General features: G+C 50.8%; 96 protein-coding genes and 4 tRNA genes (1 of these 100 running past the window's edge). 44 read left to right on the forward strand and 56 right to left on the reverse strand.

Annotated features, from left to right (window positions below; genetic code table 11):
* The 6 genes from PsAD37_RS03125 to PsAD37_RS03150 form a co-directional block, all read right to left on the reverse strand.
* Nucleotides 1-950: the 5' portion of an ornithine cyclodeaminase family protein gene (locus PsAD37_RS03125; RefSeq protein ID WP_063294887.1), read on the reverse strand. The gene continues 13 nt to the left of window position 1, outside the view; the window shows 950 of its 963 coding nt (coding positions 1-950); the start codon lies at nucleotides 948-950; its stop codon lies beyond the left edge, outside the window.
* Between the two features lie 43 nt (nucleotides 951-993).
* Nucleotides 994-1,224: a LapA family protein gene (locus PsAD37_RS03130; protein ID WP_063294888.1), complete on the reverse strand. Its 231-nt coding sequence runs from the start codon at nucleotides 1,222-1,224 to the stop codon at nucleotides 994-996.
* A 135-nt stretch (nucleotides 1,225-1,359) separates the two neighbouring features.
* Nucleotides 1,360-1,662: an integration host factor subunit beta gene (locus PsAD37_RS03135; RefSeq protein ID WP_057462715.1), complete on the reverse strand. Its 303-nt coding sequence runs from the start codon at nucleotides 1,660-1,662 to the stop codon at nucleotides 1,360-1,362.
* Nucleotides 1,655-2,662 carry a signal peptide peptidase SppA gene (sppA, locus tag PsAD37_RS03140; protein WP_063294889.1) on the reverse strand — a complete coding sequence of 336 codons (1,008 nt, stop codon included), beginning with the start codon at nucleotides 2,660-2,662 and terminating at the stop codon, nucleotides 1,655-1,657. Before sppA ends, PsAD37_RS03135 begins: the two co-directional genes overlap by 8 nt.
* A 222-nt stretch (nucleotides 2,663-2,884) precedes the next feature.
* Nucleotides 2,885-3,166, reverse strand: coding sequence for a chorismate mutase (locus PsAD37_RS03145; RefSeq protein ID WP_370446572.1), 282 nt, complete (start codon nucleotides 3,164-3,166; stop codon nucleotides 2,885-2,887).
* 898 nt (nucleotides 3,167-4,064) lie between these two features.
* A complete protein-coding gene (locus tag PsAD37_RS03150) occupies nucleotides 4,065-4,769 on the reverse strand; it encodes an SDR family oxidoreductase (RefSeq protein ID WP_063294890.1) in 705 nt (234 codons plus the stop codon).
* 383 nt (nucleotides 4,770-5,152) lie between these two features.
* Between PsAD37_RS03150 and PsAD37_RS03155 the strand changes: the two genes are divergently transcribed.
* Nucleotides 5,153-6,355 (forward strand): GNAT family N-acetyltransferase, encoded by a 1,203-nt coding sequence (locus PsAD37_RS03155; protein WP_208991654.1) that lies wholly within the window; start codon nucleotides 5,153-5,155, stop codon nucleotides 6,353-6,355.
* A gap of 164 nt (nucleotides 6,356-6,519) precedes the next feature.
* Here PsAD37_RS03155 and rpsA read toward each other — a convergent pair whose 3' ends face one another.
* The 3 genes from rpsA to aroA all read right to left on the reverse strand — a co-directional run bounded on the left by rpsA (nucleotide 6,520) and on the right by aroA (nucleotide 10,400).
* Nucleotides 6,520-8,217 (reverse strand): 30S ribosomal protein S1, encoded by a 1,698-nt coding sequence (rpsA, locus tag PsAD37_RS03160; protein WP_063286510.1) that lies wholly within the window; start codon nucleotides 8,215-8,217, stop codon nucleotides 6,520-6,522.
* 195 nt (nucleotides 8,218-8,412) lie between these two features.
* Entirely contained in the window at nucleotides 8,413-9,048 is a 636-nt protein-coding gene (gene cmk / locus PsAD37_RS03165) for a (d)CMP kinase (protein WP_063294892.1), read from the reverse strand.
* Complete coding sequence (aroA, locus tag PsAD37_RS03170; protein WP_063294970.1) at nucleotides 9,045-10,400, reverse strand: 3-phosphoshikimate 1-carboxyvinyltransferase; 1,356 nt, start codon at nucleotides 10,398-10,400, stop codon at nucleotides 9,045-9,047. The genes cmk and aroA overlap by 4 nt, the downstream gene beginning before the upstream one ends.
* Nucleotides 10,401-10,605: 205 nt before the next feature.
* On the opposite strand from aroA, the gene PsAD37_RS03175 reads away from it, so the two are divergent.
* From PsAD37_RS03175 to hutX, 11 genes are all read left to right on the forward strand, one after another.
* Nucleotides 10,606-10,983 (forward strand): TIGR02300 family protein, encoded by a 378-nt coding sequence (locus PsAD37_RS03175; protein WP_063286512.1) that lies wholly within the window; start codon nucleotides 10,606-10,608, stop codon nucleotides 10,981-10,983.
* A gap of 132 nt (nucleotides 10,984-11,115) precedes the next feature.
* Nucleotides 11,116-11,191 (forward strand) — tRNA-Ala (locus PsAD37_RS03180).
* Between the two features lie 125 nt (nucleotides 11,192-11,316).
* Nucleotides 11,317-11,392: transfer RNA gene (locus PsAD37_RS03185), tRNA-Ala, on the forward strand.
* A 259-nt stretch (nucleotides 11,393-11,651) separates the two neighbouring features.
* Nucleotides 11,652-13,067: a deoxyribodipyrimidine photo-lyase gene (locus PsAD37_RS03190; protein ID WP_063294893.1), complete on the forward strand. Its 1,416-nt coding sequence runs from the start codon at nucleotides 11,652-11,654 to the stop codon at nucleotides 13,065-13,067.
* A 121-nt stretch (nucleotides 13,068-13,188) separates the two neighbouring features.
* Entirely contained in the window at nucleotides 13,189-13,677 is a 489-nt protein-coding gene (locus PsAD37_RS03195; RefSeq protein WP_063294894.1) for a fasciclin domain-containing protein, read from the forward strand.
* A gap of 685 nt (nucleotides 13,678-14,362) precedes the next feature.
* Nucleotides 14,363-15,670 carry an extracellular solute-binding protein gene (locus tag PsAD37_RS03205; protein ID WP_063294895.1) on the forward strand — a complete coding sequence of 436 codons (1,308 nt, stop codon included), beginning with the start codon at nucleotides 14,363-14,365 and terminating at the stop codon, nucleotides 15,668-15,670.
* A 177-nt stretch (nucleotides 15,671-15,847) separates the two neighbouring features.
* Complete coding sequence (locus PsAD37_RS03210) at nucleotides 15,848-16,729, forward strand: ABC transporter permease subunit (protein WP_057462725.1); 882 nt, start codon at nucleotides 15,848-15,850, stop codon at nucleotides 16,727-16,729.
* 10 nt (nucleotides 16,730-16,739) lie between these two features.
* Nucleotides 16,740-17,582, forward strand: a complete 843-nt coding sequence (ugpE, locus tag PsAD37_RS03215; protein WP_063294896.1) for a sn-glycerol-3-phosphate ABC transporter permease UgpE — start codon at nucleotides 16,740-16,742, stop codon at nucleotides 17,580-17,582.
* A gap of 2 nt (nucleotides 17,583-17,584) precedes the next feature.
* On the forward strand, nucleotides 17,585-18,688 hold the full coding sequence (locus PsAD37_RS03220; protein ID WP_063294897.1) for a sn-glycerol-3-phosphate import ATP-binding protein UgpC: 1,104 nt from the start codon (nucleotides 17,585-17,587) through the stop codon (nucleotides 18,686-18,688).
* 198 nt (nucleotides 18,689-18,886) lie between these two features.
* Nucleotides 18,887-20,257 (forward strand): heme anaerobic degradation radical SAM methyltransferase ChuW/HutW, encoded by a 1,371-nt coding sequence (hutW, locus tag PsAD37_RS03225; RefSeq protein ID WP_063294898.1) that lies wholly within the window; start codon nucleotides 18,887-18,889, stop codon nucleotides 20,255-20,257.
* On the forward strand, nucleotides 20,254-20,748 hold the full coding sequence (gene hutX / locus PsAD37_RS03230) for a heme utilization cystosolic carrier protein HutX (RefSeq protein ID WP_063294899.1): 495 nt from the start codon (nucleotides 20,254-20,256) through the stop codon (nucleotides 20,746-20,748). Before hutW ends, hutX begins: the two co-directional genes overlap by 4 nt.
* A gap of 105 nt (nucleotides 20,749-20,853) precedes the next feature.
* Here hutX and PsAD37_RS03235 read toward each other — a convergent pair whose 3' ends face one another.
* On the reverse strand, nucleotides 20,854-21,420 hold the full coding sequence (locus PsAD37_RS03235; protein ID WP_063294900.1) for an MAPEG family protein: 567 nt from the start codon (nucleotides 21,418-21,420) through the stop codon (nucleotides 20,854-20,856).
* 353 nt (nucleotides 21,421-21,773) lie between these two features.
* Between PsAD37_RS03235 and PsAD37_RS03240 the strand changes: the two genes are divergently transcribed.
* The gene (locus PsAD37_RS03240; RefSeq protein WP_063294901.1) at nucleotides 21,774-22,202 is read left to right on the forward strand and encodes an Hsp20 family protein; all 429 of its coding nucleotides are present in this window, start codon (nucleotides 21,774-21,776) and stop codon (nucleotides 22,200-22,202) included.
* A gap of 161 nt (nucleotides 22,203-22,363) precedes the next feature.
* Nucleotides 22,364-22,624 (forward strand): DUF1150 domain-containing protein, encoded by a 261-nt coding sequence (locus tag PsAD37_RS03245; RefSeq protein WP_008548441.1) that lies wholly within the window; start codon nucleotides 22,364-22,366, stop codon nucleotides 22,622-22,624.
* Between the two features lie 150 nt (nucleotides 22,625-22,774).
* Here the strand turns inward: PsAD37_RS03245 and ptsN are convergent, their stop codons facing one another.
* The 8 genes from ptsN to PsAD37_RS03285 all read right to left on the reverse strand — a co-directional run bounded on the left by ptsN (nucleotide 22,775) and on the right by PsAD37_RS03285 (nucleotide 28,845).
* Nucleotides 22,775-23,242 carry a PTS IIA-like nitrogen regulatory protein PtsN gene (gene ptsN, locus PsAD37_RS03250; protein ID WP_057462732.1) on the reverse strand — a complete coding sequence of 156 codons (468 nt, stop codon included), beginning with the start codon at nucleotides 23,240-23,242 and terminating at the stop codon, nucleotides 22,775-22,777.
* 75 nt (nucleotides 23,243-23,317) lie between these two features.
* On the reverse strand, nucleotides 23,318-23,908 hold the full coding sequence (gene hpf, locus PsAD37_RS03255; RefSeq protein ID WP_082596743.1) for a ribosome hibernation-promoting factor, HPF/YfiA family: 591 nt from the start codon (nucleotides 23,906-23,908) through the stop codon (nucleotides 23,318-23,320).
* Between the two features lie 218 nt (nucleotides 23,909-24,126).
* Nucleotides 24,127-25,656, reverse strand: a complete 1,530-nt coding sequence (gene rpoN, locus PsAD37_RS03260; RefSeq protein WP_063294902.1) for an RNA polymerase factor sigma-54 — start codon at nucleotides 25,654-25,656, stop codon at nucleotides 24,127-24,129.
* Between the two features lie 74 nt (nucleotides 25,657-25,730).
* Nucleotides 25,731-26,474, reverse strand: coding sequence for an LPS export ABC transporter ATP-binding protein (gene lptB / locus PsAD37_RS03265; RefSeq protein WP_244272472.1), 744 nt, complete (start codon nucleotides 26,472-26,474; stop codon nucleotides 25,731-25,733).
* Between the two features lie 70 nt (nucleotides 26,475-26,544).
* The gene (gene lptA / locus PsAD37_RS03270; RefSeq protein WP_208860021.1) at nucleotides 26,545-27,054 is read right to left on the reverse strand and encodes a lipopolysaccharide transport periplasmic protein LptA; all 510 of its coding nucleotides are present in this window, start codon (nucleotides 27,052-27,054) and stop codon (nucleotides 26,545-26,547) included.
* Between the two features lie 56 nt (nucleotides 27,055-27,110).
* Complete coding sequence (gene lptC / locus PsAD37_RS03275; RefSeq protein ID WP_208989304.1) at nucleotides 27,111-27,773, reverse strand: LPS export ABC transporter periplasmic protein LptC; 663 nt, start codon at nucleotides 27,771-27,773, stop codon at nucleotides 27,111-27,113.
* Between the two features lie 252 nt (nucleotides 27,774-28,025).
* Nucleotides 28,026-28,646, reverse strand: coding sequence for a ribonuclease D (locus tag PsAD37_RS03280; RefSeq protein WP_063294905.1), 621 nt, complete (start codon nucleotides 28,644-28,646; stop codon nucleotides 28,026-28,028).
* Nucleotides 28,647-28,758: 112 nt separating this feature from the next.
* Nucleotides 28,759-28,845 (reverse strand) — tRNA-Leu (locus tag PsAD37_RS03285).
* A 230-nt stretch (nucleotides 28,846-29,075) separates the two neighbouring features.
* Between PsAD37_RS03285 and PsAD37_RS03290 the strand changes: the two genes are divergently transcribed.
* Nucleotides 29,076-30,062 (forward strand): complex I NDUFA9 subunit family protein, encoded by a 987-nt coding sequence (locus PsAD37_RS03290; RefSeq protein WP_082826888.1) that lies wholly within the window; start codon nucleotides 29,076-29,078, stop codon nucleotides 30,060-30,062.
* Nucleotides 30,063-30,313: 251 nt separating this feature from the next.
* Nucleotides 30,314-31,501 (forward strand): hypothetical protein, encoded by a 1,188-nt coding sequence (locus PsAD37_RS03295; RefSeq protein ID WP_063294906.1) that lies wholly within the window; start codon nucleotides 30,314-30,316, stop codon nucleotides 31,499-31,501.
* Between the two features lie 48 nt (nucleotides 31,502-31,549).
* On the opposite strand, the gene PsAD37_RS03300 is transcribed toward PsAD37_RS03295, so the two are convergent.
* Nucleotides 31,550-32,359: an undecaprenyl-diphosphate phosphatase gene (locus tag PsAD37_RS03300; RefSeq protein ID WP_063294907.1), complete on the reverse strand. Its 810-nt coding sequence runs from the start codon at nucleotides 32,357-32,359 to the stop codon at nucleotides 31,550-31,552.
* A 149-nt stretch (nucleotides 32,360-32,508) separates the two neighbouring features.
* On the opposite strand from PsAD37_RS03300, the gene PsAD37_RS03305 reads away from it, so the two are divergent.
* Complete coding sequence (locus tag PsAD37_RS03305) at nucleotides 32,509-33,201, forward strand: glutathione S-transferase family protein (protein WP_063294908.1); 693 nt, start codon at nucleotides 32,509-32,511, stop codon at nucleotides 33,199-33,201.
* A gap of 20 nt (nucleotides 33,202-33,221) precedes the next feature.
* Nucleotides 33,222-34,358, forward strand: a complete 1,137-nt coding sequence (queG, locus tag PsAD37_RS03310; RefSeq protein WP_063294909.1) for a tRNA epoxyqueuosine(34) reductase QueG — start codon at nucleotides 33,222-33,224, stop codon at nucleotides 34,356-34,358.
* A 13-nt stretch (nucleotides 34,359-34,371) separates the two neighbouring features.
* Here queG and PsAD37_RS03315 read toward each other — a convergent pair whose 3' ends face one another.
* Nucleotides 34,372-35,190, reverse strand: coding sequence for an SDR family NAD(P)-dependent oxidoreductase (locus PsAD37_RS03315; protein ID WP_208991655.1), 819 nt, complete (start codon nucleotides 35,188-35,190; stop codon nucleotides 34,372-34,374).
* Nucleotides 35,191-35,381: 191 nt separating this feature from the next.
* Between PsAD37_RS03315 and PsAD37_RS03320 the strand changes: the two genes are divergently transcribed.
* Nucleotides 35,382-36,071 carry a TetR/AcrR family transcriptional regulator gene (locus PsAD37_RS03320; protein ID WP_063294910.1) on the forward strand — a complete coding sequence of 230 codons (690 nt, stop codon included), beginning with the start codon at nucleotides 35,382-35,384 and terminating at the stop codon, nucleotides 36,069-36,071.
* A 6-nt stretch (nucleotides 36,072-36,077) separates the two neighbouring features.
* On the opposite strand, the gene PsAD37_RS03325 is transcribed toward PsAD37_RS03320, so the two are convergent.
* From PsAD37_RS03325 to PsAD37_RS03335, 3 genes are all read right to left on the reverse strand, one after another.
* Nucleotides 36,078-36,560 (reverse strand): helix-turn-helix domain-containing protein, encoded by a 483-nt coding sequence (locus PsAD37_RS03325; RefSeq protein ID WP_063294209.1) that lies wholly within the window; start codon nucleotides 36,558-36,560, stop codon nucleotides 36,078-36,080.
* Nucleotides 36,561-36,681: 121 nt separating this feature from the next.
* Nucleotides 36,682-37,737, reverse strand: a complete 1,056-nt coding sequence (gene hisC, locus PsAD37_RS03330) for a histidinol-phosphate transaminase (RefSeq protein ID WP_063294911.1) — start codon at nucleotides 37,735-37,737, stop codon at nucleotides 36,682-36,684.
* Nucleotides 37,738-37,794: 57 nt separating this feature from the next.
* The gene (locus tag PsAD37_RS03335) at nucleotides 37,795-38,247 is read right to left on the reverse strand and encodes a MarR family winged helix-turn-helix transcriptional regulator (RefSeq protein ID WP_063294912.1); all 453 of its coding nucleotides are present in this window, start codon (nucleotides 38,245-38,247) and stop codon (nucleotides 37,795-37,797) included.
* A gap of 115 nt (nucleotides 38,248-38,362) precedes the next feature.
* Between PsAD37_RS03335 and PsAD37_RS03340 the strand changes: the two genes are divergently transcribed.
* Complete coding sequence (locus PsAD37_RS03340; protein WP_063294913.1) at nucleotides 38,363-38,680, forward strand: DUF1992 domain-containing protein; 318 nt, start codon at nucleotides 38,363-38,365, stop codon at nucleotides 38,678-38,680.
* A gap of 108 nt (nucleotides 38,681-38,788) precedes the next feature.
* Here PsAD37_RS03340 and PsAD37_RS03345 read toward each other — a convergent pair whose 3' ends face one another.
* The 11 genes from PsAD37_RS03345 to PsAD37_RS03395 all read right to left on the reverse strand — a co-directional run bounded on the left by PsAD37_RS03345 (nucleotide 38,789) and on the right by PsAD37_RS03395 (nucleotide 50,000).
* A complete protein-coding gene (locus PsAD37_RS03345) occupies nucleotides 38,789-39,289 on the reverse strand; it encodes an RNA pyrophosphohydrolase (RefSeq protein WP_057462748.1) in 501 nt (166 codons plus the stop codon).
* A 118-nt stretch (nucleotides 39,290-39,407) separates the two neighbouring features.
* On the reverse strand, nucleotides 39,408-40,631 hold the full coding sequence (locus PsAD37_RS03350; protein ID WP_208991656.1) for a divergent polysaccharide deacetylase family protein: 1,224 nt from the start codon (nucleotides 40,629-40,631) through the stop codon (nucleotides 39,408-39,410).
* A 175-nt stretch (nucleotides 40,632-40,806) separates the two neighbouring features.
* Nucleotides 40,807-42,141: a S41 family peptidase gene (locus PsAD37_RS03355; RefSeq protein ID WP_063294914.1), complete on the reverse strand. Its 1,335-nt coding sequence runs from the start codon at nucleotides 42,139-42,141 to the stop codon at nucleotides 40,807-40,809.
* Nucleotides 42,138-43,514: a murein hydrolase activator EnvC gene (locus tag PsAD37_RS03360; protein ID WP_208991657.1), complete on the reverse strand. Its 1,377-nt coding sequence runs from the start codon at nucleotides 43,512-43,514 to the stop codon at nucleotides 42,138-42,140. The genes PsAD37_RS03355 and PsAD37_RS03360 overlap by 4 nt, the downstream gene beginning before the upstream one ends.
* Nucleotides 43,515-43,796: 282 nt before the next feature.
* Complete coding sequence (gene rlmH, locus PsAD37_RS03365) at nucleotides 43,797-44,279, reverse strand: 23S rRNA (pseudouridine(1915)-N(3))-methyltransferase RlmH (RefSeq protein ID WP_057461558.1); 483 nt, start codon at nucleotides 44,277-44,279, stop codon at nucleotides 43,797-43,799.
* A gap of 155 nt (nucleotides 44,280-44,434) precedes the next feature.
* A complete protein-coding gene (gene rsfS, locus PsAD37_RS03370) occupies nucleotides 44,435-44,866 on the reverse strand; it encodes a ribosome silencing factor (protein ID WP_208860027.1) in 432 nt (143 codons plus the stop codon).
* A 125-nt stretch (nucleotides 44,867-44,991) separates the two neighbouring features.
* Nucleotides 44,992-45,657 (reverse strand): nicotinate-nucleotide adenylyltransferase, encoded by a 666-nt coding sequence (locus PsAD37_RS03375; protein WP_082826887.1) that lies wholly within the window; start codon nucleotides 45,655-45,657, stop codon nucleotides 44,992-44,994.
* Nucleotides 45,654-46,949: a glutamate-5-semialdehyde dehydrogenase gene (locus PsAD37_RS03380; RefSeq protein WP_063294916.1), complete on the reverse strand. Its 1,296-nt coding sequence runs from the start codon at nucleotides 46,947-46,949 to the stop codon at nucleotides 45,654-45,656. The genes PsAD37_RS03375 and PsAD37_RS03380 overlap by 4 nt, the downstream gene beginning before the upstream one ends.
* A gap of 52 nt (nucleotides 46,950-47,001) precedes the next feature.
* A complete protein-coding gene (proB, locus tag PsAD37_RS03385) occupies nucleotides 47,002-48,132 on the reverse strand; it encodes a glutamate 5-kinase (protein ID WP_063286534.1) in 1,131 nt (376 codons plus the stop codon).
* The gene (gene obgE / locus PsAD37_RS03390) at nucleotides 48,132-49,178 is read right to left on the reverse strand and encodes a GTPase ObgE (RefSeq protein ID WP_057461561.1); all 1,047 of its coding nucleotides are present in this window, start codon (nucleotides 49,176-49,178) and stop codon (nucleotides 48,132-48,134) included. Before obgE ends, proB begins: the two co-directional genes overlap by 1 nt.
* A 276-nt stretch (nucleotides 49,179-49,454) precedes the next feature.
* Nucleotides 49,455-50,000: a GNAT family N-acetyltransferase gene (locus tag PsAD37_RS03395; RefSeq protein WP_063294917.1), complete on the reverse strand. Its 546-nt coding sequence runs from the start codon at nucleotides 49,998-50,000 to the stop codon at nucleotides 49,455-49,457.
* Nucleotides 50,001-50,854: 854 nt separating this feature from the next.
* On the opposite strand from PsAD37_RS03395, the gene PsAD37_RS03400 reads away from it, so the two are divergent.
* The 4 genes from PsAD37_RS03400 to PsAD37_RS03415 all read left to right on the forward strand — a co-directional run bounded on the left by PsAD37_RS03400 (nucleotide 50,855) and on the right by PsAD37_RS03415 (nucleotide 53,509).
* Nucleotides 50,855-51,061, forward strand: a complete 207-nt coding sequence (locus PsAD37_RS03400; protein ID WP_057461563.1) for a cold-shock protein — start codon at nucleotides 50,855-50,857, stop codon at nucleotides 51,059-51,061.
* Nucleotides 51,062-51,353: 292 nt separating this feature from the next.
* On the forward strand, nucleotides 51,354-51,986 hold the full coding sequence (locus PsAD37_RS03405; RefSeq protein ID WP_063294918.1) for a TetR/AcrR family transcriptional regulator: 633 nt from the start codon (nucleotides 51,354-51,356) through the stop codon (nucleotides 51,984-51,986).
* Nucleotides 51,987-52,086: 100 nt separating this feature from the next.
* A complete protein-coding gene (locus PsAD37_RS03410; protein ID WP_063294919.1) occupies nucleotides 52,087-52,674 on the forward strand; it encodes an OsmC family protein in 588 nt (195 codons plus the stop codon).
* A gap of 109 nt (nucleotides 52,675-52,783) precedes the next feature.
* On the forward strand, nucleotides 52,784-53,509 hold the full coding sequence (locus PsAD37_RS03415) for a hypothetical protein (RefSeq protein ID WP_063294920.1): 726 nt from the start codon (nucleotides 52,784-52,786) through the stop codon (nucleotides 53,507-53,509).
* A gap of 50 nt (nucleotides 53,510-53,559) precedes the next feature.
* Here PsAD37_RS03415 and PsAD37_RS03420 read toward each other — a convergent pair whose 3' ends face one another.
* From PsAD37_RS03420 to PsAD37_RS03475, 12 genes are all read right to left on the reverse strand, one after another.
* A complete protein-coding gene (locus tag PsAD37_RS03420) occupies nucleotides 53,560-54,111 on the reverse strand; it encodes a GNAT family N-acetyltransferase (RefSeq protein ID WP_208991658.1) in 552 nt (183 codons plus the stop codon).
* 70 nt (nucleotides 54,112-54,181) lie between these two features.
* On the reverse strand, nucleotides 54,182-54,727 hold the full coding sequence (locus PsAD37_RS03425; RefSeq protein ID WP_063294921.1) for a GNAT family N-acetyltransferase: 546 nt from the start codon (nucleotides 54,725-54,727) through the stop codon (nucleotides 54,182-54,184).
* A 9-nt stretch (nucleotides 54,728-54,736) separates the two neighbouring features.
* Entirely contained in the window at nucleotides 54,737-55,303 is a 567-nt protein-coding gene (locus PsAD37_RS03430) for a GNAT family N-acetyltransferase (protein WP_063294922.1), read from the reverse strand.
* Nucleotides 55,304-55,308: 5 nt separating this feature from the next.
* On the reverse strand, nucleotides 55,309-55,857 hold the full coding sequence (locus PsAD37_RS03435; RefSeq protein WP_063294923.1) for a GNAT family N-acetyltransferase: 549 nt from the start codon (nucleotides 55,855-55,857) through the stop codon (nucleotides 55,309-55,311).
* Between the two features lies 1 nt (nucleotide 55,858).
* On the reverse strand, nucleotides 55,859-56,419 hold the full coding sequence (locus tag PsAD37_RS03440; protein ID WP_063294924.1) for a GNAT family N-acetyltransferase: 561 nt from the start codon (nucleotides 56,417-56,419) through the stop codon (nucleotides 55,859-55,861).
* Nucleotides 56,416-56,982 carry a GNAT family N-acetyltransferase gene (locus PsAD37_RS03445; RefSeq protein ID WP_063294925.1) on the reverse strand — a complete coding sequence of 189 codons (567 nt, stop codon included), beginning with the start codon at nucleotides 56,980-56,982 and terminating at the stop codon, nucleotides 56,416-56,418. Before PsAD37_RS03445 ends, PsAD37_RS03440 begins: the two co-directional genes overlap by 4 nt.
* Nucleotides 56,979-57,545 carry a GNAT family N-acetyltransferase gene (locus tag PsAD37_RS03450; protein ID WP_063294926.1) on the reverse strand — a complete coding sequence of 189 codons (567 nt, stop codon included), beginning with the start codon at nucleotides 57,543-57,545 and terminating at the stop codon, nucleotides 56,979-56,981. Before PsAD37_RS03450 ends, PsAD37_RS03445 begins: the two co-directional genes overlap by 4 nt.
* Nucleotides 57,542-58,132 carry a GNAT family N-acetyltransferase gene (locus tag PsAD37_RS03455; RefSeq protein WP_084407641.1) on the reverse strand — a complete coding sequence of 197 codons (591 nt, stop codon included), beginning with the start codon at nucleotides 58,130-58,132 and terminating at the stop codon, nucleotides 57,542-57,544. The genes PsAD37_RS03450 and PsAD37_RS03455 overlap by 4 nt, the downstream gene beginning before the upstream one ends.
* A 234-nt stretch (nucleotides 58,133-58,366) precedes the next feature.
* Nucleotides 58,367-58,972 (reverse strand): GNAT family N-acetyltransferase, encoded by a 606-nt coding sequence (locus PsAD37_RS03460; protein ID WP_063294927.1) that lies wholly within the window; start codon nucleotides 58,970-58,972, stop codon nucleotides 58,367-58,369.
* 156 nt (nucleotides 58,973-59,128) lie between these two features.
* The gene (gene rpmA, locus PsAD37_RS03465) at nucleotides 59,129-59,398 is read right to left on the reverse strand and encodes a 50S ribosomal protein L27 (RefSeq protein ID WP_057461576.1); all 270 of its coding nucleotides are present in this window, start codon (nucleotides 59,396-59,398) and stop codon (nucleotides 59,129-59,131) included.
* Between the two features lie 46 nt (nucleotides 59,399-59,444).
* Entirely contained in the window at nucleotides 59,445-60,020 is a 576-nt protein-coding gene (gene rplU / locus PsAD37_RS03470) for a 50S ribosomal protein L21 (protein ID WP_063294976.1), read from the reverse strand.
* 601 nt (nucleotides 60,021-60,621) lie between these two features.
* Nucleotides 60,622-60,969: an SH3 domain-containing protein gene (locus PsAD37_RS03475; RefSeq protein WP_193778202.1), complete on the reverse strand. Its 348-nt coding sequence runs from the start codon at nucleotides 60,967-60,969 to the stop codon at nucleotides 60,622-60,624.
* A 634-nt stretch (nucleotides 60,970-61,603) separates the two neighbouring features.
* Here PsAD37_RS03475 and PsAD37_RS03480 point away from each other — a divergent pair.
* The gene (locus PsAD37_RS03480; protein WP_208991659.1) at nucleotides 61,604-63,598 is read left to right on the forward strand and encodes a methyl-accepting chemotaxis protein; all 1,995 of its coding nucleotides are present in this window, start codon (nucleotides 61,604-61,606) and stop codon (nucleotides 63,596-63,598) included.
* Between the two features lie 167 nt (nucleotides 63,599-63,765).
* Nucleotides 63,766-63,855: transfer RNA gene (locus PsAD37_RS03485), tRNA-Ser, on the forward strand.
* Nucleotides 63,856-63,863: 8 nt separating this feature from the next.
* Here PsAD37_RS03485 and PsAD37_RS03490 read toward each other — a convergent pair.
* Nucleotides 63,864-64,469: a bifunctional 2-polyprenyl-6-hydroxyphenol methylase/3-demethylubiquinol 3-O-methyltransferase UbiG gene (locus tag PsAD37_RS03490; RefSeq protein WP_208991660.1), complete on the reverse strand. Its 606-nt coding sequence runs from the start codon at nucleotides 64,467-64,469 to the stop codon at nucleotides 63,864-63,866.
* 188 nt (nucleotides 64,470-64,657) lie between these two features.
* Here PsAD37_RS03490 and PsAD37_RS03495 point away from each other — a divergent pair, with 188 nt between their 5' ends.
* Nucleotides 64,658-65,854: a Gfo/Idh/MocA family protein gene (locus PsAD37_RS03495; RefSeq protein ID WP_063294929.1), complete on the forward strand. Its 1,197-nt coding sequence runs from the start codon at nucleotides 64,658-64,660 to the stop codon at nucleotides 65,852-65,854.
* A 43-nt stretch (nucleotides 65,855-65,897) separates the two neighbouring features.
* On the opposite strand, the gene PsAD37_RS03500 is transcribed toward PsAD37_RS03495, so the two are convergent.
* The 4 genes from PsAD37_RS03500 to PsAD37_RS03515 all read right to left on the reverse strand — a co-directional run bounded on the left by PsAD37_RS03500 (nucleotide 65,898) and on the right by PsAD37_RS03515 (nucleotide 70,023).
* Nucleotides 65,898-67,343, reverse strand: coding sequence for a uracil-xanthine permease family protein (locus tag PsAD37_RS03500; RefSeq protein WP_063294930.1), 1,446 nt, complete (start codon nucleotides 67,341-67,343; stop codon nucleotides 65,898-65,900).
* Nucleotides 67,344-67,373: 30 nt separating this feature from the next.
* Nucleotides 67,374-67,877 (reverse strand): ureidoglycolate lyase, encoded by a 504-nt coding sequence (locus tag PsAD37_RS03505; protein WP_063294931.1) that lies wholly within the window; start codon nucleotides 67,875-67,877, stop codon nucleotides 67,374-67,376.
* 6 nt (nucleotides 67,878-67,883) lie between these two features.
* Entirely contained in the window at nucleotides 67,884-68,717 is an 834-nt protein-coding gene (locus PsAD37_RS03510) for a bifunctional allantoicase/(S)-ureidoglycine aminohydrolase (protein ID WP_063294932.1), read from the reverse strand.
* Between the two features lie 364 nt (nucleotides 68,718-69,081).
* Nucleotides 69,082-70,023 carry a LysR family transcriptional regulator gene (locus tag PsAD37_RS03515; RefSeq protein ID WP_063294933.1) on the reverse strand — a complete coding sequence of 314 codons (942 nt, stop codon included), beginning with the start codon at nucleotides 70,021-70,023 and terminating at the stop codon, nucleotides 69,082-69,084.
* Nucleotides 70,024-70,258: 235 nt separating this feature from the next.
* Between PsAD37_RS03515 and PsAD37_RS03520 the strand changes: the two genes are divergently transcribed.
* From PsAD37_RS03520 to PsAD37_RS03595, 16 genes are all read left to right on the forward strand, one after another.
* Nucleotides 70,259-71,605, forward strand: a complete 1,347-nt coding sequence (locus tag PsAD37_RS03520) for a nitrate/nitrite transporter (protein ID WP_063294934.1) — start codon at nucleotides 70,259-70,261, stop codon at nucleotides 71,603-71,605.
* A 62-nt stretch (nucleotides 71,606-71,667) separates the two neighbouring features.
* Nucleotides 71,668-73,053, forward strand: a complete 1,386-nt coding sequence (locus PsAD37_RS03525; protein WP_063294935.1) for a NarK family nitrate/nitrite MFS transporter — start codon at nucleotides 71,668-71,670, stop codon at nucleotides 73,051-73,053.
* 25 nt (nucleotides 73,054-73,078) lie between these two features.
* Nucleotides 73,079-76,828 carry a nitrate reductase subunit alpha gene (locus PsAD37_RS03530; protein ID WP_063294936.1) on the forward strand — a complete coding sequence of 1,250 codons (3,750 nt, stop codon included), beginning with the start codon at nucleotides 73,079-73,081 and terminating at the stop codon, nucleotides 76,826-76,828.
* Entirely contained in the window at nucleotides 76,825-78,366 is a 1,542-nt protein-coding gene (narH, locus tag PsAD37_RS03535) for a nitrate reductase subunit beta (protein WP_063294937.1), read from the forward strand. Before PsAD37_RS03530 ends, narH begins: the two co-directional genes overlap by 4 nt.
* Nucleotides 78,363-79,085 carry a nitrate reductase molybdenum cofactor assembly chaperone gene (gene narJ, locus PsAD37_RS03540; protein ID WP_063294938.1) on the forward strand — a complete coding sequence of 241 codons (723 nt, stop codon included), beginning with the start codon at nucleotides 78,363-78,365 and terminating at the stop codon, nucleotides 79,083-79,085. The genes narH and narJ overlap by 4 nt, the downstream gene beginning before the upstream one ends.
* A 2-nt stretch (nucleotides 79,086-79,087) precedes the next feature.
* Complete coding sequence (narI, locus tag PsAD37_RS03545) at nucleotides 79,088-79,801, forward strand: respiratory nitrate reductase subunit gamma (protein WP_063294939.1); 714 nt, start codon at nucleotides 79,088-79,090, stop codon at nucleotides 79,799-79,801.
* A 6-nt stretch (nucleotides 79,802-79,807) separates the two neighbouring features.
* Nucleotides 79,808-80,695, forward strand: coding sequence for a peptidylprolyl isomerase (locus PsAD37_RS03550; protein WP_063294940.1), 888 nt, complete (start codon nucleotides 79,808-79,810; stop codon nucleotides 80,693-80,695).
* 163 nt (nucleotides 80,696-80,858) lie between these two features.
* Nucleotides 80,859-81,851 (forward strand): Gfo/Idh/MocA family protein, encoded by a 993-nt coding sequence (locus tag PsAD37_RS03555; RefSeq protein WP_084407643.1) that lies wholly within the window; start codon nucleotides 80,859-80,861, stop codon nucleotides 81,849-81,851.
* Nucleotides 81,852-82,461: 610 nt separating this feature from the next.
* On the forward strand, nucleotides 82,462-83,472 hold the full coding sequence (locus PsAD37_RS03560; protein WP_063294941.1) for a BMP family protein: 1,011 nt from the start codon (nucleotides 82,462-82,464) through the stop codon (nucleotides 83,470-83,472).
* Between the two features lie 80 nt (nucleotides 83,473-83,552).
* The gene (locus tag PsAD37_RS03565) at nucleotides 83,553-85,100 is read left to right on the forward strand and encodes an ABC transporter ATP-binding protein (protein ID WP_063294942.1); all 1,548 of its coding nucleotides are present in this window, start codon (nucleotides 83,553-83,555) and stop codon (nucleotides 85,098-85,100) included.
* The gene (locus PsAD37_RS03570) at nucleotides 85,097-86,188 is read left to right on the forward strand and encodes an ABC transporter permease (RefSeq protein ID WP_063294943.1); all 1,092 of its coding nucleotides are present in this window, start codon (nucleotides 85,097-85,099) and stop codon (nucleotides 86,186-86,188) included. Before PsAD37_RS03565 ends, PsAD37_RS03570 begins: the two co-directional genes overlap by 4 nt.
* Before the next feature lie 3 nt (nucleotides 86,189-86,191).
* The gene (locus PsAD37_RS03575) at nucleotides 86,192-87,133 is read left to right on the forward strand and encodes an ABC transporter permease (protein ID WP_063286558.1); all 942 of its coding nucleotides are present in this window, start codon (nucleotides 86,192-86,194) and stop codon (nucleotides 87,131-87,133) included.
* 27 nt (nucleotides 87,134-87,160) lie between these two features.
* Nucleotides 87,161-88,456, forward strand: a complete 1,296-nt coding sequence (locus tag PsAD37_RS03580; RefSeq protein WP_063294944.1) for an amidohydrolase family protein — start codon at nucleotides 87,161-87,163, stop codon at nucleotides 88,454-88,456.
* A gap of 226 nt (nucleotides 88,457-88,682) precedes the next feature.
* Nucleotides 88,683-89,156: a DUF3592 domain-containing protein gene (locus PsAD37_RS03585; protein ID WP_063294945.1), complete on the forward strand. Its 474-nt coding sequence runs from the start codon at nucleotides 88,683-88,685 to the stop codon at nucleotides 89,154-89,156.
* Between the two features lie 81 nt (nucleotides 89,157-89,237).
* Entirely contained in the window at nucleotides 89,238-89,966 is a 729-nt protein-coding gene (locus tag PsAD37_RS03590; RefSeq protein ID WP_063294946.1) for an MBL fold metallo-hydrolase, read from the forward strand.
* 136 nt (nucleotides 89,967-90,102) lie between these two features.
* On the forward strand, nucleotides 90,103-91,242 hold the full coding sequence (locus tag PsAD37_RS03595) for a hypothetical protein (protein ID WP_208991661.1): 1,140 nt from the start codon (nucleotides 90,103-90,105) through the stop codon (nucleotides 91,240-91,242).
* Between the two features lie 10 nt (nucleotides 91,243-91,252).
* On the opposite strand, the gene PsAD37_RS03600 is transcribed toward PsAD37_RS03595, so the two are convergent.
* Together PsAD37_RS03600 and PsAD37_RS03605 are read right to left on the reverse strand one after the other, a co-directional pair.
* Complete coding sequence (locus tag PsAD37_RS03600; protein ID WP_063294947.1) at nucleotides 91,253-92,416, reverse strand: nitroreductase family protein; 1,164 nt, start codon at nucleotides 92,414-92,416, stop codon at nucleotides 91,253-91,255.
* A 100-nt stretch (nucleotides 92,417-92,516) separates the two neighbouring features.
* Nucleotides 92,517-93,503, reverse strand: a complete 987-nt coding sequence (locus PsAD37_RS03605) for a nucleoside recognition domain-containing protein (RefSeq protein WP_208991662.1) — start codon at nucleotides 93,501-93,503, stop codon at nucleotides 92,517-92,519.
* A 356-nt stretch (nucleotides 93,504-93,859) separates the two neighbouring features.
* Between PsAD37_RS03605 and PsAD37_RS03610 the strand changes: the two genes are divergently transcribed.
* Nucleotides 93,860-94,462, forward strand: coding sequence for a hypothetical protein (locus tag PsAD37_RS03610; protein ID WP_063294948.1), 603 nt, complete (start codon nucleotides 93,860-93,862; stop codon nucleotides 94,460-94,462).
* 98 nt (nucleotides 94,463-94,560) lie between these two features.
* Here PsAD37_RS03610 and PsAD37_RS03615 read toward each other — a convergent pair.
* The 3 genes from PsAD37_RS03615 to PsAD37_RS03630 all read right to left on the reverse strand — a co-directional run bounded on the left by PsAD37_RS03615 (nucleotide 94,561) and on the right by PsAD37_RS03630 (nucleotide 98,373).
* Nucleotides 94,561-95,687 (reverse strand): IS3 family transposase gene (locus PsAD37_RS03615; RefSeq protein WP_153039666.1). Its coding sequence is split into 2 segments (ribosomal slippage): nucleotides 94,561-95,423 and nucleotides 95,423-95,687, totalling 1,128 coding nucleotides; the frame shifts between segments, so codons are not numbered across the junction.
* 62 nt (nucleotides 95,688-95,749) lie between these two features.
* A complete protein-coding gene (locus PsAD37_RS03625) occupies nucleotides 95,750-97,531 on the reverse strand; it encodes a glycosyltransferase family 4 protein (protein WP_063294950.1) in 1,782 nt (593 codons plus the stop codon).
* Nucleotides 97,531-98,373: a glycosyltransferase family 2 protein gene (locus tag PsAD37_RS03630; protein ID WP_063294951.1), complete on the reverse strand. Its 843-nt coding sequence runs from the start codon at nucleotides 98,371-98,373 to the stop codon at nucleotides 97,531-97,533. The genes PsAD37_RS03625 and PsAD37_RS03630 overlap by 1 nt, the downstream gene beginning before the upstream one ends.
* Nucleotides 98,374-98,744: the final 371 nt, after the last annotated feature.

Consider the following 98,744-nt stretch of genomic DNA (forward strand, 5'->3'; position numbering starts at 1 on the left):
TAAACGTGTCCGGCAACTGCAAGGTCTGCCAGAGCCGTGCCTGTTGATTTGAAAAGCGTGATTTGCTCGTAAAAGCGCCGTCCTGCCCGATCCCCCTGACACAACTCCGCCAGATCAGAAGCAATGTCCTGCAGGCTCAAAACGCCATCCGCAAGGGGCTCTTTGAGGTCCCCCGCGGTTGTTGGTGTGTTGTCATAGCTGTCCAGAAACAGCCGCGCCTGCGAGATAACCGTATCATCACACTCTCGCTGATCAGCATGCATGGAGCCAACCTGATCCAGATGCGTTCCCTCTTGTAGCCATTCCCCTTGAATGATTGGCGTGTTCGCACTTGTCGCACAGCACACAATATCTGCGCCTCTGACAGCCCCACCCAGATCCGTTGTCGCTGAAACCTTAAAAGGTTGCCCCTGCATATGCACCACCAACTGCTGAGCAGCAGCAGGGCTTCGGTTCCAGACCAGAACCTCCTTGATGGGGCGAACAGAAGCATGCGCATCAACCAGATAAGGTGCAAGGTTTCCAGCACCCACCATCAGCAAACGGGAAGAGTCTTCGCGCGAAAGATAAGAGGAGGCCAACGCCGATGTTGCGGCTGTGCGCCAGTTGACCAGCGCTTTGCCATCCAGAAGCGCAAGTGGCGTCCCCGTTTTGCCAGACTGCAAAAGATACACGCCAGCAACAGCAGGTGCGTTATGCTCCAGTGATGTGGGAAGACAACTCTCCAGACGCGTGCCAATAAACCCGCGCTCAATAGTATTTTGAGCCGCAAAGTCATGCCATGCAGAAGAGATGGTGAGAGAGCCGTCATCAAGGCCAGTTGGACGTGCAATTCTTTGTGTGTGCGGGGAAGGGGCCACCACACCAACACGAAATGCACGTCTCAGCGTCTCAAGAATATCGCGAAAGCTCATCACCCTCTCAATGTCCTGAGCTGTGATGATCCGCATTCGCAATCCCCGTGTTAAACGTCAGGGCAGAGTAATAAAGCGGTTAGGCTGCTTTTTTATGGTCGGGTGATGGCAGGCCGGGTGCAATGTCACCCTGTGCCACCTTACGCAGCGAATCCGCTTCATGTTTAAGCTGGTTCGCTTCTCGTTTTTGAACACGAGCCTCTTTACGGAACCGTCCTTGTCGCATCCAGGTCGCCACTCCGCCAAGCATCACGCCCAGTCCAACAGCGCCAAACAGCAACCAGAAAACCGGAATGTTGAACGTCAACATCGGATCCTCTGGGTTAAAGGGGTTAAGCGAAATCAGCGTGGAATGCCGGTTCGCAACCGCAAGGACTACAAGTAGAGCTGCTATAGGTATAAGCAGCAAATTCCGAAGGAAACGAGCCAATGTATTACTCCAGGATCAGTCGTCTTCGCCGTGATCCGTACCGTCGTTCAGTCGTTCGCGCATTTCTTTGCCGGTTTTGAAGAACGGAACGAACTTTTCGCCAACTTCAACTTTTTGGCCAGTTCTTGGATTGCGTCCAACGCGTGCCGGGCGGTTCTTCACTGAGAACGCACCAAAGCCACGCAGCTCGACGCGGTCACCGCGCATCAGCGCTTCGGTAACTTCATCAAGAATGGCGTTTACGATATTCTCTACATCGCGTTGATAGAGATGCGGATTACGCTCCGCAATAGTCTGTACTAATTCCGATTTAATCATGCTTTGCCCCCCCAAGTGCTGAGACTGTTGCCGCATCCGGAGCCTGCCAAACAGACACGAGACCGTCAAGCGGTAGGCTTGAATCTACGACACTTTTTGCTGTTTTGAGAAGTGAGATGACCAAATTCTGGTTCTCACTACCCAAAAAGCCTAATAAATTTGCAGGGAACGGGAGTGACCGCTCGTCTGATTCTGGTTTCCAGTCGATGATTTCCAAATCACTGGAAAGCCCTTTTTCGTCAATAAGCCACTGATGCGCAGCCTGCTCGCCACCAATCTCATCGATCAGTTCAAGGTCTTTTGCCTGGTGTCCGGTGTAAACCTGACCGTTCGCCAGCTGAAGTGCACGCTCTTTAGAAAGGCCTCTGCGTTCTGCAACAAGTCCAACGAACCACATATAGGTATCGTCAATCAGTTCCTGCAAAGTTTCCTTCACTTCAGGCGTGGCTGGCTCATAAAAGTTTGGCTCAGCTTTCAATGGTGCGCTTTTGATCGCATCCATTTCAACGCCAATCTTCTCGAGCAACCCTTTAGCATTGCCATACTGGAAGAGAACACCGATAGATCCGGTCAAAGAGGTGTATTGAGCAACAAGGTGATCACTGGCAATTGCGGAAAGATAAGCAGCCGAAGCGCCAAGCGTCGTGATGGACGCTGTCAAAGGCTTCTTCTCAGCAATCTTGCGCAGCGCATTGTAAAGCGCTTCACCACCAGAAGTGGTGCCACCGGGAGAATTAATGGAGACGATGACGCCTTGCACGGTGTCATCTTTTGCGATTGCTTCAAGCATCTCCAACTGGCGGCGATCATAGGTGATCGGTCCGTTGATTTCGATGCGAGCAATATGCTTTTCAGAACGGGCAAACTCACCAAGGCCGGTTGCCTCAGCGCCTCCCCACAACAACAAAGCTGCAAGTGCTAAAAAACTAACAACACGCCAGAACGAAACTTTCCGTCTCAGGCGTCTGCGATCAATAAGAACGTCACTGTCTAGACTCATGGGGTCTTCCCGGTCAAACTCATTTAAGCGACTATAGGGAAACAATACCTAAGCTTTTGAATAAGCCAAGTGTTCTTTCTCTGCAGACGGTAAAAACACGACCATAAATTAAGCTTTGTCCCTGCCAAACGGTTAATTTGGGGAAGTAGGCTCTTAATTCTCCGAAAATTTCTGATTGTAATGCTAGTCGACTAAGATGCCAGAGAAAATGGCGATACTATGTTATTTTGCGTTTTCCTCTGCTTCCATAAGGTCTTCTTCGTGCGCAATCGCACTTTCCATCAGTGCGCGCCACATGGTCTCATAGGTCTGCGCATTCAGGCCATGCGCACGGGCATGGGCTTTTACGTTGCTGGCAACTTCCTCAACCCGGCTTTCAATGCGGGCAGACAGGCCAATTGGTTTTTTGATTTCAGCGGCGCGTGTGATGTAAGTCCAGCGCTCTGCAAACAGTGAAATCAGCTCGGAATCCAGACGATCAATTTCTGCGCGGATCTGAGTCATATCGTGACATTCGCTAGCAGAGTTCTTCATTAGTTTTTTGCTGCCTATCGGATTGAATGACGTGGCTAGGGAGTGCCACCTTTTGAAATGTCATACCCGAAATAAATGCATGGTCGCAACTAGCATATGTTTATCGCATAAAAAATCCGTTCCGTTCATCAGGAGGTGGGGGGGAGCTGAGAACGGAACGGGATCTGTATGGCCATGGGGCCAGTTGGACTTTTCGTCTTTTTTGGGCCACTGTTTTATCGATTGCTCTGAAAACCGATAGGTTCAGTGATCTTAATTCTTGACGCGAGAACTAGGGGCATAGTTCACCGCGCGCTGTTGGAAACCCAAAGCCGATTGCTGCAAGGACGGCGTAAAACGGGTTTCCAGTTAGCCCTGCGGTTTCGGGCGGACCGCTAGGGCATTCCGAAGTCTTGAAGCTGCCGGACCTTATTTTTGTTATTGGCCTCAACGATGTTTCAAGACGAACAGCACAGTGGAGTTCGAGAGAATGGGATACTCTCTTTCTCGCCATGTAAATTAATATACAGATGTTACTTGAATATAAATAGAAATCAGAAATAGAAAATTTCGAAAAGCGACTCTATCCTAGGTGGTGTATAGCAAATTAAAAGTTGTTATCAAATCTTATCATCAATTTACTATTGCTTATCTATTATGTTTATTTTGATTAAAGTGAATTAATATTTACATTAATTAAAATTGAGCGCATGTAAATGCTCCATATCACACAATTTGCTTTGTTTGCTTCTGGTGAAGTACAGGCGCGTTGTTAAAAAAGGGGCGTCTCCGCCCCTTTCTGATCGTACAGGTTTAAGATCTCTCCGATTAATCGAGAGAAAATGACATCACGCAAATTGCGACAGATGCCTTGGTAAAATTGTCCAGCCTAAATTGAGCGCGTAATACCGCCGTCAATGCGGATATTTTGTCCCGTCATGTAGCTGGAGGTATCCCCGGCAAGGAAAGCAATCAGATCAGCCACTTCCTGTGAGGTGCCATAACGCCCCATTGGAATGCGATCGCGGCGTTCTTCTTTCTCTGGCAAGCTATCGATAAAGCCTGGTAGGACGTTGTTCATGCGAATATTCGAGGATGCATACTTGTCCGCAAACAGCTTCGTAAACGCAGCAAGGCCAGCTCGGAACACACCGGATGTCGGGAAAAGCTCTTCCGGCTCAAACAGAGCATAGGTTGAGATGTTGACGAAGCTGCCTTTGCCCTGTGCCTCCATGATTGGAGTAACAATACGGGTGATGCGCACCACGTTCATGAGATAGAAGTCCATCCCTTTCGCCCAATCTTCATCGGTGAGCTCAAGGACCGGCCCTTTAGGCCCATGGCCAGCACTGCTGACAACCGTATCAATACGGCCCCACTTGTCCATCGCAATATCAACAAGACGCTGGAGATCCGCAGTTTCAAGGTTGGAGCCAGTCACACCGACACCACCAAGTTCCTCAGCCAGCTTCTCGCCTTTGCCAGAGGAAGAGAGGATGGCGACTTTATAACCGTCCTCTGCCAGCTTACGTGCAGCAGCAGCACCCATACCACTGCCACCAGCAACAATCAGCGCAACTTTCAAATCACTCATGAAACCCTCCTGAATTAAATTAGGACTATTCCATTTTCTGCTGGGCAATAAATCAAGTGACGATTTGTCATCACCCTGAGAGAAACCATGCTGAGGAGACAATATTTCTAGAACTGAGGTCCCTGACAGAAATGTGAGAAATTCAAATGCTCAGATTTCTATAAAATACTTCTACTTTTAACTGGTTGAAAATAACTATGTATAAATATCAGGAGTTAGAGCACGGTGTGTGAGTGCGAATGAACGCAACGTGCTCTAGGGCGAGAGCCACGAGATTCAGTCATTTCAAGCATATCGCCGAAAAGTAGACGCCGGTTTTCGGACAAAGATACGCAAACTGCTTTAGTTAAAGCCATTTTATGCATCGATAAGGGAGAAGTTTGTTGCAGGCAGATGTTATCACATCAAACGAGCTCGCCTCTGTGCAGCAGAGCTCTGCAACAAAAGCACTTCAAAACCCGCCTGTGCGCGTGTTGCAGTCTGCTGTTGAGGTAGCTGAACTGCAGCAGCAATGGCACCAGCTGGAGCAGGCTTCCAAAGGCAATCCGGTCTTTCAAAGCTATGCCTGGACCATGGCGATGCTTGAAAATCCTGCATCGGTCCAATCAGCTAAAATCTTCGCTGTCTACGACCAGCAAAGCCTGATCGCGGTTCTGCCGCTGCGCATTGAAAAGCAAAAGTCCCTGAAAGCGCTGACTGGTTTAGGAGAGCCTTTTCAGCAGTACTCAGAGATGCTGCTTACTCCCGGCTATAACCCTGCTGCCGTATTGGATTACCTGAAGCCACACCTTCAAAAGGCTGGTGCAGATGTTATCCACCTCCGCCAGATCAGAGAGGGCGGTGCACTCTATGAGTATGCCAGCACTCATTTTACCGAGGTCGGAGAGGCTGATGGCGCTCCATGGCTGGATCTGAACCAGTGGGATAGCTTTGAGGACTATCTGAAGTCCATCTCCGCCCGCTCCCGCAAAACCATCCGCAACCAACGCAATCGCCTCCACAAATCAGCAGGCCTTTCGCACCGCGTGATCCGGCAGGAAGACCCGGAACTCGAAGCCATGCTTCTGCGAACCCTAAACGGGCGTGAGAACTGGGTCGAAGCCATGGGTTACTCATCGCGCGCTCTGGAAGGCGATGGCTTGCAGAACGTCCTTCTCTCATTAAGCAAGGGCACGGCCAAAGGCTGCGAACTCATCGCTTTCGAGCTGAAGCATGGTGATTTGCCAATCTCTACCGAATGGGGTTTTCTGTTCGAAGGCTGCTATTCCGCTTACATGGCTGATTGGAATCCGGACTACGAACAATCCAGTCCCGGTAAACTTCACCAGATGGACGTCATCGAGGCGTGTTTTGCGCTTGGGATCGATAAAGTCGATTTCCTCAAGCCAGCATCCCGCTACAAGATGACATGGACCTCACAGGTCGCCAGTGTCTTTGATACCGTCAGCCCGCTCTCCTTCAAAGGACAGCTCTATGCCAGCCTCTGGCTCAAGAAGCTGCGCCCCTTAGCAAAGCGCATCGTACTCGCAATGCCAAAAGGTCCGAGAGCATTCCTGATGAGCTCCCTGAAGAAGATCAGGGGCTAACTCTGCTGGAGAGGCAGAACTCCCTGAAACAGGACGCTCCAAAGCTCTTTTCAGACATAAGCGCGCAAAAGAATGCGAAACAACGCAAATGAACGCACTTATCAACGCAACAAAAAAGCCCGCTCAAATGAGCGGGCTTTCTCGTAAAAATCTATTGCTAGATCTTATTCGTCGTCGTTCTGCTTCTTCATAGCTGCAGCGAGGATGTCGCCGAGAGAAGAGGAAGCGTCAGAAGAACCGTACTGTGCAACCGCTTCTTTTTCTTCAGCGATTTCAAGTGCCTTGATGGATACACCAACGCGGCGGGTCTTCTTGTCGAACTGAGTGATACGAGCTTCGATCACATCGCCAACGTTGAAGCGGGTAGGATCCTGCTCACCACGTTCACGGGACAAGTCAGCGCGACGGATGAATGCAGAGAGGTCGCCGTCTACGAGTTTAACGTCGAGACCACCGTCTTTGATTTCAGTCACTTCACACTTAACAATTGCGCCCTTACGAACAACATCGCCAGCGGATTCAAACGGATCAGCGTCGAGCTGTTTGATGCCGAGAGAGATACGCTCTTTCTCAACGTCAACGTCAAGAACGACTGCTTTAACAACATCGCCCTTCTTGTACTCTTCGATGACCTGCTCGCCCGGACGGTTCCAGTCCAGATCGGACAGGTGAACCATGCCGTCAACATCGCCTTCAAGACCGATGAACAGACCGAATTCGGTCTTGTTCTTAACTTCACCTTCTACGGTGGCGTTAAGTGGGTACTGCTGTGCGAATGCATCCCATGGGTTCTGCAGAGTCTGCTTGAGGCCCAGGGAGATACGGCGTTTGGAAGCGTCCACTTCAAGGATAACCACTTCAACTTCCTGGGAAGTAGAAACGATTTTGCCTGGGTGTACGTTCTTTTTGGTCCAGGACATTTCGGAGACGTGGATCAGGCCTTCGATGCCTGGCTCCAGTTCTACGAATGCACCGTAGTCGGTGATGTTGGTAACACGACCGGAGAACTTGGAATCCAGTGGGTATTTGGCTTCGATGCCATCCCATGGATCGGTTTCCAGCTGCTTCATGCCGAGGCTGATGCGGTGTGTTTCCTGGTTCACACGAACGATCTGCACCTTCACGGTCTGACCGATTGTCAGAACTTCGCTTGGGTGGTTGATACGACGCCATGCAATGTCGGTAACGTGCAGGAGGCCATCGATGCCACCAAGGTCAACGAATGCACCGTAGTCGGTGATGTTCTTAACAACACCCTCAACGGTCTGACCTTCTTCCAGGCTCTGAACGAGTTCAGAACGCTGTTCAGCGCGTGTTTCTTCCAGAACAGTACGACGAGATACAACGATGTTACCACGGCGCTTGTCCATTTTCAGGATCTGGAAAGGCTGTGGAGTGTGCATCAGAGGAGTAACGTCGCGTACTGGACGGATGTCTACCTGAGAGCGTGGCAGGAATGCTACTGCGCCGTCCAGATCAACGGTGAAGCCACCTTTAACCTGGTTGAAGATCTGACCAGTAACTTTTTCACCAGCTTCGAAAGCAACTTCAAGGCGAACCCAGCTTTCTTCGCGGCGTGCTTTGTCGCGGGACAGAACAGCTTCACCCATCGCGTTTTCAACGCGCTCAAGGTAAACTTCTACTTCATCGCCAACGGCCATTTCGCCGTCACGGCCTTTAGCGCCGAATTCCTTCATAGGAACGCGACCTTCAACCTTAAGACCTACGTCGATGACTGCGAGGTCTTTTTCGATAGCAACAACGATGCCTTTTACAACGGTGCCTTCAAAAAGGTCGGAAGTCGCAAAGGATTCTTCCAACAGAGCTGCAAAATCTTCAGCAGCAAAGTTTTGATTTTCCATAAAATCTCCTGATGCCATAAGAATGGCGCTCGCCGGCGGGTTTGTGTTAACACTAAAGGACAAGGGCTCCCGGTTTTCAACTCGCGTTGAAAAACAACCACTTACAAGTAAGTGGGCCGGCGAAAGCGGTCACACTTGTCCAAATTCGGTATCGTAACAGTCGCTTGATATAACAAACGCGAACTCCGAAGGCTGTTATGAAACAGCTGAATTCCGGGCGCGTTCGACGATATCCACAGCCGCACGAAATGCGGAGTCTATATCCATTTCTGTCGTATCAAGCAAGTGTGCATTTTCAGCGGGTTTTAATGGAGAGTCTTTTCTGGTGCTATCGCGCTCGTCGCGACGCTCCAGATCCACTAGGATTTCATTAAAATCTGCTGGAATTCCCTTGGTGTTCAACTCGTCTGTTCGGCGCTTTGCACGGGCTGCCGGAGAGGCGGTAATGAACAGTTTTGCGGTCGCGTCCGGGCACACAACAGTCCCGATATCACGGCCATCCAAAACAGCACCTGGCTCTTGATCAGCAAATGCACGCTGAAGGCTCACCAGTTCCTCGCGCAGGCCAGAAAGAACTGCAATGCGAGAGGCTACCTCACCAATTTCATGGGAAGAGAGCTGATTGCGATCCAAATTATCCAGATCAAGGTTCTGGGCGACAGAGATTGCAACGTTTTCATCACCAAGTGGCAGGCCGCGCGCAAGCAGCGCAGCGGCGACAGCACGATACGTCAAACCAGTATCCAGATGGCGGAGTCCAAAATGCGCAGCGAGCTGGCGTGCGAGCGTTCCCTTGCCAGATGCCGCTGGTCCATCCAGAGCAATAATCATGCAGCTTCCTCATTTTTATTTTCAAGCTTGCCACCCAGCTCACCAAACATGGAGAGGAAGGTTGGGAAGCTTGTCGCGATTGGCGCTGCATCATCGACCTGAACCGGCTTGTGTGCAGCGAGCCCCAGAATAAGGAAGCTCATTGCGATCCGGTGATCCAGATGTGTTGTAACAGTGCCACCGCCAATATTGTTTGCCCCACCAGTAACAGTCAGACTGTCCTGTTTTTCAACGCACGGAATACCGTTTGCTTCCAAACCACGTGCAACAGCAGCCAGGCGGTCTGACTCTTTGACACGCAGTTCTTCAAGACCAAGCATGACAGTGTCACCTTGAGCAAAAGCAGCAGCGACAGACAGAATTGGATATTCATCAATCATGGAAGGCGCCCGGTCCGCTGGAACCGTAATGCCCTTTAATCGCGAATACTTGGCGCGAATGTCGCCAATCTTTTCTCCGCCGCTTTCCCGTTCATTCGAGATGGTAATGTCTGCACCCATTTCAAGCAGACTAGTAATAAGTCCAATGCGATGCTCATTCAAAAGCACACCTTCAACAGTGACATCAGAACCCGGTGTGATCAGGGCAGCAATAATCGGGAAGGCTGCTGAAGATGGGTCACCAGGAACTGTAATATCCTGAGGCTGCAGCTTCGGTTGGCCTTGCAGCGTGATGATACGCTCACCGCTCTCGTTCACTTCAACCTTCAGGTCTGCGCCAAAACCAACCAGCATTTTCTCTGTATGGTCACGTGTCGCAACAGGTTCGATAACAGTTGTTGTACCAGCGGTATTCAAACCAGCCAGCAACACAGCGGATTTCACTTGCGCAGATGCCATTGGCACGCGGTAAGTAATTGGAATTGGTGTGTCACTGCCGCGGATAGAGGCTGGCAGACGGTCGCCGTTACGCGCAACAACCTGAACACCCATCTCACGCAACGGGTTAAGGACGCGGCCCATTGGGCGTCCAGACAGCGAGGCATCGCCAGTCATGGTGACGGCAATCGGGTGGCTCGCAAAAATACCCATTGCCAGACGTACGCCTGTACCCGCGTTTCCAAAGTCAATTGGAGCTTCCGGCTCAAGCAAGCTACCCAGTCCAACACCCTCAACCGTCCATGTGTCATCTTCCTGACGAACACACTTGGCACCAACAGCATTCATAGCCTTTGCTGTACCAATCACATCTTCTGATTCGAGAAGGCCAGAGATGGTGGTTTTGCCAAGCGCCAACGCGCCAAACATCAGAGAACGATGGGAGATAGACTTGTCACCTGGAACTTTGATCTGACCATTGAGCGGAGAGCCGCTGTAAGCGGTCACAATTTGCGGTGACGAATTATGGGACATGTTCATTTCCGGGGTTGCGAGACTTAAAAAACTAGTTCCTCCTAGCACGGAAGAAAAAGACAGTCACCCTAGGGCGCATTGAACTATTGCGAAATTTCGGCAGTGAATGTACGACTTCGGGTAGATTTCTAAGATTTATCTTTGACATGATGGCCAACCTGAGGCTAAGGGGGCCGTCAACGAGATACAAACAAAGGTGAGAACCGTGGCAAGACCGGAACTCGGAACCAAGCGCCTGTGCGCGGCGTGTGGCGCTAAATACTACGATTTGAAACGTGACCCGATCATCTGTCCTAAGTGCGGCGACATGTTTGATCTGGGCATGACAGCAAAAACAGCCAAGGCTGTAAAAGCTGTTCAGAAAGAAGAAGCTAAGGAAGCATTGGTCAAAGACGATGCAGAACTGGTTTCTCTGGAAGAAGCAGACGCTGAAGCATCTGGTGAAGATATTCCTGAGCTGGAAGATGAAACGATTACTGATGATATCAGTGGTGATGACTCCGATGTTTTCCTCGACGATGAAGATGATGAAGACGCTGCCGTACCTGGCATCGTTGTGGCTCGCGACGACGACGAAGTCTAATATTTCCACAGCTTGTGAAACTGCAGGCTGTTAAGAGAGTATTCTCTTGAAATGTGGGGGCGGCCCATCTATGTTCCGCCTCCATCGGCACACAAACTTCATTGAAGTTTCAGTGCCTAAGGAAGAAATGATGGGGCCTTAGCTCAGCTGGGAGAGCGCTTCGCTGGCAGCGAAGAGGTCAGGAGTTCGATCCTCCTAGGCTCCACCAAAGACATTTTGCAAAGAACGTCTGATGTTCTGCGAAGAATGTCTGGTATTTCGCGAGAAATGCATACCTTCCTTGAAGATTGCGTAGCAGGGCAACCCAAGCCCGTTTCTAATGCTACATGGTATGGGGCCTTAGCTCAGCTGGGAGAGCGCTTCGCTGGCAGCGAAGAGGTCAGGAGTTCGATCCTCCTAGGCTCCACCAAAATCATTCTGCCAAAAATTCAGCTAAGAATATCCGGCTCTTTCAAAAAAGCTCCCAGCAATGCTTTTAGTTTATACCTGATCGTCCTCTCATCGTTTTTGGCTGACTTTACGTCGTTTTGGAACGTGTTTGACAAATCGAGCCAATCTCGCGGCAGTGACGGTTTGCGCACTATGAGAATTGAAGCTCTATCGCCATTGATACGCAAGGAAATTGCTATACATCTGCCGCAACTGGTTCTTTTGAGCAGAGGCTGTCGATGACTGCACCCGTTGTTATCCATTGGTTCCGTCAGGATCTTCGTTTGAGTGATAATCCTGCTCTGACTGCGGCCTGCGAGGCCGGCGCGGTTATTCCACTCTACATCCTGACTGACGGTGAAAAAGGTGCGCGCGAACATGGTGGAGCGACGCTGAACTGGCTGCACCATTCTTTAAAAGCTCTCAATAAAAGCTTGAACGGGCAGCTGTTGATAATGCGCGGTGACCCATCTGTCATTATCAAGAACCTTCTTCAGGAGACGGAAGGGACGGGCGTTTTCTGGAACAGATGCTACGAGCCCTGGCGCATAGAACATGATGCACAGCTGAAGTCTGATCTGGAAGAGATTGGCGTAACTGCTAAGAGCTTCAACGGTTCGCTTCTTTGGGAACCATGGCAAGTGGCAAAGCCAGATGGTGACCCATATAAAGTCTTCACTCCGTTTTATCGTAAAGGTTGTCTTCAAGCGCCAGAGCCGCGTAAGCCCTTACCTACGCCTGAACCCATGCGGTTACATCAGGTGAGTACAAATGGAGCGCTGTCTCTTGATGAACTGGGACTGATCGACAACCGTCCATGGTCAGCGCGACTGAGCAACTGTTGGGAGCATGGAGAGCAGGCGGCACAAAACAGGCTCTATTCGTTTCTCGAAAACGGCATCTCCAATTACAAGGAGGGGCGTAATTTTCCCGCTCTCACGCATACTTCACGGCTTTCGCCTCACCTGCATTTTGGAGAGATTTCGCCCAATCAAGTCTGGTGGGCGCTCAGTATGCACGAAGAGACGCATGACATTGACCATTTCCGGAGTGAGTTAGGCTGGCGTGAGTTCTCCTATTCCCTGCTGTTCCATAACCCAACGATTCCTCAAAACAATCTCAATACTAAATTCGAGCGCTTTCCTTGGGTTTCTGACGACCAACGCTTGTTGGCTTGGCAAAACGGGCAGACGGGTATCCCAATCGTAGATGCAGGTATGCGCGAGTTGTGGCAAACAGGTTATATGCATAACCGCCTGCGGATGGTCGTTGGCTCGTTCCTCGTAAAGAACCTGCTGCTGGATTGGCGCTCAGGCGAGGCTTGGTTTTGGGATTGCCTGGTGGATGCAGACCTCGCCAATAACTGTGCAAGCTGGCAATGGATTGCTGGCTGTGGAGCTGATGCAGCCCCGTACTTCCGTATCTTCAATCCCGTGCTACAGGGCGAGAAGTTTGATGGCCACGGTGATTACACCCGTCGCTTTCTCCCGGAGCTCAAAGAATTGCCGGACAAATACCTCTACAAACCCTGGGAAGCTCCTAAAGACATCTTGAAAGATGCAGGCGTTGTCCTAGGAAAAACGTATCCGTTGCCAATCGTTGACCTCAAAAAATCACGAGATGAAGCGCTACGTGCTTTTGAGGAAACAAAATAAAATTCAGATCAGAGTGATCTGCCTTCAATCCCGGTCAGTATGAGAACTTGTGCGCGGCAGGATGTCGCAGCCAAATCTAATTTAATTCCCTGATTTACATCTCTGGGGAGTGGAGGGTTCTATGCGTTTATCTATGATTTCTTTTGTAAGCTCGCTTGTTCTTGCTGGATCAGTAAGTGCTAATGCAGGAACTATTGTAGAAGTAGCTCAAGGGGCAGGGCAGTTTAACACCCTTATCGCTGCAGCTCAGGCCGCTGGTTTGGACGGCGCATTAGCGAACGGTGAAAACCTGACGGTCTTTGCTCCGACCGATGAAGCGTTTGCTGCTCTTCCGGATGGAACAGTAGAAATGTTGCTGAAGCCTGAGAACAAGGGTCAATTGATCGCGGTCCTGAGCTACCATGTCCTGCCACGAAAGCTCGCGTCCACTGACCTGCCAGGCCGGACAATTCATGTGAAGACAATCAAGGGTTCTGGAGACAAGACACTTTCCGTCTCAAAAACATCGTCAGGTGTGACAGTCGACAAAGCGAACGTAATCAGCGCCGATATTACTGCAGATAACGGAATAATCCATGTGGTCGATGCAGTATTGCTACCCTCCAACTAGTCTGGGGCAAATCTTCAGTCTGAAGAAGCTCAACTTGGGGGCGTGAAGCGTCAGTTTCGCGCCCTCAGTGCTGTCAAAAAACGCGATTAGATGACTCTATTTGATTGAAACGAATACATTTCATCTTTTCGAGCATGCAAACTTTTGCATTAGAAGTTGCATTCGGTGAGTTGCACACAGTGCGCCTGTGGATAAGTTTGAGCGCCTTTCGCATTCGAAAAACTGCGCCTTAAAGCATTAAGACAGCTCATCCGCAGAAACGTGCAAGGCGCAAAAATAGATTTTATTCGCCGTCTAGGTATTTCTCCTTTATATCAAGTGATTAGCCGACAAATCTTTGCATAATGCTCAACATTCGAAATCTTTCGTGTCGAATTTTTTCGAAACAAAACTTCCAATTTTAGACACTTCAATCATGCTGAACGGCAGAAAATATTGCATAAAAAACAGTCGCCTTGGATCGGTTTCGCTTTTCCGAAACATGACAATCTCATGATAATTATGAAAAAAAACGAAGATCCAATTGCAATTCATCGAAACTTCAAGAAACTGTCATCCTAGTGTGAAACACCTAAGTGATATCGCAGATGAGGCGTAGGGGATGGATCGTCACTGCGATGGATCAGGTGTTAACTCCGCTTCGCATGTTAGATTTTTTCAACTTTCCCAATGGGGGGCAACAAAAATGACTCTTCGTAAAGCAACTGGTGTCGCAACCTTTGCAGCACTCGCAATGTCTTCAACAGCATCTTTCGCTGCGACAGAAATCAACTGGTGGCACGCGATGGGCGGCCGTCTGGGTGAAGTTGTCAACGAAATCTCCACCAAATACAATGCGTCTCAGGACGCGTGTCAGCTGACCCCAGTCTATAAAGGTAACTACGAAGAAACCTTGACTGCTGGTATTGCGGCATTCCGTGCTGGCGAACAGCCAAACATTCTTCAGGTATTTGATGCAGGTTCCGCTACCATCATCGGTGCAAAAGGCGCAGTTGTTCCAGCTGAAGACCTTCTGAAAGACGCTGGTGTTGAATTCAACATCGAAGATTACATTGCTGGTGTTCGTTACTTCTACGCTGACGCAGCTGGCAAAATGATCGGCATGCCGTTCAACTCCTCTACCCCAATCCTCTACTACAACGTAGAAGCACTGGCGAAAGCAGGCGTTGAAGCTCCTAAGACTTGGGAAGAGTTCGAAGCGATCGCTCCTAAGCTGAAAGCAGCTGGTTATATTCCTTTGGCACAGTCACACCTGCCATGGATCTTCACCGAAAACTTCATGTCCCGCCACAACCTGCCATTCGCAACCAACAACAACGGTTACGACGGCGCGAAAGGCACTAAGATCCTCGTGAACAACGATGCGATCAAAATGCACTTCACAAAGGTTAAAGGCTGGCTCGACGCTGAGCTGTTCGGTTACTACGGCACTGGCTGGGGTGATAACCAAAAAGTATTCCAGGACGGTTCCGCTGCAATGTGGCTCGGTTCTTCAGGTTCCTTCGGTGGCCTGACAAAATCTACAGACTTCAAATTCTCCGCAACCTACCTGCCTCATTGGGCTTCTGTTAGCGAAACAGGCACCAACACCTTCATCGGTGGCGCTGCGCTCTTCGCAATGTCCGGTAAGCCAAAAGCAGAAAACGACTGTGTTGCGAACTTCTACTCCTTCCTGACTTCCGCAGAAATGCAGTACTACTGGCACCAGGAAACTGGTTATGTGCCAATCACCAACGCTGCATATGAGCTGGCAACTAAGGATGGTTATTACGACCGCGTACCTGCAGCTGAAATCGGCATCAAGCAGCTGACACTGCCAGGTGGAGACAACACCAAAGGTTACCGCATGGGCTTCTACGTTCAGGTGCGTGACGTGATGAACCGTGAATACGGTAAAATCTTCTCCGGTGACAAATCTGTAGACGATGCATTCCAGACCATCGAAGACGAAGCTAACAAGCTTCTGGCTCGCTTTGCTAAGACGTCTAACTAAGACTTAGCATTGAGACTTTCGCTAAGACCGGAGACGCTTTTAAGTGTCTCCGGTCTCAGGTTGTTTTGGAAATAGAATGTTCCCATGCGTCAAAGAGCGCAGTGAGCTTTTCTGAACAAGCGGTCAGGCTTGCTAAGCAACCGGCCACCACAACGAAAACAGCGACCAGGCCAGTCCATGAAACGAGTTCAATTCTCACATCCATTGATGCCATACATGCTGCTGCTTCCGCAGCTGGCAATTGTTGGCGTCTTTTTTCTGTGGCCAGCCGCAGAAGCAATCAGGGCGTCTTTCTATCTTGAAGACCCGTTTGGCTTCGGCTCCACCTTTGTTGGCCTAGACAACTTTAAAGATGTTGTTTCCGCGAGCGAGTACAGCAGAACTGCATGGTTCACACTGATCTTCTCAGCTGCGGTGACATTCTTTTCTCTCAGCATTGCTCTTTTGCTGGCAGTCAAAGCAGACAACGTTATCAAAGGCGCCTCCACATACCGCACTCTGCTCATGTGGGTTTATGCGATCGCCCCTCCCGTCGCAGGCCTTGTAGGCGTGATGCTGTTTGACCAGCACATTGGCCCACTCAACGATCTTGCCCACGCCCTCGGCTGGAACATGCAGATCGGTGTGAACTATTTTGATACAGCATTTGCTATGACCGTGATTGCGGTTTGGAAGCAAATTCCGATCAACTTCATCTTCTTCCTCTCTGGTCTCCAGAGTGTTCCAAAATCCGTTCAGGAAGCAGCTGCGGTTGATTGTAGATCTTCTTCACGTCGCTTCTGGACTGTGACCTTCCCACTGCTGGCTCCAACCAGCTTCTTCCTGTTGATCATCAACATCACTTACGCGCTCTTTGATACATTCGGTATTATCGATCTGGTGCTTAAGGGTGAGCCAGGCAACAACCCTGTAACGCTCGTTTATAAGGTGTTCCTTGATGGCTTCCGCGGAAACGACCTTGGTGGGTCTTCAGCACAGTCTGTGATCTTGATGATACTCGTGTTCGCTCTCACTGTGGTTCAGTTCCGCATGATCGAACGTCGCGTGCACTACAGTTAAGGAGGGATAGATGAAACGCTCACAGTTTTGGGATCACGTGATCCTCGTTCTCGGCGCCCTCTTTATGCTGGTGCCAGTAGTCTACGCACTCATGACCTCCAGTCATGATGCTGTGTCCATTTACAAAGAGGGTCTTCAGCTCTCTCCAGGCGGCCATTTCGTTGACACTTATAAGCAAGTGTTGACTGAAGCAGGCGGTTTCACCAAGTCCGTGACTGGTCTGACTATGCTGTGGAACTCTTTGGTTCTCGGCCTCGGCTTTGCCTTCGGTAAGATCATCATTTCCATGTTGGCGGCTTACGCAATCGTGTATTTCCGTTTCCCGCTTGGAACGTTCTTCTTCTGGATCATCTTCTCCACCCTGCTGCTACCTCTGGAAGTGCGCATTCTGCCTTCCTACGAGATCGTGCAGGGCCTCGGTATGGCGAACACCTATTCAGGCCTGATCATCCCATTGATTGCGTCTGCAACAGGTACCTTCTACTTCCGCCAGTTCTTTAAGTCCGTTCCGGATGAGCTGGTTGAAGCAGCGCGTATCGATGGTGCGGGGCCGTTGAAGTTCTTCATCGACATTCTTGTTCCACTCTCCAAGACCATGATTGCTGCAATCTTCATCATCATGTTCGTGTTTGGTTGGAACCAATACCTCTGGCCAACACTCATCACCACAGATGAAAGTCTCTTCACGCTGGTGCGTGGTATGAAGCAGATTCTGCAGGTGTGGATTGGTGCGCAGATCCCGGATACGAACCAGGCAATGGCACTTGCAGTACTTGCAATGCTTCCACCTGTTCTCATCGTGGTGATCTTCCAGTCTTGGTTTGTTAAAGGGCTCGTGGAAAGCGAGAAATAAAAATGGCAGGCATTCAACTTAATACCCTTCGCAAAATCTACGCAGGCAACGTAGAGGCGGTAAAAGGCATCTCCATCGACATTAAGGATGGTGAGTTCATTGTTCTCGTCGGCCCTTCCGGTTGCGGTAAGTCCACTCTGCTGCGCATGGTGGCAGGTCTGGAAACCATCACAGATGGTGAGCTGTTCATCGGGGACCGCCTGGTCAACAATGTAGAGCCCGCTGATCGTGACATCGCAATGGTGTTCCAGAACTATGCGCTCTATCCGCACATGACCGTTTACGGCAACCTCGCGTATGGCCTGAAAAACCGCAGCATCCCTAAGGATGAGATCGAAAAGCGCGTTCGCAAGGCGGCTGAAATTCTGGAGATCGGAGATTTCCTTGATCGTCGGCCACGTCAGCTTTCCGGTGGTCAGCGCCAGCGTGTTGCAATGGGTCGCGCGATTGTTCGCGAACCTGCCGCATTCCTGTTCGATGAACCTCTGTCTAACCTTGATGCAAAGCTGCGTGTGCAGATGCGCATGGAGATCAAGAAGCTTCAGAAAGAACTAGGCACCACAAGCCTGTACGTGACCCACGACCAGCTGGAAGCAATGACACTGGCAGATCGCCTGGTCGTTCTCAGCGGCGGTGTTGTAGAGCAGATCGGCTCTCCGATTGATGTCTACGAAAAGCCAGCGTCTACATTCGTTGCGACCTTCATCGGCTCTCCTGCGATGAACCTGCTGCCTCTGGCAAAGAGCGGCAATGAGTGGAAACTCGACAATGGCGCAAACGTTGACGTGAAGCTGAACACAGACCTGTCTGACCTGATCCTCGGCGTTCGTCCGGAAGATCTGGTCATTGAAGAACTGAGTGAGAAGTTCGACACCGGACTGCATACTGCACTGACTGTGCATGTTGTTGAGCCTGTGGGCGCTGAGAGCTACGTTCACGGCACCATCGGTGAAGGCAGTGTTGACGTTGTTGTTCGTGCTCCTGGTAAGCTGCACTTCGAACCAGGCCAGATCCTGAAAGTGACAGCAAAGCCAGAAAAGCTGCATACGTTTGACACCAAATCCGGCAAACGTATCGAGCTGGAAGGCGCACTCGAAACAGCTTAAACGCTGCTCAGACATAACTTTCAAAAGGCCCGGCATTTGCTGGGCCTTTTTTGTTTGGTACACATGGATGCAGTCGAAAACCTGTGCCATTTTATCGCACGTGAGCGAACTTCTCTTCTCAAAAACAAAACTTGATGTAAATACTCATATTTAGCCAGCGCACTGCGAGCCAACCAATTTCATAATGCAGGTTGACCGATGAAAGCAGCGCTGGAACAGTTCTTTGCTCAGGAAACAAATAATCCTCTCCGTTACGCGTTTCAGCGACGAGGCGCGCATATGCCCGGCTCTGCTGGTGAGGCTGTGTTGGAAGAGGAACACCAGCTTGTTTGGCAGGAAATTCAACAATCTAAACGGTCAGGCATGGCCGTCATGTATTTGCATGTCCCGTTTTGCGCCAATCACTGCCTGTTCTGCGGGTTCTACCGTAACAAATGGCATGAAGAACACTCAGCCCCATATGCTGATGCATTAATCAAGGAACTTGAGCTGGAGGCATCTTCCCAAGCTTCTCAAAGTTCACCAATCAACGCCGTTTATTTCGGTGGAGGCACTCCGACAGCCCTACATGCGAAAGACCTCGCAAGAGTGATCCGTCGTATCCGAGAACTTTATCCTCTCTCAGCCGATTGTGAGATCACAGTTGAGGGACGTATCTTCCACTTTGATGATGACAAGATTGATGCATGTCTGGATGCGGGTGCAAATCGCTTTTCAACCGGAGTTCAGTCCTTCAACACCAAAGTCCGCAAGCGGCAAGGCCGTAAGGCAAGCGGATCAGAAGCAATCCGTTTCTTTGAAGGCCTGAGAGACCGCAACCGTGCTGCAATCGTCTGTGACCTGATGTTAGGCCTGCCCTATCAAACCGAAGAGGTTTGGCGTGATGATTTACGAACTGTTGTGGATCTGGGCTTGGATGGTGTCGATCTATACACACTCGCAGTTTTTCCCAGCAGTCCTCTTTCAAAAGCAATTGAGAAGGGGGCTTGCGACCCTGCAGCATCCTTGCCGCAGCAGGGAGCCATGTACGGCGAGGGTTTAGAGTACATGCATCACCACGGTTGGAAACAGATTTCTTCCAGTCATTGGGGCCGACAGACCCGAGAGCGCAATCTTTACAACACATTGATCAAGTCCGGCGCAGACTGCCTAGCCTTCGGTTCCGGGGCAGGTGGCAACATCAACGGATATTCCTACGGCATCCATGGAGGAATCGTGGACTACATGCGGTGTCTGGAGGAGGGGGAGAAGCCATTGTCGCGTTTGCACAGAACCGATCCTTTGTCTTCTCCCCTCAATTTCCTAGCTGCTGGAATTGAAGAAATGCGCCTCGACCTCGGGCATCTGGAGCGCACAGAAGTCAGCGCCCGTGGTTTTCGCAAATCCATAGACCCATTGTTGAGTAACTGGCAGTGCTCTGGCCTGATCGCGGGTGAGGAGATTATCTCCCTCACCACTGCAGGGCGCTTCTGGCATCAAACCCTTCTCACCTATCTCAAGGCTGCCTTTAAGTTGCACTCCGCAAGCTTGCAGCCAGAAACCAAAACCTATCAGGAAGAGGCAGCATGAACGCACAAATCACAGAGTTGAAAGAGAAACTTGCAGAAAACCCCGCAGGCATTCTGGAGAGCATTGCCAAGGAGCACGGCCTCTCAATGGCTGACACAATCCGCTGCTTGCCAGAAGAAATGTGGCGTGAACATTCAGGCGAACGATTTGACGAAGTGATCAAAGCCATCCCTGCTTGGGGCAATGTTACGAGCATTGCAAATACCGGAGATATGATCTTTGAAGTGAAAGGCCCGTTTCCGGAAGGTAGCTATGCACGCGGCTTCTATAACCTCAAGCAGACAGAAGGCGGCTTCTCCGGCCACATCAAGGCAGATGCGTGCCATTCCATCATCTTCTTGAAGCGCCCATTTTTCTCCAAGTTGGCTGTGTCCATCAATTTCCTGAATGCAGATGGCAACAGCTACCTGAAAATCTTCCTTGGCCGTGATGAGGAAGGCCAGATCAAGCAAGATCAGCTTGAAAAATTTGATGAACTCGCGAGCTGGTGAGGCTGTGAGACATCAAAAGTCACAGGCCACCGTTTTCGCTCGCGGTGACCTGTGAAAAGCAGAAGTCGGGGCACTGCCCCGGCTTTTCTGTTTGTACGACGAGGATCAAGCAAACATTGCAATAACAAGGTAGCTGGCCATCCCGTAAAGACTGAGCAAGCTCAGGCTCATAAACAGGCCTCGTAGGCCGGTTTGGGCTGACAGATAACTGTAAGTGTAACCAAGCCGGGCAACGGCAAACCCAACCACCCAAACTTGCACCATAAGAGCCACGGGTGAAACGACAGCCACAACAGTTCCTAACAGCACAAAGTAGATCATGTTCTCGGTGGTGTTGCGGTGAGCATTGTGACGACGTTCCAACGCATCACGTGCATCCTGAGCAATGGAAGACGGACGCCCACCTTTCTGCTCCCACTCTTCCGGTGTTGTCGCTAAGTCATACTTAGAGCGCGTCAGCTCTGTGACAGTCATCAGCCAGGTGTGATTGCCAAGAAGTAGAACCGCAGCAATGATCAAGGCGTCGATTGCTTCTGGAGAGGGAAGGGCGATGACGAGTGGTTTAATGCCGAAGGCGAACAGATTAATGAGCAGGCTGATAGCAATCAGTACGAATGGGTAGGCCTTCACCATCAAAGCAGCTCGTGAATTATCTACCTCAGCAATATCCATTCCTTTTACTCCTCATTGAAGCAAGCCTCTCCAAAGGCAAACGCTACGATTTCTTAAGGGGAAGGTAAACCTGTCATTCCCGACATGGCAGCAGAGGAAGGAAGCTGAATGATCCAACAGACTATAAGCTCAAAGCTGCACTGTTGAAATTCCTGCGGGATTATCACCTACGCTTGTCTTAGGGCCTGAGAATACCGTTGCGATCCGGGAGAATTAATTGAGTATCATTAAGTTAACTTGAAACCTTCGCCGCTAACCGCCATATTCCAGAGGAAAGACCGAGGGCGAGATGCCCTCACACCGGATGCCTAATGAGGGTCTGGAGCTGGGTCGCTTGAAGAAGGACTTGGATTATGACGCGAGTATCTGCGTTTTCGAGCCCATTTATGTTGGGGTTCGATGATATTGAGCGCGTATTGGATAGGGTGAGCAAGGCAGCCAATGATGGCTACCCGCCCTACAATATTGAACGCCTCGCTGCCACCGAAGAAAAAGGTGAAGTCATCCGCATCACGCTTGCGGTTGCTGGCTTCACACGCGATCAACTAGATGTTTCTGTTGAGGAAAGCCAACTGGTAATCCGTGGTCGCCAACAAGAAGACAAAACTCGCCAATACCTACACAGGGGTATAGCTGCACGACAGTTCCAACGCGCATTTGTGTTGGCCGAAGGCATTGAGATTTTAGGGGCAGACCTGCGAGATGGTCTGTTGTCTATTGATCTTGCTCGTCCTGAGCCAGAGCGTATCGTTCGCCGGATTGAAATCTCGGCGGGGGACTGAATTTAAGGAGCAATCCTTTCTTCGCGCTGATCTGAATATTGAAGCGTATCTCCGGAAAACGGAAACCCGGTTTTCGGGAAAGGATGCGCCCGACAATAAAGACTTAGAGTTTGAAGCGTGAACATACGCGGCCTGCTCTAACAACTCTCAAGGAGAAGGCGATGACACGCGCCCCTTCTGTGCTGGCCGACGACCCGTACGAAAATTTTGAAGAACTCGGAGCTGGTGAAGTCGCCTATGTTAGGCGCGTTTCTCCAAATGATCTGAAGAAGATGTTCCCTGATGCAGAGCTGCAGGATGCAGACCTCCCTGCATGGGCTCTTTTGGCGGCTGACGGAACTCCGCTGGTTCTGACGGACACACGCAACGCAGCAATTGCAAACGCAATTGAGAACGATCTGGAAGCTCTGAGCGTCCATTAAACCAATTCATGGGAACTCCAAGAGCGAGTGAAAGAGAAGATTAACATTTCAAAGCACAGAAATGTTCTTCGAACCCAGTGAATTAGGCAAAGAAAAGCCTGGATTGGAATGCGTCCGATCCAGGCTTTTTTATTTTTGAGCTGACGTGCCTCAGGCCGCGTTAGGCGAAGCCTGTGGGTGGGTCAGAATAGAATAGATTGCAGCAGCGTCTGTTGTTGCGCGCAGCTTGCTAGCAACATCAGAATCCCTCAAAAGTCGAGCAACACGTGCCAGAGCTTTCAAGTGGTCCGCTCCAGCGCCTTCTGGCGCGAGTAAAACAAAGATCAGATCAACAGGCTGGTCATCCAAGCTGTCGAACTCGATCGGTTTGTCCAGTCGCGCAAACAGGCCGTGTAACCCGTCAAGGTCCACGATTTTTCCATGCGGAATTGCAATGCCGTTTCCGACACCTGTAGAGCCGAGACGTTCGCGTTGCAGCAGCGTATCAAAGATATCGCGCTCAGTTTCTCCGCAAATCTCAGAGGCCCGTTCTGCAAGTTCCTGCAGGGCTTGTTTCTTGCTGTTTGCCTTGAGGTTGGCAATGACAGCCTCAGGACGAAGAAGTTCGTTCAGATCCATTCCTTGATCCGTGTCCATGCAAAATACAAAGCCGGTAAAAACCGGCTTTGTACAGGGTCGCGATGACCATGATTATCAGTTAGGAGCAGCCCCGTTAGCGAGATTTGGATCAATCCAGCCAACGTTTCCATCGTGACGACGGAATACGACATTTACCTCACCATTACCAGCGTTGCGGAACACTACAACGGGAGCTTCACTTAAATCTAGCTCCATAACTGCCATTCCGACAGTCAGTGTTTTCACTTTCGCTTCAGTTTCTGCAACCACAAGTGGGCTGTAGTCGGCGGGTACCTCTTCTTCCTGCTCAGGATCAGCAAGAACATACGATGTTGCGCCGTATGTTTCCCACTCTGCAGGGAGGCCATTTGTGTGGTGGTCGTTTAACTTTCTGTTGTAGCGCCTTAGCCTTTTCTCAATGCGTTCGGCTGCTTTGTCGAAACTTTGTCGCGGATCCTGACTATCACCCGAAACCTGAAGCACAACTCCCGTGCTGAGGTGGACTGTGCAGTCGGATCGGAAGCCTGAGCCTTCGCGAGCGATTGTCACATGACCCGTGTATGCTCCTGGGAAATATTTATCCAGTGCATCGGAAATCCGGTCTTCAACGTGTGTCCTGGTTGCGTCACCAATGTCCACGTTCCTCCCCGAAATTCTAATTGTCATGGGAACCTCTTATGTTGTGTCGACTTATTCGCTGACAGGTTCTTCAGCCAAAGAGCAAAGAACCCTTCAACACATGTAGTTTGGACCAGCTAAGTTTAAAGTGCTACTGTTTTCGAGTTCTTAGAAAAATCTATGAGAACAGAAAAACATCCTATAGAGGTTATTAACTGATCGGGACCCTATTATGTCTCTTTGAAACCATGAGAAATATCAGTGGGTTAGGTCAGGCTTTTCTTTTCTCTCCGACGCTGAACTGAGCTCGGAATCTTTAATGCTTCCCGATACTTAGCTACGGTTCGTCGCGCTATATCCACACCGTCGTCTTTTAAAATTTTCACAAGAGCGTCATCTGAAAGAATCTTCTTCGGATCTTCGGCATCAATAAGTTGCTTAACTCGATAGCGTACTGATTCCGCTGAGTGCGATTCACCGCCCTCAGAAGAGGCAATTGCGGCAGAAAAAAAGTATTTCAGCTCGAAAATACCACGTGGCGTAGCGATGTATTTGTTGGATGTGACGCGGCTGACGGTGGATTCATGCATGCCAATGGCGTCTGCCACAACGCGCAGATTCATTGGCCGAAGGTGCTGTACACCATAAGTAAGAAAACCGTCTTGTTGACGAACAATCTCAGAGGACACCTTCAGAATTGTCCGCGCCCGCTGATCAAGGCTTTTGAGCAGCCAGTTTGCGGTCTGCAGGCTATCGGTGAAGTACGCCAGTTCCTTATCGTTTCTAGAGCCCTGAGAGATCTCGGAGTAGTAACTCTGGCTCACCAGAACCTTAGGCAGGCTCTCTGTGTTGAGCTCAACGGTCCAGCCTCCATCTGAAGCAGGCCGAACAAACGCATCTGGCACAATCGGTTGGGTAATTTCGGTATTGAAAGCAGCGCCAGGCTTCGGATTGAGCTCTTTGATCTCAAGGATCATGTCCTTGAGGTCTTCATCATCCACTTTGCAAATACGTTTGAGCTTTACGAGGTCATGCAAAGCCAGTAACTCAATGTTTTCGACCAGTGCCTGCATGGCAGGGTCGTAGCGGTCTTTCTCTTTGAGTTGCAGTTTTAAGCACTCAGACAAATCACGCGCAAACACACCAACCGGATCAAGCGCCTGCAAAGCAAGAATAACCCGCTCCAGATCTCGCTCTGAAACCCCGAGGCGCTCAGACATCTCAGCACCGTCAATGCGCAGATATCCATTTTCATCAATGCAATCGATGAGTTGATGAGCGACCAGAACATCGGCAGGGTTTGTTAGCACAAAGCCGAGCTGTTCCTGAAGATGCTCACTTAGGGAGATTTCTGCGGCAACAAACGCTTCAAGATTATAGTCAGAGGCTCCTGAGGAAGTGCTGTGGCTCGGTGCCTGCCAGTTATCCGCCTTCTGCTGAACCGGATCAACGGCCTGGTGCTCGCCATTGTCATCAGGGAAGACGTTAGAGAGTTCAGAATCCAAATTGCTCGATATTGCTTCCGGAGTTGTTTCCAGCTCGTTATTGAGCCAATCCCCCTCCTGCATCTCTGCAGGGCTACTGTCAGCTTCTGGAGTACTTTCTGAATTGGAGGACTCTCCAGCGCCATCCGGGCTGTCATCTTGCTCTAGAAAGGGATTACTTTCCAACTCACTATTAACGTGCGCAATCAGGTCCACATTCGACAGCTGCAACAGCTTGATCGCCTGCATCAGTTGCGGCGTCATGACAAGCTGTTGGCTTTGTCTGAATTCTAATTTTGGACCGATTGCCATAGAGTTGTTTCGTCCTCCAAGTGCTGCAAGCTAGCCTGCAACACTCTTCTACGCAATTCGGCATAGGTTGGAAATCAAAGAGTGAACTGTTCCCCGAGATACAAACGTCTTACATCCGGATCTGCAACGATCTGATGCGGCTTGCCTTCTGTCAGAACTTCACCTGCCGCGATAATATATGCGCGGTCAATCAGCCCAAGCGTTTCACGAACGTTGTGGTCTGTAATCAGCACGCCGATGCCACGTTGGGTCAGGTGGCGTACGAGTTGCTGAATGTCGCCCACCGCGATCGGGTCAATACCTGCAAACGGCTCATCAAGCAGCATAAAGGACGGGCGAGTTGCCAAAGCCCGCGCAATCTCCACACGGCGGCGCTCACCGCCACTGAGTGCGATACTTGGCGATTTACGCAGGTGCGTGACACCAAATTCGGTCAGAAGCGAGTCGAGATCTTCTTCACGGCGCTTCTTATTTGGCTCCACCACTTCCAAAACAGCACGAATGTTGTCTTCAACAGAAAGACCGCGGAAAATCGAGGCTTCCTGAGGCAGATAACCAACTCCCAGACGCGCACGGCGATACATTGGCAATTGTGTCATGTCGAAGTTATCGAGGCGAATTGAACCATGATCCGGACGAATAAGACCGGTGATCATATAAAAGCAGGTTGTCTTACCAGCTCCGTTTGGACCCAGCAGTCCCACAGCTTCGCCACGGCGTACATTCAAGCTGACATGTTTGACAACCTGACGACGTCCGTAACTCTTGCCGATGCCATCAACTTCGAGCACCGCCTCCGAAGGGGCGGCGTACTTGATGCCTTCTGGCTGGTGCGTTGGGGTCTGAGGATCAATTGGGTGTGCACTCAAGAGCGTGGCCTATTTTGCTTTAGTTCTTATTTTCAAGGCTATTCGGCTGCAAAAGCATCCGAACACGACCAGTGTTACCGCCAGTTTCGCTGGAATCCAGATTTGCTTTGCCTGTTTCCAGATTGATCACTAGGCGCTTGCCAACAATTACGTTTGGTCCCTGGCTGAGAACAACGCGCTTGCCGGTCATCACTACAACCTGTTTGTCCATGTCAAAGCTGGCATCGTCACCAGTTGCGACCTGATCCTTAGAGGAAATCAGAACTTTCCCCTTTGCTTCAAGACGGGAAATGGACTGCTGGACGGCCTGGCCATCCGCTGTGCCATTGGCCATGGAGCCAGCATAAAACACGATCAAGCGCTGGGTTTCCAGCTTGGTTTCACCTTGGGTAACAACAACATTTCCACTGAAGATAGCGCTTTTGTCTTTGTCACGAACCTGAAGGTTAGTCGCTTCAATCTCAATAGGTTCTTTATTGTTAGAACCAAATCCGGCAAATGAATCGGAGAACGTTTGTGCGTGGGCCATTCCAGCCAGCCCGAATGTCATAAGACAAGATAGAGAGAATATTCTCATCCGGTTAATCATTGACCGTTCTCCAGTGCCCAGGGCAGAAGCTTCATCTTGACACCCCGGCGAAAATTCAAAACATTGTTTTTCTGATCAAATTCCATAGATCCAGCATCGATATAGCCACCATCAGACGTGACATCAACTGTATCGTTGGTCTGGATTGTACCTGTCTTCATATCGATATCGAGATACTCAAATTCTGCGGAATAACCTTTGCTGTACGCAACCGTAGTCCCATTAGTGAGATTCAGGGTTTCCATCTCTGTATCGAACGTCCCGTTTCGAGAGGTGATACTAACAGTTTCCCCGGGAGCTATTGTGATTTCGGCCACAATATTCTCCAAATCAATCACTTGCGGGTTTGTGATGCGCTGAATAGCCCGATCCGCCTGAACGTTGTATGAACGGTCACCATCATTTCCCGATAGATGTGGGTTGGACATGACCAGTCCTTCAGTTGTCAGGCTGATATCTCCGATGCTCAGGCCAGCAAGAATGTTCTGGAAAACGATCATGCCAATCACACCAGCGGCAATCAGTAATCCGCCAGCAGGAAGAGCAAATCGTAGAATGCGAACGAGAATGGAATGTCGACGCGCAGATTTGCGCGCTTTTTCAAGCCGTGTTTGCGCTTCACTCGCAAACTCTTTGGGCATGTTTTCCATTGTTGTCATTCATAGTCCTGGAACATTCTGGACGCGATACAGACGGGGATCGCTGTCCGGTTGCCATTTTCCGGTCTCTCGTACAGTGAGTAACCAGTATCTTACAGGCACAAGCCGCTTCCGTTGATACGCAAATTTTCGGGTAAAAACCCAAAAGGAAGCAGTAAGTACACACTAGCTGCCTAAATGGTGGGGCTTCAACAAATTACAAATGCTGAAGCCCATTAAACCGCAAATACTGGTAGAAAACTCGAGTTTCGCTTAAGAATGTGCGAAAATATCGTTCTCAGGCCATCCTGCAAGGTCAAGCTGCGCGCGTGTTGGCAGAAACTCGAAGCACTTCTGTGCAATTTCGGTACGCTCTTCACGTTCCAGCATAAATTCAAGGCGTTCTTTAAGCTTATGAAGGTGCAGAACATCTGATGCAGCGTAGGCCAGCTGTGCATCTGTCAGTTTTTCAGCTGCCCAATCAGAGCTCTGCTGCTGTTTGGAAAGGTCAACACCAATCAACTCGCGGCAGAGATCTTTCAGCCCGTGGCGGTCCGTGTAGGTACGCACGAGCTTGGAAGCGATTTTTGTGCACCAAACCGGAGAAACGGAAATGTCCAGATACTCTTTCAATATGGCAATATCAAAGCGGGCAAAGTGAAAAATCTTTGGCTTGCTCTCATCTTCAAACAGCGCTTGTAAATTAGGAGCAACCAGCTGGCCGCGCTCAATCTGCACCACGTCAGCAGAGCCGTCGCCAGAAGAAAGCTGCACAACGCACAACCGATCCCGGTGTGGGTTCAGACCTAGTGTCTCGGAGTCTACTGCAACAGCGTCAGCTGAAGCATAGTTGGAAAGGTCTGGAAGATCGTTCTTGTGATATCTGATTGTCATTTTTGCTCTCAAAGAATAAGCGCGATTTGGTACATGAGACGTGTTTTGTCTCTTCTACACCAAACGGTCAAGTTACTCTGTAATTTTTAGGGAGAGCTTTATGAAGAAAAGATGGTGCCCAGAAGAGGACTCGAACCTCCACGCCCTTGCGGGCACTAGCACCTGAAGCTAGCGCGTCTACCAATTCCGCCATCTGGGCATATCATCTTTTTCTTTCAGAGGGTTGCTGCTTGGCAGCGCCGCTCTGTGAGGCTGGGTTCTAGTGATCTGGGTTAAGATTGTCAATCACACATTTGCAAAGAGTTTTAAATTCTCCACAGTGTGCCTTCACATCCCAAAACCTTGAGCGTATTAACATACCATGAATTATAGCTTTTTTGAGGGTTATGCGCGCTAATACGCGTACCTGCAAAATTTTGGCAAAGGTGGATGAAAATGGCGCAAGCGCTTAACGGGAAACTTATAACCGTTTTTGGCGGGTCAGGATTTATTGGTCGTCACGTCATCAGGATATTAGCAGAGCGTGGATACAGCGTCCGCGCCGCTGTGCGTCATCCTGATCTTGCAGAGCATTTGCAGCCGCTGGGGGCTGTGGGGCAGATCATGCCTGTTGCTGCGAGTGTGCGAAACAAAAAATCTGTCGAGCGCGCTGTAGAAGGTGCCTGCGCAGTCATCAACCTTGTGGGCATTCTCTATGAGAGCGGTGCTCAGAAGTTTGACAGTGTTCAGGCAAAAGGCCCGGCAACGGTGGCTGAGGTCTGTAAAGAGCAAGGCATTGAGAAGCTGGTGCACGTTTCTGCAATTGGAGCAGATGAAAACAGCCCGGCTGTTTATGCAAGAACAAAAGCTGCAGGCGAAAAGGCTGTTCTCGATGCAATGCCAGATGCTGTTATCTTCCGTCCGTCCATCGTATTCGGTCCAGAAGATGATTTCTTCAACCGCTTCGGCAGCATGGCGCAGCTCTTCCCGGTATTGCCTCTGATCGGCGGCGGTCATACTAAGTTCCAGCCTGTTTACGTGGGTGATGTCGCGCTCGCTATTGCAAATGCCATCGAAAGCAAGGCTGAAGCTGGCAAGATTTACGAGCTGGGCGGACCTCAGGTTGCGACCTTCAAAGAATGCTTGCAGCTGCTGATGCAGGTCATACATCGCAAACGCATGCTGGTTACTTTGCCGTTCCTGATCGCCCGTATTCAGGCAAAATTCATGCAGATGCTGCCAAAGCCAATGTTGACAGTTGATCAGGTTAATCTGCTGAAGAGCGATAATGTGGTGAGCAAGGAAGCACAGTCGGAAAAGCGCACGTTTGAGGGACTCGGCATCGAGCCGCATTCCATGGAAGCAATTCTGCCGACGTATCTTGATAAGTTCCGCCCGCATGGACAGTACGACGCGAAAAGACCCTCGAAGTCATAGTAATCAAGTATATGCCAAGACACAAAGCCCCGCTTCCAGCGGGGTTTTTTAATGCCTGAGACGACTGTGAAGTGCTCAGTAGAAACCTCAATGGAGTGGCTTATTCAATTTTAATCTAAGCTCACGGATGCTGCATAAGCATATGTTCACCACCAGTTCTAAAAGCCATCCCACCTTCATCAGACTAGCGCATATTGTTCGATAATACGTAGTTTCCTTAGCAGTAGAGCCTTCAAAACTGGAATGAAACCATGCCGCTGACCGACTTGACCCCAGAAGAGCATCAATGGACAGAGGATATGTTTAAACTCCTGCGTATCGATGCAGGTGGTGCAGAAGGCGCAGAGGCAGGCGAAGCATCAGCTGAAGCTGCCTTGCCTGCAGACTTTTCTCAGCTAGAGCATTCTATTTCTGAACTGAACGCCAAAAGTGATATTCTGAGAAATTACAAGGCATTGAGCTCATCTTTCAAAAAATGTGATAAAGCAACTCAATCGGCTCTCAAAGCGGCTCTGGCTGCGATTCATGACAAGAATGAGAAAGCTGTTATCTCTTCCATCTCTTTCTTGCAAAAGTGCGTTTCGGAGCACTCAGAACTGATCAATGTTGCAGAAAGAACGCTCTCTGAACTATCAGATGAAGTTGGCGGTCTGCGAGAAGAATACAATGAGCATGCAAACCGTAAGGCCGAGTTTGTGAAGCGTGCTTATTTCAGTAAGGCCAATGCCAAAAAGCTTAGCAAGTTCACATCAGCTTGTGAGGATGTAAACAAGGAGCTCTCCCGCGCAGAAACATGCGTTCAGGCCCGCAACATTGATGATGTCAACAAGGCGTTGAAGTCAGGCAACAAAGCCCTTCAAAAGCTCCGTAAAGAGATGGACTGGCTGGATTCAGCGGAAGCAAGCAAGCCTGAAAGCAAACGTATGGGTGATGAAAAGCTTCAGGGTAGCATCACTGCTGACTATGACAAAAAGAAAGAAAGCTGGCGCCCGCAGGTTTGCTACAACGCGGCAATGAAAGTTGGTGTCATAGAGGGCAACCTACCAGAGTTTTTGCGATCGAGTCTGATGGGGGAAAACAAGGTAAATGGCTACCCGGAGGGTTATTCTGAGTTGATGGGGGTATCCACCGAGACAGTCGAAAAAGAGTTCGACCACACCAAGGTGAAAGAGTCCGGTGTTCTCAATTTTGTTGATGATAAAACGGGCCACATCTCTCATACCGCCTATCTTCAAAAGACAGACAAAGGATCCGTCGAGCTTTATCACACCAACTGTCAAACACTGGACATGGCCCTGCTGCGTAAAGATCAGGACATTCCAAAATCTGGACTGGTTACTCATTACGAGCTCAGCGATCCCGACACCCAGAACAGGTTTCAGGAATGGTTGAACAATGGGTACAGCTTCAAACATACCCCGGCTTCTGACCTGAAATAAAAAAGCGCCGCATGTTTGCGACGCTTTGAAGATGATTTGTAGATGCGGTTAGCTCTGAGTGAGGATGAGCCCCAACAGTCCAAGCCCGCCTACAATGATGCGCCACCAGCCGAACAGCGCGAAGCCGTGCCTGGAGACATAATCCAGCAAGCTGCGCACAACGAAGAAACCGGCAATGAAGGAAGAGACGAGCCCGATGATAATCAGGGTCCAGTCATCCTGCCCCAAGGCGTCCTTGTTCTTCAGAAAATCGAAAACAAACGCACCAACCATGGTCGGCATAGCGAGGAAGAATGAGAATTCCGCCGCAGACCGCTTGTCCGTGCCCATCAGCAAGGATGCGACAATCGTTGCGCCACTACGAGATACACCGGGGATCATTGCCATACACTGTGCAAAGCCAATTTTGATGTAAAGCGAAAGCGGATAGTCTTCCACGTTGGTATAGCGTGCTTGCAAAGGCATTTTATCAACCAGCAGCATGATGATGCCACCGAAAATCAGCGTCACACAGACCAGAGCGGGAGTTTCAAACAAAACCGCTTTGATGAAATCGTAGGCCAGTGCGCCAATCGCTGCAGCAGGCAGAAAAGCAAGCAGAACGCCTAGTGTGAAATGCCGAGCTTTTGCACTTGTTGGCAGTGCAACTGCAATTCTTGTGAGCCGTGTGAAATAGACGGTCAGGATAGCTGTAATAGCTCCAAGCTGGATCATCACCTCAAAGGCGCGACCTTCACTTTTAAACCCGATAAAATGCCCGATCAGCAGCAGATGCCCTGTGGAGGAAACTGGGATGAATTCAGTCAGGCCTTCAATGATGCCGAGCAGCAATGCGCCGACGATACTTTCAGTTGTCATTAAACGATGGTCTCCACGAATTTTCCCCAGATGTCATTGGTGAGGTTGTCCCCGTGTTTTCGTATGGTTTACCGTCTCAAGACTCTTTTGAGACAAATTACGTTTCTATAGCAACCTTTTGGTTACAGGTTTGCTCATAAATCAGAACAATGCTCAAGCTCTATCATCATCCTTTCTCTCCTGAATCGCGCTTCGCACGCTTAGCGCTCGGAGAATATGGAATTCCGTTTGAATGTCAGACGGAGTACCCTTGGGCACGTCGTCACGACTTCCTCATGATGAACCCAGCAGGAATGCTTCCCGTTCTGAAGGAAAATGATGGCCCTGCTGTGTGCGGACCCATGGTTATCATGGAATACTTGGACGAAACTCGCGGCTATGCGATTCCTAACAGCCGCCTGTTGCCGGATCACCCTGAAGCACGTGCAGAAACGCGTCGTCTCGTCTCTTGGTTTTTGCAAAAATTCCTCGGTGAGGTTATTGGCTACATCGTGCAAGAACGCATTTACAAACAGGAGATGCCGGATAGCCAGGGTGGCGGACAGCCAGACTCAAGCATTCTTCGGATTGCACGGGTCAATATGCTGAACCACTTGCGCTACATCGGATACCTTGCTGCGACACGTAAGTGGCTGGCTGGTGATCGGCTCACATTTGCTGATCTGGCCGCAGCAAGTCTTCTCTCCTGTGCAGACTATCTTGGTGAAGTTCCATGGTCCGAGGACGAAAATGTGAAGAGCTGGTACGCGCGGATGAAATCTCGCCCGAGCTTCCGCCCAATTTTGGCGGACAAAATGCTCGGCATGCCAGCGGCAAAGACCTACGCGGATCTGGACTTTTAAAGCCTCATTCAGACACTCAGTTGACGGAGAAACAAGCTGCACGCGTCAAGGCGGACCTGATCAAACGCGCACGTGCAGTCGGGTTCGATGACATCCGTATCACCACAGCGGATGCAATCCCACTTGCGCCAGAGCGTCTGCATCACTTCATCGAGCAGGGTTATCACGCCACAATGGAATGGATGCCGGAAACCGAAGTCCGGCGTTCAAGCCCGTTAGAGCTATGGCCGGAAGCCCGCTCTGTTGTCATGCTAGCGATGAATTATGGGCCAGACATCGACCCGATGGAAATGCGCGACAAGCCAGATAAAGCGCACATTTCGGTCTATGCCCGCAATCGCGATTATCACGACATCGTCAAAGGCAAAATGAAAGAGCTGGCCAGCCTGTTGGTTTCCAAAGGTGGTGGGGATGTAAAGGTGTTTGTGGACACGGCCCCGGTAATGGAAAAACCTCTGGCTCATTCCGCTGGGCTCGGCTGGCAAGGCAAGCACTCAAACCTCGTGTCCAGAGAGCTTGGCTCCTGGTTCTTCCTCGGGGCGATTTTCTCAACATTGGACTTGCCACTGGATGAACCGGAAGTCGACCATTGTGGCAACTGCAAACGTTGCCTCACAGTTTGCCCGACGAAGGCTTTCCCAGCGCCGTATCAAGTAGATGCTAACCGCTGCATTTCCTACCTGACCATCGAGCACCACGGCCCAATTCCGCTGGAATTCCGCAAACCAATTGGCAACCGCATCTATGGTTGTGATGACTGTCTTTCCGTTTGCCCATGGAACAAGTTTGCGCAGTCCGCCAGCGAAGCCAAATTACAAGCCCGCGAAGACCTTATGGAACCGGCTCTTGCAGAGCTGCTGCAAATGGACGATCCAACCTTCCGCAAGTTCTTCTCTGGTTCTCCGGTCAAGCGCATTGGCCGCAACCGTTTCATCCGCAACTGCCTCATCGCAGCAGGCAACAGCGCAGAAGAGAAGCTCATCCCCAATGTACTGAACCACCTGCGAGACGAAGACGAAACCGTCCGCGCCTCCGCAGTCTGGGCCCTAGCCCAACTTGTCTCCACCACCGATTTCGAGAAGCACAAGCGGGCATTGTTGGTAGGTGAAACAAGCGGCGTAGTCAAAGCTGAATGGGAACAGGGCACCTCTTCTTGAGGCGCCTTATCAATCAGGCAGCGTTGTCTGCCTTCACATACTCAAACCCAGTTAATTTCTCAGAGAGTGCCCAGAGTTTCTCCTGAAGCTCTGCATCCATCGCTGGGCTGGAAAGTTTCACAGGACTCGGGTTACCCCATAGCCCGAAGCGTGGTCCCAGAAAGGCGCATTCCGCAATATCTGGAGCCGTTGCCGAGACTAATTGTGGGCGACATCCAAACTCAACAGGCCGTGCCATAAACCGAGACAGCCACCCTCCCATCCCGATGGACTGCTGACGTTCTGTTGCTGTCAGGCCAGGGTGCGCAGATACTGATTTGGCTGAGGAGCCTGCCGCTTCAAAACGCCGTTGCAAAGCAAACATGAAGAGCAGGTTTGCAAGCTTACTATTGCCGTAGAATCCCAAGCGAGAATAAGGCCGCTTTTCTGAGTGCAAATCTTCAAGATCCAGTTTTGCTGCTCTGTAACCACCGCTGGAAACGGTTACGACGCGAGCATTAGGCGTCGCAACAAGTGTTTTAAACAGTAATCCGGTCAGTAAAAAGTGACCCAGATGATTGGTTGCCATATGGATTTCCCAACCTTCTTCGGTGTGCATTCGTTGCTCCAGGTTTACGACACCTGCGTTGTTCAGCAGAATATCCAACTGCTGATGCTTTGTAGTGAAAGCCTTTGCAAACCGGTGAATGCTCTTCCGGTCTGTCAGGTCAAGAGGGAGCACCTCCAGAGAAGCTGAGCTGACCTTCTGGCGGACACGTGCGATTGCAGTCTCACCCTTTTCGATGGACCTACAAGCAATCACTACATGCGCACCGCGCCTTGCCAGTTCCAATGTTGCCGCCCGTAACCACAGCCGTTTTGCCTGCGAGGTCTTGACTGTTTTTATTATTTGGCTGTTGTTGCAAAGTATCTCTCCTGAGATTGTCAAAATAACAGAACATCGGTAGTTTATTTGGAGAGTTTGCGGGAGTCAATAAACGACCGTTGGTCGTTTATGTGCTGTACGGAAGAGTAATTAAGAATATGACAGAAAAATCAAAAGCTTATCAGCGTGCACGTACAGCAGAACATTTTGCTGAACGAGAGAAGATGATCCTGACGTCAACGCGTATTCTGATGGATAGAGAAGGTATTGAAAACACGAGCCTTTCCGCGGTGGCGCGAGAGGTTGGTCTCGCAAAGTCCAGCCTCTATCGATACTATGAAAGCCGGGAGCAAATTCTTGTCGCACTGCTTCAGGAAGAGGCGGATCGCATGATTGCTGACTTCGAAAAGTCCCTGAGTGAACCTAAAAGCCAACGAGATCTCACAGGTATTGCAAAGCTCTGGGCCAAGGTGTGCTTCGCGCATCCGCGCTTGTGTTTGTTGGCCAGCCAGCTTTCGCCAATTCTGGAGCACAATCTCTCAACACAGCGCATTGTAGAAGCGAAGCTGCAGTTCCTGCATCGCCACCGAAAGATGGCAGAGATACTGACCGCTGCCCTTCCACACATGAGTGAGGCAGGAGCTCTTGCAGCAGTCCAGTACGTTTTCACAATTGTTGCAGGGCTTTGGCCGATGAAAGCAGACCGCAAAAATTCACTGGCAGCGCTGGAACATCCTGAACTGGCTCATTTGAAGATGAACTTTGAGGATACGCTGGCCAGCGCTATCGAGCTGTGCTTGCTCGGCATTCTGGCAAAAGAGCAGAACTGGGAGCCGGTGTTGGAATAACAGCGGCTACTGCCGCTGCCTCAACCGTTTCTTTATCTGACGCTTTTCCCAATCGCCACCAAAGGGATTGATGACCTCGAACACACTCAAACCATGAGCAACAAGGCCGATGCCAAACCCAAAAGCAACCCACAGGAACCAGAGGTAACCCGGTGATGTGAGCAGGTTCAGCACCGCCAGAGCTGTAATCACAACGGCGTACTGGATCAGGTTCATGTAAAAGCTTCGTATGTCCCGCACATACTCCATAGCTTCTTGTTCCCTACCGGAAAGCTCGGGCAAAATTCCATTGGATGCTGAGGGCATGTCTTGTTCCTTCCTGAGATCACCAAAATCCGTGTCTAGAGCAGAAGCAATGCATTTCAGGGTTTCGGGGCTTGCATTCGCACCGCGCTCGATACGCTGCAGTGTCCGCGTGCTGATACCTGCCATGTGTGCGAGCTGCTCCTGAGAGAGCCCTTTTTCAATGCGTAATTTTCTGACAATCACGGAAAAATTCCTGTTCTTCAACTAGGAGCAAACTGGAAGCTTCTTAAATAAAACACCACGACAAACAACCGACATGACCACGATATTTAAATCTAACACTCTGTAAAATAACAAAATATATTCAGAGCATCGTCCGAAGCACTTTCACCAGTGTGGTACATTCTTCAGAGGTTCCGATAGAAATACGCAGCCAGTCGTTGATCTGCTCTTTCTTGAAGTACCGGACCAGAATGCCGTGCTCTCGCAAATCTGCATGTATCCGTTCCGCCGGTACATGCGCATGTGAGGCGAAAATGAAATTCGTTGAAGATGGCAACACCGTAAAGCCGAGTGTCTGGAGGTTCTCGGTAAGCTTCTCTCTATCAGCAACAATCTGGTCGCGGCTCTTCTCAAACCATTCCGTGTCTTCCCAGGCAGCAAGCGCGCCTGCAAGTGAAAGCCTGTCGAGTGGATAGGAGTTGAAGCTGTTCTTGACCCTGTGCAATCCCTCAATCAAATGCGGTTGCCCCACGGCAAACCCAACACGCATTCCTGCAAGGCTGCGGGATTTTGAGAAAGTTTGCACCACAAGCAGGTTGTCATAATCTGGCACAAGTTGAACCGCGCTTTGCCCACCAAAATCGATGTAAGCCTCATCGACAAGAACCAACACATCCGGGTTTGCCTTGAGGATTGCCTCGATAGCCTCCAATGGCATGGCAAGACCGGTTGGCGCATTCGGGTTTGCGATGACGACACCACCACAAGTCCCGGCAAAGTCGCTGGGGTTGATACGGAAGTCATCGCCGAGAGGCATCAGCCGATGTTCAATCGAGTAAAGCTTACAATAGGTTGGATAGAACGCGTAGGTGATCTCCGGAAAGAGAATTGGCTCTTTCCCGCTGAAGAAGGCATGAAACGCATGCGCCAACACCTCGTCACTGCCATTGCCCGCAAAGATATGGTCAGAGGTCAGCTGAAGAGCGGATGCAATACCCGCTCTCAGGTCAGAGGCTGATGGGTCGGGATACAACCGTAACGCATCGCTTGTGGCAGCAGCAATCGCTTCCAATGCACGCGGAGAGGGACCCCATGGGTTCTCATTGGTATTCAGTTTGATAAAGGTCTGATGCTTCGGCTGTTCACCCGGTGTATAGGGCTCCAGTTTTTTGACAATCGGGCTCCAGAACCTGCTCATATCTCAATCCAATCTCAGCAAACCGCAATCAATCGCGCATCTTTAAACTGGTAGACCCTAAGAGCGCTTGGACAACGCGTCATTCAAAACGCACTGCATGCGATAATAGGTTTCCACCTCTTCCTCGGAAAATACCTTCGCGAACTCTTCTATCCGTTTCATCTCGGCCTTGCGAACTTTTTTAATCAGCGCTTTGCCTGATGGTGTCAAACAATAGAACACGGACCGCTTGTGCCGCGGATTGCTCACTTGTGCCACTTGCTCCTTGTCCAGCAATTCTTTGAGGACCTTGGCTACAAATTGGCGCTTCAGCTGCAGAAAATCAGTGAGTTGCGGTGCTGTTGCCTGCTCCAAAGCAAGCGTAGCTTCCAGCACAGCACGCTGACCGACAGTAAGATCGGTTCCTTCAAGATCCGCCTCAACCCGATTGCTGATGGTACGGAGCAATGGTCGGGTCATCTGAATACCAGCATAAAGCATTTCAGGTTTGGATTCTGGTTTTTTAAGCATTTGATTTACTTGTTTTAATTAGTTTTATTGTCAATAAAATTGACAAATATCGTGTTCTGACTTACATCTACCCTACAGATTTTCAGGTGATCTCAAAGGAAAATGAGTACAGATCATGGGTTTTAAAAATCTTGCAGAGCGGCAAATCCTAAAAGCACAAGCAGAAGGGCAGCTGAATAATCTTGAGGGAGAGGGTAAGCCGCTGCCAGCACGTGGACCTGGTTCTCTTGATACAGCTGCAGGCATGAGGATCATGGCTGATGCCGGGGCTGTACCTCGCGAGATTGAATTGAAGAAAGAGATAGATGCTCAGCGGCTTGTTGTTCAAAAAGCTGAAGGCACGCCAGACTGGAAATCCGAAATGGCAAAACTGGCAGACCTACAACTCCGTCATGCGATCGAACAGGAAGCCCGAAAAAAGTTCTTCACATGAGTTGCTCAGCGCACTTCAAGTGTATGCGCTAAGCAAAACCTGATGGTTGCCGATATTCTACGTATTAGAAAACCACAGGGGCGAGATGGTACACATCTCAAAGCCGTATCAGCTTGTGAACTCAGAGAACGCTTCAACCACATCCAGATAGACTTGGTGCTTGAACGGGATCACAAGGCCGGCAAGGTTCTCGGCTTTTTCCCAGCGCCACTCACAAAACTCCTGCGCATGCCCGTCAGGTGGAGTCAGGATGTTGATTTCGCTGTCATCACCATCAAAGCGGAATGCAAACCAGCGTTGTGTTTGGCCGCGATACTTAGCTTTGCGCACTTGGCGTTGAATCTCCTCAGGGAAATCGTAGGAGAACCAGTCAGGTGCTTCTGCCAGTAATGTGATGGACTTCACAGAGGTCTCTTCATAAAGCTCACGCTTCGCAGCTTCCAGCGGGTCTTCCCCTTTGTCCAGACCACCCTGTGGCATCTGCCAGGCAAACTCTTCAGGAATAGGCTGTTTGTCACCATAGCGTTTGCCGGCCCAGACAAGCCCATCCCTATTGATAAGCATGATGCCAACACAAGGGCGAAAAGGAAGAGCGCTGTAATCGGTCATGTTTGGTCCAATAAAGAGAGTTGAGTACGTAGTCCCGGCAACCGGAGCTATCTTTCGGGACTACGCACAGAAGAAAGATTGCGGCATGATGCGTGAGTTCATATGAACGCAACAGGCTCTAGCGTGTGGAATTGATAGCAGAGCTGATTGGAACGAGAGAAAGACCACGCTCCTCCAGTCGCTGCGACCACGCCTCCAACGCATTCAACGTAACAGGGAAAGCAGTCGCAGTTGCGACGGCAATGCCGCGTTGACGAGCAATTGTTTCCAGTTCCAGCAACTGTGTACCAATGGCTTCGGCGCTCAGGTTCTGGTCCAGAACCAGATCGGCCTGCACAAATGGCACTTTCTGCGTCCCGGCAACCTCGCTTGCTCTGGAGCGGGGAGACGAACCGTCATCAACATACATCAGGCCACGATCACGAACCTTGCTGAGGAACTCACCCATACGGGTCTCGTTAGAGGTGAAACGGTCGCCCATGAAGTTGACAAGCCCAACATAATTGCTGGTCTGCCCAAGAACCCAGGAGAGGCGCTCCTCGTTCTGCTTCCTGTCCAGATTGGTCAACAGGCTTTGTGGGCCAGCGTCATTATCAGGATAATCAAATGGCTCCATTGGAGCTTGAAGAAGCACTTCGTGCCCGGAAAGGCGGGCAGATTTCATCCAGCTGTTGATGTCATCACCATATGGAGAAAGCCCCAAAGAGATGTCAGCAGGGAGATCCTCAATGGCCTTGAGCGTCATGTCGGAGTTAAGCCCGATACCATTGATTAAAATAGCAATCCGCGCCTGTGTCAGCGCTGCAGGGTTTGGCCGCCGTGCATAGGCATCAAGCGGGCGAATACCCTCAGCAGAGATCTTTGGAAGGGAGCCGAACTTGTTGGGCTCGAGCAGCTGATCAATTGGGTCGGTAGAAAGCGACTCGCTTGAGAAGCCACCATCCAGCCCCTCATAATCAACACGCCGGGCCAGATCGACGAGTGATGTCGGTCCACTGGCCTGATCTTGCGCGTTTGCGCCTGCCGGGCGAGAGGGGCGATAGCTGCCATCCTGTCCAAAGCCATTGGCATCAAACTGGTCAGTCCCAATCTGGGCCAGTTGAGAACCATCCGGTAGGTCAACAATCTCGATATCACTGGGAGCAACACCATCAAGAGCGCTGGAAAGCTCGATAGTCGCCATCGGCTCGCCACCGTTGGGGTCATCAACAATGCCGATCCAGATAAAACCGGTGGTGAAAATAACAGTCATGATGGCGACACCAATCAGGCCGAGCGGCAATCGCCCGATGCTCCGACGCTTGTTCATTCCAAGCGGAGCTGTCAAATCGCTCCTAACCATTGGTGCCCCCACCCTGTCATAAAATTCCGCCGCGCCAAACGAAGGTTCAGCGCGGCGTCCTTAATCACTTTATAGCATATCCCCGAAATGTGGCTACCGGTTTTCGGAGAGGTATATGCCTGAAAACAAATAGATAGAAATCGAGCGCTCCAGATGAAGCGCTCGATACTCTGAATTATTTGGATTCGTTTGCTGCACTGTCTGCACTTGGTGGGAAGGCTGCATCAGTCTTCTCGCCGCGGAGCAGGGATTTTGCCAGGTTCAGCTGCACATCTTTGTCTTTGTCCTGTGGCACGTAAGCCTGACTGCCAGAACCTTCATCGCCTTCTTCAGCCTGAAGGTGACCACGCAGACCTGCTTCGCCTTTGGTTTCAGCACGGCCTTTCAGCTCATCAGGCAGTTCCTGCAAGGAAATGATGTCAGGGCGGATACCCTTAGCCTGAATGGAGTTGCCAGACGGTGTGTAATAACGAGCAGTTGTCAGTCGGATCGCACCATTTGCACCAAGTGGAATGATGGTCTGTACAGAGCCTTTACCGAAGGAACGTGTACCCAGAATAGTTGCGCGGCGATGATCCTGCAGAGCACCGGCTACAATCTCAGAAGCTGACGCAGAACCACCATTCACCAGAACGATCACAGGCGCACCCTCAGTCAGGTCACCATTGCGAGCATTATAGCGCTGGGTCTCTTCAGCATTACGGCCACGGGTAGAAACAATTTCACCACGGTTCAGGAACGCATCAGAAACGGCAATCGCCTGATCCAGCAAACCACCTGGGTTGTTGCGCAGATCCAGCACAAAGCCCTTCAGGTTATCTTCGCCGATTTCAGCAGTCAGCTCATCAACAGCGTTTTCCAGACCATCAAAGGTCTGTTCGTTAAACTGCGTGATGCGGATGTAACCGATGTCGTCTTCTTTGTTCCAGCGAACAGAGCGAATGCGGATCACATCACGGGTGATGGTGATATCGGTTGGTTCGTTGATACCTTCACGACGCACCGTAATGACGATGTCTGTGTTCACCAGACCGCGCATTTTCTCGACAGCCTCATTCAAGGTAAGGCCCATAACCTGTTCCCCATCAAGATGGGTAATCAGGTCGCCTGCCTGTACGCCTGCTTTGTAAGCCGGAGTGTCGTCGATCGGGGCAACAACCTTCACCAGGCCGTCTTCCATGGTCACTTCAATACCAAGACCACCAAACTCGCCGCGGGTCTGCACCTGCATATCGCGGAAGCTCTTTGGAGGCAGATAACTAGAGTGCGGATCAAGGCTGGTGAGCATGCCGTTAATAGCGGTCTCGATCAGCTTGGAGTCAGCTGGCTCCTCTACATAATCAGAGCGCACACGTTCAAACACGTCGCCAAACAGATTGAGCTGATAGTAGGTATCAGGAGACGCAGCAGAAGCTGGTTCAGCAAATCTGAATGGTGCCTGAGAATATGTTACGACCGCCGTAGCCCCCATGACTACGCCAACCAACAAAAGCGATGCTTTCCGTATCATCCGCGAACCTTTTCGTTTTCGGCGCGTGACCACCATGGGTTGGGGTCGATTGCAGTGCCGTCTTTCCTGAATTCTACATATAAAACCGGCTGGTCCAAACTAAAATTAAGGTTATTAGCGCTTGCGAGGCGCGTTTCTCCCATTTTAGCGATTGGCTCTCCAGCTAGAATAAACTGCCCTAACTCCACCATGACATCGTCCAGACCGGACATAAGGACATGGTATCCGCCGCCTGCATTAACAATTACCATCTGCCCGTAAGAGCGGAAATCCCCTGCATACACCACCCAACCATCAGTGGGGGAGGTGACCTGGGCATTCGGGCGTGTCGCAATGGATTGGCCAGTAGTTACGTTGCCAAATCCATCTGTAACCCCAAAGTCTTGCAAGAGTGTCCCGGACACCGGATCAGGCAAAAGCCCAAGGGTCTCCGAAAAAGCAACAACCGGTTTCAATCGGCTCGGATCAGCAAACGGATCACCGGAGGCGATCCGGTTTTGCCGCTCAATGTCCGCAAGTCGCGCTGCTTCCGCTGCACGACGGCTGCTTTCCACTTCTCGCTCAAGGGTAGCAAGCAACTCTTTCAAAGAGGTTGCCTTTTCGGCAAGTTCCTTGGCGCGAGCCTTCTCGGCTTCCAGCGCTGCAAGGCTTTCCTGCCGTGCTGCCTTCTTCTTTTCCAAAAGCAATTCAACACGATGACGCTCTTCCGCCATCTGTATTGCACCACTTCGAACCCGGTTACGCTCTGCTTCAATTTTTGCTCGAAGCCGAGACAATTCAGCAAGATCACTCGCCAGCGCTTCCGCTTCAATCCGCACTTCCGGCATGATTGAGTTGAGCAGGATCGCACTGCGTACCGCACCAAGAGCATCCTGAGGACGCACGACCATAGCTGGCGGCGGGCGATGACCGATCCGTTGCAAAGCACTTAAAACTTCAGCTAAAACATCTTTACGTTCATTCAATGACGCCCGGACAGATTGCTCATTTTTTCTGTGTCGGCCCAAACGTGCTTCAGTGGCTTCCAACTGGTTTTCCAGTTTCTTCATGCGCTCACCGGTACGGATCAACTCTCCACTCAGGCTCTCGCCATCACGCTCCAGCGCGCGAATGGATCGCTGAATTTCTTCACGTTTCTCTTTGGAGAGGGAGATATTCTCATTCAGGCTGCGAAGCTCTTTTTCCCGTTCCTTTTTTTGGAGCAGGGCAATTGCCGCCGGATCTTCTGGATCAATCTTGCCATCTTCAATTTTAAAGGAAACGTTCGTCAGTTTTTGCGCAGTACTTTGCAGCGGCAGAACAAGCGCTACCGCAAAAAACAAGGCAAAGCTTGTCACCAATCGGAGGATCAGGTTTCCCCTAAGACGCAACAATTGAACTCCCAAAGTGCAGCGCAGAGCAAAACGCTGACCTTAATACTAAAATATCGACGTAGACCAACCCTGCAAAACAACAGGCACGCAGCCCCAAAGTTAACGCCGAGGATAATGCTCCAGACAGCGTTAAGGAAGTGTCAACCACGTTGAAGGCTTAGCGACTTCCAGTAAAAACATCAATATCTACAGTAGCCATTCGGGCAGGTGAAACCGGAATGGGCAAATACAAAACAGTCTTAGTGGAAGGTTTTGGAATAAGAGCGGCAACCTCCGCACCATTCACGCCCGATGATACGGATGCCCTGTCAGTATGGTGATTGCGCGGTAGATTTGCTCGCCGCACAGGATGCGGACGAGTTGGTGAGGCCATGTCATGGAGCCCAGAGCGAGCTTCAGGTCTGCGCGCTGCAGCAGCGCCTGGCCGTGGCCGTCGGCACCGCCAATGGCGAGCACCATATCCGAAATACCCTGATCGGCCCAACCGCCAACTTTTTTGGCAAAGGCTTCGCTGGAAAGTGCCTTGCCGTGCTCATCCAGTGCAATCAGGATCGCACCGGAAGGAAGCGCATTGAGCAGCAGTTGCGCTTCTTCGTCTTTTCGATCACTCGTACGGGCAGCCCGACTCTCTGAAAATTCCACCACGGACACAGACGTAATGCCAACGGAACGGCCAGCTTTGCGGGCTCGGTCCAGATAGCGTTCAAGCATGTCCTTTTCCGCGCCAGCTTTCATTTTGCCGACGCAGGCAATCGTGACTTTCATAAAGTCTCCGGGATTAGATCGTAGTGACCCGCAAAAAGATCTCATGCAGATGGAGCAGCACCTGCATCAGCGGCATTTGCCCAGACTCCCTCATTCCCCCAAAGGGGCAGAGAAGTGACTGGTGGAATAGTCAGTGCTTCAAAGAAGCACTGATACTATCCGATGAACTGCGTCGGTGCAGAGCTATCCGCAGACCACATTTTTTCTACATTGTAGAAACTGCGGACTTCTGGGCGGAAAATGTGAATGATTGCATCACCGATATCGATGAGTACCCAGTCACAATGCGGCATGCCCTCAACGCGAGCGTTACCGTAGCCAGCATCTTTCAGATCACGGAGCAGGTAGTCTGCAACAGCACCCACATGGCGATGAGAGCGGCCAGAAGCCACAACCATGTGATCAGCCAGAGCAGATTTGCCTGTAAGATCTAGAGATACGATATCCTCAGCCTTGGAATTTTCCAGGCTGTTGAGGATCAGTGCAAGCACGTCCCCCTCATTAGTGGGATCATGCGGTTGAAGAGGAGCGATGGTGTCCGTCCCTTCATGTTGAGTTGTCATGGTCAGCTTAAGAGCCCTCGCCATGGTTAGAGAAAGCAGTACTCTGCCGGTCGAAAAGCCTGAAATGCACAAACTCAAGCCTTCCGTCAAGAAGAATACTCAGGTCCCTATGGCATTTTCAAGACACTACTTGCCGTAAAAGCGTAAAGTTACCCTGGGGTGTGTCCTCTATTCCTCAGGAGGGTGGAAGAGGTTTCATCCAGCGGACCACGTAAAATGGTCCAGCACGGGGCTTTGCACTCAGGCAGTTGGTCTGCACTTTTTTCTTTTAATTGAGCAAAGGCATACCTTTGGCAAACTTGAGCGGAAAGAGACGAAAGGGTCGCTTTAGGCCGGTCAACAATTGCCACAGGCACCCCTTCTATAATGCTCTGCCAGTTTTGCCAATGGTGAAAATTGGAGAGATTGTCTGCACCCATAACCCAGACAAAATTCAGATGCGGTCTGCGCAGCTTTAATTGCTCCACCGTACTTGCCGTGTAAGAGGTGCCAAGCACCTTCTCATAGGCCGTCACCTTCATGCGTGGATGTCGTGCCAAAGCCTGCGCGGCGGCAACACGTTCTTCCAAGGGTGCGAGGTTTCGGTGAGACTTCAGCGGGTTTCCGGGCGTGACCAGCCACCAGATTTGATGCAGGTTCAAGCGCCGCAACGCCGTCTCCGCCACCATAAGATGGCCGGGATGTGGGGGATTAAACGACCCGCCAAACAAACCAATGCGATTGCCCGGTGCAGCATAGGGAAGGCGCATCCAGTCTGGTTGCACAATCCCAAGCTTGCCGTGGCTATCGCCCATTGTGGGGTCGGGGTTCGTCATGGACGCGTTTGGCCGTTCCCGCGAACCACGTATTTGAAGCTGGTCAGCTGTTCCACACCAACTGGTCCGCGTGCATGCATACGGCCAGTTGCGATGCCAATTTCGGCGCCCATGCCAAACTCACCACCATCCGCAAACTGTGTGGATGCATTGTGAAGAACGATAGCCGAGTCCACTTCTGCAAGGAATTTGCGGGCCGCAATCTGGTCTTCTGTGATGATGCAGTCCGTGTGATTGGAACCGTAGATCCCGATATGCTCAATCGCATCTTCCAGACCGCCAACAATCTTTACAGAGATGATCGCATCCAGATATTCAGTCGACCAGTCGTCATCAGTCGTCTCAGAAGCGGTTGGGCAAAGCGTCATGACGTCTTCATCACCGCGTATCTGGCAGCCCTTTTGTTGAAGAGCAGCAAGAATTGGCGGCAAAATGGTTGCTGCCACAGCTTCATCAACCAGCAGCGTCTCGGCAGCACCACAAATGCCTGTCCGGCGCATCTTGGAATTGACGGTGATTTCAATCGCCTTATCCAGATCGGCCTTCTTATCGATGAAGATATGAACCAGACCTTCCAGATGCGCAAACACGGGCACACGGGCCTCATCCTGAACACGAGCAACAAGGCTCTTGCCACCACGCGGAATGATCACATCAAGATTACCATCCAGACCCTTCAGCATTTCGCCAACAGCAGCGCGGTCTTTCACCGGTACAATCTGAATGGCATCTACTGGCAGTCCGGCGTCTGCAAGGCCAGCCTGCAAAGCTTTATAGATAGCAAGGTTGGAGTTGATGGTGTCTGAACCGCCGCGCAGCACAACAGCATTACCAGCCTTCAGGCACAATGCTCCGGCATCCGCAGTCACGTTCGGGCGGCTCTCGTAGATTACGCCAATTACACCAAGAGGCGTGCGGACGCGCGAGATGTCCAAACCGTTCGGACGTTTCCAATCTGCAATCGTAGAACCGACAGGGTCGTCCAGCTTGGCAATGTCTTCCAGTGCGCAGGCAATGGCTTCAATGCGCTCTTCGTTCAATGTGCCGCGATCAATAAAGGATGCCAGCTGACCATTGGCCTGCATGCTCTCCAGATCAATCGCATTCGCTTTGAGGATCTCAGGGGTTGCAGCGCGAACAGCAGCTGCCATCGCTTGCAGACCTTTGTTCTTCTGGCTTGTGGGGGCAATGGCAAGAGTACGTGCAGCAGCGCGTGCTTGTCTGCCAAGAGTTGCCATCAGGTCGCGAACATCGGTGTTGTCCGCATTTGCCACTTCAGAAGTATTCAGCATCTGCAAAACCCTTAAGTCATCACTGGTTGAACTTGGTCAACCTAAACAGTTTCTATGAATTGTCCAAATCAGATGTAGAGAGCACAAGGTCGTCCGTATGGACCATTTCTGCCCGTCCCGGATAGCCGACAATGGCTTCAATTTCTTTGCTGTTGCGCCCGATGATGAGAGAGGCCTCACCGTAATCATAGGCCACAAGACCGCGACCCACATCATGACCGTCCGCATCTATAATACGCACAGCATCACCACGTGTGAATGTGCCATCCACTTTGGTCACCCCTGCTGGCAGCAGGCTCTTGCCCGCCTTCACAGCTTTTAGCGCACCTGCATCCAGCTGAATGGTGCCATGCGGCTTCAGGTGACCGCTGATCCACGTTTTGCGGGCACGGGCGGGTGAGGATGGAGCAGGGAACCATGTTGCCCGTGCACCATTTTCAATTGCGTTAAGCGGGTTCATGGTCTTGCCACTGGCAATGATCATGGATGTACCTGCGCTCTGCGCAATCTTGGCTGCATCAATCTTGGTCTTCATGCCACCGGAGGAGAAGGCCGTTCCCGGCGCTCCGGCCATGGCCTCAATCTCCTGTGTCACCTGAGGAACCTCAGGTAGGAAGATGGCATCAGGATCTGTCTGCGGAGCGGCGGTGTAAAGCCCGTCCACATCAGACAGCAGCACAAGAAGATCCGCACTCGCCATGGTCGCCACACGGGCGCCCAGACGGTCGTTATCACCATAGCGGATCTCGGAGGTCGCAACGCTGTCATTCTCGTTGATGATCGGCACAGCGCCCATCTTCAGCAATGTGCCAATCGTCTCGCGCGCATTGAGGTAACGACGGCGCTCTTCCGTGTCGCCGAGCGTCAGCAGAATCTGGCCAGCCGTTAACCCGCGCGCGCCGAGAATTTCAGAATATGCCTGAGCAAGTGCAATCTGGCCCACAGAAGCCGCGGCTTGCGCCTGCTCCAGTTTGAGCGGACCAGCTGGCAGACCAAGCACACCACGACCAAGAGCAATGGAACCGGAAGAGACCACCAGTACTTCTTTCCCAGCTTCGGAAAGAGCCTGAAGGTCATCTGCCAGCGATTCCAGCCACTCACGCTTCAATCGGCCCTTTTCTACCAGAAGGGCAGAGCCGATTTTTACGGTGATGCGCTTATAGTCGCTCAGACTTCGAGCCATTACGGGCGCCACTCCTCAATTCCATCAGAAGGAATGGCATTGGCCTCGTCTTGCTTATCCTTGTCAATTGCACGAATGATCATGCGCTGAGCCGTGTCGATGTTTTCACCACTGGCAGACGAAATGATCAAAGGCTTCTGACCGCAGGCTTCTTCAAGAGACTTAAAGCGCTCTTCGCGCAGCTCTTCTGTCAGTGCATCTGCTTTGGAAAGACAAACAATCTCAGCCTTCTCATCCAAACCATGGCCATAAGCTTCCAGCTCACCGCGAATGGTGCGGTAAGAATCTGCCGGGTCTTCTTCGCCAGAGCCATCCACCAGATGCAACAGAACGCGCGTCCGCTCCACGTGGCCAAGGAAACGGTCGCCAAGACCATGACCTTCGTGTGCACCACGAATGAGGCCCGGAATGTCAGCGAGGACAAAGCCGCGATTGTCGAGTTCACACACACCCAGGTTCGGGTGCAGCGTGGTGAACGGATAATCCGCAATTTTCGGGCGTGCTGCTGATACAGCGGAGAGGAAGGTGGATTTGCCAGCGTTTGGCAGACCCACAAGGCCAGCATCCGCAATCAGCTTCAGGCGCAGCCAGATCCACTTTTCTTCGCCTTCAAGACCAGGGTTCGCATGGCGCGGTGCCTGGTTGGTTGAGGATTTGAAGTGCGCGTTACCGAAACCGCCATTACCACCTTTCAGAAGCAACAAGCGCTGACCAATCTCGGTCATGTCCGCCTGAACGGTCTCGTTGTCTTCTTCAAGAATCTGAGTGCCTACAGGAACACGAAGCACAACATCGTCGCCCTTGGCGCCGGTTCTGTTGCGGCCCATGCCATGCATGCCGATTTTTGCTTTGTAGTGCTGCGCGTAGCGATAGTCGATCAGTGTGTTGAGGCCATCAACGCACTCAACCCATACATCACCACCACGGCCACCATCACCGCCGTCGGGTCCACCTTCGGCAACATATTTCTCACGGCGGAAGCTGACGCTGCCCGCGCCACCATCACCAGACTTTACAAAGATCTTTGCCTGATCGAGGAATTTCATTTTATTCTCTTTCGTCCACCTGTGACGTTCTTTGGAGGACGTCATAAAGCCCTATTGCGCTCTCGCCAAGGGCGGAACGGCAAATCTGGCTAATTTTATTGCTTAAGCGTGTTCCCGAAAAGTGTCTAGCGCTTTCCGGAAAAGAATAAGCAACCTGATTTATGGTTTGCTGCCCTGAACAGCCAAAAGGCTCACGAACATCAATTCGCAAGCCTTTTAAAATTCAGATGCGCAAGAACAAATCCCTAAAGACAAGTTGCTTTAGAGACTGGAACGTCAGGCCGCAATCGCCTGCATCGATGTCCATCTGTCCCGGGTCAGCGTAACTGTAGTGTAATCCATTTCGAGATCACCACGTGCGCGGTTCTTCTCTTTAGTCTCGCCAGTTATCTCAAACCCGTTCTTCTGAAGCACATTCAGAGACTTCGGATTAATGGTGAACAGGCCAGTGTTCATCGCAGCCGCATTCAGCCGGTTGAACACGTAGTCGCATATCAGGTTGGTCGCTTCACTGGCATAACCTTTACCCCATTGGGATTTAGCCAGCCAGTAACCGAGGTGCGGTGTTGTCGAGACATTGCGGATGCCGATGACGCCGACAAGGCCTTCGCCATTATCGATCACCCAGTTGATCTCTTCGCTGTGAGATGTCGTGCGGCAATGATCAAACCACCAGTCACCATCATCCTTTGTATAAGGATGCGGAACGACAGTCAGCATCTTGCTCACATCGAAATCATTCAAAGACGCATTATGAATATCAAAATCACTCTCGCGAAAATCGCGTAGGATCAAGCGCTCGGATTGTAACTCCGGGAACATGACAATCTCTTCTTATTCTTCTTGGAGCGCTTGGCTTGTTGTCGCTGGCGCTCTTTCTCTTAAGTACACGAAGATAGCGTCAAACCCGTCGAGCCATGTGCTCGCAACGCGCCGGTGCTATCCAACCCTTGCTTTTGGTTCCTGAGATCTCAAGTGAACCCCTGCCACGAGTGCTGGGTACGATCACAAAGGGACGAGGGAGCAAAAGGCTGTTGCCGCAACCTTGCTCAAAGACCCTATCCTGCCATCTGCTGAAAGTCGCGGAACGCATAAACAGACGCGCCAGCCAGATCAGAGGAGCAGGACCCATCTTCAATTGCCCGATAAACACACACAGATCGGAGAATCAAAGGTGATCGACGCCTGCATCTTTATTCACAGGGGAACAAAGTAAGCAGACAACAGCATCTTGGAGGTTTCAAAATCCGAGAGGAACTTCAAAGCTTGGGGGCGGTCACTATCTCGGACCACTCCCTATTGCAAGCAGTTAGAGCATATTTCTGGAATATTTTTCACATGCTGAGGAATATTCGCTCAAATATCGACAAATCCGGCAATGCAACCGCCAGGAGTCTCCAATATCGAGTTTCCCTCAATTTTATGCGTTTTGTGAAAAGATCAGGGAATAAGTTAGGATTTGACTCAGTAAAAACACAGGGAATTTAAAAAAAATGGCTCTACACGCCTCAAATGGAAAGCTGGATCTTTACTTATCAGTCAATATGTGGAATGCCGTCTCTACGTTAAGACTATCGACCCTGTCTCCTTTTTAGGCGTCAGTGCACTCGATTTCGCCCTGACGCAACCAAAGCTATCTGCATGTCGCAGCGGCACACTAACTAGGAGATATCACGATGGCTAAAGGCACCGTGAAATGGTTCAACAGCACTAAAGGTTTCGGTTTTATTGCACCTGAAGATGGAAGCAAAGACGTATTTGTTCACATCTCTGCAGTAGAGCGCTCCGGTCTGTCTACTCTGGCTGATGGCCAGGACGTAACTTACGAATTGGAAGCTGGTCGTGATGGCCGTCAGAGCGCTGTAAACCTCGAAACCGTATAATTCGAGCTGTTCAGTGAAAAAGAGCGCAGCAATGCGCTCTTTTTTTTGTCTGGAATTTGGCCCAGACATCAATAAACCTACAATGAGATAGCCATCAGGCTTCCATTCAGCCAAAATGCTCCTCTACAGAATACCATCCTCCCCAAATCCGGCTCCCAACATCATGCTTCGCCGTGATGCCAGCTGATGCCTCCACATTCCATTCCCTTGCAATCTTGTTTCTCCTCACCAAACTCACTAGAGCTTAGTGTAAGATACGGTATCGTACCCACGTGAGAGACGGAAAACCTGCATGGAATCAGAGAAAAAGGTATCGCGCGGCGAAAAGCGGAAAAATGAGCTTTTAGAAATTGCAGCTGATGCGATCATCGAACTTGGCTATGCCAACACCTCGATGGATGAGATCGTCAGACGAGCCCGCGCCTCCAAGACCACAGTCTACAGACACTTCAAAAACAAAGAAGCAATGTTGGCAGAGATTGTCAGCAACCTGTCTGAAGGGCCTGTCCTCTCCATAAAACCTCTCGACTCAAACGAAGATGGTGGCTCCCGTCAGGAGCTTGAAGAGATTCTTTTTGTCTTTGGTAAGGCTGTCTTGACCCTCATCTATGATGACAGAACTCTGGGCCTTTGGCGTATGTTGATAGGTGAGGGCAGTCGCGCTCCTCATATTACCAAATCATTTTTCCAGCTTGGCCCCAAACGAGCAACCTCCAGCATTGCCCAACAGCTTCAGCTTGCGAGCGACCTTGGCATCGTTGCCATTGAACATCCTGAAAACGCAGCGGCCATATTCATGGGCATGTTGAGAGAGGACACTCATCTCGCTCTTCTGCTAGGTGTTCAATCCGCGCCGGACGAGCAGGAAATTTCAGGCCATGTTCGCCAATGCGTGCGTGATTTTATGAAGGCTTATGGGGTCTGACACCAACCAGCGTGGAACCGTAGAAAACAGCCATGCTTGACGAAAGTGATTTTTGTCTGCTAAGTGTACGGTACAGTGTCGTACACTTACGGAGGTAGAGATGCTTAACAATAACACTGTGACACATCCCATCGTGACCCGGGCAGCAGCCATGCCAACACCCCAGCACATCAGCCTAAACAAAATCAAGAAGTCAAAGGAAGGCATGGAGCTTGAGGTTGATTTCATCGCAGAGTTGACAGGCGATGGCTTGGTTAAGACCGGCGTGGTCCAACCCAACGTTCCCGGTTTTGGTGCGTTCGAAGTTCTCTGCGACGAGGGCTCATCCATTGGCGGCACGGATACAGCTCCCGCACCATTGTCTTACCTGGCCGCGGGTATCGGCTTCTGCCTGCTCACGCATGTGCATGGGTTGGCTCAGTCCCGGAAGCTGAACATCTCCTCCATCAAGCTGGAGCAGAAAATGAAGTTCCAGTCCAGAATTCCGGGAATGACCGCTGAAGAAGGCTCGGACATGCTTGGTGTTTCAAAAGGCGTCGAGACAGTCATCATCATCGAATCGCAAGAAGACCCATCTCTGATTGCCTCTTTGGTGGAGGCGAGTGAGAAAGCCTGCATGGCGCTTCAAACCGTCGTAAATGCAGTCCCGGCATCGACCACCATCATCAACAACGGCCAGAAACTCTGAGCCAGAATTGATGCGTAGGGCAGCCTCTCAAGCAAAATCGTTTGAGATGTTGCCCTCCTCTCCATTTCTCCTTCTCAACAATGTCTCCGAGAAGGACGGAGGAAATACAATGACATCTTCTTCCCAACACAACTACTTCCCCACCACCTTTCGCAACCAGCTCATGGCAACAATCGTCTGGGCTCAGGTCTTTGTTCTCTATTGCATTGGCCTATTGGTTTTCACCGAACAGAACACAAGTCAGATTTTCTGGGCAGATCCGTTCATCAAGATCGTGCCGATTTACGTCTCTACCTGGCTCATCATTTTCACCTCACTGCTCTTGGGCTGGTTTTGCTTTAACAAACTCGGCTGGGCAGGCTTGATAAAGCATACGCCCGGTTTGCAGATCGTGAGCGGTGTAAGCACAGCAATCATCATCACATGCATTATCTGGGCGTTTTTCGGGAGTGAACTGCCTGACTTTGTCCCGGCAGAAGAAAGCTCACGTCCAGGCTATCTCTTCGGCATGGTGGCTGGTTACGGCGAAGAACTCGTCTTCCGCATGTTATTGAGTGGGCTGGTCTTCTTCGGAATGTTCAAACTGCTGTCAGGCGTTGAGTACAGGTATCGCGTGTTCTGGTCTGCTGGCACTGCAATCCTCATCGCAGCACTAGCTTTTGTCTTCCTTCATGAGCTTGGAGAACTGGATAGCATCTTATTGTGGAACTTGATCGCCACACGCATTCTCGTTCCCGGCATCATAATGGGGAGCCTGTTTTTTCTGGTCGGTCCGGGCTTTCTCATCTTCATGCACAGCACCATGCACATCATGATACCGCTGCTATTCGACTGATCCCAAAACTTGTCGCGCGCACCCATCGGCACGCGACAAGCAATTCATCTTCAAACCGTCACCGCCCGCATGGCTTCCCATAAATGGCGGGTGAGCTCCACGTTGATAAGAGTGACTTCTTCTTCTCCGCGAGCGCGACTTTTTTCTGGCTCCGAGCCGATCGTCTGGAAACCGTTCTTCGCCAGCACATTCAGGGACCCGTCATTTTCTTCAAAGGCGCCGGAAGTCACTTTGCTCACACCCAGTTCCTCAAAGCAGTAATTGACCACGGCCTCAGTTGCCTCGCTCATATAGCCTTTGCCCCAGAACGGTTGACCCAGCCAATAACCAATGCGCGGGAAGCCATCTTCTGGGATGCGTATTCCAATGACGCCTGAGAACCCATGTTCGGATTCAATAACCCAGTTCGTCTCTTTGCTTAGCGGTGTCTCCTTGATGTGGTTCAACCACCACTCCCCATCCGCTTTTGTGTATGGGTGGGGCACCACAGTCAGCATCTTGCTGACTTCAAAATTGCTGATGTACTCGCAGATTGGCTCCAGATCACCCTGCTGAAACTGGCGGAGTGTCAGGCGGTTTGTTTTGAGTTCAGGAAACATCATTAATCCAACTTGTTGCGTTTGGAGTGCTTAGTCGGTGTGCCGCAAACACTCTGTAATTCCATAATGGTCGTTAGGCAGGGGCATGCCGTGCTGCCCACTGTTCCCGCGTTAAACTGAGAGAAATATTCGGCAGCGTCTCTTCTGGCCGGGAGCGCGGAGTTGAAAAGCCTCTTCCAACCTCCTGAAAACCCAGTTTGGTCAGAACGCGCAGGCTTCCGGGGTTCTCTTCAAGCGCAGAGGTATAAATCGTGGGCAGGCCAAGTGTCTCAAAACCATATGCAGTAACGGCCTGAGCAGCCTCACTCATATAGCCTTTGCCCCACAGATGCTCAGCAAGCCAATACCCAAGAATTGGCTTGCCGCTTTGAAGCTTCATCAGAGTGATCGCGCCGGAAAAGCCAGCAGGCCCCTCAATCACCCAGGCGATTTTCTCTGAGAGTGGAGTGGTCAGGCAGTAGTTGATCCACCATTCTCCGTCTGCCTTGGAATAAGGGTAAGGCACTTCAGAGAGTGTTTTACTAACTGCGAAATTGTCGGTGAACTTGCAAAGTGGCTCCAGATCAGAATGCCTGAACTGGCGCAGTATCAGCCTGTCTGTTTTTAGGTCAGGAAACATCTTGAATACTCACGAATTCATGTCTGAATTAGTCAGTCGAAGAAAGTCATTTCGGGTTATCTGAAGCTGGGTCTCATCAAATTCCACATTGTCCCGCGCACGGCAGGCGTGTTTAGCCTCACCAGTAATCTTGAAACCCATCTTGGTCAGCACCCGCATGGAGGCCGGGTTCTCCTTGAACACGCCGGTCCGCACCACATGCAGCGCCCGCGCTTCAAACAGATAATCAAGAACAACACGCAAAGCCTCACTCATCAGCCCTTTGCCCCAATGCTCGCGCCCAAGCCAGTAGCCAACGCTCGCAGCTCCATGCAACTCCTTCGCTTTAAAACCACCACAAAACTGCCCATCAAGCTCAATTGCCCAGGTCACATTCTCAGCTGTATTGTTGGCAAGCGCCTGCTCAATATAATCCCGCCCATCCGCTTCCAAAAACGGATGCGGTTGACTGCTCAGCGACTTGGAGACCTCAAAATCCCCCAAGTACGCACAAAGCCTCTCCAAGTCCTCAGATCGCATCTCGCGCAATACTAGTCGCTCGCTGCGTAGAACAGGAAAGGTGCTTTGGGTTGTCATGGCGCTCAACCTTCCGCTTCTGCTAAGTCCACAAAATCGGCTTTGGGCAATGCAAGCCGGAGATGTGGAACCATGATATCACCGCGTCCTTTAGAGGGGATAGTTTCTTCGCCAACTTTGCTGAAGCCCATCTTATCCAACAAATGAGAGGAGGCAGGATTGTCGGCAAACACACCGGCCCCAAAGTTCGTAACAAAGTGCTGCTCAAATCCGAAACGCAGAACTGTACGCAGAGCTTCGCTCATGTAGCCACGCCCCCAATAAGGCTCACCCATCCAATAACCGGTCCAGCCAGTACCATCCTCAAACTTTGCCCAGATGCAACCGACAAGGCCAGTCCCATCGTCAATGGCCCATAACACAACACTGGCAGGATCACTGGTCTTGCTGCTATGTATGTAGAACCTGCCAGTCTCTTCTGTAAACGGATGCGGCATGCCCGAAAGCATGCTCGCAATCGCGTAAGAGTTCGCCAGCTGGACAAGGCGATCCAGATCGCCGTCTTCAAGCATGCGCAATCGAAGACGGTCTGTTTTCAGCTCTGGAAAAGCCATCCTATCTTATCCCCGCCACGGCAAGGTGTGGTTGCTCTGCGGACTGTGCCAGCTTGAGTTCGAAATTTTGGGTCTCAATTTCGTCAGCCTCTCTGGAAGCGCAGGAATGCGTGCAGACAGAGGTTGGAACGAAGCCGTTCTTCATAAGAACGCGGAATGACGCAGGATTCTCCAAAAAAACGCACGCATCAACGTTCTCAACGCAACGCTCATTTTGTAGATAGTTTACAACGGCTTGCACGGCTTCACTCATATAACCCCGCCGCCAGTAGTACTTTCCAAGCGCATAGCCCAAAGAAGCAGATTTGCCGATCCGGTGTGCACCAATGGACCCGATGAAGCCCGTACCATTATCAATCGCCCAAACCACATCCGAATTCAGATCATTAGAATGACTACAAGTGATAAACTCATGCGCCCACTCATTAGTGATCGGATGCGGAAAGCTGGCAGTCATCCGCGCCACATCAAAATCAGAAAACAGGAACCGCAGCCGAGGATAATCATCCGGCTGAAGTGCTCTTAAAATCAAACGGTTGGTTTGTAATTCCGGAAAGATCATTGCGCTGCCTCCTGCGCTCTGGCTTGTTGTGCACTGATGAAATCAAGCGGGGATATGAGGAACTCTTCTGTCGGATAATTGCCCGCGAGGCGTGCACGACTTCGTCCCTCATTCTGTCCGGTATGAACAAACCCAAGTTTTCGGATCAGTGCCTGAGATCCCGCATTGTCGCTAAAGGCATCGGCAAAGATGGAAGGCAACTCACGTTCCAGCAGCAAGTAACGGAGAACCTCACTAACTGCCTCATACATAATGCCTTTTTTCCAATGCTCTTCTGCAAGCCAAAAGGCGAGTTCAGGTTTTCTGGAAAGTTGGCCAGCACCAACGCCACCAACCACTTCCCCCTGCAGCTCAACGGCCCAGTTCACTCCATGGCCAAGGTCTCTGGGCATAAACCTTTGCAGAAAGACCTCAGCATCCGCTTTGGTATAAGGATACGGAGCACTCGCCAGCATTCGCGTAACATTCTGATTTTGCAGCAGTTTAAGAATGCGAGGCGCATCCGTCTCTCTCCACTCCCGAAGTGTCAGACTGGCTGTTCTCAAACGAGGAAAAGTGGTCATTGTGCTGCCTCCTGCACTCTGAGCTGTTGTGCTGCGATGAAATCAAGCGGGGATATGGCGAACTCTTCTGTAGGATAATCCCCGGCAAGGCGGGCCATGCTGCTCCCCATTCCTTGCCCGGTATGAACAAAGCCAAGCTTACGCATCAGGGCTTGAGACCCTTTGTTATCGCTGAATGCATCTACAACGATTTTGGGGTACTCGCGTTCAAGAAGAAGGTAGCGCAAAGCTTCGCTAGCGGCCTCAAACATAATGCCTTTTTGCCAATGTTCTTCAGCAAGCCACCAACCCATGTCTGGTGTTTTATCAAGCGGTCCGGCTCCAATACCACCAACCACTTCTCCTTTAAGCTCGACTGCCCAATTCAAAACTTCATTCAAATTGTGAGGCATAGCCTTATGCAAAAAGGCCTGGGCATCTGCCTTTGTAAAGGGATGTGGCTTGGAGGTTAGCATGCGTGTAATATTCTGATTTTGAAAGAGTTTTAGCGCGCGGGGTGCATCCGTTTCTCGCCATTCCCGCAGTGTCAGGCTGGTCGTTCTCAAACGAGGAAAGGTGGTCATAGCGCTGCTCCCATCATCACATGCGCATCACCATGCAACGCCTCAAACCGATCCCGCGGCAGATGCATGATGATATTCTCAACGTCTTGTTGCAAAGGTTTAGAGTACCGAAGGCAAACACCAGCAGGCTCAAAGCCTAGCTTTTTCAATACCTTCTGAGAGGAATAGTTCGTCGCAAACACACGAGCGGCGAAGGTGTCACATGCAGCGCGCGCAAAGCCCCAATGCAGCGCAGCAACACATGCTTCAGTGATATACCCTTGGCCATGTGCGGCTTCGGAAAGCCAATAGCCAATGGTTGGCAGTTCCGGGAACTCTTTGAGATCACCGGGTTTTTGGACTTCAACGCCGCCTATAAGCTGTCCGTTACAGTCGATGGCAAACGGAAATGAGTCCGTTTTGGCATTTGCAAGGCACGCCTGTTCTATAAAGGCTTCGGCTTCCATCATGGTTGGAGGCCACGTTAACCCGGTGAGCCAGCGTGCTATTTCATAGTTAGAAGGTCCGATCTCCCAAAAGCGAGGGAGATCGTCAGATTGGAATGGGCGCAGTTGCAGCCTTTGGGTATCTATAGTTGTGGTGAGCATTGTAAAAGGCCTTGTAAATCAAACTCATGTTTCTCTAATCGTTCGTTGGAGTAGGTAAGTGAGGGTAAAACGCAGCATGGCCTCGATGACCTGGATTGCAGACAGAGCGACTGCATCAGGATCAGGTAAAAGCCTGCTGGTTTTGTGTGGTTGAGGGTAAGCCGTCACAGCCAAACAACAATCACGCTGCCGAAAGCAGGTTGCTGTCATTGCAACCTGCTGATCTGGCATCACTTAACCAGCAGAGCCCCATCGCGTATTCGCGATCCATTGGCTGCGGGTCAGTGTAAAGCGTGTGGCATCCACCACGGCCATAGCGCCGAGAGAATGCAGCTTTGTCGTTCCGTCCTGCTTAAAGCCGCACTTGGTCAGCACGCGGTGCGAGGCAGGATTGCTCACGCGACAAGAAGCGGAGAGCTCCTTAACACCATTAGCAAACGCGAATTCGATAACAGACTGAACAGCTTCTGTCGCATATCCCTGGTTCCAGAATGGCTCGCCCACCCAATAACCCAGGTGCACAGCACCAAAGTCTTCGGCAAGCGGGTTGAAACCGATAGCGCCAATAATACGGCCAGTGTTCTTCATGCGGATCGCGAACGTCGCCTGAGATGGCAACTGCACATCACACCGTTTCACGAGCGCTTTAGCGTCTTCATACGTGAAGGGATGAGGCATGTTCGTCAGTTTCTCAGCGATCCGACGGTTGTTGGCTAAAAACAGGATGTCAGCCAAATCATCCTTGCGCGCTCGGTCGATGACAAGACGCGCGGTGTCCTGCGGCGACCCGGCCGCAATGCAACTGCTTTCTTCTGGGATTTCTTCGTATTCAACTACCATGGTTTTAACTCCGGTCTACTGCCCATCCCACTGGACAAAGAAAAAGGAAAGATGGCGTCCCATCTCCCCTTTTTCTGATCTTTCGATCTGAACCGGATTTTTCCAAATCCGTCGGGGTCTGATGAGACGCCGACGATTTGGATTATCACGTCAGCGTTACTCGGCGGCGAGTGCCACCGGCATCACATTAATAAATGTTCGGCCATTGCGTTTTTCTTCGAATGCAACTTTGCCTTCGACGGTCGCAAAAATGGTATGGTCTTTACCAATGCCAACACCTGCGCCTGGGTGCCACTTAGTGCCACGCTGACGTGCAATGATGTTGCCAGGAATCACGGCTTCGCCGCCGAACTTCTTGATACCAAGGCGACGACCAGCTGAGTCGCGACCGTTGCGGGATGAACCGCCAGCTTTTTTATGAGCCATAACGAAGTACTCCTCGTTTAATCTCTAGGACAGAAACTTGCGCGAATTACTTCGCTGCGAGTTCCTTAGCCTGTGCAACCCAGTTATCACGTTCGAAGCGGCCTTTAGTGCCAGTTTCTTCTTCAACGCGGGCGATGTCTTCAGCAGAAAGAACTGCGATTTGTGCGTAGGTAGAGATACCTGCAGCATTCAGCTTTTTCTCAATTGCTGGGCCAAGACCCTGCAATTTTTTCAGATCGTCGGAACCTTCAGCAGCTGGTGCAGCGGCAGCTTTCTTAGGAGCGGCGGCTTTTTTAGCTGGCTTAGCGCCACTGGTCAGGATGTCGGTGATTTTCACAGTAGTGAAAGCCTGACGATGACCATTACGACGACGGGAGTTCTGACGACGACGTTTTTTGAAGATGATGATCTTACGATCACGACCCTGCTCAACAACCTCAGCTACAACAGAAGCGCCTTCAACGGTTGGTGCACCAATAGTGGTTTCAGCATCTGAACCAACCATGAGAACTTCGTCAAAAGTTACTGTTTCACCAGCTTCGGCAGAAACTTTTTCGATCTTCAGAAGATCGTCAGCAGCAACAGTGTACTGTTTACCGCCTGTTTTGATGACTGCGAACATGCGCATGTCCTTCTTATCTAAGCGCACCCTTTGGCGTCGCAGCAAACTGCGAACTTTGTCGACCGTTTCCTTTATGCTCTAGGAACGTCCCCTTTCGGGGAGATCGACCGCAAACTCTGGAAAAAACCAGAAGGCGGTTTCGATGTCTTGCCTCGGACAGCGCGAAAACACGGGTTTCCCCGCAATTTATGAGCTGCTGGAATATACGCAGGCATTCTGGAATGTCAACTCAGAATCTCAGCATTTTATTTGAACTTTGCGGAGAACGATCGCTCGTCAACAAAGGCGCAGTTAGCCCCCTTCTTTAGTCTGGCGGCTGATATAGCTAAAGCTCCTCAGAATAGGGAAAGTCAGGCCTAGTATGGGCAAGATTGCAAGGACTCTGTGAGCTGGCAATAGGTTTGAGGAAAGAAAACGCGGCTCCAGCAGAAATGAGCGAAACATCAATCTTTTGCTGAATAATTCAGACAACTATTCTATTTAAAGGGGATATGTAGCTGAAAGAAAAACAAAACCGCCATATTGAAGTTGAGCCGTCCAGCAGTGTTCCGGACGGCTCATATATGTTGGTTTTCGAATCCTTCTCAGCAGATTCCATAGGCTAGTTCGTGATGTAACTGACAGGAACCAAGTTATAGTGTTGGCCTGTACTAAGGTGAACGCCGTCTTTGTGGATGTAGCGCGCATTCACATAGCCGTCGACACCGTTGTAGGAGACGGCGCACCAGCGCCAGTCGCTTTGACAGGATTTGACCATCACGGTTGAGCCAGGCCTCAAGACTCTCACTACATTGTAACTGGTAGAGGGTCCCTGGCGCAGGTTAAGCCAGTAGTCACTCGTCGTGTTTGCTGACGTCAAAGTCTTGACAAGAGCTTGAGAGGTGACTGGCAAGGCAACAAATGACCCTGCGAGGATTAAGGCACACATCAGGTTGGTTAACTTAGGCATATCAATTCCCTTCATGGCCGTTTTGAGTTTTGTTGGCCGCAAAAAGCGAGTGATGCTGCATCTGAAAAATAACCTAACTTAATTTGATAATGTAAACAATCGTGTTTTTAGTTCACTATTTGCAATCGGCATACTATATATTTCTTCTTCGAGAATAATGACTGTAAATATGTAGTATTGTTTTTGTTTTTATTATGGCTAACTGGTGAGGGCATCTGTATGCAAACTGGTTAAGGCGCATTCAATAGATGCAAAGCCCCTTTCAGAATCACTAGCGATACCCCGACAAATGCGCTCAGGGAATGTGACAGAAAAACACTTTTTGATTGATATAGATCAAAGTCAGTTGAGTGCGTATCTTTGAATACTGAGGATGTTTTCGTTTTAATTATAATCTTTAGTATAGGCGTGGCAATAAAATACTACGTCAGAATACCTACAACACTAGGTTTCAATCTTTATTTGATATCAAGTTTAAGGATCGATAAACCTTCGCACTCCAACATCTGGTTAAAGTGATTTGTACATGTTCTGAGCAGGTGCTTTAGGAACTTCAGGCACCTACGGGGCATGTAACAAACACGCGATTGTTGATATCAAGTTATTTAAACCGCATACGAGCGGGGAGCATAAAATGCGCATTCCAAAGTTCGCCTGGATATACTCCGTCGTAACTAGAGTTACAGCTCTTGGGTTGTTGCCGATACTTGTGCTGGGTGGGGCCCTGATTTCCCTCTCCCAAATGAACAGCCAGAATGCTGAGTTTCAAAAAAATACGCAGACCTATAACCAGCTGATGCAAAATGCTCAGGCGATTAGTGCTGCAGTGGATCGTATGCGCGCAATTGGTGGTGAGTTTTTGCTTCATCCAAAAGCAGAGGCATCTGACATTGCAGCAGGTGCCCGTGAGCGTGTTGTTGTATTGGTAGAAGAAACACGTGAACTGAATGTCTCAGGCATTGAGGACGAACTCTACGATAACCTGGAAGGCTATGCCTACGGGTTTTCAGAGACGTTTGGCGCAGTGGTTGAAGCAACACTAGAACGTGGCACCAGCTCAGATGGAGGTCTCATTTCAGTCCTTCAGGGGGCTAGTTCCACAATGCAGCTCGAAATTAATAAGGCACGCCGGAAACTGAACGTCAGCAAAGACACACATCGTGTCGCTGGTTTGCTAAAAGATCTTCAGGCCATGGAATGGACCATTGGCGTTGACGGGTATGAAATTGAAAAGAGTACCTTCAAAAGCCGCATCGAGCAGTTTGGCATGGTCATTCAAACAGCGAAAATGCCAGAAGAAACATCTCAGGTAGTGAGCGAGCTCTGGGCAACCTACACAGAGACACTGGAGCAGATTGAAACTCTGAATGCTGACATTCAGGAGGAAATGGTCTTCGCTCTGGAACAACTGGACGAGATGATCCCAGCTGCACAACAGCTCAATGATTTTGGTGCGGCAGGTGAATCCGAAGCAACTGCGCTTCATAATGAGGCATCAGCTGCAAGCATGCAGCGCTTCTTGTTGCAAGCTGGCGCTATGGGCATTATCGGCCTGATGATTGCGGGCTACATTGCATGGCGCATCTCTCGCCCGTTGGCGAACCTGCATACGGCCATGGGCGTTCTGGCAAAAGGGGATGTCTCAATCAATATCGAAGGCACCAAAGGCCGGGATGAGTTCGCGAAAATGGCGAAGATTCTGGAAGTTTTCCGTGCCAACGCCATTGAGCGAAATCAGCTGAACGGTGAGCGCGATGAAGACAACAAGCGTCGTCAGGAACGTGAGCAGAAAGTTGCTCTTCTGGTGCGAGAGTTTGAAAAAGCAGCAACGGCTGCAGGCGATGGTTTTAATTCCGCGATCCAGTCTTTGCATGAAGCCTCCTTCGCTTTGAATGTCACTGTCGAAAGTGTCTCTGATAAAGCTGGTAAAGCAGGTGATGCGGTCAGCCACGCATCTACATCAGTGGCAACAGTGGCATCTGCCAGCGAGGAAATGTCTCTTTCCATTAAGGAAGTCGCGTCTGAAGCGGTGAACTCCAAAGACGTTGCCGATGAAGTCGGTGGGCTTGTCATCAACACGTCCAAGACAATTCAGGAGCTGGCTGAAACTGCATCCCGTATTGGAAAAGTTGTTAGCTTGATCAAGGATATCGCAGACCAGACCAACCTTCTTGCTCTCAACGCCACCATCGAGGCGGCGCGTGCTGGCGAGATGGGCAAAGGCTTTGCAGTTGTGGCCTCTGAGGTGAAGCATCTGGCAAACCAGACCACCACGGCTACGGAAGAAATCTCGCAGCAGATCCATGCGATCCAGCAGGTGTCTACTGATGCCGTTGGCTCCATTGAAAAAGTGACGAGCATGATGGAGAAGCTATCCACCAGCTCTTCAGCAGTGGCAGCGGCTGTAGAACAGCAGTCTGTAACTGTTGGTGAAATCGCGCGTTCTGTGACCGATGCTTCTGATCAGTCTCGTATTGGTGAGTCCGAAATGGGGGAAGTTGCCAGCACTATCGAAAACTCCACCAAAACGGCAGAAGACATCAACAATCAGGCAGACAGCATCTCTGAAGAAGCTGATCAGTTTAACCGCTCGATCAAAGCCTTCCTTGAAAACGTTCAAGCCGCATAACCCTCCAGAAATGGACAGTCATTTCAACGCAGTGGGTTCGCTCACTGCGTTTTTTATTGGGAGGTGACGCGTGAGCTGTGAGTTATCTGCGGTATAGCGGTCGCAGGGCTTGCCGAAGGGAAAGCTTCTTTATATGGTCCCGCAATCCTCACCACGAGGATCAATTAGGAGAGTTGCCGGAGTGGTCGAACGGGGCGGTCTCGAAAACCGTTGAGCACGCAAGTGTTCCGAGGGTTCGAATCCCTCACTCTCCGCCATTTGCTCTTTAGCCCACCTTCTCAATAATCATCGTGAGCCACTTTTCGTCAGGGCTATAGGGTTTGTTGCTCAGCGTAGTTCGGGCATCTCGAAGCTGTAGGTTCGGGAGCTGCTGCAGGATGTTGCTGAAGCGGGCTTCGGTCATCATGGAAAAGCGACGCCCGTCATCGCGGATCACTTCTCCTTCTCCCTGTTTGAAAGAAGCAAACAAGGTGCCACCATTCTTGAGGGCATTGCAGAGATTGGTGAGTGTGAGAGGAAGTTCAGAATAAGGAACGTGAAGCAAAGAGGCGTATGCCCAAATAGCATCGTAAACCTGCTCGCTGATAAATTCCTGAAATGTGTTTTGCTGGACATCTATACCGATCAGTTTACTAGCCGATTTTACCATTTCAGCAGATGCATCGAAGGCGTTTACTTCAAAGCCAAGCTGCTTGAAAGCATAGGCATCACGCCCGGACCCGCATCCCGCATCGAGAACTCGCCCACCTGGCGGCACTCTCTTGAGGAACCGTTGGTAGTGCTCCTCCATGTCCAGATGCAGTGTGCGCTCGATAAAGCTCTCTGCATTCTTCTCGTAATAGGCTCGGGTGGTCTCTGATGAGTTCGGCATAAGACCTTCAACTCTCCCTTAAGTCAGCAACAAATCAGCCTGGATTTTGAAACAGTTTCTCTGAAATGACCAACACTTTTGCAAAAGAGCATTTGCAATTACCGATCTCAGACTTAATGATCCTACAGGTTCAGGTGGTGCTGTTGCGCTAACCGATATCTGCGCCTGAGAAATATGGAGAATGCATAATGACCGTCGAATCTGCTGGGCCACAACAAGTGTTGGATATTCCGAAAAAACTGGGGCGTAGACTGCGTCTGGGAATGATCGGCGGCGGTCAGGGTGCATTCATCGGCGCAGTTCACCGCATCGCATCGCGTTTGGATGATCGCTATGAACTTGTTGCTGGTGCCCTTTCTTCCGATCCAACGCGGGCAAAAGCGTCAGCTGAAGAACTCTATATCTCATCTGATCGTGCCTATACCTCCTTCGAAGAAATGGCAGAAAAAGAACCGCTTCGGGATGATCCGGTTGATGTAGTTGCCATTGTGACGCCTAACCATATGCACTATCCGGCAGCTCGCGCGATGCTCGAGGCTGGTATCCATGTCATCTGCGATAAGCCGATGACAACGACGAGTGAAGAAAGCGAAAAGCTTGTTCAACTGGTTGAGGAAACTGGCAGGCTGTTCCTGTTGACGCATAATTACACCGGCTACCCAATGGTCCGGCAGGCGAAAGCGATGATTGAGGCAGGTGAACTCGGGAAAGTTCGTCTGATTCAAGTGGAGTACCCGCAAGATTGGCTGACTGAGCCGATTGAGCAATCAAGCCAAAAGCAAGCCAGCTGGCGTACTGATCCAAAACGATCCGGAGCAGGCGGCTGTATCGGAGATATCGGAACGCACGCCTACAATCTTGCCTCCTTCTTATCCGGCATGAAAGCAACGGAAGTTTTGGCGGAGTTGACCAGCTTCGTAGAGGGCAGAGCGCTGGATGATGATGTGCAGATGCTGCTGCGCTACGAAAATGGTGCCAAGGGAATGCTGTGGGCGTCTCAGGTTGCTCCAGGTAACGAAAATGGGCTGAGACTGCGTGTTTATGGAGACAAAGGCGGTGTTGAGTGGGTGCAGGCTGACCCGAACCATCTGGTTTACTCACCCTATGGAAAGTCAAGCTATCGCATCACACGCGGTGGCCCCGATGCAATAGAGGCCGCAAATGCAGTCTCACGCATTCCAGGTGGTCATCCGGAAGGGTATCTGGAAGCCTTCGCAACAATTTATAACGAGTTTGCTGATGTTTTAGTTGCGCGCATTTTAGGCCAGTCAGAACCCGAGTGCAGCAAACTGCTTCCGACTGTATCTGATGGGTTGGATGGACTGAACTTCATTGAAACAGCCGTGAAAAGCTCTCAGAACGGCGGTTCATGGCAGAAACTATAAGAGATGCTCCCCTCGCCATAGCAAAACAGCGAGGGGAGTTTCTTTAGGCTTGGGAGCCTGCTGGTTTGAGTGGTGCATCCTCTTGTGAGGCCATGCCGCCTGAAACTTCTTCCGTTGCTTCGGCAGAAAGCTCTTCTGGCAATACAAGATTGAGCACAATCGCGATCAGAGCTGCAGGAAGTAAGCCACTCGTCATCAAAATGCGCAGAGTGTCTGGCAGATACTGAACAGCTTTTGGATCCAGCTGCAAGCCAAGGCCGATTGATAACGCAATCGCGAAGATCACCATGTTTCGGCGGTTCCAGTTGACGTCGGAGAGCATGGAGACGCCAGCGGCAACCACCATTCCAAACATAACGATCACACCTCCGCCGAGCACTTCGATGGGAATTGTGCGAATGATCGCTCCAACCTTGGGTATCAGTCCGCACACGATGAGGAATAAAGCACCAATGGTCACCACGTGGCGGCTCATCACGCCTGTCATGGCAATCAACCCCACATTCTGGCTGAAGGATGTGTTCGGCAAACCACCAAAAACACCGGCTATGGCTGTGCCAAAACCATCAGCGTAGGTTGCCCCTTGGATCTCCTTGTCGGTCGCCTCACGTCCTGCACCGCCTTTGGTAATGCCAGAGACATCGCCAACAGTTTCAACAGCACTCACAAACGCCATGAGACAAAAGCCAACCACAGCAGCAAGGCTGAAATCAAAACCATAGGCGAATGGCATCGGCAGGGCGAAAGATGCAGAGCGGCCAACGCTTGTGGCAATACCGTCCACGGTCACCATGCCGACCATCATCGCGTAAAGGTATCCTGCAAGGATGCCAATCACCACAGCAGATACAGCTAGGATTCCGCGGGCATAGAACTTCAAGCCAAGCGTGACGAGAATAACAATGAGCGCAGCAGACCAGTTGAGCATACTTCCATACTCAGGCTTGCTAATAGCAGGCACACCACCAGCAGCATACTGAATGCCCACTTTCACCAGCGCCAGACCGATCATGGTTACGACAAGACCAGTCACCAGTGGTGGTAAGGCAAAGCGAATGCGGCCAATGAACATCCCTAGAATGGCATGGAACAAACCACCAATGAGCACGCCTCCAAACAGAGCAGGCAAAGCTTCAACACCTTTACCTGCAACGAGTGGAATCATGATGGGTATGAAAGCAAAGCTGGTACCTTGCACAATCGGCAAGCGGGCTCCAACTGCTCCCATTCCAATTGTTTGAAAAAGCGTCGCTATTCCGGCAAACAGCATAGACATCTGGATCATGTATGTCATGTCTGGGAAGCCCTGCGCCCCTGCATCAGAGCCAAACCCAAATCCGGCAGCTCCGGCAATAATGATCGCCGGAGTAACGTTTGAGACGAACATGGCAAGCACATGCTGAATGCCAAGTGGTACCGCCTTATGTAAGGCAGGTGTGTAGTTCGGATCACGCAGTTGTTCTGGTGTCCCGATGGAATTGCTGGTCATTTAGTCCCCTCCTACTAATGACGCACAGTGTTATTCCGTTATTAAGTAGGCCTCCTTCAGCCAATGTTCTTCTAGGTTATTTCCGTCCCCAATCCGGTCGACAACAGCGAACAGTCCTGACCCGTTGATGGGAGTCAGAACGCCGTGCCATGTGTTCCGTTTGATATTGATGGACTGGGTTGAACTCGCCATAAACGCACGAGGTGATGAAGGCCATCCACCTTCATCTTCGGCGACTATGACAAGATATTCTGATTGGTTCATCGGAATGAAGCATTGCGAGCCCAATGGATGGCGCTCCAACATCGTCAGCGTGTGCGGCAGGCTGCGAAGCTCTGCCTGAAACAGGCTGATACCAGCGCGGCCACCAATGAACTCAACATCAGCGAGATCAGAAAAACGCTCACATCGGCCTTCGTTGATTAAGATAGGTGATGTCTCGCCAGTCTCAATCAGTTCACCAAACGGCATAAATACCGCAGAGGTGAGCTTTTCAATCCGTATGGTGCGCTCTGTTGTGACCTGATTACCCATATCTGATCACCTTTGAAACGAGCCGAGTTGGGCATGTCGATTGACGTCTTTGTAAAGCAAGTACCGGAAACGGCCTGGACCGCCAGCGTAGCAAGCTTGCGGACAAAAAGCGCGCAGCCACATAAAGTCGCCAGCTTCCACTTCAACCCAATCATTATTCAGCCGGTAGACTGCTTTCCCTTCCAAAACATACAAGCCATGTTCCATCACGTGGGTCTCAGCAAACGGAATGCAGCCACCGGGCTCAAAGTTCACGATGTTGACGTGCATGTCGTGGCGCATATCACTGGGGTCCACAAAGCGCGTCGTTGTCCAGGCCCTATTGGTGTCTGGCATGGGAGCAACAACAGCATTCTTTTCATGAGTGAACAACGCGTCCGGTCTCGCAATGCCTTCGACAGCCTCATAGCGCTTTCGAACCCAATGGAAGGTGGCAGCTAGAGAGCTATTGTTGCGCACTTCATATTGGGCTCCAGTAGGCAGATAGGCGTAGCCACCTTCGGCAAGTGTGAAAGCCTCATTGCCCATTGTGATAGTAATCTCACCTTGAACAACGAACATCACGCCCTGCGCTTCAGGGTCTGGCTCAGGTTTAAGAGAGCCTCCATCTGGCTGAACTTCCATGATGTACTGCGAAAACGTCTCAGCAAATCCAGAGAGTGGCCGGGCAATAATCCAGGCACGCGTCTTTTCCCAGAAAGGCAGATTTGAGGTCACGATGTCCCGCATCACGCCTTTGGGAATAACGGCATATGCATTAGTAAACACTGCCCGGTCTGTCATAACTTGCGTTTGCGGAGGCAAGCCTCCCGAAGGTGCGTAGAAAGAAGAAGGCGACATGCCCTCAGAAGGGGCATCAAAGGTGCGGGGTAGCAGTGTTTGGGTACTCATATGTAAGTTTACTTTCTTGTACGACACTCACGCAATTGCAGTCTGCGTAAGTGCACCAACCCGAATTAAGTTGAATTCCTTGCCGAGGAGGTGCCTCGTCGAATTAGGGATCGACGAGGCACTGTTCGAAACACTGGGCAAATGTGCTGGTATCAAACGTGTCCTTAAAGCTCGTCAGCAGGCAAGGCCACCAAACTCCTCCCATTTATCAGTTTAGCCTAATAATTGAGTTGTATTATCAAAATTATTTTGAAAGTATTTCGCGAATAACTGGAAAAAGAAACAGTTACATAAACGACTTTTCAGTCGGGAATTACTTGTTCTGAAGGTGATTAGAGTATTGAGAACTCTTGTCTTTTAGATACGCCTTCAATCGCTCGCTGATGAAATTTAGAAAAAGTCGGATCTTAGGATCTTGATAGCGTTTGTGCGGAAAAAGACATGCCAAATGCACATCAGCGGGAGGGGTAGCAGTGCAGACGGCGATAAGGTTTCCGCTGAGCAAATGGTCGACAACATCAAACAAGGGTGCATTGATGAGGCCGTGATGGCCGAGTGCCCAGTTCACCAACACATCGCCGTCATCAGAGGTGAAAGGTCCACCAACTGTGAAGCTCTGTAAGCCCTCAGAAGTTTGAAGCGTCCATCGGCTTTCAGAGGAACCGGGAAACTGAAGCAGAAGGCAATCATGCTTCCCATGTTGGAGGTCTGCCCCTTGCTGTGGCTCACCACGATGTTCCAAGTAGGTAGGGGATGCACACAGTACCCGAGGGCAGTCCAACAGGTTTTTCAGCCGCATTTCAGAGTTTGGTAACTGTCCCAGAATGAATGCCAGGTCCAAACCTTCTCCAGTAATGTTAAGAGGACGGTCCGAGAGCCTGAGGCGAACATGAATTTCAGGATAAGCATCGTGGAATTCAGGAATAAGCGGTGCGATCAAACGCCGCCCTATCCCGAGTGGAGCAGAAACAAAGATTGAGCCGCGTGGAGTGTGTGTCACCTCCTGAACAGCCGCCTCAGCCTCTTCCATAGCTTCCAGCATCTTACGGGCACCGGGGTAAAAAATGCTACCTTGCTCAGTGGGTTGGATGGTGCGAGTGGTGCGGTTAAACAAGCGAATGCCCAGGTGCTTCTCAAGCTCTCCAATACGGGAGGAAGCAACCGCAGGAGAAACATGCATGTCTCTTGCCGCGGCAGACATGCTGCCAAGCTCAAACACGCGCACAAACATCCTGACATTGTTGATGTAAGACATTGCTTTAACTCTGAAATCCCCGCCTCTACACGAAACATACCAGCATCAAAGTAGTCTGGATAGGTGTTTTTCATCGCGTCGTGAGTTGGAAATAAAACATAGTTTTACTCCAAGTTGTATTTCAATTTTACTCGTTTAATCCTGTTCTTTCTATGAGTTGCTCTACTTTTGGGTGCTAAAGCTCCTGAGATTCTATGTGGATTGTCTTACCTGCTAGAATTCAGGATCAAATACTATGCATTCACTTGAGGGTGTTACTCGCTCCGATCAATATAGGGCATTGGGTCTTAGTACCTTTGCTTTTACTATTTGTTTTGCAGTTTGGACCATTTTTTCCATCATTGGCGTGCGCATTAAAGGCGAACTGGGGTTGTCCGATACTCAGTTCGGCTTATTGGTTGCCACACCTGTGCTCACCGGTTCTGTGAGCCGTATTTTCCTTGGAGTATGGACAGAGCAGTTTGGTGGACGAATTATGTTCCCGCTGCAGATGCTCCTTACAGCAGTCTGTGTCTGGTTGCTCACCTCAGTACAAACCTATGAAGTGTTTCTGTTAGCTGCCTTGGGCCTTGGATTAGCCGGCGGCTCTTTTATTATCGGCGTAGCCTATGTCTCCCAGTGGTTTGAAAAAGAGAAACAAGGAACTGCACTTGGCATTTTTGGTGCCGGTAATGTCGGCGCAGCAGTTACCAACTTCGTAGCACCATTTCTGGTAGTTGCAGTTGGCTGGGAAGGCACAGCCCGCGTTTACGCAATTGTTTTGGCAGTCACAGCCGTTCTGTTTTTTCTGCTCAGTAAAGATGATCCGTCTCAGCAGGAGCGCAAGAAAGAAGGCAAGCAAGCTGTATCTACAGCAGAGCAGCTCGCTCCGTTGAAGAACCTGCAAGTCTGGCGTTTTGCGACCTACTACTTTTTCGTCTTTGGTGCCTTTGTCGCGCTTGCGTCATTTCTCCCGCGGTACTACACCGGGGCTTACGGATTGGAGCTGACGACGGCTGGCGTTTTCGCTGGTCTCTATTCATTACCCGGGTCAGTATTTCGAGCGCTTGGCGGATGGATGTCAGATAAGTGGGGCGCACGTTTTGTCATGTACTTCACCTTCATAGTCTCGCTCCTTTGTCTCTTCCTGCTCAGTTATCCAGAAACCTCATATGTTGTCAGCGGTATTGACGGCCCAATCGAGTTTAACTTCGGTCTCGGCGTTGGTGCCTTCGTCTCTGTGACCGTCGTCCTCGGTTTTGTCATGAGCCTTGGTAAAGCAGCGGTCTACAAGCACATCCCGGTTTACTACCCCTATCATGTTGGTGCTGTCGGAGGCCTCGTAGGCATGATCGGTGGTCTTGGTGGCTTCTTCTTACCAATCGCCTTTGGAGTTCTGCTCGACTGGACTGGCGTTTGGACGGCACCCTTCATGCTTCTCTTCATCATTGTTGCAGTCTCAACTGTGTGGATGCACGTCGCCATCCGCAGGATGGAGCGCAAGCGTTATCCAGAATTGCAAGACGAAACAGATCTGTCTGATCTCCCGGACGAGCCGGTTGAAGGCCCGGACGGACCTGCAGGCGTAGAAAAGTATCCGTAACCAGCGAAACCCTTTCTAGACATTCGGTCTGGGGAGGGCATGTAGCCAAAAGGAATGAATGTATGTCTGATAACAACACTCAAAAAGGGCACACACTAATTGAATGGCGACCGGATGATCAGGAATTCTGGGAAACCAAGGGAAAGGCGATCGCCTCTCGGAACCTTTGGATCTCTATTCCGGCACTTTTGCTTGCCTTCTCAGTGTGGCTGGTTTGGAGTGTTGTTGTCGCGAAGCTCCCGGCGATTGGGTTTGATTATACAACTGATGAGCTATTCCTTCTGGCAGCTTTACCGGGAATATCAGGTGCGACCCTAAGAATTTTTTACACGTTTATGGTGCCGATTTTTGGAGGGCGATTATGGACGACCCTCACCACAGCTTCGCTACTGCTTCCTGCGGTTGGGATTGGCTATGCTGTGCAAGATTCGGATACGCCTTACGGTATTTTTTTGTTACTGGCACTTCTTTGTGGCTTAGGAGGCGGGAACTTTGCATCCTCAATGGCCAATATTGCATTTTTCTACCCAAAGAAAGAAATTGGCCGAGCGCTTGGTCTTAATGCTGGCCTTGGTAACCTGGGCGTATCAGTTATGCAGTTGGTTGTACCTTTTGTTATTACAATCGGTGTTTTTGGTGCATTGGGTGGCCCTGCTCAGGTTCTTGAAGATGGAACAGAAGTATGGGTCCAGAATGCCGGATTTATTTGGGTCCCTTTCTTAGTTATATGTACTTTGGCTGCATGGTTCGGTATGAATGATATTGCTGATGCTCAGGCGAGTTTTAAAGAACAATCTGTTATATTCAAAAGAACCCATAACTGGATTATGTGTATCCTCTACACAGGTACTTTTGGGAGTTTCATTGGATACTCAGCGGGTTTCCCATTACTCATAAAAACGCAATTCCCTGAAATTGATGCGCTAAGTTTCGCGTTCCTTGGTCCTTTTGTTGGTGCGTTATCTCGAGCTGCTACGGGCTGGGTCTCTGATAAATACGGTGGTGGACGCGTAACACTCTACACCTTCATTGGCATGATAATCGCAGTTGGTGGTGTATTATTCTTTCTGGCTATCAAGGCAGAGCCGGGAGCATTTTGGGGGTTCTTCGCGTGCTTTATGGCGCTGTTCTTCCTTACAGGTGTAGGCAATGCATCTACATTCCAAATGATCCCGAACATCATGGGGCAGGAAGTATCCAGATTGCTGCCTGATCTTGGTGCAAAAGAACATCGTCGTGAAGCAGAAATGGAAGGTTCGGCAATCATCGCCTTCACTTCTGCAATCGCAGCCTACGGTGCCTTCTTCATCCCCAAAGCCTACGGAACATCCATCGCCTACACAGGTGGTCCGGATGCCGCGCTTTGGGCCTTTGGCATCTTCTACGTGATCTGTCTGGTGATTACGTGGTTCTTCTACACCCGCAAGGGTGCCTCCGTTCCGTGCTAAGCAAATAACGTGAAGGACATTTCAGATGTCTCTACTACTCGATAAACTGAACTTCTTCGCAAAACAGGACACTGGTACCTTTGCAAACGGGCACGGTGTTACAACCAATGAGAACCGAAACTGGGAAGACAGCTATCGAAAGCGATGGCAGTACGACAAAATCGTACGCTCGACCCATGGTGTGAATTGCACCGGTTCCTGTTCCTGGAAGATCTACGTCAAAGGCGGGATTGTCACTTGGGAAACCCAGCAAACGGATTATCCGCGTACGCGCCCGGACCTGCCAAACCATGAGCCACGGGGCTGTTCTCGTGGTGCCAGCTACAGCTGGTATATGTATTCCGCAAACCGGGTAAAACATCCACTCATTCGCTCCCGCCTCCTCAAGTTATGGCGCAACGAGCGGACAGTGAAATCACCGGTCGCTGCGTGGGCAGCCATTCAGGATGATCCTGCAAAGCGCGCAGATTACCTGAAAGTGCGCGGACACGGCGGTTTTGTGCGAGCCACTTGGGAAGAAGTCAACGAAATCATCGCAGCAGCCAACGCTTACACCGCGAAGAAATGGGGACCTGACCGTGTCGTTGGCTTCTCACCAATTCCGGCTATGTCCATGATTTCTTACGCAGCTGGAACCCGCTATCTGTCTTTGCTTGGCGGCACATGCATGTCGTTCTACGACTGGTACTGCGATTTGCCTCCTGCCTCACCACAAACATGGGGTGAGCAAACGGATGTGCCTGAATCCGCTGATTGGTACAATGCGGGCTTCCTGATGTTGTGGGGCTCCAATGTTCCCCAAACGCGCACACCGGATGCGCACTTCTATACCGAGGTCCGCTACAAAGGCACCAAGTCAGTCGTGGTCTGTCCAGATTACTCCGAAGCGGCCAAGTTCTCGGATCTCTGGCTCCATCCAAAGCAAGGCACTGATGCTGCTCTGGCGATGGCCATGGGCCATGTCATCCTGCGTGAATACCATTTAAACAGGCAGGCAAAATACTTCGAGGACTACTGCCGCAAATACTCGGACATGCCGTTGCTGGTTCGCCTCGTTAAAAAAGACGGCAAATACATCCCAGAACGCCTTCTGCGTGCTTCCGAATTTGCGGACAAGCTGGGTGAAGAAAACAATCCGGAATGGAAAACTGTCGCTCTGGACCGTAAATCGAAGAAGATCGTGGTTCCACACGGTTCCATCGGGTTCCGTTGGGGTGAAAAAGGCAAGTGGAATCTGGAAGAGAGGGACGGCAAAGGCAAGGACACCGATCTGGCCATGTCGTTCCTCGATAAGGCCGACCATGATGAGATTGCTGAAGTGGCCTTCCCATATTTCGGCAATCGCGAGCATGACCACTTTGCGGGAACCAACCATGAAAGCGTGATGCTACGCAAAGTCCCTGCGAAGAAAGTGAAACTGGCAGAAGGTGAAGCACTTGTTGCGTCTGTCTTCGACCTCTTCATTGCAAACTACGGTCTGGATCGCGGATTGGATGATCCAAACTCTGCCAAGTCTTATGATGAGGAACTGCCTTACACACCAGCATGGGCAGAGAAAATCACAGGTGTTCCCAAGGACCATATCATCACGACAGCCCGTGAGTTTGCGACCAATGCCGAAAAGACCAACGGACGCTCCATGGTCATCCTAGGTGCTGGTCTGAACCACTGGTACCACATGGATATGAACTACCGCGGCATTATCAATCTACTGGTGATGTGCGGCTGCGTTGGTCAATCCGGCGGTGGCTGGAGCCACTATGTTGGGCAGGAAAAACTCCGCCCACAAACCGGATGGACAGCACTTGCCTTTGCGTTGGACTGGACGCGCCCACCACGGCATATGAACTCCACTTCGTTCTTCTATGCGCACACCGATCAATGGCGTTACGAAACGCTCAAGGTAGATGAAATCTTGTCGCCAACCGCCCCGGATGGGGATTGGGATGCATCACTGATCGATTACAACATTCGCGCAGAGCGCATGGGATGGTTGCCATCAGCACCGCAACTTGAGACCAACTCGCTTCAAGTTGCCAAAGCGATAGAAGAGAGTGGCAAAGAAGCTAAAGACTACATTGCTGAGGAGTTGAAGTCTGGCGGCCTCAAACTGTCTTGTGAGGACCCCGACAACGAAGCCAATTGGCCGCGCAACCTGTTCGTCTGGCGCTCCAACCTGCTGGGGTCCTCCGGTAAAGGTCATGAATACTTCCTCCGCCATCTGCTCGGTACTGAGCATGGTGTACTTGGCAAAGACCTCGGTGAAGAAGGCCGTCAGCGTGCGAAAGAAGCTGTCTGGCATGACAACGCACCGGAAGGCAAACTGGACTTGTTGGTCACGCTGGACTTCCGCATGTCAACGACAGCGGTCTATTCAGACATCGTACTGCCAACGGCTACATGGTACGAGAAAAACGACCTCAACACCTCGGATATGCACCCCTTCATTCATCCCCTCTCCAGTGCTGCTGATCCTGCATGGGAAGCCCGCAGTGACTGGGAGATCTTCAAGGGTATTGCCAAGTCCTTCTCTGAGGTCTCACAAGAAGTTCTCGGCAAGGAAAAGGACGTCGTCCTTGTCCCGATCCTGCACGACACCGCTGGTGAAATCGCCCAGCCATTCGACGTAGCAGATTGGAAGAAGGGGGATATCGAACCGCAACCCGGCAAGACTATGCCAAACGTTGTGGTCGTCGAGCGCGACTATCCAAACATCTACAAGCGCTTCACGGCTCTTGGTCCGCTGATGAGTAAACTTGGCAACGGTGGCAAAGGCATAAGCTGGAACACCGAGCACGAGGTAGACCTCCTCAAAGGCCTGAATGGAGAGGTGCTTGAAGACGGGCCAACCAAAGGCTTGGCCAAGATCGAAACGGATATCGATGCAAGTGAAGTCGTCCTTTCTCTGGCCCCGGAAACCAACGGTGAAGTGGCTGTCAAAGCATGGGCTGCTCTTTCTGAGTTCACTGGCAGAGACCACACTCATCTGGCATTGCCGAAGGAAGAAGAGAAGATCCGCTTCCGCGATATTGTCGCCCAGCCACGAAAGATCATCTCTTCACCAACGTGGTCCGGTATTGAGTCAGAGCATGTTTGCTACAACGCAGGCTATACCAACGTGCATGAGCTGATCCCATGGCGCACCATCTCTGGTCGCCAGCAGCTCTATCAAGATCATCTCTGGATGCGAGCATTTGGCGAAGGCTTCTGCGTGTACAGGCCGCCGATAGACACCAAAGGCGTCAAACCGGTGATCGATGATAAGTCTCTCGGCAGAAAGCAGTTGGTGCTCAACTTTATCACCCCGCACCAGAAGTGGGGCATCCACTCCACATACACCGACAACCTGTTGATGCTCACGCTCAACCGTGGTGGTCCGGTAGTTTGGATCTCAGAGGTTGATGCGCAAAAAGCTGACATTGAAGACAATGACTGGGTCGAAGTCTTCAACATCAACGGTGCGCTTGTGGCGCGTGCGGTGGTCTCTCAGCGCATGAAAGAAGGCACGATCTACATGTATCACGCTCAGGAAAAGATCGTGAATACACCGGGATCAGAGCTCACCGGACAACGCGGCGGTATCCATAACTCGGTGACCAGAACCGTCACCAAACCAACACACATGATTGGTGGGTACGCGCAGCAATCCTACGGCTTCAATTACTATGGAACGGTTGGCTCCAACCGCGATGAGTTCGTTGTGGTTCACAAACTGGAAAAAGTGAACTGGATGGAAGAACCGCTGGATGACAGTGGTCAGGAGGCAGCAGAATGAAAGTCCGCGCACAAGTCGGAATGGTGCTGAATCTGGATAAATGCATTGGCTGCCACACCTGTTCAGTGACCTGTAAAAACGTTTGGACCAACCGAGAAGGCGTTGAATACGCCTGGTTCAACAACGTGGAAACCAAACCCGGTATTGGTTATCCCAAAGACTGGGAAAACCAAAAGAAATGGAACGGTGGCTGGGTTCGCAAACGCAATGGCAAGATCATTCCCAAGATGGGTGCCAAATGGCGCATTCTGGCGAAGATCTTTGCAAACCCTGACCTGCCAGAAATCGACGACTACTACGAGCCGTTTGATTATGATTACGAGCACCTGCAGGGTGCTCCTGAAAGTGCTCAGTTCCCAACAGCCCGCCCAAAATCAGCGATCACTGGCGAACGTATCGAAAAAATTGAATGGGGACCAAACTGGGAAGAAATTCTCGGTGGTGAGTTCTCCAAGCGCTCAAAGGATTACAACTTTGAGGGCATCGAGAAGGAAATCTATGGCGAGTTCGAAAACACTTTCATGATGTACCTGCCACGCCTTTGTGAGCATTGCCTCAACCCAACATGTGTTGCTGCCTGTCCATCAGGTGCCATCTACAAGCGTGAAGATGACGGAATCGTCCTGATCGATCAGGAAAAATGCCGTGGCTGGCGCATGTGCGTTTCTGGCTGTCCTTACAAGAAGATCTACTTCAACTGGTCCTCTGGCAAATCAGAAAAATGCATCTTCTGCTATCCACGCATCGAGTCAGGGCAGCCTACAGTCTGTTCAGAAACCTGTGTGGGCCGCATCCGATATCTGGGTGTGATCCTGTACGATGCGGATAAGATCGAAGAAGCAGCCTCAACCAAGGATGAGAAGGACCTCTACGAAGAGCAACTGAAGGTCTTCCTTGATCCGCATGATCCAAAGGTAATCGAACAGGCCCGTAAAGATGGTGTTCCAGAGGATTGGCTCAAGGCTGCCAAGGCATCGCCGATCTATAAGATGGCGATCAACTGGAAAGTGGCTTTCCCACTTCACCCGGAATACCGCACACTGCCAATGGTTTGGTACATTCCACCTCTCTCCCCAATCCAGTCAGCCGCAGAGGCTGGTAAGATCGGTTGGGATGGTGACCTGCCGGACGTCCGCTCAATGCGCATTCCGGTCCGCTATCTCTCCAACCTCCTCACAGCAGGCAAGGATGAGCCTGTCGTCACAGCGTTGGAGCGGATGCTCGCCATGCGCTCTTACATGCGCTCCAAGTCAGTTGATGGCGTAGTCAATGAAGCTATTGCTGAACGAGTTGGGCTGACTTCTGAGTTGATTGAAGACATGTACAAGATCATGGCGATAGCCAACTACGAGGACCGCTTCGTCATCCCAACCACACACCGTGAAGTTTCCGAGGATGCCTACGATGTTCGTGGCTCCTGCGGTTTTTCCTTCGGCAATGGTTGTTCTGGCGGCAGTGATGGAACCGACCTGTTCGGTGGTTCCCGCAAGAAAACCGTCGAAACACCAACGGATATATTTAAGGAGATGCGCGGATGATCGTCTCCTTAAAAATCCTCTCGCTCTTGCTCAACTACCCGACGCAAGAACTGCTAGATGACCTGCTAGCGCTGAAAAAAGCAATAAACTCAGATCGCTTGCTCTCTGCAAAAGGCCAGAAAATGATCTGCACTCTTTGCGATGATATGGCTGGTAAAGATCTTTATGAGGTGCAGGAGCGATACGTGTTCCTGTTTGATCGGACCCGCTCACATTCATTGCACCTGTTTGAGCATGTGCATGGTGAGAGTAGGGATCGCGGACAAGCACTCGTCGATCTGCGTGAGATGTACCTGACAAACGGTTTCGCGGTAGAGACCACGGAACTACCAGACTACATCCCATTGTTCCTCGAATATCTGGCGCATCAGCCTTTTACAGAGGCACAGGAACTGCTTGGTCAGACAGCTCATATCTTTGAGGCCCTTCGTTTGCGTCTAAAAAAGAAGGGCTCAATCTATGCCAATGCGTTTGGGACCGTTGCTGAAATCAGCAAAGCGTCACCTTCCAAGGAGCTCCTTTCCAATATTCTTGCAGAGCCCGAAGATGATCCAAATGATCTCGAAGCCATGGACCGCATTTGGCAGGAAGAGGTCGTCAAGTTCGGTGGCAATGCAGGAGAGGGCAGTTGCGGCCCTGATCGCTTAAGAATGCAAATGAGAGCTGCGGACAGACGCCCGCCTGATGCCACGACTCAGAACACTCAAGGGGAGAACTAGAAATGTCTGGCTTCTTCAACACGTTGTTCTTCGGAATATATCCGTACATCGCCCTCTCGGTTTTGATTGTAGGCACAATCATCCGTTATGACCGCGAGCCTTACAGCTGGCGTGCTGGTTCAAGCCAGCTCCTGCGCCGCAAGCAGTTGGTCTGGGGTTCAGTGCTCTTTCATGTGGGGGTGCTGATCATCTTCTTTGGCCACTTGGTTGGGTTGCTAACCCCAATAGTCCTGTTCGAACTGGTGGGCATCAGTCACGGTGCTAAGCAGGTTCTTGCTGTCGTCGTCGGTGGTATTGCTGGTCTGATGGCGATTGTTGGCGCAGGAATGCTCATTCATCGTCGCTTGTATGATGCGCGTGTACGAGCAGTCTCCAGCACCATGGACACCTTCATTATATGTCTGCTGGGCTTTCAGTTGCTTCTGGGTCTTGGAACTATACCTGTTTCCCTCATGCATTTGGACGGTGAGGAAATGGTCAAATTCATGAGCTGGGCACAAGGCATCTTTACGTTCCGTGGTGATGCAGCAAGCTATGTCGTTGATGCTTCATGGATCTTCAAGTTGCACCTGTTCGTGGGGCTGACGATCCTGCTCATCTTCCCGTTTACACGCTTGGTGCATATGCTCAGCGTCCCGGCAAGATACTTGTGGCGTCCCGGTTACCAGATCGTGCGTGAGCGCAACTCCACTAATTCACGCCATCCTGCTGAGTGAGGTGAAATGGCCAATCTCTATACCAATCCAAATCTGAATGAAGGTGCTCAGGCAGATGTAGATCTGCCGAGCACCAAAGTGCCGCCCAAGAGCAAACCGATCATCACGGATGTGTCGGTCAACGGGGTCCAAATCTCAGAGCAAGACATTCTGGCAGAGGCCCAAAACCATCCGGCTGAGAACCCAGGTCAGGCGGTGCAAGCTGCCGCGAGAGCGTTAGTTGTCCGAGAACTGTTGTTGCAGCAAGCCAAGGCCTTAAACATTGAGGCTGCACCAGAACAGATGGATGACGGAAGTGAGACACCTGAAGATGCAGCGATCAGAGAACTGATTGAGCAGGAGGTCGAGATCCCGTCAGCCTCAACAGATGAGTGCCAGCGCTACTACGAAAACAACAGGACACGCTTCAGTTCAGAGCCAATCTATGAAGCCAGTCATATCCTGTTTGCAGCTGGGTCAGATCAACACACTGCCCGCAGCATCGCCAAAGCGCGAGCTCACGATGTAATCAAACTGCTACAGGATAAACCAGAGGCATTTGCCGATCTGGCGCTGGAGTACTCCGCTTGTCCCTCAAAAGAAACCGGCGGAAATCTGGGACAACTGACAAAGGGAAGTACAGTTACAGAGTTTGAAAAAGCACTCCAATCGATGCAAGCAGGCCAGATGACAGGTGAACCTGTTGAGACCAAGTTCGGCTACCACATCATTTTCCTGAACAGGAAGATTGAGGGAAATACCCTGCCATTCGAGCATGTTGAGGAAACCATCAGAGCATGGTTGGAAGCGGCAAGCTGGTCCAAAGCAGTGTCTCAATACATCACTATCCTGGCAGGGTCTGCTGAGATAAAAGGTATTGATTTACTTGGTTCTGACAGCCCGTTGGTTCAGTAAAATTGTAAGTACTTAGCGACGAGTACCTGCTCTTTTATCGATAAACTTGGATAAGCAGTAAGCTATTGATCTCCGGTATTTTCTCCTTCCTTAAATGTGATTAGGGTTATTTCTGGAGTTCTTCCCGTGATGTTCTCGGGATCCTGTGTTCTGGAGAAAAACAATGTCGAAACTGAACTGGGGCTTTCTCGGAACAAGCTTCATCTCGCTGACAATGGCAGACGCTATACAAGCGGAAGGAGCGACGCGGATACATTCCGTGGCAGGCCGGTCAGAAGTGCCTCTGAAAGTCTTCGCAGAAAAGTACGATGTTGAGCATACGTTTGATGACTTCAACGAGCTGATTGAAGACGAAGCCGTTGATATCATTTACATCGCTCTCCCAAACCACATTCACCATGAGTATGTGATCAAGGCAGCAAATGCGGGGAAAGCAATCCTTTGCGAAAAGTCGCTGTCTATCGACATGGAAAAAACCGATCAGGCGCTGAAAGCGGTTGCTGAGAACGGTGTGTTCTTCGTGGAAGGGCTGATGTACCTGAACCACCCGTTTGCAGCTGCTATTCGCGATGTGGTTGCCTCTGGTGAGTTGGGTGAGATCCAGTCGATTACAGCTCAGTACTGCGCGTCAATTGCTAGGTTCGTGAACCCACACAGCAAGGGGGCACTTTATAACCTTGGTTGCTATCCGACCTCGCTGATGCATCTGCTGTTACAGACTGCATTCCCGACCCATATCTTTGATAATTATAACATATCGGCAATGGGCCGGCGCGGTGCTGATGGGAACATTTGCGAGTCTGCAGCGACGTTGCGGTTGAATAACGGTGTGGTTTGCCAGCTTCACACGGCGGAAGACTACGGTCTGCATGCTGGTTTCACAGTGCTTGGCTCCAAGGCAAGTCTGGTGTTGAATTCCAACCCATGGCTACCAGAAGCTGAGGGGAATATCTTCACAGTTACCCCCTACGAAAAGCCGGGAGATACGCGCACAGTTACGGCAAACGGCAACGCCTTTATTTATCAGATCAGAGCGATCCGTGAAGCGATCGAAGCTGGCAACAAGGCGCTGGAAAGTCCAGCCCCGAGTGTTGAGGACAGCCGTCAGATCATGCAGATCCTGACCGACTGGGAAGCAGCAACCGTGACTGCCTGAGTGACATGATATTGCAATATGAGGGGTGCGATTGCACTCCTCTGAGCAGCCTGCGAGGGTCGCTAAAATGATCGCAAATACAACAATTCCCAAATTTTTCTCAGTGATTCGTTGAGACCCGCATTGCCTGCTCTATAAGCTGCAAGCGTCAATTCCTGCATGAAATCAGCTTGCTACGTGGATGCAATTTGGGAAATCAGAGCAATCATTAAGCGTTGTGTGCTATTTTTCAATCCACGCAAAATATTACAAAATAATATTGATTGAAATTATTTGACCGAAAAGTAAAATTTCATAATGTTGCTTCGATTCGAGTGTTTTATCGTCACTTGGCTCAATCCACAGCTATATAGTGGTCCAATAATATTTATACAGTCGATAAATAGCTGAATACCATAAGAAAAATACTGTGTGATCTGCATTAATTTACGTGCCGTCACGCAAAAAATACTTCTGGGGCATCTAGTCATTAGCCGCTTTGTTTCGTATACAGCCATTTTTAATGCCTTCGTCCTGCTCAGGACCTTTTCACTTAAAATGCGAGATAGGGCAGATTGCGGCTGCAGTCTGATCTGCAGCCCTGCACAATTATTGATTTCAGGGGGTGTGCATGTTTGCGACACGTTTGAACGGTTTGGTGAGACGCCATATTCTCGCAGCCGTAGCTGCTTTTGCGGCCATAATCGCGGTTTATTCTCCAGCAAAAGTTCTAGCTGCCGAACCTCTCAAGGTTGCAGCGATTTACACCGTTCCTGTTGAACAGCAATGGGTTGGCCGTATCCATCAAGCGCTCAACGCTGCGGCGGAGCGTGGTGACATCACCTACGTCTACTCCGAGAACACAGCCAACACCGACTACGAACGGGTGATGCGTGAATACGCCGAAGCGGGTCATCAGCTCATTGTTGGCGAGGCGTTCGCAGTAGAGCGCGCAGCCCGTAATGTGGCTGCGGAATACCCTGAAACAGCCTTCCTCATGGGCTCTTCTTTCCCGGCAGCAGAGCCTAACTTCGCGGTGTTCGACAACTTCATTCACGAACCATCCTACCTCTCCGGTATGATCGCAGGTGCTAAGTCCAAGTCTGGCAAAATCGGTATGATCGGCGGCTTTGCTATTCCGGAAGTAAACCGTCTCATGCACGCATTCATGAATGGTGCTAAGGCAACCAACCCGGATGTGACGTTCACGGTGAACTTCATCAACTCCTGGTACGATCCGCCAAAAGCGAAAGAAACCGCTTATGCGATGATCGATGCTGGCGCGGATGTGTTGTATGCGGAACGCTTCGGTGTATCTGATGCTGCGATGGAAAAAAGCATCTTCGCGATTGGCAATGTGATCGACACCGGTGCCGACTATCCAAACACCATCCTTGCCTCAGCAATCTGGCATATGGAGCCAACGGTCGACACTGCGATAGCGGCTGTAAAGGCGAATAACTTCAAGGCTGAAGACTACGGCAAGTACTCCTTCATGGGCCATGGTGGTGGTTCGCTGGTCGTTGATGAAACGCTGGTGGATGAAGACCTTCTTGGCAAGGTTAAAGCTGTTGAAACGAGCATTCTGGATGGGTCCTTTACCGTTGAGATTAACGACGAAGAGCCAAAGTCCTCCAATTAACGCTGGTCGGGCCGGGGGAATAACCCGGCCTGCCTTCTCCGCCTTCCGCGCGCATAACCTCTTCAGTCCAAGGGTATCCCATGCCAGAAACTGAGAGCGGGCATCCGCTTTTATCTCTTCAAAACATAACCAAGATCTTCGGTGATCTGGTTGCCAACGGAAACGTCAATCTGGACCTGCATGCCGGGGAAATCGTTGCGTTGCTGGGTGAGAACGGAGCGGGGAAAACCACGCTCATGAATATCCTGTTCGGTCATTATGTGGCTGACCAAGGACGTGTCATGGTACGTCACCCCTCTGGTATTCTGGTAGATCTGGAGCCCGGTGCTCCTCAGGCAGCCCTTGAAGCGGGGATAGGTATGATTCACCAGCACTTCACGCTGGCTGAGAACCTGACGGGGCTTGAGAACATCGTTTTGGGCACTGAGAGCCTGTTCTCACGCCGCTTCAGCCGCTCCAAAGCGCGGGCAAAACTGCAGGAGCTGATGCAGAGTTCCGGCCTAGAAGTTGATCTGGATCTGCGCGTCTCCAAGCTGGCAGTTGGCGAAAGACAGCGCGTCGAAATCCTCAAAGCGCTCTACCGCGATGCCCGCATTCTGGTGCTGGATGAACCCACAGCGGTTCTCACGCCTCAGGAATCCGACAGTCTTTTCAAAACCTTGAAGCTGCTCGCTGCCAAAGGCATGGCGATCATCTTCATCTCCCACAAGATGGCCGAGGTGCTGGGCGCGTCTGATCGTGTTGCTGTTCTCAGAGGGGGACGGATTGTTGCTGACTTGCCGACATCGCAGTGCAATCGTCACCAACTGGCTGAGGTGATGGTCGGGCATTCCGTCCAAACTGCAGAACGCAAACCTGGCTATCCGGAAGACGAGACGCTGGTTTTTGCCGGTGTCAGCGCTGGTGATGGCCGCGAGCAGATCGAGAACGTCAATCTCGCCCTCCGTAAGGGGGAAATCATCGGCCTCGCAGGTGTTTCCGGCAACGGCCAAAGCACGCTGGCTAAGGTCATCTCAGGGTTGAAAATCCCAACCGCCGGCTCCGTCCAGCTCAACGGCAAACCACTCAAAGCCAATGCTGCAGCTGCCATCAAATCCGGTGTGGCCCGCATTCCGGAAGACCGTCACCATGACGGCATCGTTGGTGCAATGTCGGTAGAGGAAAACCTCGTTCTGGAAGAGATCCGCAAGCCTGCCTATCAGCGCTTCGGCCTTCTCCGCTTCAACGAAATTCGCAAGCGTGCTCAGGAGGCTATCAAGGCCTATGACATTCGCTGCTCCGGCCCACTTGCTGTCTCCCGTCTGCTTTCCGGCGGGAACATCCAGAAAATCGTCCTCGCCAGAACGCTGGACCAGCAACCCGATATCGTCCTTGCCGTCCAGCCCTCCCGCGGGTTGGATGTTGGCGCAACGGCTGATGTGCACCGCCGCCTGCAAGAGGCGCGAGACAGAGGCGCAGGCGTCCTTCTCATCTCTGAAGATCTGGACGAACTCTTCCAATTATCCGACAGGATTGCCGTGATCCACCGCGGGCATATCTGCGAGCCAGTGGAGACGGAAAAGCTGGATAAGAAACAGGTTGGCCTGATGATGGCAGGACAATCCATAAAAGGGGAACAAGCAGCATGATCCGGTTTGAACCTCGCAGCAATGTTTCTTCGCTCTTCGCATTTGCCCTGCCAGTTATCGCAGGAATCACCGCGCTCGTGCTGGCTGCGATCCCCATTGCAGCGGCAGGGGGAGAAGTTTTCGCCGCCTACGGGCACATCTTCAAAGGCGCATTCGGCTCCAAGTTCGCATTCTCTGAGCTTTTAGCCCGCGCAACACCGCTCATTTTCACTGGTCTGGCCGTCAGTGTCGCCTTTCGTGCCAAACTCTGGAACATTGGCGCAGAAGGCCAGCTCTATGTGGGCGCGCTTGCAGCAGTCGCTGTAGGCACCGGTGCAATCTCCGCGCCCGCCTACATTATGATCCCGCTGATTATACTGGCAAGCATGATTGCTGGCGGCACCTTGATGCTGGTGCCAACCCTGCTGAAAACGAAACTGGGCGCAGATGAAGTGGTCACCACCTTGCTGCTCAACTTCGTCGTGCTGCTGTTTGTGCAGATGATGCTGGAAGGCCCGATGAAAGACCCCATGGGCATGGGCTGGCCGCAGTCAGAACCTATGACCAGCGCCGCCACACTGCCCAAGATGTTCGCTCGCATGCGCATCCACTGGGGCCTCGTGATCGCACTGGTTTCCGCCCTGATCATCTACATCATGATGAAGCGCAGCGTCTGGGGTTTTGAAATCCGCGCAACGGGAGAAAATGTCTCCGCGGCAAAACATGCTGGCATTCCGGTCACCTCCACGTTCATCAAAGTCGGCCTGATCTCCGGCGCATTGGCAGGCCTTGCCGGTGTCAGCGAAGTGGCTGGCCTCAAAGGGTATTTGACTGCCGATATCTCTCCGGGCTTTGGCTATACTGGTGTTGTCGTTGCGATGCTTGCAGGTCTCTCACCCGTTGGTGTGGTCGTGGCCGCCATCTTCATTGCAGCAGTCTTTGTGGGGGCAGATAGCATGAGCCGTGCCATGGGCGTGTCCAGCTATATTGCTGATCTTGTGGTCGCCATGTCTTTGATCTGCGTATTGATTTCCAACCTGTTCGTGCGCTTCAAAATACGCTTTGTCAGGCCCAAAAAGACACCACTTGTCGCCAAAGGGGAGGCATAAGCCATGGAATATATTGATATTCTTCTCTCCGCCAATTTCTGGGCCGCTGCCATCCGCATCGCAACCCCGCTCATCTTTGGTGTGTTAGGTGCTTTGGTCTGCGAGCGGGCAGGGGTGCTCAACCTCGGTATTGAGGGCATCTTTGTCGTTGGTGCTATGTGTGGCTGGATGGCCGTTTGGCTCGGAGCTGGCCTCTGGGGCGGCATCCTCGTCGCAGCATTGGCGGGGGCATTTTTCGGCTTGCTCCACGGCATCCTCACAGTGCCGCTGGGCTTGTCTCAGCACGTGTCTGGCCTTGGCATAACCATGTTTGCAACCTCGGTCAGCTACTTCACCTACCGCACAGCCCTGCCAAAAGTGTCCAGCCCGCCACGGATCGAGGCATTCCAGCCGCTTGATATTCCGGTTCTTTCAGACCTGCCTTTCATTGGCCCAGCCCTCTTCCAGCAAACATCCATGACCTTTCTGGCACTCGCAATGGTCTTGCTGGTCAGCTACGTGCTCTATCGCACCCCGCTGGGTCTCGCCATCCGCGCCGTGGGTGACAATCCATCCGCTGTTGAAGCACAGGGCCTCTCGGTCTTTGCGCTACGTATAGGGGCAATCATGGCCGGGTCTGCGTTGATGGCGCTGGGCGGTGCCTTCCTCACCATGTCCGCCTTTGATGCCTTCTTCTTTGGCATGATCAACGGACGCGGCTGGATCTGCATTGCACTGGTGGTGTTTGCAAGTTGGAGACCGGGTAAGGCTTTGCTGGGCGCACTGCTGTTTGGCGCGTTTGATGCCTTCCAGATCCGCCTGCAAAACGAGGTCGGCGCGGTGATCCCATCGCAGGTCTTCCTGATGATCCCATATCTGCTATCCATCGTGGCGCTGGTGCTTGTAGCTCGCAAGGCAGACTACCCGCGCGCCCTGCTGCAACCTTATTTCCGTGGTCAGCGTTAAGCTGGAAAAGCAAGAAAGGCACCACTCATGCCTCTGGATCTCCTTGTCCAAAACGCAGTTCTGACCACTGGCGAAGCTGGTGTAGATGTCGCGGTGAAAAACGGCACAATCACCGCGATTGAAAAGGGCATCACCGCAGAAGCGGAGCGTGTGATTGATGCTCAGGGCCAGCTGGTCTCAGCGCCATTTGTTGACCCGCATTTCCATATGGATGCCACCCTTTCCCTCGGTTTGCCAAGAATGAACGAGACCGGCACCTTGCTGGAAGGCATCAGCCTTTGGGGAGAGCTGAAACCGTTATTGACCATTGATGCGGTTGTCGAACGTGCTCTGCGCTACTGCGATCTGGCAGTCTCGCAAGGCCTGCTGGCTATCAGAAGCCACGTAGATGTGTGTGATGATCGTTTGCTCGGCGTGGAAGCTCTGCTGGATGTGAAGCAACGCATTGCGCCTTATATCGATTTGCAGCTGGTCGCCTTTCCGCAGGATGGCTTCTACCGTTCACCAACGGCGGAAAACAACCTGCTCCGCGCACTGGATATGGGCGTGGATGTGGTCGGCGGCATTCCGCACTTTGAGCGCACTATGGAAGACGGTGCCCGCTCCGTGAAGGCCCTCATGGAAATCGCAGCACAACGCGGCCTGCGGGTGGACGTGCACTGCGATGAATCTGATGATCCTCTCTCTCGCCACATTGAGACACTGACTTACGAGACACGGCGATTGGGCATGCAGGGCAGGGTGACTGGATCACATCTCACCTCCATGCATTCCATGGACAATTACTACGTCTCCAAGTTGCTGCCTTTGATGGCGGAAGCCGATGTCTGTGCCATTGCCAACCCGCTGATCAACATCATGCTTCAGGGCCGTCACGACACCTACCCAAAACGCCGTGGCCAGACCCGCGTGCGCGAAATGCGCGAACTCGGCATCACCGTCGGTTTCGGTCATGATTGTGTGATGGATCCCTGGTACTCGCTGGGCAACGCAGACATGCTGGAAGTCGCCAGCATGGGCCTGCATGTAGGCCAGCTCTCCAGTCGTGATGACATCCGCTATTGCTATGAGGCTGTCACCACCAACTCTGCAAAGATCATGGGGCTGGAAGGCTACGGCGTCAAAGTCGGCGGCAACGCAGACTTCGTGTTGCTTCAGGCACAAGATGCCATTGAAGCCCTCCGCATGAAAGCAACCCGCCTCACTGTTGTTCGCCGCGGCAAGGTCATCGCCGAAACCGCCCCGCGCATCGCCAACCTCTCTCTGGATGACCGCCCAAAAACTGTGAATGCCGCGGATTACTCTCCAAGCAGCGATGCCTAAAACGGGAACAACCCCGCAAAACTGCGTTTGCGTTGCTATGTGCGTTCATTTGCGTTGAATGCGTTTTTTCTGAGTTCTTTCGTCCCGCAGCACGCTGCGGGACGGAGGCAGTCTTGGATTGCTTGCTAACAAGTGAGATTGATACAAAATTCTTTTTCTTTTTCGGTTTGAAATGCAGTCTTAGATTGATTAGATAAATTTAGTAATCTCATAAGTAGAAGTTAGCATGATCAACCGACCAACAACTCTCTCAGATTTCATTTTTAAGGTCATATCTGATCTTCCAAGAACGATTGTGATACTTGGTGTGTTCTTTGGAAGTTTTGGATTGTGGATGGAGTATTCGTCACGAAGCGCTACTTGGGATGCAGCCGAAGTGGAAGTTACTGTTGCTGACGTAGAGACGGAGCTTGGTGAAAATGGGCGGATGTATCGACCGGTCTTTGCATTTGAGGAGAGTGCTCGACAACCTGTGATCTACAGAGGGAACACATGGGTTTCGCCGAAACCTCATGAGGTTGGTGACGTGGTTACCGGATTTTACAACTATGAGACTGGCGAAATTGTTAGTTTGGAAATGATTGAGCGCGCGAGGTATATGGGGCGAATTCTCATAGTTTTTGGAGTAGTTGCAACTCTGTTCGGTGCCTTCTTATTGAGATGGCGTAAAGCTAAAACTCCGTCGAAAACCTTGAAATAGCCCCCTTTCAAAATAAGTTATCCCCCTGCACACCAGAGCTGGCTATGATGGACTTCTCTTATCAAGCAGGAGGGATGAGCGGTGGAACGCATTCCGGCGGAGAAGTGGTATCGCACAACAAAACTGGCAGATGACATTACGCTGATTGATGAGCCCTACATCAAGCAGTTCTACCGCTGCAACATCTGGCATGTGCGTGGACGACATAAGGATCTGTTGGTGGACAGCGGCATGGGCGTGGTCAGCCTGCGGCAGCATGTGGCGCTCACTGCTGAAAAGTCCGTCATGGCCGTTGCCAGTCACACCCACTTTGACCATATCGGCTGCCACCACGAATTCCCGCATCGCTTGATCCATATCGCAGAAGCTGACCTGTTGGCCCACCCAACCCGTCAAAACACGCTGGCTGATCCTTACGCAACTGACGATATCTTCGATGCGCTTCCGCCAGAGCCCTACAAGTCTTCCGAATACGCCGTTAAATCAGCCCCTGCCAGCCACCTGCTGGAAGATGGCGAAGTGCTCACCACCGGAGATCGAAACTTCGAGGTCATCCATACACCCGGCCATTCCCCCGGCGGTATCGCCTTGTGGGAGAAGGCGACAGAAACCCTGATCGCAGGAGACATCGTCTATGACGGCCCGCTGGTGACAGACTGCTACCACTCCAACATGGCAGACTACATCACCAGTATGAAGCGCCTGCTGGACATCCCCGTCCGCACCATCCATGGCGGTCACTTTCCTAGCTTCGACGGCGAACGCCTCCACGAAATCATCTATGCCTTCCTGAAGGAGCATGACAAATAGCGCCAACTCCGTAGTCTTCCCTATAAAATCCAGTCATCTCCTGTGACGCTCAGAACAGCAACCTGCAAAGTCATTGCTTACTCTGGAAGGTGGGAGGGCAGTACGCCCGGGCCGCTGACATCATGGGAGTTGGACAATGACAGCGATTGGTTTGAACAGTTTTGTCTCCGCCGCACACACCATCCCGCAGGAGGGCAAGCTCACGGTTGCTGAGGGACAGGTGAAGACCCAATCCAGCACCGCAATCGCTGGCCGGCTCGTCACATGGGTCAAGCAACAGGCCGAAGGCGCTGAGCAAAAGCAAGCAGATCAGAGCGCCTTCCGTCTGGCGCTCACCAACCACTACGGCAAAACGCTGGGCGAGAAAGCCTATCAGGCCGCCTGTCGGGCTTGCGACCAGAATCCTGGCACAAGCCACAGCCTGACATCCCGGCAAGTGCAGGAAGGCGTCACCTTTGCAGAACATCAGGTGCTGAGAAACGAAAGCTCAGCAGTGCGCATCAAGACCCTCTCTGAAGATGTGAAGCACAACCCGATCAACAATCTGGTTCAGAACAAGGCCCATCAGACGGTTCCTTCGTTCCAAAGTGAGATCATTGAGACCCCGGAGACAAACACCGAACTTCTCGCTGCTCGCGCGGATGGCAAATACACGGAGCGGAACCCTTTCCACGTAGAACGGGAACTGATGGCCCGCCTCAGCACAGAAATTGCCGAGAAGTATGATCCACTCCTGGCCGAAAATGCCACCTCCAAGGCTTGGGGCAATGAACTGCTGCAGAGTATCTATCGCAATGTGCTGCGAGACCAAAGACCTGTCGAGAAAGGGGAGGCCCTGAGAGTTTCCGAAACACCTCACCCGATGAAGATCGCCGTTGAGCGCTTTGAAAAGCAGGTCTGGAAATACGCAGAACAAAGCTTCCTGCACTCGCTGCCAGAAAATGCGGAAGTCGCCATCCATGATCTGTCACGACAGCTGAACTGGGAGAATTTCCCCGCACTGGCCGAGCAGCACGGCGTCCCTGGCATTGGCTGGGACAGCGAGGCGACAGGCACCTACTTTGCGGCCAACATCCCGCCAATCCGCGATCTCGCTATTGAGCGGCTCATTGAGACGCGGGAGGATGAGACGTTCCTGAGCTCCGTCACGGTCGAGAGTTTCAACGATATCATTGAGGATGCGTTGAGCGAGCTGAAATCACCACAACAAAAACACGCCAGCCCACCAGCAGCCGACCACACCAGCAACACCACAAAGCACGTCCGCTGGGTCTAAGCCGACAAGCTCAGCCTGAGGAGCTCGTCTCCTCAGGTACCCACGAGATGACATAGCGAGGCAGATCCGGAAACGGTCCTTCACCACGTTTTTCAGAGGAAAGTTGCTCAAATCGCCCCGCCTTGCCAAGCGCCTCACACCCGCATTCCCAGTTCGCCAGCCAGATCCCCAAGGCCACCATGGCGTAGTACCGTGAATGCGTCGCCGCACAAAAATCCACCCGCCGTATCCGCGCATTCTCCGCAAGCACGACACCCCGCGTTGGTTGTGCATTGTAGGAGGAGGGCGACCACTGACACACCTCATAACACCGCCCGAAATCCCGATAGGGTCGTGCGTTCGTGTTAAGCGGCTTGGCGAAACCAGCATCCGCAAAGAACAATTCCTGCACATCCAGACGATGCCGCTGTGTCTTCTGAATGAGGCGGATCGCCAGCGGGGTGTAGCGGGAGCGATACCCAAACCCGCAAACGCAGATGATGTGATCCTTCTTAGGATCAAACCGTGCCCCCAGATGCTTGATGATGCTCTTATGATCAGCCCCCGGCCCAATCCAGCAGGTTGCCAGCCCTTGCCGTGTGGCCTCAATCACCACCTTCTGCAAACTGCGCCCCACATCCACCACTGCCATCTCATCATACGCACGCGGTGCTATAGCCACCAAAAACTCATGGGTTCCAACCGCAGGCCAAACCACAAGCGGATTGTAGACATACTCAAAGCGAATGGGGTGAGGGCTCAGACAATTCTCAGGCCTGCTGTTTTGCTCTGCCAATGAAAGCACCATCTGACGATGCTTTTCCGTCATAAGTCGCTTTTGAAAGGACCGGCACGAGACCCGCGTCCGCAGCAACTCAAATGCATCCAGATGCTCAAGGCTGGTTGGCAGTGGCTCTTCCGGGTGAAAGCCATACCGAACTGTAACCACCTCGAAAATCAGATTGAGAAACAGCAGTCCAGCAAGAACAAGCGGCAGATCCACCAACAGAAATGGCCAGCAGCCGACCAGCGCGCCGATCCCAGCCAACACCAGCAACAGCACCACAACCACCAGATTGGGCAGGTACTGTAGCCAGTTGGTCCACAGCAGCCACATCTTCACCCGCCACCACCACCTGGTTTCAAACCAGGCCTCGTTAGGGGGGCGCGTCTCTTGAGGAGGGGTTTCGTTCATGCACGTGTTCCGCAATCAGACCCGAGGAGGCTCACTGCGAAACATCTTAAGCGAGGCGTGTTCCTGAAACGTAACTAAGCATCCGGAACAGGATAGGGTATCAGCCAACCGCCTTGGCTGTTTTCGCTGGGCGGTAAAGGAACCGGTTGAATGCGTCCTCCGGCATCATCTGGATGAGGCGACCAATCAGCGCCATGGCTGCAACGCAGAACACAAAGCGCCCAACCAGTGCGCCGGACCAGTGCGCGCCAAACGCCATCATCACCAGCGGATCCTCAATCAACCCATGGCAAATGCCCATGAAGGAAAGCGACAGCACCACATCGCGAGAGGATAACTTGCCTTCCTGCGCTTCTTTGATGATGAGACCACCACCGTAAGAAAGCCCAAGCAAAACACCAACCATGGTGATCGGCGTTGCCGCCTTGCTGATGCCCATGAGGCGCAGCAATGGCGAAAGCAGCCAGCCAATCAGGTCAGTGATCTTCAGCAGTTCCAGAAGCTTCAGGAAGATGATCAGCCCCATGATAATCCAGAACATGGTGAAGAGCAGCGACGCACTGGAATAACCCCATTGCAGCCATGTCTCTTCAATCGTTGGCGCGAAAGGCAGCCAGTCAAGCTGGATCGGCTGCTGCAGCCAGCCACCCGCAGAGTAAAACAGGTTCAACACCATGCCGTAGGTGATGCCCACCACGAAACGCAGGCTGGAGGAAAACACAAAGCTGATCCCGGCACGGCGGGAGATACTCTGCTCCAGAGGCAATGCATGGGCGATCAGCACCACAGAAAGCAGCACGGTCACATCAGCAACACTCAGCGACACCAGTGGCAAAATAGTCAGCATCACAGCGACGGCAGAATAGGTGCTCACCAGCAAGCCAACAGCAAGAACAAGCCCCGTTGCAGCAGGCAGACCCATCAGGCCCATCAGCGGTTCAAGCGCAACACCCAGATAATCAACCAGCCCTAATTCCATCAGAATGCGCATAAGGATCATCACAGGAACCATGGTCTTGATCATGATCCAGAACAGGCCGACGGAGTCTTTTGCAATTTTTTGACAAGCGGCGGAGAAGCTTTTCATTTTGACAAACCAGAGCTGCGCGCGCTTTGTCTTGCTCAAAGCACTGCAAGTGAACGGAGGTTGGGAAAATCAAAAGGGTCGGGCCCCTGCTGCATTGCCCAGCAAAACTACTAGGATATTTCAGGTTTTGAGGAAATAGTATTTTACTCAACCCATCCACTTTAAATTCTCAAAGGAACGTTTGCACGTGGGGAAAGACCTGCGAAGTTTTCGGTTTAGTCTTTCAGAAAAACCAAAGCGAACAGCCTCGCTTTTGTCACCTCCAGTTCTGCACTGCTTAACTAACGAAAGACCTCTTCCTTTGGAGCTCAGCCGTTTTGCATTAGCGTTTTTCTGAACAAAAGCAGGTGACAAAAATGGCCGGGAAAACCCTGAAGACCTTTAAGAACCTTTCTGATTTCCGCAGTGGCTTCTCTGATCTCAAACAGAAGATGGACCACAAACACGGCATCCACCTGCTGGATATTACTAAGTTTGATAAGGAGCTGGGCAATAAGACCTTCCTTGAAAAAAGCTATGAGGCCGCCGTTGAGGATACCCCAAAGGTATCCAAAGTCTCTGAAGCGCATGGAAAACTCACGCGGCTCAAAAACTCACTGGAGCGCGAAAGCAGCGGTTTTGAGGACCTCGATAAACTCTACAACAAGCTGGTTGCTCAGCTGAATGAGGCAAGCAAGAAAAACAAAGGTGACGTCAAAAAACTCAGTGAAGACAAAGAGTATGATGAAGCCCAAGCCAACCTCCTAAAGCTTGCACCCCATTGGAAAAAAGCTAGTAAAAAGCGGAATGACTTCCGGAAAGCCGAACGCGAACTCGCTGGCCTCGACAAAAAACTCACGGAAATCAAAGCTGAAACCTCAAAGAAATGCCCTGTTGAGGTGAAACGGGACTCCAAGAAACTCCTCTTGCTTATCGCAGGCGACAAGGTGGTCGAATACTCTATGAAACATACAAAGTAGACTTCACCCCAGGCACCAATCCCTGAGTTACTTCAGCACTGGCCGCAAAAATTGGCGGTCATACTGATCAGCCCCACTTGAGTGGTCCGGTTTGAAAGTTAGTGCATGACTGACCTTTGGTCTACTGGAATGATTACTTCAGGAGCCGGTGGGCGGAAGTTCAGCGCACTATGGGGGCGTTTGGTATTGTAGTGTATCCTCCACCTTTCGATGATTATTTGGGCTTCACGCAACGAGTAAAAGGTCTCACCATTCAACAATTCGTCTCGCATTCGGCCGTTGAAACTTTCACAGTATCCATTCTCCCAAGGTGAACCGGGTTCGATATAGGCGGTCTTGGCGCCGACCGCTTTAATCCAATCTCTAACGGCCTCGGCAATGAATTCAGGACCGTTATCCGACCTTATGTATGAGGGCACACCACGTAGGATAAACAGGTCAGTCAGCGCGTCGATAACCTCAGTCGAGTTCAGCTTTCGTTTTACGCGGATCGCCAGGCATTCCCGGCTATATTCATCCAAAATATTGAGTGTTCTGAAAGCCTTACCATCGTCGGTCCTGTGATGCACAAAGTCATAGGACCAGACATGATTGCGATATTTGGGCCGCAGCCGAACACATGATCCGTCGTTCATCCACAGCCGCCCTTTCTTCGGTTGTTTCATCGGAACTTTCAGCCCCTCGCGTTTCCACAAACGCTCAACACGTTTGTCATTCACCTGCCAACCAGCCTCTCTCAACAAGGCCGCGACCCGTCGGTAGCCATAACGACCGTACTGGCGCGTCAACTCAATCATATCTGCGATTAGACGCCCTTCATCAGCGCGGCCTTTCGGCAGCCGCCGCTGTGTAGAGCGGTGCTGACCCAAAACGCGACAAACACGCCGCTCAGACACTTTTAACTGGCAACGCACATGATCAATGCAGGCACGGCGACGCGAAGGGCTTAGAAGTTTCCCGAAGCGGCCTCCTTCAAGATCAGTTTATCCAGCGTCAGATCCGATACGGCGCGGCGCAGACGCTCATTCTCCCTCTGTAACCGTTTCAGTTCCTTAAGTTGCTCTGTGCCCATTCCACCGTACTTTTTCTTCCAGCGGTAATAGGTTTGTTCAGTAAAACTGATCTGTCTGATTGCATCAATCCGGGGCATGCCTTGCCCCATCAGAACTTCAACCTGCCGTAACTTCACAACAATATCTTCAGGTTTGGGGCGCTTGATAGCCATCTATGGTCCTCCGGTTTCCTAACTATAGGCGTGGACCACTTAAATGGGGGAGGCTCACTCCTCTATTGTACAATCATCTCTTTAATGGTTGAGCAAGTCGATTGCCATGTTTTTTCTTTTGCAACATAGTTGTACCCCTTTAAACCCAACCTCTTACGCCTCTCTTCATCACATAATCTAAGCATCACGTTGGAGATTTCTGTACAGTTTCCAGGCTGAACAACTTCTGCATTCTGCACCCCACCCACCAATTCAATTAAAGCCGGTAATCTTGAAATTATAACTGGTTTCCGTGCTGCCATTGCTTCTAATGGCTTCAAGGCAGGAATGATCTTCGTGACTGCAGTCTCTACTCGTGGATAGACAAATACGTCGCATAAGCAATAATATTGATTAACTTCAGAGAAAGGTATTCTACCCGTTAAGTGTACAAACTCCGAGATGCCCAAGCTTAAAGTTAATTCACTTACGACGCTTGAGCAAGCGCCGTCTCCAACGATGACAAGCTTACAGTCGACACCTGTATCTAGGACCATTTTAAATGAGTGTAGAACGTCCTCTAAGCCTTCGTATACTTCTAGAGAACCGATAAATCCGTAAACGACTGTATTGATACCGATATTTAAATGGTGGCGCATCTCATTTGATTGTAAGGGCACATCAAATTTTTCCAAATGAACACCATTGGGAAGAAGTTTGATTTTTTCTGCTTGAACTCCTCGGCTAATGAGTTCGTCTTTTAAAGGAGACGAAATTGCGAAGATTGCATCTGATGCATTTGCGACAAGTGTTTCTAAATTACGAGATAAGTTAAAACGATCTGTTTGCTCCCACCCTTGGATCTTTGCGGCAGACGTGTATTCCCATAAACCTCTGACGTCATATATGAAATCAATACCTAAGTGTCTAGATGCTATGAGTGCTGGCAGCGCGTTCACGTAATTGGAACCAGCAACAACATATTCTGGAGTTTCTGTTTTTAACACCTCAATCAATTTTGTTGCTGCTTCTTCAACAAAACGCAGTATTCCTGACCCGCTAATGTTAGGTCCGCTAATATGTCGATAAGTCACATTCTCAATTTCGTGTATATCTTTTACGTCATGAAGATTTCTGCTGTCTGCTCTGTCCCAAGGATAACCAGGCCGTGTAATGCAAACGACGTCCGTTCCTGACCTCGAAAGTTCTTGCAAAATACTATGTGTACGAGTTGCATATCCAGATGTATGGAAAGGTACACAAAGATGTGAGATGTATGCAATTTTTTTCTTTTTATATTCTGTTCTTCTAATTTGCTTGTTTATGAGTGCGAAGCCATTTTTAGAAATAGCTTCTTCGTCAAAAATCTTCTGGACTTTGACATCGTCCGTGCTTGGACCGGATAAACCTAATGCTGACAAGTGCTTACTAGCAGAATTTATTGAGCCGCCGTCATACATTAGTATTGCAGCTCTCTTCTTTAGATTATTTTTCGTTGCGATCCTATATGCTTCTTCTGCAAACCTTCGTGTTTTACTAGACGAAATCTTTAAACTAACTCGAGAGGCTTCAATGAGTAAATGTGCAATTTCATTATCTGACTTATTTTTTGACTTTAAATGTTCATAGATATTCTCTGTTTTACTAAGAATAATTTCCAAAATTTCATCATCAAATAGATGAGGATTAACAGCATCTTTGTGTGAATTTAACTGATATTTTTTGTAGGCCTTGTTAAGGCGATACAAGCGTAGTGGTAGCAGAAAGGCCGACTTCAGTGAATTACGGGAATCAATTAACAGTGAGCCAGCTTTATAAGCGACAGTCGTTTTCATGTAATCTGTAAGAGTTTGAACTTCTTTCATTATACTGAGGCCACCCACGCCACAATTCCGATGAGCAATAGCTTCAAACTCAAGAACTTTATATCTAATACTTCATTAAGTTCCGAAGCACCTTGGACGCAATATAGGCGTGCCATTAGTTTCCTACTTCGACGTGATTTAAATCTTCTTTGAGCTGCGCTTATATATCCTCTTAATCGGTTATTTGGGTTTCTGGATATTCTATCAATCTCTTTTTTCCTAAAAATAAAAAAATTATGGGGATCAACGGAGACTAAACTGGCATTAGCAAGCGCATCATCATACATAAGCCAATCTTGAGAAGCCCTGACATTATGGAATGGCAGACTTGTTACAATGCGGCGGTGGAATGTGACGCCTCCTAATGGGCCAATCCGATTGACTAAATACTGCAACAGCTTAAGCCTAGGGATATTTTTGCAAATCTTTGATAGTCTTTTTGCATCAATAAAAGTGACTTTTCTATTTTTCTCATCAACCACAAGCCTAGACGTTATGAGTACATCTACGCAGGTATTTTTTTTGAATATTTTATATGTCAATTCTAGCCAATCTGGACCTATTAAGTCATCAGAGTCATGAAAATGTATAATGTCACCTTGGCTATGTGAAAATCCCACCTTGCGCGATAAATTTGCTCCGATACGCTTTGGATTGCGAAGTAGGATCAGATCAATGTTTCGGCATTCGTGATAAATGCAAATTTCAGCTAGTGAATGATCATCGACAATTATTACTTCAACTTTGCAGGTGTTCGTGGCAGCCTGCGCATCAATTTGGGATACAAGCTCGGTTAATGATAATTCTCTCTCAAATGTAGGTATAATGATACTAATCTTCACAAGACTGCAGATCCTCTAAGTTCTTTAACTTTTATATATATTGAGGCAGCCAAAAGAACAAACGAAAACACCAATACTCACCCATTAACTTATCGCCGTTCTGAATTAGAATTTTTATATGGTTTTACCGACGTGGTAGAAGATGTTGGGTTCAATGAAACTTATTTAGCTATTGATGGAGAAGGCAAGTGATTGGTGAATAGTTTACACCGGAAGTGAGCCTCCCCCATTTAAGTGGTCCGCCAGAGGTGGTTCCGTTTATTTGGACAGGTGAGCGTGTTTTATAAGTGGATCCGCTCCGATTACGCAGCAGCTTGAGTTATGTGCTGCGGGTGGGTGCAGTAAGCCTGATCCGGGGTGTTCCAGTCAAG

It is taken from the genome of Pseudovibrio sp. Ad37 (assembly GCF_001623075.1).
In the GTDB taxonomy this organism is placed as follows: domain Bacteria; phylum Pseudomonadota; class Alphaproteobacteria; order Rhizobiales; family Stappiaceae; genus Pseudovibrio.

Excerpts from the sequence above, each read along its gene's own strand:
- PsAD37_RS03130 (WP_063294888.1), bottom strand. The coding sequence starts at position 1,224 with ATGTTGACGTTCAACATTCCGGTTTTCTGGTTGCTGTTTGGCGCTGTT.
- PsAD37_RS03135 (WP_057462715.1), bottom strand. The coding sequence starts at position 1,662 with ATGATTAAATCGGAATTAGTACAGACTATTGCGGAGCGTAATCCGCAT.
- sppA (WP_063294889.1), bottom strand. The coding sequence starts at position 2,662 with ATGAGTCTAGACAGTGACGTTCTTATTGATCGCAGACGCCTGAGACGG.
- PsAD37_RS03145 (WP_370446572.1), bottom strand. The coding sequence starts at position 3,166 with ATGACTCAGATCCGCGCAGAAATTGATCGTCTGGATTCCGAGCTGATT.
- PsAD37_RS03150 (WP_063294890.1), bottom strand. The coding sequence starts at position 4,769 with ATGAGTGATTTGAAAGTTGCGCTGATTGTTGCTGGTGGCAGTGGTATG.
- rpsA (WP_063286510.1), bottom strand. The coding sequence starts at position 8,217 with ATGGAAAATCAAAACTTTGCTGCTGAAGATTTTGCAGCTCTGTTGGAA.
- cmk (WP_063294892.1), bottom strand. The coding sequence starts at position 9,048 with ATGATTATTGCTCTGGATGGACCAGCGGCATCTGGCAAGGGAACGCTC.
- aroA (WP_063294970.1), bottom strand. The coding sequence starts at position 10,400 with ATGTCCCATAATTCGTCACCGCAAATTGTGACCGCTTACAGCGGCTCT.
- PsAD37_RS03190 (WP_063294893.1), top strand. The coding sequence starts at position 11,652 with ATGACTGCACCCGTTGTTATCCATTGGTTCCGTCAGGATCTTCGTTTG.
- PsAD37_RS03195 (WP_063294894.1), top strand. The coding sequence starts at position 13,189 with ATGCGTTTATCTATGATTTCTTTTGTAAGCTCGCTTGTTCTTGCTGGA.
- PsAD37_RS03205 (WP_063294895.1), top strand. The coding sequence starts at position 14,363 with ATGACTCTTCGTAAAGCAACTGGTGTCGCAACCTTTGCAGCACTCGCA.
- PsAD37_RS03210 (WP_057462725.1), top strand. The coding sequence starts at position 15,848 with ATGAAACGAGTTCAATTCTCACATCCATTGATGCCATACATGCTGCTG.
- ugpE (WP_063294896.1), top strand. The coding sequence starts at position 16,740 with ATGAAACGCTCACAGTTTTGGGATCACGTGATCCTCGTTCTCGGCGCC.
- PsAD37_RS03220 (WP_063294897.1), top strand. The coding sequence starts at position 17,585 with ATGGCAGGCATTCAACTTAATACCCTTCGCAAAATCTACGCAGGCAAC.
- hutW (WP_063294898.1), top strand. The coding sequence starts at position 18,887 with ATGAAAGCAGCGCTGGAACAGTTCTTTGCTCAGGAAACAAATAATCCT.
- hutX (WP_063294899.1), top strand. The coding sequence starts at position 20,254 with ATGAACGCACAAATCACAGAGTTGAAAGAGAAACTTGCAGAAAACCCC.
- PsAD37_RS03235 (WP_063294900.1), bottom strand. The coding sequence starts at position 21,420 with ATGGATATTGCTGAGGTAGATAATTCACGAGCTGCTTTGATGGTGAAG.
- PsAD37_RS03240 (WP_063294901.1), top strand. The coding sequence starts at position 21,774 with ATGACGCGAGTATCTGCGTTTTCGAGCCCATTTATGTTGGGGTTCGAT.
- PsAD37_RS03245 (WP_008548441.1), top strand. The coding sequence starts at position 22,364 with ATGACACGCGCCCCTTCTGTGCTGGCCGACGACCCGTACGAAAATTTT.
- ptsN (WP_057462732.1), bottom strand. The coding sequence starts at position 23,242 with ATGGATCTGAACGAACTTCTTCGTCCTGAGGCTGTCATTGCCAACCTC.
- hpf (WP_082596743.1), bottom strand. The coding sequence starts at position 23,908 with ATGACAATTAGAATTTCGGGGAGGAACGTGGACATTGGTGACGCAACC.
- rpoN (WP_063294902.1), bottom strand. The coding sequence starts at position 25,656 with ATGGCAATCGGTCCAAAATTAGAATTCAGACAAAGCCAACAGCTTGTC.
- lptA (WP_208860021.1), bottom strand. The coding sequence starts at position 27,054 with ATGGCCCACGCACAAACGTTCTCCGATTCATTTGCCGGATTTGGTTCT.
- lptC (WP_208989304.1), bottom strand. The coding sequence starts at position 27,773 with ATGACAACAATGGAAAACATGCCCAAAGAGTTTGCGAGTGAAGCGCAA.
- PsAD37_RS03280 (WP_063294905.1), bottom strand. The coding sequence starts at position 28,646 with ATGACAATCAGATATCACAAGAACGATCTTCCAGACCTTTCCAACTAT.
- PsAD37_RS03290 (WP_082826888.1), top strand. The coding sequence starts at position 29,076 with ATGAAAATGGCGCAAGCGCTTAACGGGAAACTTATAACCGTTTTTGGC.
- PsAD37_RS03295 (WP_063294906.1), top strand. The coding sequence starts at position 30,314 with ATGCCGCTGACCGACTTGACCCCAGAAGAGCATCAATGGACAGAGGAT.
- PsAD37_RS03300 (WP_063294907.1), bottom strand. The coding sequence starts at position 32,359 with ATGACAACTGAAAGTATCGTCGGCGCATTGCTGCTCGGCATCATTGAA.
- PsAD37_RS03305 (WP_063294908.1), top strand. The coding sequence starts at position 32,509 with ATGCTCAAGCTCTATCATCATCCTTTCTCTCCTGAATCGCGCTTCGCA.
- PsAD37_RS03320 (WP_063294910.1), top strand. The coding sequence starts at position 35,382 with ATGACAGAAAAATCAAAAGCTTATCAGCGTGCACGTACAGCAGAACAT.
- hisC (WP_063294911.1), bottom strand. The coding sequence starts at position 37,737 with ATGAGCAGGTTCTGGAGCCCGATTGTCAAAAAACTGGAGCCCTATACA.
- PsAD37_RS03335 (WP_063294912.1), bottom strand. The coding sequence starts at position 38,247 with ATGCTTAAAAAACCAGAATCCAAACCTGAAATGCTTTATGCTGGTATT.
- PsAD37_RS03340 (WP_063294913.1), top strand. The coding sequence starts at position 38,363 with ATGGGTTTTAAAAATCTTGCAGAGCGGCAAATCCTAAAAGCACAAGCA.
- PsAD37_RS03345 (WP_057462748.1), bottom strand. The coding sequence starts at position 39,289 with ATGACCGATTACAGCGCTCTTCCTTTTCGCCCTTGTGTTGGCATCATG.
- PsAD37_RS03350 (WP_208991656.1), bottom strand. The coding sequence starts at position 40,631 with ATGGTTAGGAGCGATTTGACAGCTCCGCTTGGAATGAACAAGCGTCGG.
- PsAD37_RS03355 (WP_063294914.1), bottom strand. The coding sequence starts at position 42,141 with ATGATACGGAAAGCATCGCTTTTGTTGGTTGGCGTAGTCATGGGGGCT.
- rlmH (WP_057461558.1), bottom strand. The coding sequence starts at position 44,279 with ATGAAAGTCACGATTGCCTGCGTCGGCAAAATGAAAGCTGGCGCGGAA.
- rsfS (WP_208860027.1), bottom strand. The coding sequence starts at position 44,866 with ATGGCGAGGGCTCTTAAGCTGACCATGACAACTCAACATGAAGGGACG.
- PsAD37_RS03375 (WP_082826887.1), bottom strand. The coding sequence starts at position 45,657 with ATGACGAACCCCGACCCCACAATGGGCGATAGCCACGGCAAGCTTGGG.
- PsAD37_RS03380 (WP_063294916.1), bottom strand. The coding sequence starts at position 46,949 with ATGCTGAATACTTCTGAAGTGGCAAATGCGGACAACACCGATGTTCGC.
- proB (WP_063286534.1), bottom strand. The coding sequence starts at position 48,132 with ATGGCTCGAAGTCTGAGCGACTATAAGCGCATCACCGTAAAAATCGGC.
- obgE (WP_057461561.1), bottom strand. The coding sequence starts at position 49,178 with ATGAAATTCCTCGATCAGGCAAAGATCTTTGTAAAGTCTGGTGATGGT.
- PsAD37_RS03395 (WP_063294917.1), bottom strand. The coding sequence starts at position 50,000 with ATGTTCCCGGAGTTACAATCCGAGCGCTTGATCCTACGCGATTTTCGC.
- PsAD37_RS03400 (WP_057461563.1), top strand. The coding sequence starts at position 50,855 with ATGGCTAAAGGCACCGTGAAATGGTTCAACAGCACTAAAGGTTTCGGT.
- PsAD37_RS03405 (WP_063294918.1), top strand. The coding sequence starts at position 51,354 with ATGGAATCAGAGAAAAAGGTATCGCGCGGCGAAAAGCGGAAAAATGAG.
- PsAD37_RS03410 (WP_063294919.1), top strand. The coding sequence starts at position 52,087 with ATGCTTAACAATAACACTGTGACACATCCCATCGTGACCCGGGCAGCA.
- PsAD37_RS03415 (WP_063294920.1), top strand. The coding sequence starts at position 52,784 with ATGACATCTTCTTCCCAACACAACTACTTCCCCACCACCTTTCGCAAC.
- PsAD37_RS03420 (WP_208991658.1), bottom strand. The coding sequence starts at position 54,111 with ATGATGTTTCCTGAACTCAAAACAAACCGCCTGACACTCCGCCAGTTT.
- PsAD37_RS03425 (WP_063294921.1), bottom strand. The coding sequence starts at position 54,727 with ATGTTTCCTGACCTAAAAACAGACAGGCTGATACTGCGCCAGTTCAGG.
- PsAD37_RS03430 (WP_063294922.1), bottom strand. The coding sequence starts at position 55,303 with ATGACAACCCAAAGCACCTTTCCTGTTCTACGCAGCGAGCGACTAGTA.
- PsAD37_RS03435 (WP_063294923.1), bottom strand. The coding sequence starts at position 55,857 with ATGGCTTTTCCAGAGCTGAAAACAGACCGTCTTCGATTGCGCATGCTT.
- PsAD37_RS03440 (WP_063294924.1), bottom strand. The coding sequence starts at position 56,419 with ATGATCTTTCCGGAATTACAAACCAACCGTTTGATTTTAAGAGCACTT.
- PsAD37_RS03445 (WP_063294925.1), bottom strand. The coding sequence starts at position 56,982 with ATGACCACTTTTCCTCGTTTGAGAACAGCCAGTCTGACACTTCGGGAG.
- PsAD37_RS03450 (WP_063294926.1), bottom strand. The coding sequence starts at position 57,545 with ATGACCACCTTTCCTCGTTTGAGAACGACCAGCCTGACACTGCGGGAA.
- PsAD37_RS03455 (WP_084407641.1), bottom strand. The coding sequence starts at position 58,132 with ATGCTCACCACAACTATAGATACCCAAAGGCTGCAACTGCGCCCATTC.
- PsAD37_RS03460 (WP_063294927.1), bottom strand. The coding sequence starts at position 58,972 with ATGGTAGTTGAATACGAAGAAATCCCAGAAGAAAGCAGTTGCATTGCG.
- rpmA (WP_057461576.1), bottom strand. The coding sequence starts at position 59,398 with ATGGCTCATAAAAAAGCTGGCGGTTCATCCCGCAACGGTCGCGACTCA.
- rplU (WP_063294976.1), bottom strand. The coding sequence starts at position 60,020 with ATGTTCGCAGTCATCAAAACAGGCGGTAAACAGTACACTGTTGCTGCT.
- PsAD37_RS03475 (WP_193778202.1), bottom strand. The coding sequence starts at position 60,969 with ATGCCTAAGTTAACCAACCTGATGTGTGCCTTAATCCTCGCAGGGTCA.
- PsAD37_RS03480 (WP_208991659.1), top strand. The coding sequence starts at position 61,604 with ATGCGCATTCCAAAGTTCGCCTGGATATACTCCGTCGTAACTAGAGTT.
- PsAD37_RS03490 (WP_208991660.1), bottom strand. The coding sequence starts at position 64,469 with ATGCCGAACTCATCAGAGACCACCCGAGCCTATTACGAGAAGAATGCA.
- PsAD37_RS03495 (WP_063294929.1), top strand. The coding sequence starts at position 64,658 with ATGACCGTCGAATCTGCTGGGCCACAACAAGTGTTGGATATTCCGAAA.
- PsAD37_RS03500 (WP_063294930.1), bottom strand. The coding sequence starts at position 67,343 with ATGACCAGCAATTCCATCGGGACACCAGAACAACTGCGTGATCCGAAC.
- PsAD37_RS03505 (WP_063294931.1), bottom strand. The coding sequence starts at position 67,877 with ATGGGTAATCAGGTCACAACAGAGCGCACCATACGGATTGAAAAGCTC.
- PsAD37_RS03510 (WP_063294932.1), bottom strand. The coding sequence starts at position 68,717 with ATGTCGCCTTCTTCTTTCTACGCACCTTCGGGAGGCTTGCCTCCGCAA.
- PsAD37_RS03515 (WP_063294933.1), bottom strand. The coding sequence starts at position 70,023 with ATGTCTTACATCAACAATGTCAGGATGTTTGTGCGCGTGTTTGAGCTT.
- PsAD37_RS03520 (WP_063294934.1), top strand. The coding sequence starts at position 70,259 with ATGCATTCACTTGAGGGTGTTACTCGCTCCGATCAATATAGGGCATTG.
- PsAD37_RS03525 (WP_063294935.1), top strand. The coding sequence starts at position 71,668 with ATGTCTGATAACAACACTCAAAAAGGGCACACACTAATTGAATGGCGA.
- PsAD37_RS03530 (WP_063294936.1), top strand. The coding sequence starts at position 73,079 with ATGTCTCTACTACTCGATAAACTGAACTTCTTCGCAAAACAGGACACT.
- narH (WP_063294937.1), top strand. The coding sequence starts at position 76,825 with ATGAAAGTCCGCGCACAAGTCGGAATGGTGCTGAATCTGGATAAATGC.
- narJ (WP_063294938.1), top strand. The coding sequence starts at position 78,363 with ATGATCGTCTCCTTAAAAATCCTCTCGCTCTTGCTCAACTACCCGACG.
- narI (WP_063294939.1), top strand. The coding sequence starts at position 79,088 with ATGTCTGGCTTCTTCAACACGTTGTTCTTCGGAATATATCCGTACATC.
- PsAD37_RS03550 (WP_063294940.1), top strand. The coding sequence starts at position 79,808 with ATGGCCAATCTCTATACCAATCCAAATCTGAATGAAGGTGCTCAGGCA.
- PsAD37_RS03555 (WP_084407643.1), top strand. The coding sequence starts at position 80,859 with ATGTCGAAACTGAACTGGGGCTTTCTCGGAACAAGCTTCATCTCGCTG.
- PsAD37_RS03560 (WP_063294941.1), top strand. The coding sequence starts at position 82,462 with ATGTTTGCGACACGTTTGAACGGTTTGGTGAGACGCCATATTCTCGCA.
- PsAD37_RS03565 (WP_063294942.1), top strand. The coding sequence starts at position 83,553 with ATGCCAGAAACTGAGAGCGGGCATCCGCTTTTATCTCTTCAAAACATA.
- PsAD37_RS03570 (WP_063294943.1), top strand. The coding sequence starts at position 85,097 with ATGATCCGGTTTGAACCTCGCAGCAATGTTTCTTCGCTCTTCGCATTT.
- PsAD37_RS03575 (WP_063286558.1), top strand. The coding sequence starts at position 86,192 with ATGGAATATATTGATATTCTTCTCTCCGCCAATTTCTGGGCCGCTGCC.
- PsAD37_RS03580 (WP_063294944.1), top strand. The coding sequence starts at position 87,161 with ATGCCTCTGGATCTCCTTGTCCAAAACGCAGTTCTGACCACTGGCGAA.
- PsAD37_RS03585 (WP_063294945.1), top strand. The coding sequence starts at position 88,683 with ATGATCAACCGACCAACAACTCTCTCAGATTTCATTTTTAAGGTCATA.
- PsAD37_RS03595 (WP_208991661.1), top strand. The coding sequence starts at position 90,103 with ATGACAGCGATTGGTTTGAACAGTTTTGTCTCCGCCGCACACACCATC.
- PsAD37_RS03600 (WP_063294947.1), bottom strand. The coding sequence starts at position 92,416 with ATGAACGAAACCCCTCCTCAAGAGACGCGCCCCCCTAACGAGGCCTGG.
- PsAD37_RS03605 (WP_208991662.1), bottom strand. The coding sequence starts at position 93,503 with ATGAAAAGCTTCTCCGCCGCTTGTCAAAAAATTGCAAAAGACTCCGTC.
- PsAD37_RS03610 (WP_063294948.1), top strand. The coding sequence starts at position 93,860 with ATGGCCGGGAAAACCCTGAAGACCTTTAAGAACCTTTCTGATTTCCGC.
- PsAD37_RS03625 (WP_063294950.1), bottom strand. The coding sequence starts at position 97,531 with ATGAAAGAAGTTCAAACTCTTACAGATTACATGAAAACGACTGTCGCT.